This window comes from Telluria sp. Soil_C_11, assembly GCF_057657395.1.
The window spans coordinates 398,992-514,334 of the sequence record NZ_JBDGIN010000001.1 but is presented as its reverse complement, the minus strand read 5'-3'; the positions used below and the strand labels follow the sequence as shown (position 1 = coordinate 514,334).

Genomic DNA, 115,343 nt, shown 5'->3' with positions numbered 1-115,343 from the left:
AAGGTGCAGCGTGACTTATCCTCGCAGTGCGCCAGCATGCTCAGTGTCACGCTGCGGCCTGAAATGCAACTGGAGACCGTGGACGGCCACATCGTACTGGTGGTCTATGTGGCCGAGGCCGATGTCACCCACAAGCCGGTTTATCTGAAGGCCACCGGCTTGCCCCGAGGGGCTTACCGCCGCATCGGCAGTACCGACCAGCATTGCGTGGACGAGGACCTCTGGGTGCTACGTGGCGAAAGTCAGCCAAGCCATGGCCCTGATGCCAGCTTGCTGCCCGATGCGCGGCTGGATGACTTCGATCCTGCCGCCATTGCTGCCTACCGCCGCGATCGGGCTCGCATCAACCCGCAAGCTGAAGAACTCGCCTACGGCGATGAGGACATGCTCGAAGCCTTGGGGGCTGTGCGCCGTATTGACGGCGCCTTGCAACCCACGCTGGCCGGAATTGTCTTGTTCGGCAAACCCCTGGCTCTGCGGCGGCTGTTGCCGATGGTTCGCATCGATTACATCCGCGTGCCGGGCAATGAGTGGGTGGAAGACCCGGAGAACCGCTTCCAGTCCATAGACATCCGCAAGCCCCTGCTGCTGGCGCTGCCGCAAGCCGAAGCCAGCATTATCGACGAGCTGCCCAAGGGCTTCCGTCTGCCCGAAGGCCAGTTGCACAGCGTGCAGGAGCCTATCCTTCCGCGCAAAGTCATCCGCGAGGCCTTGGCCAATGCGGCCATGCACCGCAGTTACACTGTGCATAGCCCCACGCAGATTATTCGCTTCAGCAACCGCATCGAGGTGCGCAACGTGGGCTATTCGCTCAAGGCCACCGAACAACTGGGAGCCCCAGGCTCACGCCTGCGCAACCCCGTCATTGCTGCGGTGCTGCACGACCTGCACTTGGCCGAAGCGAAGGGCACTGGCATCCGCGCGATGCGCCGCCTAGCCGCCGAGGCGGGGCTCACGGCCCCCGAATTCCATTCCGATCGACCGGCCAACGAGTTCAAACTCACGCTCTTCTTGCACAACCTGCTGACCGAAGATGACCACGCCTGGCTGCGCGCCTTTACAGGCGGGACAGTGAATGGCGACGAAGCCAAGGTGCTGATGTACGCTCGAGAGACCGGGGCAGTGGACAACAGTGCTTGTCGTGACTTCTGCGGCCTGGATACGCTGGCAGCCAGCCAGGTACTGCGCCGCCTGCGCGACCGTGGTCTGCTGGACAAGGAGGGCTCGGGTAGCCGAACCTATTACGTGCTGGCTCACCCCGAAACCGCCCCCCCCGCGCCCCACGCACAGTTGCCGTTGGATATGGAGACTGCGCCCTCACCGTGCGTTCCAACGACTGAGCCAGAGGTAGTCTCCTCCTTTGGGGCTGAAGTGGAAGCTTGCAACCCAGAGCTTGCAACCTTGCCGCCCGAACTTGCAACCTTGCTTGCAACCTTGAAGGACCGAGCCAGCGCAGATGCCCTGCGTCACGTCATCGTGCGCCTGTGCGCTTGGGCCCCGTTGACGGTGGAGCAACTTTCAACGTTACTAAGTAAGGACCGTGACTACCTGCGCAACAAGCACCTGACTCCCATGGTGCGCCACGGACAACTGCGCTTCCGCTACCCAGAAAGCGCGAAGCACCCGCACCAAGCCTATGTGGCCCCAGTGGACACGGAAGAACAGTCATGAGTGAAAAGATCTTGAAACCCGACTGGCGCCAAGTAAAGTTCGGCGACGTGGTATGCCTTTCGAGAGCCCGCAGCTAGGATCCGTTGGTGGATGGCATTGAACGCTATGTCGATGCGGAACGCCTCGAACCAGACGGTTTGCGCATCCGCAACTGAAGCAATGCTGCCGACGGCATTACGTTCATAACATGTTTAGCCGGGGCAGGTGTTAGTCGGTAGTGCCCCGCTTTCTAGCAGATGAATGCACTCCTGGAAACACTGAATAGAATGGACTGATTATGGAGAACATCGAGCGTGTTTGATAACAAGAGTTTGAAGCCGGGCTGGAAGATATGGCGCTTCGATCAGATAGCAACGAATATCAATGTCCGCATCGACAACCCTTCCGAATCGGGAATGGAGCACTACGTTGGTCTTGAGCACCTCGATGCTGAATCGCTCAAAATTCGCCGTTGGGGCACGCCGAATGACGTGGAAGCCACCAAGCTGATGTTTAAGAAGGGCGACATCATTTTCGGTCGCCGTCGCGCCTACCAGCGCAAACTCGGTGTTGCCGATTTCGATGGCATTTGCTCGGCTCATGCGATGGTGCTGCGCGCCAAACCAGATGTCGTGCTTCCTGAGTTTCTTCCCTTTTTCATACAGAGCGACGTGTTCATGAATCGGGCGGTGGAAATCTCTGTGGGCTCTCTGTCGCCTACAATCAACTGGAAAACGCTAGCGGTGCAGGAGTTTGTGTTGCCTTCATTGAAAGAGCAACGCGAGTTTGTTCAAGTCTTAGCGGCTGCTCGCGAATGCGCTGATGCCTACCAAGCATCTGAAGCTGCACTAGAGACGCTTTTACTCTCCAGAACTGATGAATTGTTTTCTGGGCGGGTGGACGAAAAAAATAAAGCAAAAGTTATTGGCGATATCGCTGAAGTGCAATATGGACTGACCATCAATGCCAAACGCCGGACACTTGAGAAGCAATCGCCGTATCTTCGAGTGGCAAACGTACAGCGTTTTCACATTGACCTGTCTGAGGTTAAAGACGTTGGCGTGGATAGCAAGGATGATGGATGCATCCTTCAAAGGGATGACATCCTTGTTGTCGAGGGGCATGCTGATATCGCTGAATTGGGTAGGGCGTCGATTTGGGAAAATCAACTTCCGATCTGCCTTCATCAAAACCACCTAATTCGGATTCGTTGCCGGCCAGAAGTTGATCCTTATTACGTTCTTGAGTACGTCAACTCTCCAGCCGGGCGGGCTTATTTTCGTGGTCGGGGCAAAAGTACGAGTGGACTAAATACTCTAAATTCGACCGTTGTTCGAGAAATGCCGATTCCAATTCCCCCTCTTGCTACTCAGAAGTCGATTGCGGATGAGCTGAAAGAGGCTCGGCGAAGCCTGAAAGAAATTTCCGACAGACGAGAACAGCATGCTAATGTCTCGAAGCGGCTGAGCGCTGAGATATTTGGAAGGGAGTAGGGATGAGTGTATTTACGGAATCCAACACCGTCGAGGCCTACATTCGCGACCTGCTCGCCGGCCCCATTAAGTCTCTTCCGCCAAACACCGTTCAAGAACCACAAGCCATCTACGGCACCAGTCCCAAAGGCATCGGCTGGCGCTACGCCTCCCCGGCTGAGGTGCCGCGTCAGATTCATGAACTGTTGGTCGAGCCTTGGTTGCGCGATGCCTTGATTCGCCTGAACCCCGAGATTGCAGCCCAGCCCGACCGCTCTAATGAAGTGCTCTACAAGCTGCGCGCCATCGTACTGTCGGTGCGGTCGGATGGCCTGATACGTGCCAACGAGGAAATGACCGCCTGGATGCGCGGCGAGCGGTCCATGCCCTTCGGCCCCAACAATGAACATGTCTCGGTGCGGCTGATCGACTTCGATGACTTGTCGCAGAACCAGTACATCGTCACTCAGCAGTATACCTACCGCGCCGGTCCCACCGAGCGCCGTGCCGATCTGGTGTTGTTGGTCAACGGCCTGCCGTTGGTGCTGATTGAGGCCAAGACGCCGGTCAAGAAGTGCATCAGCTGGGTCGATGGCGCGGTACAGGTGCACGATGATTACGAGAAATTCGTGCCGGAGCTTTTTGTCTGCAACGTGTTCTCTGTGGCCACCGAGGGTAAGGCTTACCGCTTCGGTTCCATCGGTTTGCCGGTCAAGGATTGGGGACCTTGGCATCTTGACTCCGATGGCGCCGATGGTCAGCATCACTCCCTGAAGTCGCTCAAGTTGTCCGCCGAGAGCATGCTACGCCCCGCTGTAGTGCTCGACATCCTCGGCAGCTTCACCCTTTTTGCCACTGACAAGAAGAAGCGTCGCATCAAGATCATTTGTCGCTACCAGCAGTTCGAGGCAGCCAATAAGATTGTCGAGCGAGTGTTGGCGGGTTATCCACGAAAAGGGCTGATCTGGCATTTCCAGGGTTCGGGCAAGTCACTGCTGATGGTATTCGCTGCTCAGAAGCTGCGTATGCACGCTGGGCTAAAGAATCCCACGGTGCTCATCGTAGTGGATCGGATCGATCTCGATAGCCAGATCACGGGCACCTTCACCGGGGCGGATATTCCCAACCTGGAAAAGGCCGACAGCAGCGAGAAGCTGCAGCAGTTGCTGGCCCAGGATGTACGCAAGATCATCATCACGACGATCTTCAAATTCGGCGAAGCCACAGGCAGCCTGAACGACCGCAGCAATATCATCGCTTTGGTCGATGAAGCCCACCGCACCCAGGAAGGTGATTTGGGCCGCAAGATGCGTGAAGCCCTGCCCAATGCATTCCTGTTCGGTCTGACTGGCACGCCGATCAACCGTGCTGATCGGAACACCTTCTACGCCTTCGGCGCGGAGGAGGATGAGAAGGGCTACATGAGCCGTTATGGCTTCGAAGAGTCGATCCGCGACGGCGCAACGCTGAGGTTGCACTTCGAGCCCCGACTGATCGACCTGCATATCGACAAGGCAGCTCTCGATGAGGCCTATAAAGAGTTGACGGGCGACCTATCGGACCTGGACAAAGACAACCTTGCCAAGACAGCCGCCAAGATGGCGGTGCTCGTGAAGACGCCAGAACGCATTCGTAAGGTATGCGAGGATATCGTTCAACACTTCCAGACTAAGGTGGAGCCGAACGGTTTCAAGGGCCAGATCGTCACTTTTGATCGAGAATCGTGCCTGCTGTTTAAGGCTGAACTCGACAAACTGCTGCCTCCCGAAGCTTCGGACATTGTTATGTCCGTGCAAGCAACCGACAAGAAGGAACATCCGGAGTACGCGGCCTATGACCGGTCAAGAGATGAGGAAGAACGACTACTGGATCGCTTCCGCGACCCAGCTGACCCACTGAAGCTGATCATCGTTACCGCCAAGCTGCTGACCGGTTTTGACGCCCCCATCCTGCAGGCGATGTATCTGGACAAGCCGCTGCGTGACCATACACTGCTGCAGGCCATCTGCCGAGTGAACCGCACCTACTCCGAGCAAAAGACTCACGGACTGATCGTGGACTATCTCGGCATCTTCGACGATGTGGCGGCTGCGTTGGAGTTTGATGACAAGAGCGTCAAGCAGGTGGTTAGTAATATTCAGGAGTTGAAGGATAAGCTGCCTGAGGCTATGCAAAAGTGCTTGGCATTCTTTACCGGCTGTGATCGCACCGTGCAGGGTTATGAGGGACTGATTGCCGCACAACAGTGCCTGCCCAACAACGAGGTGCGAGATAACTTTGCTGCCGAATACAGCGTACTCAACAAGATTTGGGAGGCGCTGTCACCGGACACAGTCCTCGGGCCCTTCGAGAAAGATTATAAATGGCTGTCGCAGGTGTATCAGTCTGTCCAGCCTTCCAGCGGCCATGGCAAATTGATCTGGCATTCGCTTGGGGCCAAGACGATTGAACTGATCCATCAGCACGTGCACGTGGATGCGGTGCGCGACGACCTCGACACCCTGGTGCTGGACGCCGATCTGCTGGAAGCAGTGCTTTCCACCCCCGATCCGAAGAAAGCCAAGGAAATCGAGATAAAGCTTCAGCGCAGGCTTCGCGGTCATAGCGGCAACCTCAAGTTCAAAAATCTGTCGGAACGGCTCGACGCCCTGAAGGACCGCTTCGAGTCCGGGCAAATCAACAGTGTGGAGTTCCTGAAGCAGCTGCTAGAGATCGCCAAGGAAACCGTGCAGGCAGAGAAGGAGATTCCACCTGAAGAGGACGAGGATCGCGGCAAGGCGGCGTTGACCGAGCTGTTCAATGAGGTCAAGACCGCCGAGACGCCCATTATCGTTGAGCGAGTGGTTGCGGACATCGACGAAATCGTGCGCTTGGTCCGTTTCCCTGGCTGGCAGGGGACACAAGCCGGCGAGCGCGAGGTGAAGAAGGCGTTACGCAAAGCGCTGTTCAAGTACAAGCTGCACGCGGACGAGGAGTTGTTCGAGAAGGCCTACAGCTACATTCGGCAGTATTACTAGGAACATATTTCAATAAATAGTATCGATGGACGAGAAGACTCCCTGGGAAAAGGCTTCAGCTGCCGAGGGCACTACCGATTCTGAGAGGGCCCTGACGCGCCTAGCCAAGAAGGCGTTCCTGAGCCTCTGGAGTTACTCGAACGTTTTCACTGACGAAGGTCGATCCAATGGAAAGGGCGACGGCAAGGAGCTGTGCGATCTGCTGGTCGTCTTTGGCAATGACGTACTTCTATTCTCGGACAAAGACTGCGAATACCATTCCCGTACAGATGTGAAAGTGGCGTGGCCACGCTGGTATAAGCGAGCGATAGAGAAATCGGCGAACCAGTTGGCTGGCGCAGAGAAGTTCGCAAAGGCATTTCCGAAACGCATATTCCTCGAAAAGCAATGCCAAACCCCGTTGCCTGTGCCGCTACCAGAAGCCGCCGTCGCGCGCTATTTCCTGATCGCAGTAACACGTGGCGCGCACTCGGCTGCCCGGCAGTTCTTCGGAGGAGGGAGTTCTGGCAGCGTCATTCTCAGCAGCGATATTCGAGAGAAAAAGCACTACGAATCGCCTTTTCACATCGGTTTTCCCTTGGAGTCCGGACGGTTCGTACATGTTCTGGACGAGATGACAGTCGACTTGCTTCTTGAGGAACTCGACACTGTTCCGGACCTTGTGGCCTACCTTGCGTGCAAAGAGGCTTTCATCTCGAAGCCTGGCGTGTCCGTTTTGATTCCTGGTGAGGAAGAAATACTTGCTCGTTACATGGCGACGATGAGAGACGGCCAGCACGCCTTGCCCGAAATCCCGGAAGACGTGACCCACGTCAGGTTTCCGGAGGGCGACTGGGAAACCTACTCAAAGAGCGCGCAACGTGCGGCGAAGCGGGAGGCCGATAAGGTCAGCTACCTATGGGACTCGATCATTGAGCACCACAGCAATTTCATTCGCGCCGGCACGGCGATAACGCTGTCGGACCAATCGCCGGACCGGGTTGAACATGAGCGCATCGTTCGTGCGATGGCCCAGCAGAACCGGCTGCAGAGACGACAGTGTGGTGCGGACCTGCACTACGTCCTCTCGCGGGACGAGCCACGTGGGGTGTTTACTCGTATTCACATGATCGGCTCCCCGCCGACGCTAGCGTTTGTGTTTTTAGCGGCGAAGCGGCATGCGGACATGTCTTACGAGGAGTACAGAAAGAGCCGTATGCACTACCTGACGACGTACTGCAATGCCATCAAAGGAACCATGCCGACCTTGCAGGAGGCCATTGGCGTCTCCGCTGAGCCGTTCTCAGAAGGAGAAAGTTCTTTCGAGTTCATCTACGTCGATCATTCACTGCCGATGAGTGACGAAGAGAAGAAGGGGTGGAGGGAAATGGCCGACGAGCTGGAAATTCTTCGCCCGAAAACGCAGTTTATGCTCTACAAAGACGCGGCAAAGGAATTTCCGATACCGTTCAATTTCGGCCCTGAGCGCTACCCACAGTCTAGGAGCCGTGCAGAACGTCGTCGGATGGAGCGTGAGGCCCGCAAGGTAGCCAAGAAAAACCGCTGAGCGGGCCAGGAATGCTTAGGCTTGGAGCCACCGCTTAATGGATGACGAGGACATGTCTACCTCTTCAGGAACAGCGTCACTACGCACAGTCACTCCTGCGGGTGCAGGATCACTTCGCGCCGGCGAGGGGGCTTGGACGTCGTGAAACTGGTGAGCACCTCCCGTATCGATAGTACGAATCTCTTCGAGTTGGTTGGCAGCGACCACAGTCGGTTCTGTGATCGTAGCTCGAGACCTCAGCCAAGTCGAAATAGCTTGGATTTGCTGTTCGACGTTACCGGCTGGATGGCCCGTCTTCGCGATGTACCGCTCAAGTGCCAAGCGCACGAGTTTTCCACGTTCGCGCACCGGTGTCATCGCCAACAGCGTGTGAACGTCCGGCGCCTCTTGAAAAGTCAGGCTGATCCGAACCGTAATCTCGGTGCCGATTTTTGGCGGCTTTTCCATTTGTCCTGCCATGGGAGCCTCCGGCATCAGGACTGAAGCAGGGACAGCAAGCCGAGACGGCAGAAGCCTTCCGCCACCATCATCCGTGGTTCGTCGCTGGAAACAGCATTGGGATACCGCTGTCGCAGCCCGTCGAGGAGCAGCTCGGCGCCACCACCACCAACGATGATCCCGTCCAGTACAGCGGCCTTCTGGCCAAACACCCTGTTGGCCTCATCCATCACCACTGCTTCAAAGCCGGCTTTCGCTTGCCGCAGCAGGTGAGACACGTCGACCCGCTCTCCGAAGTGCTTAATGCCACCGCTCCGCACCGCTGCCTCTACAACGTCGAGCGACGTCGGCAGCTTGGCCTGCGCCAGTGCGCTGGACATGCCGTCGTAGACCAGGTGCATGCCAGCGCATGAAACGGCCGCGTACTCCATCATTGCGCCCCGATCGGACAGGGCAAAGTCGGTCGTGTAGTGGCCGATCTCGATTACGCCCCAAGCCTCGTTGTCGAGGTCTCGCTGCGGATGCGGGTTACCGTTACTTTGGATCGAGAGCCACTGCAGCGGCGCGTCCGCCTGGCTTTGGACCATCACCCTAAGTGTTTGGCCAGGCAGGAGCCGCGGCGTGAGCAAGGCCGCGATGCGGCTGCGAAGCGCATCGCGCTGCGGCCCAACGAATTTCGCCGGCAAGCCCATCACCAGATGAACCCGGGCGGGAGGATTGCCGAATGCCTGCATGGCCTTCCGCCATGCCCCCAGTACCAGTGCATCGTGCTGCGGACTCTCGATCCAGTCCGCGTTTTGCCCCGTATAGACTTCGGAGCGGCCTTGCCGTAGGGCGGTCTCGCCGAAGAAGTATCGACGGCCGTCCAACTCGACAGTCTCGAGCTCGGCTTTTTGTCGGGTCTGCTCGTTCGTCAGCGCAATGGCCGGCATCACGACGGTCGGAATCTCGAATGAGAGGCGCTTGTCGGGCGAGGCCAGCGAGGCGGCACGTACTTTGAACATTGAATGGCCGCCGTCAATTGCGATCGAGAGGTTTTCCACTGATGACTCCAGGTAGGTTAAAGATTCAAAGGTAACGGAGAAGTTCGTGTGCGCAAGTCAGGTTCAGGTTTGCGACACCGAGCTGCCATCGGAACCTGAAATTCGTCCGTGTCGGAAAATCAGGTTCAAAATTGCGCCGTCACTACCTATCAGCGCGTGCGGAAGTCAGTCGACTCGCCGGCAAATGCTTCTCTTGACACGGTAGTTGCGCAAAGGTAAGATTTGTGCGTCGGTCTCCGGCAATGTCCCCGTTCCTAGTAGTTGTTCTGTCTCATGAGAGAGAACAGCTTTTTGCAAAGCCAGCTTTTTGGCACAGCCTCGCTATTGCTCTCGATAGCGGGCACCCATCTCAATCTAAAAATCAGCTCTTACTTGGCTGAAGTCTCGTCGCGAGACTACACAGACAGGTACAGAGTGATCCTGAAAGCGTGCCGCCATCGGTGTTCTAGCGCAACGGCAGGGAAAACTCGATCACAGATCGAATTCCCTAGCTGAGCTGTTAGTGCCGTCGGCCGCCTATCCAACCATCCCCACAGCCGCTCTTCGCTCTCGAGCGCGCTTCTTCCACATCGCAACTGCAACCATCGTGATTGGGTTAGTTACCCCTTAGGCCGCATGTGCTTCTTGGCACGGCACCTATGAACATCACGCCAGCTCCCACTGGTCTCCCCACAACTGGAGGCGCGCATCCTCACGGCCCGGGCTAGCTCCGGGAATGCGCAGCGAGAAACCGCTTCAACGTTCAGTTCTCCTCCCCGGAAGAGAGACCGATTACCGCGAGGGTTCGGCGCATCAGTGGTTGGCAGTAAGGCCCACTGACGCGAAACCGGTTTATTTAAGACGGGAGCCTTACCCCCGCCAGCTCAGCATGTCGCGCTTCCGCCTGTGGCGATAAGAGGTATCGATGATTTTTGTGAGAGATATATGTGGCAGCAGAAAGTGAACGACGTGATGAAGTCGGCCGGTCTCTATCGGGTCAACGGCAAGCCGGCGTCCGAACGGACCCAGACGCTCACGAAAGAGGTTGTGTATGCAGCGATACGGTTGCTGCACGAGCTCGGTTACAAGATTCAAGATCCCAGGAACCTGGGGGAACGCCATATCCAGGTGCTCGTCAAGCATTGGTGGTATTGCCAGCACAAGAAACCGAAAACCATTCAGAACGATTTGTCGCGGTTGCGCGTGTTCTGCGCCATGCTCGGCAAGCCCGGCATGGTCGGCTCTGTCCATAAGTATTTGCCGGACGTGGATCCGAAACTGCTGAAGGTACGTTCAGCTGCGCAAGCCACGAAGTCCTGGTCCGGGAACGGCATTGACCTGGTAGCGAAGTTTCGCGAAGTCGACGAGCGTGAACCGTGCCTCGGGCTGATGTTGCGCCTCGAGCTGGGCTTTGGACTGCGGCGCGAAGAGGTCCTGAAATGCAATCCACACGCCCAGGACTTTGGCCAATACCTGCAGGTCTTCCCGGGCATGGGGAAGGGCGGCCGTTGGCGAAACATTCCCATCGCGTCGACCGCCCAGCGCGAGCTCTTGGATTACGTCAAAGCTCGTGTACCAAAGAACAAACCCCTTGGGTGGGAATACACCCGGGCAGGCGGGGCGGCCAGCCTGGAACAGAACATTCGCCGCTACGAGAATTTGATGACCTCGTTTGGCTTCACCAAAGCCGACGCCGGCGTGACCGGACACGGGTTGCGCGCGCAGTTTGCCGAGAACCATGCGCTCTTGCTTGGAATGATGCCGCCTACGATGGGCGACGACGCGGGGCAACTCGATCGTGCGGATCTGGGTGTCCTGAAGGTGAAGGTGGCCCAAGCGTTGGGACATAACCGTCCCTCCGTGACCACTGCCTACATTGGTTCGTTCAAGGCTGATGGACGCGACGTGGCGGACGACCATGGTCTTGAAACGATTCAGAAAGCGCTGCGACTTCTTGATATTGTCGGATTGCCAGCGGTTCCCATGGGACGGGTGAGCGACTGCCAATCAATTCGGAACACGATGGCCTCTTTTGGCCTGGCCCTGTCTGAAGAACAAATTCACATGCTATGGGCAAAGAACTCTCGCCGCAATGGCGTGGAGTGGATGACTCCAGAGCATGAGATTCCGCTCGTTTTGCGCGCCTCGGCAGAGGCCCTGCTAAACAATTTTTCGTTGTAAACCAGAGGAGAAACAGATTGGACTGTAATAAAAAATCGGCTGTCGACCATGCGGCCTTCAGGCATTTTGAAGAACGATGCCCCGCAGTGCGCATGGATTCGTATCCTGTTCCTGGGGGACTGTTGAATGAATCTATTTATGAAGGAATGAAGGGGAATGAAAGGCTGCGGGGCGCAGATTTTGAGTTTGCGGCGCGCGGTGTGGTTTTGGCGCTCTCAAGCCATGAGTGCATCGTACGCCTGTTCAATTGGCTGTACGATTGCCATCCGATTCGGCATCACACATATGCTCCAAACGATGACGGTATTGTTTTCCCTATGTCAGTCATTTGTTTCAGGGCAGAGGGCGAGCGCCAGATCTCTTCGCTCAGATCTTGGCTGGGCGAAATTTTTATGCCGGTGGTTTGGCCCGAGCTGCTCATCGAAGGGATGAGGATCATCGCGGAGTGCAAGGCACGTGTTTCGAATGCGGAATCGCTCGAGGAACTTGTTGCAGACCGGTCTTATTTGGGCGGGGATCCGACTTCGCTTTCGTTCTATAAGACCAGACAAATCGGATAGATACCTGGATATTCGGCCTGCTGGTAACGCTCCTGATGACTTGACACGCAGGCCGGCTTTCATGAGGCCGGAACCATACCCTGGCCTGCGACAGTAGGAATTGGACGGCCGCGTGTCCTATTTAAACAGCCGTGTGATCGGCGCCGTTTCTCGCGGTGACGGTGCCTTTCATTCGAGAGCGGTTGTTTCCGCGTGCGCCGCAGAACCGAGGCGACCAATCGAAGACGCACGCGCGAGGTCTCGCTTTGCCGTTAGGGCAGGGACAACACATTGGTCCGCTGCGAATGCAACAAGACTGTTGACCATTGACCTGGCCGCGTCGTCTGCGGCCGCCATCGCGATAATGGTTCGTTTGCGATCCCTTCCAAACGCGACCGAGGCAATATCCGCGACCCAAGCACGCAGCGTCGCGCCTTCCACCCGCGTTAATGTTGAGTCCGACTGAACGTGTCCGCGGAATTTGTTGCCGACGCTGATCCGCGACGTCTGGAAGACGCCGGAGGTCTCGATCCACACAAGACGCGACCTGAACTCGATCCGCGACCACAACAGGTGCCCGATCCGGAAGCTCAGTGCCGCCACCATCCCGAGCGCCATCACGACCAAAATGGACCGGCTAATCTCCGTGGCTGACATATTCGCAAACTGTTCAGTAGCGCTGGCCGCAGTCCATCCGCAAAAAACCGACATCGCTACTCCCCAAGCGCCAAGGAGCAGAAGCATGCGGGGATAGGGCGCCTGGAATGCTTCGGCCCAGCTCGAAAGCTGCGACGAGTTCATTGGGGCCGGCTGCGTCTCTTCCAGGATGAGCCCGCTGAATGAACCGCGTTCACCTCGGGAGACCTCTGGTGGCACGTTGGCATACGCACGGTTCGGAATGCCACGTTCCCACGAGTTTTGAAAATCTCGGCTGATCGCAGCCCACAGCTGCGTTGGCGGACAATTCATGGCGATCGTCGTCTGTTCGCACGACACGTCCGCGCTGCGTGCGCTGCCGAGATGGCAGAGCGTCGCCGCAAAGAACAGGCCGGAGCTGATGATCGAACCGCCCAGCAGCAGGGCTGACGGTATCCACATCGGGGCAATCGACACGTGCGGCGTAACGCGCGGGAGCAGGACGGGGGCCATGATTGAGAACACGACCAGGCCAACCAGCTTCAACAGTGCGCTGTCTCCGGTTTCCGCAATGGGGGTATCGTTGCCGTCGCTCGGACTTAAACGGTCGGGGGCCATGAACGGTGTCAGAAGAGACAGACTGCTCATCGGCAGGTACAGCCAGGATGCAAAGCCCTCACACGAGGTGCCAGCGAAGACCAAGTATGAAACCAGCAACGACGCGAGCAGGGCGCCCATTGCGATCAGGGCGCGAAAGTGCTGGACCGCAGCGACCCGTACCTCCGTCGGCGACGTTACCAGGTTCTTGACGAGGGAACAGAGCAGGCTCTCGAGGGCGCCCCTGGGCTCGGGGAATTCGATTGCTCGGTGGCGAAGCGTTTCCAGGATCTTGTCGGCTCCTTTGCCTATCCCTTTATCGGTCACGGCAAGCTCGCCAGCCAAGCCGCAGGGGAATTTGCGACCGAGGTAGAAGCGCATTTGCGACAGTGCCTGAATGAGCAGTTTGACGGCAAGACCCAGTACGAGCGCCGCTACAGCGACCACGATCAAGGCGACCCTGTCCTCGTGCGCCCTGAAAGATTCTCGTGCATGAATGATGGCTGCAATGCCGCCGGCGAGCGTGGCGGCTGCCCCGGTGGCCAGAAAAATGTTTTCAAACCGATAGGGGTTTGGGAATTTGTTGGAGGTATCGTTCGGGTTGAATTCAAAGCTCACTTTTTGGGGCCTTTAAGAGATGGTTCCAAGATCAGTAGACCATGCTTTTCGCTGCGCGCAAGCTTGCGGACAGTCGAGCAAGCTGGGCAGAGACGTCGTTTCAAGCCCTGCCCAGAATCCACGGTTGTGTTATTGGTCGCCCTTCTTGTTGCGATTCCACCGGGATTTGATGCCGCGGCATATTGCCGAGGTCGCCGATCGGATCAAGCGAATCAAGAAGACAAATGGCGCAAAGAATTCGCGGAAGTCTTGGATTGCTACTTTCTTTATGTGATCAATGATTTCTTTCATATTGAGTCCTAAATATTTTTTGAAAATGCAGGGCCTTTGATCAGGAGGCTCTTCTGTTTGCGCGGAGTCGGCTTCGATGAGCGCACCGCGAAATATTCCCGTTGCCTCCTGTGTCCAATGGTTAGCGGCGGGAGTGGTTGCCGGTAACGCAGGCCGCATTGCGGATACCTGCTACCACTCCTTCAGAACGAATAATTGCCGCTACCCGGTTTACCTCGAGTCTGAAATCGAGGAGGAAAAGCGTGATTGCGTGGTGACGCGAGTGAAAGGAAAACATGATCTCTTCCAGCGTTTTTTTGGGGCTGACCAACTGGTGAATGCGCTGGTTGATTTTCCACCACAGTACCCGGCCGTCTCCTCTGCCGTTAAGACTCGCCTTCACGGAGCGCGGGTCGTGCTCTGCCCAGTTGGTGGTGAAAATGGTTTCATTCGAGATCATCGTGGCCCTCATTGGATTGCGCCTTTGCTGTGTTGTTGAATAACGTCCGGTTACTACAAGATCGATCTTAAATGCAGATCTTCGCGGCGCAAGTCGAGGTCGATTCCGCTTGTCCTGATATGAATTAGGGCAATTTGACGAAGACGAAATCAAAGGGAAATAGAAGACCAAGAAAGCCGTTGCTTAACCGAAGGAACGCGGCACAGCTGTCTTTAATTTCTATTTATGTTTACCGTCGATATCGTCTATCTTGTAGTTCGGTAGAATTCCAGACATTCGAGTTGGCGCCGCATTTCGCTACCGTCGGGTAGACCCGAGGGACTGGATTGAACGGCAGATGCAAGCTCCGGAGCTGGGTATGCCGGCCCTCATTGTCTCTGCGGGCCGGCCAAACATGGTCGGAGGCGCCTACAGAAGACGGGTACCGGTTCGGTGCGGGCAGCGAGTTAGATTTGAAGTTGCAGCGGGTTGCTCACTCGCAACCACGGGACACTAGTACCCCGTGCCTTGGAGCAGTCATAACTTCGCCCGCAGCTTGGGAAACGGGAGGGGAGGCCAGTTAAGATGGTCTGTCAGCGTATCTTGCCGCCCAACGTTCGTCTAAATCTTCGGCTTGGCGCTACATGCTACGGCTGTCATTCCAGTTTTTGTAAGCGTCCAGGAGGCCGTCGAACCCCAAGCAGCGGCCGTCCAGCTTGCTGACCGATAGCGGTGCACTTTGCTCGGGTGAAGCACCTACAGCCCACGGATCGGTCCAAGTCTATTCCGTTTCCCGAGCGCATCGTGCGCCGAGTGCAGTGCATACGGGGCGACATGTTCGCCGGCGGCGGCACGCACCAGTATCTTCTCAGCCCAGCTTAGATTGGCCCGGTACTGATCGAAGCAGCGCAGCAGGCCTGCTGCAGTCAGCGCGCGCAGTTGCACCCCGGCTTCCTCGCGGGTAGTGGTCGTCCCGCCTGGGGCCGGCAGCGCGGCGCGCGGCGGCGGTACCGATTCCCATTCGCCGCGCGCCAAGTGACGCCTGAAGGCCGCTGCCCAGCGCTCGCGCACCGCGCCCCAGGTCTGCCCCATCAGGTCGGCGCGCATCTCGCTCGCGGCCCAGTACACCGCAGGGTGCGACCACAGCCCGATCTCGCCCTTACCGCGCGCTTCCAGCCCGGCCAGTGCCTCTTGGTAGGCTGTGACTGGATCCAGTGCGGGCTGGCAGAACTCAAGGAATTCGCCCCAAGTCGGGGGAAACTTCAGGCGCTCGCACTCGGCCAGTCCGCGTCGCACTTGGCCGGTGGTCAGGCGGTTGGCGCGGATGCGCTCGGACCAAGTGCGCTTCATGTTCGCGATCCCAGTGTCGATCCCGTCTACCGTGATGCCGCTGCGGTAGGCGTCGAGGAAGCGGTTGCCGTATCGGCCGTGTAGTTCGCCAAACAGCCAATCGATGCCGTCGTGGTCAGTTGATATCGATAATGTGCTTACGTTCATAGGTCGCTCCAAGTCCGATTGATTTTGCTGCCGCGGCACGGCCCGCCTCGCGTCCGTGGCGTGGCGAGGCGCGCGCCGACGGGGCAAGTACCCCGCTCACTTGCAGGTCCTCCCCGGTGGCCTTCCAGCGCTTGATGATTGCGAGGACGTAGTCAGGCGAGATGCGCGCGGTCGGTCCCTTGGTGCGCCGCGCTTCCTTGCATGCAGCCTGGATCGTTGCTGGGGTTACGCCTTGCTCGGCCAGCGCAATCAGGAGCGGATGCGCTGGCTGCGCCATCACGCCTTCGGCGCACATCGCCTTCGACAAGTCGGCGGCGGTAATCGCGCTCGCCTGCGCGTCGCCCGCGCTATCTTGCTGATCCTGATCCTGATCCTGTTCCTGATTCGGCTTAGGCTTGGGCGAAGCCTTTGGGCTAGCCTTCACAACTTTCGCCAGCACCTCGTCCAGTGCGGCAACGAACGGCTCTCCCATCTCGGCCAGCACCTCGCGCATCCTGGCCAGCGCCTTTACTTTCAGCGCACATTCCGGCAGCAGATCAAGCTCCGCACCCCATGAGCGCACTACGTTCGGCGACTGCGGAAGGTTGTGCTTGAGCGCGTTTGGCAGCCACATCAGACGCGCGCCGAAGTCCGCCTCGGCCATGCTACGGCTGCTCAGTTCTTCGAACGCATCCGTGAGCTCGTCCAGCGACCAACCCAATTCCTCAGCCATAGCGGCGCGTCCGGCGCGGAACAGGCCGGGAACGGGGCCAGTGTGCGGTCCGGTGAGCAGATAGAACCACAGCCCTTGACCGGACGGCAGCAGGGGCGACAGCTCACGAAAATTCTGATCGGCCCAGATACGGACCTCAATTTTGCGGTAGCGACTCATGGCGTTTTAGTAGACCGTTCCCGGCTTCGAAATCAGGCGCAGCAGCCACAAATTTCTCGCTTTCCGGCGTGTGTTGATCGACTGTAGGATCTGCGATGTCATCGCACGGCCTGATGTCCGGGACCAGCCTAGACGTAGGGCTATAACCTGCTTTTCCTCGTTATGTAATTCCGCGTATCTTTCTTCCAGCCATGCCATGGTTAGCGCTTCTCCTCAAGGACGAGTTCGAACTGATTCGAGGTCATTTGCTGCTCTTGTAACCGTTGAAGGATCTGACGTACACGGCGAGGCGTGACTCGCAGAAGGCGCGCAAGCTCCGAGCTCGATTTACCGCTTACAAACTGCGCGATCGACAAGATTTTGGCTACGCCGGGCTCGTTCGGGGCGAATGCGTGAATCGCTTCGTTGTCGTCGTCAGCGGGAGCAGTCAGACTCTCGATGAGCTGGCGCGTGCCGTTCTCAAGAATATCTTGACCGTCGATCGAAATAGCGGCGGTGTGAGCGCCAAATTGCCGGCGCAGCCTTTTGTCGAGATGGCCGAGTAGGAATTGCGGGAGGATTCCCTTGGATGGGTCAAACTCTGCGCCTTTCTCGAGGCAGATGAGGCTGAGCTCCTGCCCAACGTCCTCGCGGGAAAGGCCATATTTTGCAGCTTTAGCGTTGATCTGAGCAGCGTGTGCCCGCGGGAACGTGACCGCAAGCTGGCGTAATTCGTCTGGGGTAAGGGACATATCTTCCTCGTCGACTATGTGCGTCCAGGCTCGAAACGGGACTACAGGTATGTGCGACAAGAAGAGGCAAACTCATCTTCAGCCCGGTCGCACTGCGGGTAATTTGTTGTGCGTTCGAGCAGATAACCAAGCCGTGGAGCCGATCACGGGCGATTACGCTAGGCGCAGGAAAATTTGAAGGAAGAGTTTTCGCGGCAGACGAGTTGCCGAGGATGGCGACGATGAGGGCCTACTCGCAGTGGGCGAGTGGCTCAAGGGATTATTGCGATGACGCGCGGACGAAGCCAATGGAAGGCCCGAGGCGGTCGAGTGGACGATTGTTGCGAAGGCCAGGTGTCTGGCGAAGAGGGCATTGCCGCTGAGCGACGCGAGCATGATAACACATAAACTTTCTGATGCACAATTCATCTTACTGTAGAGCACTTTGGCAGCGGCTAGCGCTCTCAAGCAGGCGCTGGCAAACTGATACCCTCGGTGTCTTGGATGCTTGTTCCAAAGGGAGAAATCGTATGGCGAGATTAGGCTTTGATCGCGAAAGCGGGTTAGTGTACGAGGGCAGGGGAGCTCCAACCCATCCCGTATGGCCTACGCCAGCGCTAACGCAAGCCACGTTAATCACAACACCTGCCGATCTTGCCAAGATACCAAACAGTTTCGAGAGCAACCCGTTTGCATGGATGTTTGTCGAAACTTCATTTGATCCAGTGAGCCGCATTCGTCGAGGTCGTATCTTTCAAAACTTCGGCAATGTGAGCTGGGAGAGAGTACTGGTCGAGCCACATCCAGCGCTCTTCTCGGACACGAAGAAAGCAGCGGAGCAAGGCGGGCGTGTTTCCAAGGAACTCTCTGTCTACATCGAGTGTACTGATTTGTTGAGGCAGCCCGACAAGGGACAAGGGCTTCAGCTAGCCCTCGGTCATAGTGATGCGTCTTCGCTTTGGCGAATTCTGCAAACGGAACGGCTTGCGGCGAGTGATGTAATGATCACCTTGCGCGCAGAATCAGCGTATAACATCCTGCCAGAAATCGACAAATCCAAAATCCATCCTGATAGCGTTTCAGGCGTGAAATCCGCCGTGAACAGGGTGTTAGACGCAGCCTACCGTGAGTTACCTACCTCGGTTGTCGACCAGTGCCGTAATGCAGCCACGGTCTTGGTGTCGCGGTGGATGCAAGTCCAAACTGGCAGCTCAGTGCCAGTGGAGCAGGATCTTGGCGCCTGGATCAAGACGGTCAGGTCTCATTTCGGAGAAGGGGAAATGGTTGCCCTTCGCTCAGCGCTGGAGACCATAAACCGGCTGCATCCGCGAGGCAAGGACAACGAAGCCAGTCGCTATCAACTTCGATCGGTTACGGAGTCAGACGCGGAATTCGCCGTGCAGGCACTTGGGTTCGTTATTCGCGAGATCAGGTGGGCCGTATAACATTTGAGACAGCTCTGGCGCTGTATTAAGGGGCCAATCTGGCTGGACCCAGATGTGGCCTGGGGTTGTCCGTCGCGTTCAGGACAGTCTCAGTGAGAACAACCAGATGGCTGCGCTCAACGATGTGGTTGCCGCGATGCATTGAAGGTTGTTGACATGTAATTTTTTCTGCTCTACCATTTAGGCTCGCTCTGCGGAACTTACTCAAGCCTTCACTTTGCTAAAGTGAAGCACCCCCTGCAAATCGCCTACCAGTGTCGGTGGCCTACAAGTCTCGCCTTCTGGCGTAACGCTTTTCTTTTCGGCCTCGTTGGCCTACCGGTTTCCGCTCTCAGCAAGCGCGATGACGGATCGGCTAAATCAAACTCATCGCGACGGCTTGCCCTACAAGGCAATAGTTCAAGCTCGTCGTCGTTTCCAAGTCATCGAAGACAAAAGTACTGATCGGTAGCACCGACGCTATCGGCTAGGACAGACGGTGGAGCGACCGCCAACATCATATCCCTACCCAAAAAAAGAAATTAATCCGTGCTAGCGCCACGGATGACCTGCCTTTCGGCAGGAAGCGCTACGCCGGACAGCGAGAAAGTTCAGGCTTGGCGGCTGGGAGCCGGGTCGTCGGTGCCAAAGGCGCCTCGGTATCGTCGTAATGCCAAATGAGGGCGGCGATACGAAATCGATGTTTTGATGTTGGGGGCCCTCATCCCGGCACTTTTTGGGTATGTATTCGTGCGACATCGTTCTGACCTTTGGGGGTGGAACGGTCGCTGGACGTTGAATTCCGGGAGCGATAAATGAATCAGCAACAGACGGGCGCTGCACAACATGAGCATGAAGGGTATTCCTCTCACTGGGCAGGTTTTACGTCGCTTGAGCTCGAGCGCCGAACCCATGTTGATACCGCATGCGCGGCCTATCATCTGGGGCGAAAACCGCAGACGCTGCGGGTATGGGCATCTTCCGAAACCGGGCCTCTGCGACCGGTTCGTGTCAACGGTCGACTGGCTTGGCCGGTAGCGGATATCCGTCGCGTTCTCCGAGCTTGAAGTCGCAATTTGGGCGGGCGGCAGTGTTAGCCGAGGTTCGAGCACATGAGCCCGCCGACTTCGCTTCTGCTGGACGCATGGATACGTGCATCTGCCCCAGGTACTCGAGCTTGTACATAGATGCCACTAACGGTACGAGTCCCTTGCGCACAGCCAACTTGCCCTAGCTCATGCAGGGTCAGAATGAGGGGAACCCCAACCTCGTGGAGAGCAGGCATGGCATCTGATGTCTATTTGCAAATTGATGGCGTTAACGGCGAATCGAACGACGACAAGCACAAGGGGTGGATCGAGGTAGAGGCCGTCGATTGGGGTGTCATCCAGCCGACCGCTGGCACCATGTCAACCGCTGGCGGCCACACGATCGGGCGCGCTGTCTTCGATGCGCTTCGGATTACGAAGGCGGTCGATCTCGCTTCTCCAAAGCTGATGGAACTGGCGGCCCAGGGCAAGACAATCCCGAAAGCCAAGCTCGAATTCTTCCGTGCGGACGGCTCCGGCCCACTCAAGTATTACGAGGTCACGCTGGAAAACGTGCTGGTGTCCAGCAATAGAAAATCCTACGGTGGGTCTGGCTTGGTGGCCGATCAGTTCACGCTGCACTTCGCCAAGATTACTGAGAAGTACACCCAGCAGAAGATCGGCGGCGGTGCCGGTGGGAACACGTCCGGCGGGTGGGACTTGGCAGCGAATAAGACCGCGACCTGATCGCGGCCCCACAGTGTCTCTTTGCCCACCCCAAAGTAACCCTCTGATAGGAAGAGATGACCTGATGCTCCATTTGGACAGCCAAGGCTACGTTCTCAATGCACGTGTACAGCGGACACCACGCCCGCTGATCGAGCACGGACCTTTACAGCGGATTAGTGGAATCATCGTTCACCAGACTGGCGGTGCGTCTGGCGCCTCAAGCTTGAGTAGCTACACGATGCAAAACGCGAACGGCGCCCATTTTTTGATCGACAAGGATGGAACGATCTATCAGACCGCGTCGTTGTTTCGTCAGACCTGGCATGTGGGTAAACTTCGTGCGCGGTGTCTCGCTGAGCACCGTTGTAGCCCGACCGAGCTTCAGACGCTGAGACACTTCAGTCCAAGGATAGAACACCGGATAGAAATGGCGAAGCACGTGCCTCAGCGTTATCCCTCGAACGAGGACAGCGTCGGGATTGAGATTGTTGGTGCTGTGGTAGCCGGCAGAGGCCAGAGCCCGGCTGAGCAGGGAGTTTATGAAACGGTGAATGCTCAGCAAAACGCGTCGCTTCACTGGTTAGTTTCTGAGCTCACCTCGACTTTCGGAATATCAATGACTGAGATATTCCGGCACCCGGTCGTTTCCCGAAAGAATCCCACTGAAGCTGAAAGCGCACTATGGTAATTGCCTCACTCATCTTTGCCGTGACAGCAAGCGCGTCCGTAGCTACGGACGATGGTTCAGGTACCGAACCGAAAATGCGCCAGACACATCTTCCGCCGATCAGCACAGTTACTGTCCGGAACAGCGGCGCGACGTCCCCAGCTGCAGGTGAACGGGTGGAGCAGTGCGCAGATTTTAAGCTCAGCTATCAGGAAATTCGTGAGTACATCGGCAAAGCGGCCGAAGTCGCCGAGCACGATTACTTTCATATGGTCGACTGGTCGCCCTGCTATGCGAGCGGGGAGGTAACGTTCAAAAACGGCGTCACGGGTATCTGGGCAATCCAGCAGTATCGCGCCGGCTCGCTTAAGCTGAGCAACGGGCGAACCTTATATCTGTATTGTCCGCAGTGCCAAGCTAAAGCCTTCCCGGCTGCGGATGAATAATCAGGCCACTGCTGGCTCGTGCGGCAGCGCGTATGACACGAAAGCCTACTAGGAAACCATCGCGCGGCCTGGACCGCAAGCGATCACCTGCCCACAGGAATGCCGAGCCACGGACGAGCCGGCCCACCTAGCACCGACGCAGCTGCCTCGATACCGCTCAGGTGCGGTGCTGCCAGCTCATACAGGCGTCGGCCAGTAGCAGCACCATTGAGGCCGCATTGTGCGATCCGTGTGGCGTCAACGTGATCACACTTCCAAACCGTACAAGTCCGACGAACCTACGGCTTCACGTCTTCTACCGGCGCCTCGCCAGGCAATACGATCGTCGGCATCGGCTTATGAGTTTGTGCAAAATGCTCCTTGAAGCCGTGGTTGCAATAGTGATGCGTCAGTTGAACGTTATCTTCACCATTGTGGCCGCCATCGCTACGACGCTTGGTATGGTCGTTACTTGCATGGATTAGGACAAGACGTGCTTTACAGATAGCGCAGCGCTGGGCATTTTTCAAGCTCGCCTTGATCCGCGCGGCACTACGCGTCTCCTTCCACTGATCTTTTGTCGCATCGTTGTTCGACGTCTCGTTCCCGAGCTTCGAGATCGCGGCCAGAATCTGCTCCTCGGTCTGGTCGTTTTCAAGGCCATCAAGAATGGACCTGAGCAACTTCTGGATCGGATCCAAGCTCCGCTTCCAGCCACCGTAGCGGCTCAGAATTTGCTGGCCAGGCGCGTTCTTACCGATCAGAATTTCTTCGAGCTGCGCCCTGTACTGGGTAAATTTGATCAGCTCCTTTTTCTCGATCAGCTCCTGAACGAAAGCGACCACGCCCAGGAACATACTGGGACGATGGTTACCAGTCGTTCCCCAAAAGTAGACGGCAGGGTGAAGGCTTAACGAGGCCGGGTCGTTGCCTGCAACATGCTTGACCACGCTCCAGACCTTTTTGAGAGCATCCAGTGTCTTGCTGCCGTCGGTGTCAGGCGTCATGTTGACGGAACCCGATTTGGTCCCGGTAATCACGTTCACCAATTCAACAGCGAGACGAAGGCCATTGGCGGTTTGCGCCATGCCAGCAGGCTGGAGCTCAGGATCCTTGTGCGGCTGAGCATCTTCGGGCTCGAATATCGCGTCATAAATGTTTCGTGCGATGCCTTCGATTTTTGCGATATTGTCAGGTGTAAAATCGCCCCAGTACGCGTGTCCACGCCCTGCACTGACCAATGCTCGGGCCGCCACGATGGTCGGCGCTTTGCGCTCGACGATCATGTATTTTTCCGTCGGATCGATGCCGACAGAACGCTGGTTGATGTCCAGGAAGGACTGCAGTGCAACCTGTGCGTCACCCACCACCCACTGGGTTTCAATCGGTTCGGCGATATTGGAGCTCCAGCTTAATTGGTCGGGCGTGCGCACCGCAAGCTGCGTCAATTTCTGCAGCTCTGCGTATTCTAGGCCGGCCTTCTTGACTTCCTCGCGGCACTTCTTTGCCGTGGCCAGTTGGGCCTTCGGGATTTCATTCTTGAAGAAGGTCTGAGAGATTTTCCCATCACCATAGTCGTCATTCACCCAGGCGATGAACACGCTTAAGCGATGCGCTCCGTCGATCACGAAGGTGGATCCATCAGCGGACCATAAAATAACGGCCGGGATAAGATGGCCGTTGCGGAAGCTTTGGATGAGAGAAACGACATTGTCGACGTCCCAATCGTTAGTCTCACGCTGAAATAGCGGCTTGCGCAGTAGCCCATAGAAGTGTTTTCCCAGTGCAAGTTCGGTGATCTGAATCACGCTCTTGCTGACCTTGGGCTTTTTTCCCTCCACGTCATCACGTGGTATCAGCGCATCGAGGTTAACTGTTTGCTTGGCCGCCATGTAATTCCTATTTCACTTCAGAAAAAGTTATTGTAGCAGTTTTCGATAGCGATTTATTAACAATGCGGCCTGTGATGTGAACGAGTCCGCGTAGAATTCCTCCTCTGGCAGCCGGCAGTGCGAACTGAAATCGCGCTTGGCGGCATCGATCATAGCGGGCGCGCCGCAGGCATAGACCTGGTAGCCTGACATGTCAGGATGTCCCCCATGGCGGCATGGTGAACGAAGCCGGTGCGGCCGGTCTAGCCATCTTCCGGCATGCGTTCGAGATCACCGGCACGTAGGTCGTACGGATAACCACTGCATTGAGCGTTTGAGTCAGTAAGTAACCTTGAACGTGGGGCTGTCCTCGGGCCGACTTTGGCGTCGGTCGTAGACGCGCGTGGTCGCGATGTTCGCATGGCCCAGCCACTCTTGGACTTTGGCGATGTCAGCGCCATTGTCGAGTGCGTTGGTGGCAGCCGTCGCGCGCAGCGCGTGCGGGCCAAAGCCAGCGACGTTGATGTGCAGCGCCTTGGCGTAGGAGGTCAGCATCTTGTAGACGCCATCAGGCGTGATTGAGGCAGTGCGGGAACGTGCATTATTGCTGGTCGGGCGGAATAGTGCGCCGGTTGCGTCATTGCCATGACCCGCGGCCTCGAGGTATGCCGCGATTGCCCCAGCCGCACCCGGGTGCAGCGGCACGTAACGAATCTTGGAGCCCTTGCCGCGTATCTGCAGGTGCTTGACGCCGCGGCGCTCCTGGATGTCGGTCACGCGCAATGCGCACAGCTCGGCGCGGCGCAAGCCGTGGTACAGCAGGGTAGCCAGGATCGCGCGATCGCGCTGGCCGCGCAGGGTCGAGGCATCAGCTGCATTCAACAGCGCACGCGCTTGGTGGTCACCGATCGCCGGCGTCTTGCCTTCTGCGCTGTCCATCCTCGGGCGTTTCACTCCCTCGACCGGATTCCCGGTCACCGCATTGGATTCACACAGGTAGTCGAATAGCGACGACAGCGCGGCCAGCTTGCGGCGGATCGTCGCACCGCTCAGGGCGCGCCGCTCGAGGTCGCGGCGCCAAGCCAGAACATGGCCGCGGCTCACGCTCCGGAATTGTGCCGGATCCTCGATGCCGGTAAAGGCCATGAACTCACGCAGGTCGCTCTCATACGCACGGCGCGTGCGTGGGTTGTCGATGTTGACGAACCAGGCGACCGCCGGCGGTACTTCGGCCAACTGCTGGAACTGTACGGGTGTGAGGCTACCCGATAGGGCGGGCTGGGACGCGGTCAGGGGGAGCTTCGATGTCAACTAAACACCTTGATCAAAAATTCAACATGCCGTTCGGGCGAGCAGGAGTTGCGCCGTCGGGTAGATGACGGCAAGGCGGTGGTCCAGAAGAGGGCGAGAGGGTGCACATTCAGGTATAGCCGCCTTGCGAGCGCTGCTTGGTTTTGTTCGTTGGGACACTCTACTTCTGGAATCGGACGCACCACATTATGTCGCCACGAATCGGGCCTGCAACCGCAGGTTTTCCTCATCGCTGTCGTGGTCAGCCGCTCGGCGTTCAAGCAGCCCGGCTTCGCCCGTTTCGAGATCGGCTGTACTAGCGATAACGCTTTTTATCAATAGTAGAAAATTGCGATCATAAGTGTGCTTCGAAAAAATTTCGGTTTGATAACAATAGCCCTATACACTGAGAATGCCGATCGTCAGTTAACGGCCAATAGCCGACAATGACGACACTGGAAATCCCCGCCTGTGAGCGTCGGCTCAGGGCGGGACAGCGTCATCCAGCTACCTGCGCCACTGACTCAGCCTTGTCCAGCCGGCCGCGCCGCACGAACAGACTGACCAGCCGTTGACGGATCGCCACCTGGAGTTCCGCCAGTTGTTCCGGCGTGATGCGAATTTCACCCGCTCGACGAGCGCAACACCGGCGCCGCCTACGCCAAGAACCGGCGAATCGAACTCAAACTCACGAACCGCTGAGCGCCGCGTCACCGCGCTGCTGCGCCAGCCAGTCGCGCGGGGCGCAGCCCATGCGCACGCGGAAGGCGCGCGCCAGAGCGTTCGGGCTGCCGTAGCCGACGCGGTCGGCCACCACCGCCACCGGCCGCCCCTGCTTGAGCAGGGTGCAACTGACGTTCATCCGCCAGTCGGCCAGATAGTCGCCCGGCGTGACGCCCACCGCGTCCTTGAACGCGGCGGCGAAGCGCGCGCGTGACATGCCCGCCTTCGCCGCCAGCGCCTCGAGCGACCACGCGGTCTGCGGCGCATCGTGCATGGCGGTTATGGCGCGCGCGAGTTTCGGGTCGGCCAGGCCCGCCAGCAGTCCGGTGGCGCCAAGCCGCCCATCCATCAGATAACGCAGCAACTGGATCAGTAGCAACTCGCACAAGCGGTCGATGGCGGCCTGCCGACCGCACTGGTCGCGCTCGGCTTCGGCAAACAGCAACTCTAGCGTCGGCCCGAGGCCGGGCAAGTCCGCCAACGGAATCAGCAGCATCGACGGCAAGGCCATGGCCAACGGATTGCCCGTCGAAGCGCCCAGGTCGACCTCCGCACACAACAGCTCAGCGGTATCGCCGGGGGCGGCGACAAAACGATGCGACGCCACGCGCGGATAAAACAGCAGGCTCGGCTCGGTAACCAGCAGATCTTCATGCACGGGCGAACGCGCCGTAATCGGGCCGCGCCGCACCAGATGGATATAGCCATGCGGCGCCGCGTAATGATGCTGCTCACAGAAGGCGCCGCTGTGAAAAACGCGCGCCGAAAGCGAGTAGTGCCGGAGCAAGCCGGCCAGTCGATCCGCCATTCCACTCTCCATATAAGACGATAGGTTACGTATTTGATACTTTACGTGCCATATCGTACCAAACAAAGGGCGATCATGCCCACGTGCTCTTGCACCTCACCCACTACGGAGATAGACATGACCCAAATCGCCCCCCTGACCATCGACACCGCTGACGCCGCTACCGCTGCCACACTCAAGGCCGTCAAAGCCAAGCTTGGCATGGTGCCGAACCTGTTCGCCACGCTGGCCCACGCGCCGGCGGCGCTCAATGGCTACCTCGGCTTGTCCGAAACGCTGGGCACCGGCCGCCTGAATGCCTCCCAGCGCGAGATCGTTGCGCTCGCTGCCGCTCAAGCCAATCGCTGCCAGTATTGCCTGAGCGCACACACCCTGATCGGCAAAGGTGCCGGACTGTCGGCAGAGGCCATCGCCGCGGCCCGCACCGGCCAGGCGGCCAACGCACTTGACGATGCAATCGCCGGCTTTGCCCGCGCGCTGGTCGAGCAACGCGGCGTGGTGTCGGCCGACGCCATGGCCAACTACCGCCGCGCGGGGCTCGACGACGGCCTGATACTGGAAGTGATCGCCAACGTCGCGCTGAACACGCTCACCAACTACACCAACCACATCGCCGACCCCACGGTGGATTTCCCCGTGGTCGCCGTCTGATCTCCATAGGCATATAAGGAGAACACGATGAAAATCGCACTCACCGGCGCTCTGCTCGCCAGCGCCCTCGTCCTGCCACTGGCCGTCACGGCCGGCGACTTTTCGCCCTATGTGGACAGCCAGGGCGGCATCAGCCGCCCCACAGACTTCCGCACAAACTTCGTCCACCTGGGCTCATATGCGGTGTTGGACGAAAAATCCGCCTCTCGCGGCTTGCACGATGTGTACACCGAAAAGGCCTCGGCCGCATATCGCGCCGGGCCATGCGCCGAAAGAGAATCTAATGCGCGCTCAACGCAATTTCTCCGGCCAATTGATTGTAGGCGATGACCTAATGCAAATCGGCGTTGGGCGGAAGCGCTCCAAACGAAAGAGCGGCTAACCCGCCGCACGATAGGCGGCCCCGTCGGGACGGGATCGATAGCCGCCAAGATCCGTCCATGAGGGGTGGCAGCCCTGCCATCCCTCTGACCCTCTGAAAACACCGCCCAATCCGGGTGGCAGCCCAGAATGAAAGTTGCCCTATGAAACGGACGCTTATTGCAGCCGCAATCGCTACTGCCTGCTCGTACACCCATGCACAATCGTCCGTCACTCTCTATGGCGTGGCAGATGCGGGCGTGGAGTTTCTGAACCATGTCCCCAATGCAGCCGGCCAAGCCAATAGTCTGGTACGCATGACCTCCGGGAACACTGCCGGCAGTCGCTGGGGCCTGCGCGGAGTGGAGGATCTCGGGAACGGACTGAAAGGCGTATTCGTGCTGGAGGGCGGCATGGCTCTGGATTCTGGCATGGCCGTGCAAGGCGGACGGCTGTTCGGTCGAAAAGCATATGTTGGTATAGACAGCAGCCGATTTGGACAGATTACGCTCGGCCGCCATCACAACCTGCTCTTCGATCTGATCATCTCATTCGACCCGATGCTGTTCGCTCCAAAGTATTCGTCGTTCAATCACGACGCCTGGCTGGCGGGGCGAACCGATAACTCAGCGAAATACACCGGTACGTTCGGCGGGTTGACGGTTGCGGCACTCTACAGTTTCGGTGTCGATTCAAGCGTGGCCAATGGTTCCGAGGTTCCGGGAAACAGTCGAGTTGGACGGGATATGAGCGCTGGGTTCACGTATCAGGCCGGCAAATTCCGCGTCGGCGGTGCCTACGACCAACTCAACGGCAGTTCTGCCGTTACGGATGGTAAGACCGAGCGTCGCTATGTGGGAGCGGTGGCTCTCGATATAAATCCTGTTAGCGTGTATGTGGGTTATCGCCGGTTAGTAAGTCAACTCGTGACATCGATGCCACGAACGGACCTTCTTTGGGCAGGTGTGAACTGGAATCTGGCGCCATCCTTTGCATTAACAGGTGCAGCCTATAAGACCAATGACCGGACCTCGGCAAAAGACCCTGTCTCCTTTGTGCTGTCAGCCGACTATCGCTTTTCCAAGCGCACTGACGCCTACATCACGGCCTCCTATACAAAGAACAATGGCGGCTCAGCACTTGGCGCTAACGGCTACGACGGCTCAGTATTGCCCGGGAATAACCAGTTCGGTACAGTAATCGGGCTGCGCCATAGTTTTTGACCTGCAGTACTCCCTCTCGCAAGTCCGCGCTGTGCCATGAGCAAGTGCAATCGCATGGAAGGAATACGAACCAGGCAAGCATATCAGGGCTGAGACTTGGTCGAGCCATGTTCACCGGTTGTCCACTTTGACCGATGAAGGAACGTTCATCTCGTCAGTTGAATGGCCTCTTTTTTGGGCGAAGCCGACGTCTGACCGTCCGAGTGGCGCGACGGCCGAATGGCCCATCCTGGCCGTTCGGCGCCCTCCAACCACCCGCGTCACACGATACGTTGCGCCGCACAAGACGAATTCAACCACGAAATACGGATACCCAGATCTTCTTGCTGGCTGCGAGCCAACGTCTGCGATAGGACAAAAGTCTTAACGGGCAATATTTTCCGAATTCTGAAGCCGCCCCCGGCCGAGCACTACCGCAAGACCGGCAAGTTCTTGGACGGCGCCACGCTGGTGAAAGAGATCCGCAAGCTCGAAACCAGCGCCATGACCACTGGCAACCCTGTGGTCTGGGGTTCCGATGCGGCCGTGTGGTTCGTGATGGTCAAGGACGCCAAAGGCCGTTTCGCCAGCAACCCCTTGTGGGGCGACGGCTGGGGCTGGGCGCTGTTCAAGGCCGACGCCCCCGCCAAGAATGTCGCCGTCAGCTACGAAGCCGACTGCATGGGCTGCCATGTGCCGGCGGCCAAGACCGACCGCGTATTCATCCAGGGCTATCCGACACTGACCCAGCACTGACTTGCTGCCGGGTTACGCTTCGCGCAGGATGGCACCTCCGTCCTGCGCGAGCCACCCTTTCCGGAAGCGCGCCATGCCGACACTCGACGCCTTTCTGACCGACGTCCGCGCCTGCACGCGCTGCGCACCGCATCTGCCACACGGCGTGCAGCCGGTCTTCCAGTTTCACCCGAGTGCGCCCATCCTCATCGCCGGCCAAGCACCGGGGGCCCGGGTCCATGCCTCAGGCGTGCCCTTCGACGACGCCAGCGGCGCGCGTCTGCGCGCCTGGCTGGGCGTGGACCGCGACACCTTCTACGACCCTACCCGCATCGCCATTCTGCCCATGGGCTTCTGTTATCCGGGCACCGGCAAAAGCGGTGACCTGCCGCTACGCCCGGAGTGCGCCCCCCGCCTGGCGCGAAGCCTTCATGCAGCGTTTCGAGCGCCTGTCGCTGGTCATCGTGCTGGGCAGCTACGCCATGGACTACCACCTCGGTACTGGCAAGACGCCGCTCACCCGGGTGGTCGAAGCCTGGCGCGAGCACTGGCCGCAAGCGTTCCCCCTGCCTCACCCTAGCCCGCGCAACAATCGCTGGCTGGTGCGCAACCCCTGGTTCCAACAAGACGTGCTGCCCGCGCTGCAAGCACGCGTCCAGGCAGTCCTCACCGCCAACCCCAAGGAAACCCCATGACCGACGACACCGCCGCCATTACCGAGCTGCTGCACAAGTACTACGACACCCTGGCCTGGGCGAACGGAGACAGGCACCGGCTTTGGAGCGATGAACGACGGCTTCAGGTGCGGTAGCTGACGCCTGGGACCTCAATCACCGTATGACCGGGTTGTCACTTTCAGAAGGCGACAGCACGAAATATCAAAAGTCGACCGCACGGTCTTTTCTGACGTTGGAGTCGCCTCAGAAAACGGAAAATAAAGCACGCTAAGGCGTAGTTCCCTCGGGCTACACCGCGTCCGCACTGCGCGGTTCTTTCTTCCCTTGCAGTGACGCAATCAGCGGGCAGGAAACGTTCCCCTTCCGCGCATGGCAGGCGCACACCAAATCAGACAGCACGGCCTCCATGCGCGCCAGGTCAGCCATCCTCTCGCGCACGTCCTTGAGCTTGTGCTCGGCCAGGCTGCTGGCTTCCTCGCAATGGGTGCCATCCTCCAGCCGCAGCAGCTCGGCGATCTCATCCAGGCTGAAGCCCAACCGCTGGGCTGATTTCACGAAGCGCACCCGCGTTACATCCGTCTCGCCATAGCGGCGAATGCTGCCGTAAGGCTTGTCCGGTTCCGGGAGCAAGCCCTTGCGCTGATAGAACCGGATGGTCTCCACATTGACCCCGGCCGTCCTGGCGAAAACGCCAATGGTCAGGTTCTCCAAATTGTTTTCCATATCGCTTGACTCCGTACATAACTACGGAAGTAAGCTTAAGCTATCCAATTCAGATTCGAAAGGACAAACGTATGTCTGAACCTCAAAACGGGCGCGGCGCGCTCTTCACTGGCGGGCTGGCCGCCATCCTCGCCTCGGCTTGCTGCCTCGGGCCGCTGGTTCTGATCGCCTTGGGGTTCAGCGGCGCTTGGATCGGCAACTTGACGGTGTTGGAACCCTATCGCCCCATCTTTATCGGCGTGGCGCTGGTGGCGTTGTTCTTCGCCTGGCGGCGCATCTACCGGCCGTCAGCCGCCTGCAAACCGGGTGAGGTTTGCGCGATTCCCCAAGTGCGAGCTACTTACAAGCTCATTTTCTGGGGCGTGGCCGTGCTGGTTTTGGTCGCGCTCGGATTTCCCTACGTCGTGCCATTTTTCTATTGATCACAGGAGTTCACCATGAAAAAGCTGCTTTCCGCCCTTGCCCTCGCTGCCGTTGTTGCCCCCGTGTGGGCCGCCACCCAGACCGTTACGCTGTCCGTACCGGGCATGACCTGCTCGGCCTGTCCGATCACTGTCAAGAAGGCGATTTCCAAGGTCGATGGCGTCAGTAAAGTTGACGTGACCTTCGAGACGCGCGAAGCGGTGGTCACCTTCGATGATGCCAAGACCAGCGTGCAGAAACTGACCAAGGCTACCGAGGATGCGGGCTACCCATCATCAGTCAAGAACTGATCATGAAAGACCCGAAGACACTGCTGCGGGTCAGCATCATTGGCACAACCCTCGTGGCGCTGTGTTGCTTCACCCCTGTTCTGGTCATTTTGCTCGGTGTGGTCGGCTTGTCCGCGCTGACCGGCTATCTGGACTATGTGCTGCTGCCTGCGCTGGCGATTTTCATCGGCTTGACCATCTACGCCATCCAACGAAAACGCCAAGCCGATGCCTGCTGCACACCGAAATTCAATGGAGTAAAAAAATGACCGAAATCACCGTGAATGGCATGACCTGCACATCCTGCGCCACCCATGTCAAAGATGCTTTGGAAAAGATTCCCGGCGTGAATGCCGCTGTGGTGTCCTATCCAGAAAGCCGCGCGCAAGTCATGGCAGACACCGCCGTGAGCCACAACCAACTGCTGGCCGCCATCGCCGCATTGGGTTATCAAGGCTCGATCCGGGTTGGTGATTTCAAAGATGAACCAAAAATCCGTGATGCACTTGAGGGCGCCGGTTTGCATATCGCCATCATTGGCAGCGGCGGGGCCGCGATGGCGGCGGCGCTGAAGGCCGTCGAGCAAGGCGCGACGGTCACGCTGATCGAACGCGGCACCATCGGCGGCACCTGCGTCAATATCGGCTGTGTGCCGTCCAAGATCATGATCCGCGCTGCCCATATTGCCCATCTGCGCCGGGAAAGTCCGTTCGACGGCGGTATTGCGGCAACTGTGCCTGCGATTGACCGCAGCAAACTGCTGGCCCAGCAGCAGGCCCGTGTCGATGAACTGCGGCACGCCAAATACGAAGGCATCCTGGACGGCAATCCAGCCATCACCGTTTTGCACGGTGAAGCGCGTTTCAAGGACGACCAGAGCCTGGTCGTCCGTTTGAACGAGGGTGGCGAGCGCGAGGTAACGTTCGACCGCTGCCTGGTCGCCACCGGTGCCAGTCCGGCCGTGCCGCCGATTCCGGGCCTGAAAGAGTCACCCTACTGGACTTCCACCGAAGCGCTTGTCAGCGACACCATTCCCGCACGCCTGGCCGTGATCGGTTCGTCGGTGGTGGCGTTGGAACTGGCGCAAGCCTTTGCCCGGCTCGGCAGCCAGGTCACGATCCTGGCACGCAGCACCTTGTTCTTCCGGGAAGACCCGGCCATCGGCGAGGCCGTGACAGCCGCTTTCCGCGCCGAGGGCATCGAGGTGCTGGAGCACACGCAAGCCAGCCAGGTCGCCCATGTGAACGGCGAATTCGTGCTGACCACCGGACACGGTGAATTGCGCGCTGACAAGTTGCTGGTTGCCACCGGTCGGGCACCGAATACGCGCAGCCTCGCGCTGGACGCGGCGGGGGTCACTGTCAATGCGCAAGGGGCCATCGTTATCGACCAAGGCATGCGCACGAGCAACCCGAACATCTACGCGGCCGGCGACTGCACCGACCAGCCGCAGTTCGTCTACGTGGCAGCGGCCGCCGGCACCCGTGCCGCGATCAACATGACCGGCGGCGACGCAGCCCTCAATCTGACCGCGATGCCGGCAGTGGTGTTCACCGACCCGCAAGTCGCCACCGTGGGCTACAGCGAGGCGGAAGCGCACCACGATGGCATCGAGACCGACAGTCGCACGCTGACACTCGACAACGTTCCGCGAGCGCTTGCCAACTTCGACACACGCGGCTTCATCAAGCTGGTCATCGAGGAAGGTAGCGGACGGCTCATCGGCGTGCAGGCGGTGGCCCCGGAAGCGGGCGAACTGATCCAGACGGCGGTGCTCGCCATCCGCAACCGCATGACGGTGCAGGAACTGGCCGACCAGTTGTTCCCCTACCTGACAATGGTCGAGGGGTTGAAGCTTGCGGCGCAGACCTTCAACAAGGACGTGAAGCAGCTTTCCTGCTGCGCTGGATAAAAAAAGGAGGTTTTCAATGAGCGCCTACACCGTGTCCCGGCTGGCCCTTGATGCCGGGGTGAGCGTGCATATCGTGCGCGACTACCTGCTGCGCGGATTGCTGCGTCCGGTGGCGTGCACCCCGGGCGGCTATGGCCTGTTCGATGATGCCGCCTTGCAACGGCTGTGCTTCGTGCGGGCGGCCTTCGAGGCGGGCATCGGCCTGGACGCGCTGGCGCGGCTGTGCCGGGCGCTGGATGCTGCGGACGGCGATGAAGCGGCCGCGCAGCTTGCCGTTCTGCGCCAGTTCGTCGAGCGTCGGCGCGAAGCGTTGGCCGATCTGGAGGTGCAGTTGGCCACCATGCCGACCGAGCCGGCACAGCACGCGGAGAGTCTGCCATGAACAGCCCCGAGCGCTTGCCGTCCGAGACGCACAAACCGATCACCGGCTACCTGTGGGGCGCGCTGGCCGTGCTCACCTGTCCCTGCCATTTGCCGATTCTCGCCATTGTGCTGGCCGGCACGACGGCCGGCGCGTTCATCGGAGAGTACTGGGGTATCGCAGCCCTCACGCTGACCGGTTTGTTCGTCCTGTCTGTGACACGACTGCTGCGGGCCTTCAAAGATCGATCATGAGCGCTTCCCATTGAGACAAACCACGCTGTCGCTACGTTGCCTCATGCCGGCATCAAATTCGGCTGAGTAGCTTCTCGCCATCTGGACGTAGCTCACCCTTGGGTGAAACATGCCGATACAGGGTCTGCCGCGTGACGCCAAGTTCCTGGCACAGGTCGCCGACCTTGGTCTCTGGCTGACCCATTGCCGCCATCGCCAGCCGCAGCTTGGCGGCGGTCATCTTGAACGGCCGGCCGCCTTTCCGCCCGCGCGCGCGGGCCGAGGCTAGGCCGGCAATCGTGCGCTCCGCGATCAACTCGCGCTCGAACTCGGCCAGGGCGGCGAAGATGCCAAAGACCAGCTTGCCGGCGGCGGTCGTGGTGTCGATGGCCGCGCCGTGCCCGGTTAATACCTTCAAGCCGATGCCGCGCCCAGTCAGGTCGTGCACGGTGTTGATGAGATGTCGCAGGTCGCGTCCGAGCCGATCCAGTTTCCACACGACCAGTGTGTCGCCAGTTCGCAACGCCTTCAGGCAGCTCGTCAAGCCGGGCCGATCCTCGCGCATGCCGGATGCCTGGTCCTCGTAAAGATGTACTGGATCGACCCCGGCGGCAATCAGCGCGTCGCGCTGCAAATCGGTAGCCTGGGAGCCGTCCGCCTTCGATACCCGCATGTAGCCTATCAGCATGTCGTACCTGTCACATATACGTTCGATTATGTGACAGTGTGAGCCAGAAAGTTCTCGCCGTCAAAAACTGTCACTTAACCCGTCATTTAGTCTAAGACCTGCAAACGGCCATTCAGGCTCGTAATGTGACAAAAACTCCGGCGGGATGCCCTCCTTGGTGAACGTGGCGCGCAAACGTTCCAGGGATTCGGGGTCGCGTCGCCCGTAGGACGCCAGTGTGAACAGCAAGCGGGCCGTCTCCGGGTTGTGTCGCGCTTCAATGATGGCCTCATCGATGGCCTGGGCTGCTCGTTGCCAGTGGTTGATGGGTTCCGGCTTCGGCACCTTCGCCGGCAGGCCGTTGGTGAAACCAGTGTGCGGCTCCGTCTGAAACAGCGCGGCCTGTTCCCCGCGCGGGATCAGCGCCTTTGACTCGATCAGCGTGATGGCGGTGGCCGCCGCCTCCAGCATCTGCCACTGCACCGCCGGGGCCAGAATCTCGTAGGGACGCCACAGACTCTGCCCGGCGCGCAGCGGATGGCCGCAGCGCTCCCAGACATGGCGGATGCTCGCCGAGCAACTGCCGCAGTGCGAGAGCGGCGTGTTCAGCTCATCAAGCAGGGTGCGCAGCAGCCGGAACCACAAGCCGGCGTGGACACGCCGACGCGGCAGCTCCACAAAACCCGTCGTCAGCGCCTGCCAGGTGCGCCGGTCCATGCAGGCGATTGCGTCATCGGCAGGGCGCGGCGCAGCATCGGCGATTTCCCACTGAAGATACCGGCCGGGCATGCCCCAGTAGGACTCCAGCCAGCAGCCATGCTGCGGGCAGCTCAGCATCAAGGGGAGCTGCCAGACGAGTAGCACAGCTTGATTCGTTGGATCGTTCAGACACTGCGGACACGCCCGGCGAATCGTCTGGCTCGGTAGCCAGGCACGCCAGCGAGTGATGGACCGCACCTTGCGGGTGCGCTTGGGCAGGAGCACCGCGCATTGGAATGTATAGGTTTCCAAGGCTGCTGGTACCGAATCGTCGAGACTGTCGAGCAGCCACGGCACCCAGCCTGCAAGACTCATGCTGCGCAACCGCTCCAGCTCGACGCCACTGCGCTGGCAGAGCGCCGTCAGCAACGACAAGGATGGTGCGGTATCCAGGTCATCAAGTTGGCTGTGACCAAGATCGTGGGCCAGCAGCTCGTGCACGTCCATCTGGTAGCAGGCGGCGACCCGGTTGAGCCATGAGGACAGGGCTTCGCCTTCCTTGGGTGCCGGATGCAGCGGCCAGCGCGGCGCGGACTTCACATCAGTTCCCGCTCGAACTGTCGCCGCCGCTCACTGGGGCCGATGTAGTCGGCCATGCTGAGCGTGCGGTGGTTGATCGCTTCCTCGCCACTCTCCACGGCGGCGACGGCCGCCGCCACCAGCAGATGTGCAAGCTCGCCGATGGTGCCTTCGCTCCGGGTGAGCAGGTAGCGGGCCATGTCCAGCGTGGCAATCGGGGATGGCCGCCGTAGCGGGAGTGACGCCGCGAAGCTGGCCAGCAGCGAGCAGCAGTCCTCATTGGCCTCCCACGGCGGCAGCAGCATCGGCTCGAAGCGGTTTTCCAACTGATCGTCCGAACGGATGGCCAGGTACGCCTCGCGCGTGCCGACCCCGACCAGGGGGATACGCAGCTCGTTGCCGAGGAAGCGCAGCAGGTTGAGGAACTCGCGCCGGTTAACGCTGTTGCCAGCCAGTACATTGTGCAGTTCGTCGATCACCAGCATGCGCACGCCGACCTTGCGCAGCAGGGCCAGCGCCAGTTGCTCCATTTCCGGCAGCCGTGGGCGCGGGCGCAGCGGCGCGCCCATCGCAGCCAGCAGCGCGACATAGAAGCGGATCACCGATGGCTCTGACGGCATCTGCACGACCAGCACCGGGATATGTTCTTGGTCAGCGTCGGTGCCGACCGGGTGCGCCCGCCGGAATTTCTCGACGATCATCGACTTGCCGTTGTTGGTGGGGCCGACCAGCAGCAGGTTTGGCATGCGTTGCTTGTTCGGCCACGCATACAGAGTTTCCAGCCGGTTCAGCGCCTCGACCGCGCGCGGGTAGCCGATCCAGCGGTCGGCGCGAATGCGCTGGATGCGCTCGTCTGCCGGCAGCCTGGCCAAACCCTGTGCCGCTGGCAGCAGGTGGGACAGGTCAATGACGGGATATTCGTCCACGGCTACCACTCCTCGATCTGATCGAACGGTTTGGCCGGCGGCAGGTTGTCTGCCTGCGGGTCAGCCATGTCCACATCCGGCGGTATGGGCTTGGCCGGTGGCTCCGACGTCTTGAGGTGCTGGCGGCGATCAGCGTCGCGCCGCGCCTTGCGCGTGGCCTTCTGGGCGGTGGTCACGATCTCGCGCATCTGCCCGATCATGCGGAACAGCGCCGACTCGTCCACCTGCTCGCGCCCGAGCTGACGCAATTTGGCCAGCGCCTGGCGTTGTTCCCAGAGGGTGACGGCCGGATGGGACAAGGTGCGGTAGTGGATCTCCAGATAGTGCTGACCTTCCGGTTCCAGTACCCAGATGCGGCTGATGTCGCGCGGATCGCGCCGGATCAGGAAGGCGGGCAAGCGCTCGCGCCGGGCAATCCACGGCTTGAGGGCGTCGGCGTAGTAGTGGATGTGGTCGATGACAAAGCCGGTGCGGGTCAGGGTGCGGCGGATCACCGGCAGGAAATCGACCAAAAACGCGGTGGGGCGGGTAACGACGGCCGGGACGCCAACGCGCTCCACGGCCTCGGCCCAGCGCGCGGCCGGCGGCTGGAGCAGGCCGTTGTGCACGGAGCCGTGATAGGTGCCTACCGCCAACGCGAGCCAGCGCTCCAGCTCGCGCAGCGTCAGGGTGGCCATCTTCTCGGAATCGTACTCGCCGCGCTGGCCGGGATTGGAGAAGGTCGTCCCCGGTAATTCGTCGTGGATCATCTGCATCGCCGTGCCGATGATCCGTTCCACGATGCCGCCGTAGTGCGGCTGGCCTGGTGGGCGATAGTCCAGCCGGATGCCATGCTGTTCGCAGCCACGGCGCAGCGCTTCGCTTTTGAACTCGGCCGCGTTGTCCAGATAGAGCAGCCTGGGCTTGCCGCTCATCGGCCAGTCCATTTCCACATTCAGCCCTTCCAGCCAGGGCCGCTTGTCGCAGGCGGCATGCGCGAGGCATAGGCCGACCGAGACGGCGGACGGCGCTTCCAGCGTGACCACCATGCCGAGTACGCAGCGCGTGAACACGTCGATGGCGAGGGTCAAATATGGGCGGCCAATCGGTTGCCGGTCGCGCTCGTCGACCACGATCAGGTCGATGACGGTGTGGTCGATCTGCACCTGTTCCAGCGGCATGGTGACTTCTGGCGGAATGCCACCCGCGCCTTGCAAGGGACGGGCAGCGTCCTGCCCGCCCCGGCTGCGGGCTATTTTCGCCGGGTGTAGTCCGGCAATCCGCTGGGCCACGGTGTTGCGCGCCGGCACCGGCAGCTTCTGGGTTTTGCACGCCTGCGCGACTTCGCGGTGGAACGCCGCCAGGCTGCGTTTCTGCTTGGTCAGGAAGCGCTTTTGCAGCAGCTCGCGGATGATGCGCTCGACCGGTTCCGGCAAGCGCCCCTTGCCTTTGCCGCCGCCGGATCGGCCGGGCGTCAGGTCTGTTACCAGGCCAGTACCCTGCCGGGCGCGACGGATCAGGACATATACCTGTCGCCGGGACAGGCCCAGCGCTTGGGCTGCCTCATCGGCGGCTTCATGCCCGACCACCTCAAGCGCTGCCAGTGGCCCGATGATTTCCGTCCGGTGCCGGGCTTGCGCCCATGCCTCGTCGGGCAGGGTGGCCACGCCTTGCGCGGCAATCGGTGGAGTGTCTGATGTCATGCCCAAACCTCGCTTTGGTGCACACGAGTATTGAGCATAGTCGAGATTGGTGCAGACGACTCCTGATATTGGGCTGTCAGGAGCCGTATGCACACCAGGCGTTACATCCAGTCAGATGGTGCGGTCGTCTTCTGAAAACGACACTAATTATACATGTTGTTTTTGTCTACCCAAATTATCCAAGAACGGGCTTGTACGAGCCACTGAGATATAGTTTTACCAACAAATCCCATAGAATTACCAAAATGCAACTATATTGAAGGGATGCAAGATGGGATTCGTTGTAGGGTCTGAGGTGCAACGGAACGTAAAACCGGGTTAAGGGCCAAGTCTGTCAAGTTGAGGTCATAGACGGTGACACATGAGCGTCAGAGAATTTGTAAATCAACCCTATTCTGACGCTCTTACAACCGTGTCCTTGACGTCAGATTGAAGCGTACCTGTACGGTACAATGCTCAACAAGCAACTTCCGCTTTCGGCCAAAAGCAGCCCTTTATAAATTTGTCAGATTACGTCCCGGCCCTGAGCGGCTGACACAACGAGGTTGCTCTTTGCCAAAGGCTCACTGGCTTGGAGTGCAGCAACCCAAGTGTTGGTATCAACGACAGCGGCCCAGTTTGAATGAAGCAAAACCATGAGAGTTTTATGGACTTGTTGAGCGGACGCATGACCGGCCTCATTGGCTATGTCAATAGCACCCGTCGCGTCCGAAAGGACCTCGACGTTAAAGCCCCGAGGCTCAGCATCAGCTGCGGAAGAAAGTATGCAGTTGTTAGTCATGTATCCGACGAGGGTGATCGTATCGATCCCGTTGTCACGTAGCCATGCGTCGAGGTCAGTTCCAGCGAAGATACTGCCAAACTGTTTATTGATACGCTTGGCAGCCTTGCTCTCACATTGAGCAACTTCGGGATGATTCTGGAAGGTGGCTGAGCCTGAGCCGAAGACTGGGGCGTCTGTCGGCAGTTCATGCTGGACCAGCACGATTGGAGTATCGGCATTCAAAGCGGCGTTAATCGCCTCACTGATGCGTGCAACGGACCCCTCGCGAGCAGGATACTGAATCGGAAGTTGACCCTCGAAATATTCCTGCTGGACATCGATAATTATGAGGGCTCGGCTTGGTGCGGTCATGGCGTACTCCGTTTCTAAGGTATGGTCACTGAATCTTGAGATCGCTATTTCCGGTAAGGGATGTTACGGTCATCAAGATTCGATATGGGGGACTGGCATTAGAACTTTAGTACCTCGCCATCGTCCGGGATGCGCACGCGGTCGCCGATCTTATGCTCTTTTACATGGTCGCGTAGTTCCTTTCGGCTCAGCGTCATATGGTTGATGGCATCCATGTGGGTGGCGATGATGGTTGCGTTGGGCATGGCCTTCCAAGCGTGCAGTACATCGTCCTTCCCCATGATGATGGAGCCGGCGTAACCCTTCATGCGGGCGTCACCTGTGTTGAGGATGACCACGTCGGGCTTGAACTTGGCCAGCGTGCTATCGACTGTTGCGTTCCATATTGTGTCACCCACGATATAGACGGTCTTGGCGCCCGGTGCCTGGAACACAACACCCATCGCCTCGCCCAGCGCGTCGCCGAGCGGCTTTTTGCTGTACATCTCTTCGGTACCATGCCGGCCGCCAGTTTTGGTCAGGCGCACTCCTTCGAACTCGGTGCTGTCGGTCATAATGCGGACATTGGTATAACCCTGGCCGCGTATTACCTTGGCGTCAGCTTCATGCTGGACAAACAGCGGCATCGCTTTCGGGATGAATTTGTGGTCACCGCCGTCCCAATGGTCGAGGTGAGTATGGGTGACGATCACCGCGTCCACGCCGCTCATGATGTCCTTCACAGGCAATGGCAACTCTACCGTCGGGTTGCGCAACTCGCTGTGGAAGGTGTCTGGAAAGCCGGGGTAAGTCCCCTTCTTTGCCAGGAAGGGATCGACCAGGAAGGTCTTACCGGCGTAATCGATCTTGGCCGTGGCGTTGCGGATCTGCTGGACCTGAACCGTTGCGTTGGCAGTGGCAACGCCGGTGCCAGCGTGGGCGGTGAACCCGGCGGTGCCGGCAGCCAGTGCCATAGCTATGACGAGGGTTTTGAGGGTTTTCATCTTCTTGCTCCGGTAATTAAGTATCGACAAGCAGCATTATGGTGGGGTCAACGCGAACATAAAATCGACCCGAATGCCAAGTATCGAAACTTTTGGGCCAAAACTAGCTAACATATGACCACCATGCGAAAAAAGCCCCCCGTTGTTGCCCTCATCCTCTATTCGGACTTCAGCCCGTTTCACTTTTCGGTTCCGTACCTGGTCTTTAGCGCCGAGCAACCAGAGGGACCGCTATTCGATTTGCGCATCGTCTCCTCAGGCGCGCGCTCGCTCAGCGCCGAGCGTGCCTTGACGGTGCATCCCGATGGCGGGCTTGAACTGGCGGAAACGGCGGATATCCTGGTGATGCCGGGGTGGCACGATCTGAACACCCGTCCTGGAGACGACCTGGTGGCTGTGCTGTCGCGCGCCCACGCCAGGGGGGCGCACGTGGTGGGACTATGTTATGGCGCCTATCCGCTGGCGTATGCCGGCCTGCTCGACGGCAAGCGCGCATGCACGCACTGGATGGCGGAGCAGGATTTCTGCCAACGCTTCCCGCGTATCAAGCTCGATATGAATGCGCTGTATGTCGACGAGGACAAGCTGATCACCTCGGCGGGCACCGGCGCCGGACTCGATTGCTGCCTGTACCTGCTGCGCGAATATTACGGCGCCCGCGTGGCCAACAAGGTGGCGCGCACCATGGTCATACCGCCTCACCGCGAGGGTGGCCAGGCCCAGTTCATCGAGCAACCTGTAGCCGCGTCCACCCAGGATGCGCAGCTCAACATCTTGCTCGACTATCTGCGCAACAACCTCGACCGGACACACAGCATCGATGACCTGGCCGAGCGCATCGCCATGAGCCGCCGCACCTTTACCCGCCACTTCAGCAAGGCGACCGGCATGACGCTGGTCGACTGGCTGGTCAATGAACGCCTTCGCCTGACGCGCGAACTTCTGGAAACGACATCTCTGTCGATCGACAGGATTGCGGGTATGGCGGGGTTCCAGACGCCAACCTCATTCCGCCAACACTTCAAAAAGCGGTTTCAGGTCAGCCCCAGTGACTGGCGCAAGACCTTCAGTCCTATGACGTAGCCAGATGTGCCGCCCGATAAGCCTACGTTAATTTAGCTATTGGTCAGGATTTGCGCTGAACAGACGCTCACGTCAAAGGTCTGCTTTGGGTCGGCAGCAGCCGTTCGTGACAGACGGCGAGAATGTTCACCCTGGCAACGTGCTACGCTATGCCGACCGTCCGCAACCGGCCAAAAGCAGACTTACACAGCAGCGTTAGAGGTTCTGATGACCGTGTTTGAAATACACTCTACATCAAATGCTGACGGCTCGTTTGCTGCGGAGTGGTTCAATGATGATGTGTGCTTGTGGAACGATGGCCGCCTTTCCTTGGCAGCGCTGCTCTACCAAGCATGGGTGCCGCCATTACTCAAGTTGCATTGTTCTGAGCATGAGGCGACTAACTTTCTCTCCGCACTGAGCAGGACCCGGCTGGCGCGCGGCGTCAGGTGCAGCGCCCCGAGGTTGCGCTCGCCAGCTTGCGCTGGAAGTCGGCGGCCGCGCGCTCTTGGACCACTAGCCCCACAGTATGGTGAAAGGGAGGCGGCACCATGCTTCCCGTCGCAGCGATCGCATGTATCAGTTTCAGCTCGCGGTCGAAATACTGCACGTCGTAGTTCGCCGTCCATGCGCCGAAGAAGGGGTAGCTGACCCGGATACCGACCACAGCAATGGCGCCCCCCTTGAGCTTCATCGCGCTCGGGAAGTCCGGTGCGATCAGGACGTCGCCGAAGCAGCGTTTTAGGGTCCTGGTGATCAGCAGGACGCTGTTTTTCGGGTCCTCAGACGCGCGGTGCTGGGCCAGGAAGCCGAACAGGTCCGGCGTATCGCCGCGAACGGCCTGGTCGAACGCGTCGAAGTAGTTCAAGGTAGCGTCCGAGGAACGAGCTGGGATCAGCACAATACCGGCGCCCATCGCCGGGCCACCAGCGGGCAGAGCGGCTCCGGCATCGGCGTTTCGGTCGATCAAGCCAGACAGGTTCGTAAGGGCGGCGAACGAATCGCCCGATGCAGCCGGACGCAAGGCCTGGCGCACTGCCTCCTTGTCGATGCCGGTCGCTCCCTCGACGAGGGCGTTCAGCGCGATGTCGCGGTTCACCTGGCCGGTGATTCCCTGGCTGGCGTTGCTCAGGATGCTCCGCGTGGCGCCGGCGAGGAGCGAGCGCCACATCTGTTGCTCGTCCGAAAGCTGCGCCATCGGCGCCTCGAGGGTGCCACGGCTGGCGCTGTCGAACAAGCGCTGCGACTCCGATCCCTGTCTGGTCGGGAACCCACTCAAGTCGACTTGCGGCACCTTAATCCGGTCTTCAATTTCGCCCGCCAGTTCCGCGAGGCCTTTCGCCTTCAGGCCTTGGGCGATGCGGGCCAGCGCGGCCCGGCTGGCGGCTCGATCCGCCGAATCGACCTGCGGGTCGTCCAGGACCGCCCGGTAGACCACGAGTGCGTCGATTACGGCCCCGTCGCGGTCGAGCCGGGCGGCCCGGTCGAGCAGCGGGCCGGCCAGTGCCAGCCCGCCGGCGGCGCACAATAGCCAGGCCACGGCGAACGACAGGATCAGATGGCAGCAGGATCGCATCGCCGGATCACCGCGTGCAATCCGCATTGAGCTTCAACCAGTCCGCTTCGGAATGGGCCAGGAGCGCACGCGACCTGGTCGGGTCGAGCAGGACTTCGCAAGTACGTGCCTTGCCCGCGGGCGCAAGACGCGGCGCTGCGCGATGCCGGGGCGGCACCTTTAGACTAGCCACAAGCGTTTTGACGTCGGGCGCCCGCGCCTTGTGGCGCTGGTATTGCTCGAGCAGGCCGTCGCGCTCCAGCAGTTCTTCGATGCGCCGCTGCGCTGCGCTGTTGACGAGCGCAGACAGCGCCTGAAGCTCGCGCCGCGGTGTAGCGGTCGATTCCGTGGCAAGGACGTTCGACAGCACCATCCCAGGTAAGCCGAGCGACAGATGGTTCAGCGCGATCTTGACCGGCTCGGGCAGGGATTCCTCGACAGCCGCTTCGGCAAGCGTGTGAACCGCCGCCGAGATTGCCTCAGCCGCGGCGTCTGACTTCGCGTCCTCGCTGCCCTTTGCTCCATCATCCGCATTCGCCATCTGCGTCGACGCCATGGCCTGGAAGCGGCCGGAGAGTGCCACCACGTCGGGCACCGTCTGCGCCGCCTTGAATTCGCGCATCGTCTGGTCCGCCGCGGCATAGATATTCGGCGGAAGCGGTCCGGCGCCTGCCAGGCAGACCACGCTCATCCACAAAGCCATACAGACTCGTCGAAGAATAAGTGCGTTCATTACATGGGACAGGAGGCGCTTTTCCGGTGTTGATAGTGCCATTCTACTCAGGGCTTGGTCCTTTTTATACTCGCAATCATGTCAGTGGCATAAATGCCACAAAGACCATGCCGGCCGACCGGAAGGCTTGCCGCAAAGTCAAGCCCGGCGCTGGTTTCGGCTGGGTGAGAAGACAGGTCCGCTTTGGGGCGATTTCAGTCGTACGCAGCCCGGTCCTGGCATTAACCTTACCGGCTGTTCTTAGCCGGACTGATGCCATGGCCAAAGCCTCATTTCCGATGAACTCTGGTCCCTTATAGCCGTTCGCTCTCAGTGCACCCGCCGTCTCCGAAAGGTGGTCAACCACGCGTCGGTGACCGGGCGACATTGACTGAGATTTTGTTCGGCATCAGGACTGGAATACCATGGGAATATCTGCCGCGTGAGCTTGGGTGCGGTAGCGGAATCGACGGTGCTGATCTGGCTGAGCAGCATGGTCGGCGGAATTGGAGCGCCCCAAGGGGCCAAACCTGTGCAGAAGCGATTCCGTGAACAAACTTACCCAGCCGCAGACGCCTGAGCTGCACATTGAAAAGTTTGAAACGCCGCTCCGAGAAGAAAACCAGTGAAAAACAAGCGGCCCAATCTTGCGAGGGGACTGTTGTCGTTGTACTGCCAAGGCGACGCCTTCGGGAATTTTAAAATTACTGTTCCGAATTCCCGTAGGCGTTGCGCCTAATCCAGTTGCGTATCGCCAGAAAGATCGCGAACTGGGCACGGAAATCTTGTGCCATCACTTCTTTTGTATATTGAAAGAATTCTTTCATTTCCACTCCTTAGATCACCTTATACGTTGATCCGAATGTAGCACTGAATCTCTTTAGGATCAATTGGCAAGAACTTTTTCGGAAACGCCAAGACATGGTCTGTAATGCCCGATGCGCTCGCACGACAGATGCCATCCTCTTACGCAGCAATTGCGTGAAGTTCGGGAATTCCCGAGCGAAAGTTGACGTCTGCTTGCCTCAGAATCCAAGCTTCCAGCTTCTCATGATGAATGCGGAGCAGATCCAACGGCCGATTCGTATAGTGTTTCTCAACCGTAGCACTCGGCTTATGCCCTTGAATTTGGGCGATCACACCAGCTGGCAGGTCGAGCCATTCCGACAGTGACTTGAACGATCGCCTCAGCCCGTGCAACGTTAGCCCATCGATACCAGCAACCGCACACACGGAGTTGAGCTGATAGTTCGGACTAGTGATATGTCCACTTTTCGTACTTGAAAACACCCAGTCATTGCGGCGGGGTAGGGAAGCAAGTAGGGTTGCTACGTATGGGGTCAGCGGAATCTCCCGCTCACCCTCTACCTTGTCCCTGATCGTAAGCCCCTTCCATCGAAGGTTCAGATCTTCCCACTTCATTCCCATGATTTCGCCCGGCCGCGCCCCGGTGAGAAGCAGCGTCTGCAAGTACGCCGCCATCACCGGGTTTCCAAGACTACGGACTGCGGCAAACCACGCTGCGAGTTGTTCCCGCTGTAGCGAGTCACGTTTGACGCCAGGCTTGCCCAGGACCTCCCGAGCCCGCTTGCTGCGGGCAGCATTGGTGGTAACGGCGCTGCCATAGACAGGATGTTCGATGCACCAGTTCAGAAAAGCCTTGAGCATACGGTGCGCAAGTCTGGCACTTGTCGGCCTTTTGGTCGCCTCTACCTTTGCCCATGTTTCGATTCGTTCTGGTACGAGATCGACAAGGCGAATACCGGCGAGAGCCGCGAGCGGGCCAGGTTCCGTCACCTTTTTCTTACTTCGCGTCCGCGGTTCCCCACCTTCCTTGATGAGTTTGAAGTGGTCAGCGCGGTGGCGCTCGCCCCAGTGCGGCGACCGGTCTGCAACATACGTTTCCCAGACTGTCTTTAAAGTGAGGGCATCGCGTGCTGCAGCATGTTTCGCAGCCTCTTCAGTGGCAGCCTTCTCGGCTGCAGCCGCCTTCATGGCCTCGATTTCGTCTTGCTTGACTTGGCGTGGATCCTTGCCGCTGTCGACGATGGTTTGCAGCCTCCTGGCTTCGCTCTCGGCCTGTTCGATCGTCCAAGCCTGCGGTGAGCCGATGGTGATCCGAATTGTCTTTCCGGCTAAGGTTGATTGAAAGATGAATGCTTTGGCTCCGGTGCTGGTGACCCGCAGCGCTAGCTGATGCACCGTCGCGTGCCACAGGAACGACTGCGATTTCCCGTCCTCGCACCTGAAGGCCTCGATGCGGCCTGCTGTCAGTTTTACTCTCGACATTCGTTGCTGTGTCCTTGTCCGCTGATGAGTTCCATGTAACGGCTGTGTAAGTGAATTTCGAGTATATCAATAAATTCTCATCAACACCAAGAACCACCTGGAAAATCATAGGACGATGATTTTTAAGGTTTTTTTCGAAATCTTCAACATTGATCAACGCGCCTGAATACCCATTTTTGCGGACTCATAATCCGTTGGTGCCCGGTTCGACTCCGGGGAGGCCTACCAACCTATGCAATCAAGCCTCAGCCCGGTCCCCCGACCGGGCTTTGTTGCTTTTGCGCTAGAGATAACGCAAGATGCATGGATCAGCCAGCCCACCAAGGACGATCCATGAACAAAGCCGGGAACCATTTCGCCTCGACCTTAAAACGCGCCACCCTGCTGTGCTGCCTGCTGGCCCCCAGCGCCTTCGCCACTAACATCCTCTTCATCGGCAACAGCTTCACCTTCGCCGCCGGCACGCCGATCATGAATTACCGGTCGGCCACCGTGACCGACCTGAATAAAAACAATACCGGCGGCGTCCCGGCCCTGTTCAAATCGTTCACCGTCCAGGCTGGCCTCGACTACGACGTGGCGCTCGAAACGAATCCCGGCGTCGGCATCGACTGGCATTTGAAGAACGCCCTGAACAAGATCAACCAGCAAGGCTGGGACACGGTCGTGCTGCAGAGCTACAGCACGCTCGATGCCGATCGCCCCGGCGATCCCGCGACCCTGGTCCGCTCCGTCAAGCGCATGGCGGAGGTCCTGAAGGAAAAGAATCCCAAGGTCGATGTGCGCCTGATGTCGACCTGGTCGCGCGCGGACCAGACCTATGAGCGCACCGGCCACTGGTACGGCAAGCCGATCGACGTCATGGCCACCGATGTGCGGGCGGGCTATGACAAGGCCGCGGCCGGTTCTCCGATCGTGAAGGGCGTGATTCCGGTCGGCGAAGCCTGGGGCAGGGCGATCCGTACCGGCATCGCGGATTCCAATCCCTACGATGGCATCGATGCGGGCAAGGTCAATCTCTGGGGCAGCGACAACTACCACGCCAGCGTGTACGGCTACTACCTGGAAGCGCTGACGATTTTCGGCAGCGTCACCGGGCGCGATCCGCGCTCGCTGGGCCAGGGAGAGTGCTCCGCCGCCGACCTCGGCATCGCGCCGGCGCAAGCCGCCGCCCTGCAGAACGTCGCATTCGAGCAACTGAGCGTGGCCGGCGCCGCCATGGTCCTGTCGGCACCGGCCAAGCCGGTCGCGTGTTCCTCGTTGAAGTAATCCATTCCATAAGTCATCCAACCCAGCGCGCCCATCCGGGGCGCGCCGTCAAGCCGCCGGCCTGCCCTGTTGCAACCAGACGCCGTTGTAATAACAAAACAATTGACAAAAAACAGCAGTCGCAGCACTATCGGCAATAAGGCTGTGGGAACGATTCCAATTTGGAGACAAGGGCAGTCTCACGAGACCTTTTCAAAACAATTAAACCTATCCAAAAAGGAAGGCTGCATCACATGAAGAACACAGCGACCCCCAAGTCCTCCCAGCGTTTCCAGATCAGGCCAATTGCAGCGGCGACGCTGGTCCTGATTTCCGGCGCCGCCTTTGCGCAGGAAGCCGCCGACCCGCAGGTGGTCGTGGTGACGGGTATCCGCAAAGGTATTGAAAGCGCGATCACCGCCAAGAAGAATTCCAACCTGATCATCGAAGCGGTGTCGGCGGAAGACCTCGGCAAGCTGCCCGATTCCAGTATCGCCGACTCGATCGCCCGCCTGCCGGGCCTGGCGGCGCAGCGTATCGACGGCCGCCCGTCGGCCATCTCGATCCGCGGCCTGGGCCCGGACTATGCCGGTTCGGTGATCAATGGCCGTGAAGTGGTCAGCTCCGGCGACGGCCGTGCCGCCGAGTACGACCAGTTCCCGTCCGAGCTGGTGAACCAGGTGCTGGTCTACAAGACCCCGGATGCGACGCTGGTCGGCCAGGGGCTGTCGGGCACGATCGATATCCGTCCCGCCATGCCGCTGGATTTCCGCGGCCGTCAAATGGCGATCAACGTGCGTGGTGAGAAAAATTCCTATGGCAAGCTGAACGCCAATGGCAACGGCGGCTGGGGCAACCGCGTCAGCGCTTCCTACATCAACCAGTTCATGGACAATACGGTCGGCTTCTCGATCGGCTTTGCCCACCTCGATTCGCCTGGCCAGGCCAAGAATTACGAAGCCTGGAAGTATGGCGACTACGTCGGAGAGTGGGGCGCCGGCGCGACCGGTATCCCGGCCGGCGCCGTCGCGTCGCAGGGCTTCACCGCGAGTAACGTCTCCAGCAAGCAGGTGCGCGATGGCTTGATGAGCGTGCTGGAATACCGCCCCAGCAAGACCTTCCGCACCGCGGTGGACCTGTACTACTCCAAGTTCACCCAGGACCGCATCACCAACCAGTGGACCGGCGACCTGGGACTGTGGGGCAGCCCGGCATCGGCCTATTCGAACGTCGGCACGACCACCGCGAACGGCAATACCGTGGTGGCGAGCGGCACGGTGGCCAACGGCACCAATATCATCGACGACAAGAATTTCAACCGTACCGACGATATCCGTTCGGGCGGCTGGAAGAGCGAACTCAAGCTGGACTCGAAATGGACCGCCACCCTGGACCTGGGCCTGTCGAAGGCCAAGCGGCATGAGCGCCTGATCGAGTCGATCGCCACCGGTGTACCCGGCAGCGCGACCTTTAATTTCTCCGGACTGGACAACGACACCAACCCGGGCTGGTCGACCAACCAGGACCTGACCAATCCGGCCAACCTGATGCTGACCAACAGCCCGAGCTGGGCGCAGCTGGTCACCCCGAGCTATACCGACCAGATCAAGTCCCTGCGCCTGAGCTTCGAACGCACGCTGGACAGCACCATCTTCAGCAAGCTGCACTTCGGCGCGAACCAGACCCGCCGCGACAAGCTGGTCAACAACCAGGAATACCAGCTGACGCTGCCAACGGACAGCATGCCGATCCCGGCTGGCGCCCTGGCCGGCAACACCCACATCAGCATGGGCAATATCCATAACGATATTCTGGCCTGGGATGTGCCGAGCGTCCTCGGACTGTACACCGCCACCCCCAAGAATCCGTGGAACGCCAAGGACCAGCACTATGGTATCCATGAAAAAATCTCGACTGCCTACGTCAAGCTGGATATCGACAGCAGCGTTGGCAGCGTTCCCGTGCGCGGCAACGTCGGCGTGCAGGCCGTGCATTCCCAGCAGATCTCGAATGGCTTTGCCTGGAACGACGGCGGCGGATCGCCTGGCGCACCGTCTGCCGGCAGCGTGATCCCGGTCACCGGCGGCGCGACCTACAACGACTACCTGCCCAGCCTGAACCTGAATTTCGAACTGGTGTCGGACCTGTACGCCCGTGTCGGCGTGGCCAAGACGATGGCCCGCCCGCGCATGGATGACATGCGTGCCGGCGCCGACCAGCCCAAGCTGACCGCCGTGACGCTCGGCTCGAATATCGGCCTGTGGGGGGCCAACGGAGGCGGCAAACCGGACCTGCAGCCGTGGCGCGCCAATGCCTTCGACTTCTCGCTGGAAAAGTATTTCGGCACGCGCAGCTATATTTCGGCCGCCACCTTCTACAAGAAGATGAAAAGCTTCATCTACAACCAGACCACGGTGCGTGACTTCAGCGGCTTCCCGAACTATTCGGACCTGACCCCGGGCTGCCCTGTGTCGAACCAGTCCTGCGACCCGAACCTGGGCACGATTTCGACCATGGCGAATGGCGAAGGTGGCAAGGTGTGGGGCATGGAGCTGAGCGCATCGCTCGACGGCGGGCTCGTGAGCCCCGCGCTGTCCGGCTACGGCGTCGTCGCCAGCGTCTCCGGCACCCGGAACAGCCTGCCGAACGATAACAACGGCAACAAGATCAACCTGGATGGTTTCTCGGGCGTCGTCAACAGTCTGACCGCGTACTACGAGAAGAACGGCTTCTCGACCAGGGTCAGCCGCCGTTACCGTTCGGCCTTCACCGCCTCGACCCACGGCCTGCTGCTGGCCACGGAATATTCCTCGCATATCGCCGCCGAGACCCAGTACGACTTCCAGCTCGGTTATTCGTTCGAGCAGGGCGCGTACAAGGGCCTGTCGATCCTGCTGCAGGTCAACAACGTCACCGACGAGCCGTCGGTGCAGACCGCAGGACCCGAGGTGGGCGGCAACGGCAAAGGACTGCTGCCATGGAAGTACAACACCTACGGCCGCCAGTTCCTGCTGGGCGCCAACTACAAGTTCTGATCCAGGCTTGACCCCAACCCCTGCCGGCATCCAGGCAGGGGTTTTTTTTATCCAAAAATTCAGAGACGCAGATGCAAAACAAAAACATCCGGGACATCGTGATCGTCGGCGGCGGCACCGCGGGCTGGATGACCGCCGCGGCCATGGCGCGCATCCTGAAGGGCGACTACCGTATCCGGCTGGTCGAATCCGACGACATCGGCATCATCGGAGTCGGCGAGGCCAGCATTCCTCACCTGGCCACCTTCAATTCCATCCTCCGTATCGACGAAGCCGAGTTCATGCGGGCCACCCAGGGCACGTTCAAGCTGGGCGTCGAGTTCGTCAACTGGGGCGCCATCGGCGACCGTTACGTGCACGGCTTCGGCAAACTCGGTCCCGACCTGGACGGTTTGCCCTTCCACCATTTCTGGCTGCGCCAGCTGCAGGAAGGCCAGGCCGCCGACCTCGGCAAATTTTCGATCAATACGGCGGCGGCGCAACAGGCCAAATACATGCGCGCACCAAGCGACATGGCCGGTTCCCCGCTGAGCGAGATCGTGCAGGCCTACCATTTCGATGCCAGCCTGTATGCCCGCTACCTGCGCAAGCTGGCCGAGCAGGGGGGCGTGAAGCGCATCGAGGGCAAGATCGTGCAGGTGCTGCAACGTCCCGCCGACGGCTTCATCGAATCCGTCGTCCTGGAAAGCGGAGAACAGGTCGGCGGCGACCTGTTCATCGACTGCTCCGGCCTGCGCGGCCTGCTGATCGAGCAGACTCTCAAGACCGGCTACGAGGACTGGTCGCACTGGCTGCCCTGCGACCGGGCGATCGCGGTGCCCTGCACCTCGGTCGAGCCCCTGATTCCGATGACGCGCGCCACCGCCCATTCGGCCGGCTGGCAATGGCGGATTCCGCTGCAGCACCGGATCGGCAACGGCCATGTCTACTGCAGCGGATTCATGAACCAGGACGAGGCGACGTCGATCCTGCTGAATCACCTGGACGGACGCCAGCTGGCCGAGCCGCGTCACATCTCCTATGTGTCCGGGCGGCGCAAGAAAATCTGGAACAAGAACTGCGTGGCGATCGGACTTGCCGCCGGATTCTTCGAACCCATCGAATCGACCAATATCCACCTGGTCCAGACCGGCATCCTGCGCCTGTTGACGATGTTCCCCCGCGCAGGCTTCGACCAGGCCGACATCGACGAAGCCAATGCCCAGGCGCAGAACGAGTACGAACGCATCCGCGACTTCATCATCCTGCATTACAAGGCCACGCAGCGCGACGATTCGCCGTTCTGGAACTACTGCCGCAACATGGAAATCCCGGACACCTTGCAGCACAAGCTCGACCTCTACCGCAGCAATGGCCGCCTGACCCATGCCGACAAGGACCTGTTCGGCGACGTCAGCTGGCTGCAAGTGATGCATGGCCAGCGCATCCGGGCCAATGGCCATCACCCGTTTGCCGACGTCCGTCCGGCCAGCGAGGTGGCCGAGTTCCTGGGGGACGTCGAACGGGTGGTCCAGAAATGCGTCGACTTCATGCCGACCCACGCCGACCTCATCCGCCAGTATTGCGCCGCCCCCGCCGAACGCTGAGAAAGAAACGACCATGCTGATCGAAAAAAAAACCAGGCTCCTGCGCCTGGCGGTGGCCTGCCTGATGGCGTCCGCCGTCGCCATCGCGGCCCAGGCCGCCCCCACGCTTGCCGGCGCCGACGCGGTCATCCCGCAGCCCGCGCACGCCACCGCCGGCCAGGGCGTGTTCGTGCTGACCCGCGATACGCCGGTCGTCGGCCGCGGCGCTGCCGCCGCGACGGCGGCCCAGCTGGCGGCGGCCATGCATCTCCCGCTCGGCGCCGGCAAGGGCCGGGCGATCGAACTGGAGATCGTGCCGGCCGCGGCGGGCATCCGTCCCGAAGGCTATACCTTGTCGCTCACGCCGGAACGGATCCGCATCCGCGCGGCCGACAGCGCCGGCCTGTTCTACGGTGCCCAGAGCCTGCGCCAGCTCGCGCTGGCCGCGAAGGGCGCGCCGCTGCCCGCGCTGGAGATCCTTGACGCGCCGCGCTTCGCCTGGCGCGGCCTGCTGGTGGACGTGGCCAACCGCTTCTTCCCGACATCGACGCTGATGGCGGTCATGGACCAGATGGCCTACTACAAGCTGAACGTCCTGCACCTGCACCTGACCGACCACAGCGGCTGGCGCGTGGCCATCCCGGCCTATCCGAAGCTGACGGAAAACCAGAACGGCGAGTTCTATACCGCCGACGACATCAAGGCCCTGGTCGCCTATGCCGCCGAGCGCCATATCACGATCGTGCCCACGGTCGAGATGCCCGGCCATGCCGGCACCTCGGCGCGCGCCTACCCCGAGTTCTTCGATGGCGGCGGCAGCATCAACCCGGCCAATCCGGAAAGCTACCGCTTCATCCAGGCCGTGTTCGCGGAAGTGGCCCGCCTGTTCCCGTCGCCGGTAATGCATTTCGGCGGCGACGAGCTGGCGCTGGGGAACAACTGGGACAAGCTGCCGGACATCCAGGCCCTGCGCCGGCAACTGGGCGCGAAGGACCTGCACGCCGTCGAGGGGTATTTCGACCGCCGCGTGGCCGACATCATCCGCGGCCTGGGCCGCACGCCCATGGCATGGGACGAGGCCTTCAGCGCCGGCGTCGACAAGGGCACGATCGTCCAGTGGTGGCGCAAGGCCCATCCGGAGGCGCGCGACCAGGCCGTAAGAGGCGGCTACGACGTGGTGCTGTCGCCGGTGGACCAGGTGTACTTCGATTATCCGCAGGGCCTGGGCGAGCCGGGCGCGCCGTGGGAGGGCAACGACAACGGCCCGACCTCGCTGGCCAAGGTGCTGGCATGGGAGCCGGTTCCGGCGGACTATTCGCCGGCCGACCGCGCCCACGTGCGCGGCGTGGAAGCCGCCATGTGGACCGAATTCACCCGCACCGAGAGCTTCCTGCAGTTCATGCTGTACCCGCGCATGATGGGGTTTGCGGAAGTCGCCTGGTCGCCGGCCGGCAAGCGCGACCTGGAGAAATTCGAAGCGCGCCTGAAGCCGCAGATCGAACAGCTCGACGCGGCCGGCATCAACTCGCGGCATGGGCCGGACGACGCATCGAAGTATATGGTGCATTGAAGCTGGCGTGGTGCTAATGTCGGTCGTCTAAGGACGTCGTCCCCGCGCAGGCGGGGACCCAATTTCCTCGGCGCTTCGACAGGACAAGCGGAACTTCGGTTCCCGCCTGCGCGGGAACGACGTGTTCACGCTTACGGCGCGGTGCCGGGCTTAATGCGTCATGTACCCGGACGCATCCCATGGCCCGCCGCGCACGGTGCGGCCGAGCGCGCGCCAGCGGGCCACGTGCGGCGCCACGCGTTCGGCGAAGGCTTCCGGCGTGGCGCGGGGCTGCATGCGCCACGCCACTTCGGCCACCGCCGCCAGGCGCGGGTAGAGCATGAATTCGAAATAGGATTCGCTGCGTACCAGTTCGGTCCACAAGGCCGCTTCGACGCCGACGATGCGGCCCGGCTGTTGCGCGTCGAGACCCGCCGGCATCGGTTCCCAGGCCGCGATCTTCTCCACCGACATCGGGCCGCCGAGATTGCCGCCCCAGGGCGCGCCCGGCTCGCCCGGGCCCTGCGGATAATCGAGGTACATCCGGTCGGCCGGCGACAGCACGACCTGCTGCCCGCGCTCGAGCGCCGCGCGCAGCACCTCGGGCTTGTCCATGCGCCACCACTGCACCAGCGTGCCGGCATCCAGCCCGGCGGGGACGACCTCGTCCCAGCCCATGGGCGTGCGGCCATGCTTGCGGATCAGCTGCGCGACGCGCCGCGCGAATTCGGCTTCGACCGCCTTGAAGTCGGGTTCCTTCGACGACGGGGCGAGTTCGCGCGCCATCGCCACCACGTCCGGCATCCGGCTCCAGCCGGTGTCGTTGGCATCGACCTCGTCGCCGCCGAAGTGGAGCACGCGGCCAGGGAACAGCCGGGCCACCTCCGCCAACACATCGTCGATGAAGCGATAGGTGCCGGGATGCGCGGGGTTGAAGGTGTGGCCGCCATCGAAGAATTCCGGATAGGCGCGCGCGGCGGCGCCGGCATGGCCCGGCATCTCGATTTCCGGCACCACCTCGATCTGGCGCTCGGCCGCGTAGCGGACGATGGCCGCGATATCGTCGGCGGAATAGAACTGCGCCGGGCCGTCCGGATTGCTCATGTTGCCGCGCGCGCCCACCGTCGCCAGCTTCGGATAGCCACGGATCGGGATGCGCCAGCCGTTGTCGTCCGTCAGGTGCAGGTGCAGGACGTTGAGCTTGTAGGCCGCCATGCTGTCGATCACGCGCTTGATCGTTGCCACGCCGAAGAAGTGGCGCGCCATGTCCAGCGTCAGGCCGCGCCAGGCGAAGCGCGGGGCGTCGCTGATGTCCAGGGCCGGCACCGCGACCGCCGGATTGCCGCCGGTGCGGCGCGCGGCCTCGCCGGGCGGCAGCATCTGCAGCAGGGTCTGCGCGCCGTTGAAGGCGCCCGCGGGATCGGCGGCGTGGATCGTGATCGCCGATGCGCGCACTTGCAGGCGGTAGGCGCCGGCCCTGGCGCCGTCCATCGGGGCCTGCACGAAGCGGATCTGGCGCCCCCGGCCCCTTGCTCGCACACGCAGGCCCAGTGACGCGGCCAGCAAGCCCGCCGGCTGCGACAGGGCGGCGGGTGCGACCACCTGCACGCCCTGGTCCAGCGCGAACGGCGCCTGGCCCGCCGCCAGCGTCAGCGACTGCGGCTGCGGCACCAGCGCCGTCGGCGCGATGCCAGCGGGCGCGGGCGTCTTTTCCTTGAACTTGCCGGAAAAGTAGAGCACCTGGTATTGGATGGCATTGGCCCAGTAGTCCCAGGTATGCCCGCCCGGACGTTCGGTGTAGTCGTGAGGCACCTTCAGTTCGAGCAGGCGCTGGTGCAGCGCCCGGTTCGCCGGCGCGAAGAAATCGTCGACCCCGCAATCGATCGCCAGCGCGATATCGCCGGCGCTGAAGCGCTGCGCGTTGTTGACGATGGCCTGGTCGTTCCAGTAGCCGCTGTTCGCGGCCGGATCGCCGAATGCGCCAGCGAGGTTCCACTTGTCCGCGAAAGGGCGCGGATCGACGCCGCCGCTGATGCTGCCGGCGGCGCCGAAGGTGCCGGCATGGCCGAGGGCGATGTGCAGCGCGCCGAAGCCGCCCATGCTCAGGCCGGTGATCGCGCGTGCCTTCCTGTGCGCCAGGGTGCGAAAGCGCGCGTCGACGAAGCGCACGACTTCCTCGCCCACATAGGTCTCGTACCTGTCCCCGGGCCGCGCCGGGCTGTCCACATACCATTTGTCATGGCCGCCATCGGGCATGACGACGATCATGCCGTAGGCGTCGGCCAGTTCGCCGATCCTGCTCTTCGACGCCCAGTCGGTGTCGTTGCCCGCCCAGCCGTGCAGCAGGTAGAGCGTCGGGAACCGGCTTTCGCCCTTGCGGTAGGCGTCGGGCAGGATCACCGTGCCGTTCGGCGCCTTCTGCATCGACGGGCTGGGAATCGGCAGCCGGATCGTCTCGAAGGCCCGGGCCGGCGCCAGCATCGCCAGCGCGCACGCCAGGACGCCTGCTTTCAACATGTGCTTCATTCACGTCCTCTCAAGTCAAACAGCCTGTTCGCGCGCGGCGCCGAAGGCCGGATCGCTGCGGCTCGGCAGCCCGTCCTCGAGATGGCCGCACAGGCGCCTGGAAAATACGGGGTCCCGGTCGACCGTGATCTCCAGGTCGTACCAGCCATGGCTGGCGGCGGTGGGCCAGGGCAGCGTGATCCGTTCGCCGGCCACGAGCGTGACCGCGGCTTCGCCCGCACCGTAGGCGCGGTCCCGGATGCGGAAGGCGCAGGCGCGGTCGAAGCCGTTTTCCAGCCGCAGCGCCAGTTCCTTGCGCGCCGGCGCAAGCTCCACGCCGGCTTCGGCGCGGCTGTCCGCGCCGCCACGGAACACGCGCAGGAAGCCGTTCGGCCCGTACACGCGCAGGTCGTATTGCCGGTCCTGGAATCCGCGCAGGGCCCACGCTTCGGTAAAGGCGTCCCCCGGCGGCAGCGTGTAGTACCAGGGGCCGCCGTTATGGCGCAGCGAATAGACGGTGAACACGGCGCCCGCCTTGCCGCTGTTGGCGAAGCGGATCCTGAAGCTGTCGCCCTCGCACACGCCATCGGCCGCCAGCCTGTAGGGCAGGGCGCGCGCCGGACGCGTGCCCTTGCCGTTGGCGGCGCCTTCCTGGGCCGGCAGGCTTTGCGCGAGCGGCAGCGGCACGGGCTTGCGGTTGCGGCAGAGCAGGTCGGCGCGGTCGAGCCAGGCACGGTGGCCGCTGGCGGACAGGCCACCCGGGGGGGCCGGATCCGGATTGGCGAAGTCGAACATCGACGTCAGGTCGCCGCAGACGGCGCGGCGCCACGCCGAGATGTTCGGCTCGGCGACGCCGAAGCGCCGCTCGAGGAAGCGCAGGATCGAGGTGTGGTCGAACACTTCGGAGCATACCCAGCCGCCGCGCGTCCACGGCGACACCACCAGCAGCGGCACGCGCGCGCCGAGTCCGAGCGGTTCGCCGCCGCTGATCTCGCCCGCGGTCGAGACGCCGCTATACCCTTCGCTGCGCGAGGCGGGCGGCACCGGCGGCGGCACGTGATCGAAGAAGCCCCCTTCCTCGTCGTAGCAGATGATCAGGGCCGTCCTGGCCCACACGGCCGGATTCGCGGTGAGCGCGTCCAGCACGCGCGCGACCAGCGACTCGCCGTAGCCGGGCGGATTGGTGTCGGGATGCTCGCAGAACTTCGTCGGCGACACGATCCACGACACGGCCGGCAGCTCGCCGCTTTGCGCGTCGCGGGCGATCCGGTCGACCAGCGCCTGGGCATCGGGCGGATTGGTGTTCAGGGGCAGGCCGGCGGCGTCGAGCGCGCCGGTCTCGCCCGCATAGGCGCGCGCGCGGCGGTAGCGCTCGCGCTGGGCCGGGTCGCTCAGGTCGAGATTGCGGAACTGCGGGAAGTAGGCCAGCGCGTTGCAGCCGTAGTTGTCGTATTCCTGGTAGACCTTCCAGCTGATATCGTGGGCCGAGAGGCGCTCGGCATAGGTGGTCCAGGTGTAGGGCGAGACCCAGCCGGCCTGGTCGCGCGCCATCGGCGACAGGTAGTTCAGGTCGTCCACGTTTTCCAGCGCATGGAAGCCGTCCTGGTTCACCGACAGGCCGTTGGTGCCAGTGAACAGGAACATCCGGTTCGGATTGGTGGGCCCGAACAGCGAGGCGTGGTAGGCATCGCCGATGGTGAAGGCGTCGGCCAGCGCGTAATAGAAGGGGATGTCCTGGCGGGTCAGGTAGCCCATCGAGCTGTGCTGCTTCTTGTGGACCCAGGCGTCGTGGAAGGCCCAGGTCCGCTGGCTGCCCTTCCAGGCATGCGGCAGGTCGGTCTCGACGCATTGCGCGCGGTTCTCGGCATCGCCGCCGCCGCGCAGGGCGAAGGGCAGCACATGGCCGTCGCCGTCGCTGGGCTGGTACCACACCGGTTTGCCGTTCCTCAGCGTGATCGGGCGCGGATCGCCGAAGCCGCGCACCCCGGCCAGCGTGCCGAAGTAGTGATCGAAGGAGCGGTTCTCCTGCATCAGGATGACCACGTGTTCGACGTCCGCGATGGTGCCGGTGACGCGCGCGGCCGGGATCGCGAGCGCGCGCGCGATGCTCGCGGGGAGGGCCGAACTGGCCAGCCCCGCGGCCGCCGCGGCCGCACTCGCGCGCAGGAAACGCCGCCGTGTACTTGACGTCATTGGTGTTTCAACGCGGGCGTGATGACGATGTTCCGGTAGCTGACCTGGCCGTCCTCGCTGCCCTGCAGGACCAGCGGCCCGTCCTCGCCCTCGCGGCTGTCGAGCGCGCCGCCGGTGATGCCCGGGATTTCTTGATGGTCGATCACGGTCTTGCCGTTCAAGCGGACGGTCACGTAGCGTCCGACCAGCGTCACGTCGTAGCTCTGCCACACGCCCGGCGTGCGCGGCGCGGCGGGCGTCGGGGCGAGGAAGCCGTAGATGCCGGCGGTGCGCATGTTCGGCGCCTCGGGCTGGCGGTCGTTCTCGATCTGCAGCTCGTAGCGCCCGCGCAGGTAGACCCCGCTGTTCGCGCCCGGTGCAGCGTTGAATTCCAGGTGCAGCTTGAAGTCGCCGAATGTGGCGATGCTGCGCAGGTCGGTGCCGCCTCCCGGGCTGACCAGGATGCCGCCGGCGACCCGCCACTGCTTGGCGGCGGCAGCGTCGAGCGGCGTCCAGGCGCCCAGGTCCTTGCCGTCGAACAGCCTGACCGGTGCGCCCCACCGAGGCTGCCTGGTTGCCGCCAGCTTTGGCGCGCGGGTCGCGCGCCAGGTCCAGGTGGCGCCGTCCGGCCCCGTGGTCGTGCCCTGCAGTTCCTCGCCGGCGCGCACGCCATCGAAGATCATGTCGCTGTCCGTGCGTCCTTCCTCTTCCTTCGGCGAGACGAAGCGCAAATGGCCATCGGCGATGGAGGCTTGCGGCAGCCAGCGCGCGTGGCCCCAGCGGCCCACCATGCGCACGCGCGGCTGGCCGTGCTCTTCGCGGACCTCGAGCCAGGAAGACCAGGCACGCTCGGGCGTCTGCAGGGTGACGTCCCAGCGGCCGAGGTAGTCCTGGAGCGGCGTGGCGGCGCACGCCGCAAGCGGCGCCATGGCCAGCAGCGCCAGCGCGCGTGGAATCGTCATGCCCATGAGGTTTCTCCCTTCCTGTAGGGCACGCAGCCCTTGTATTTGCCGGGAACCGGCCGGTAGCGCAGCACCCGCGTGCTGCCGGGCCTTGATGTAAAGAAGCCGAGCAGGGTCAGTTGCTTCATCAGGGTGAAGTAATGGGGAGCCGGCTGGCCCGCCTCCTTCGCCTGCCGGCGCGCCTGCAGGTCGACGTCGGTCAGCAGCGCCTGCCGCTGTGCCTTCGAGGCGTGCAGGAAACCGGCGCCGGTCTTCGCGCGCATCAGGCCATCGAGGGTCCCGATGCCTTGCTGCAGGATGCGCAGCTGCGCCGGGTCGTAGCAGGCCAGCGCGTAGCGCACGATGAAGGCGCCGACGGCGGCATCCTTCGCCCCGGGCGTGTCGGTACGCGGGAGGATGGTCTCGGCGATCTCGTCGAGCATGGCGCGGTCGCGTGCCGGGAACGACGGGCGCATAGCCGGCGCGGCCAGCGCCCCTTGTGCGCCCACCAGCGCGCAGCCGGTGGCGGCGGCGATCAGCTTGAGCAGTTCACGGCGCTGCATGGCGCATTCCTTTCACCGCGTGGTCGACGGCGCGCGCGGTCAGCGCCATGTAGAGGATCGACGGGCTCTGGTTGCCGGTGCTGGTCATGCAGGCGCCATCGGTCACGTACACGTTCGGACACAGGTGCAGCTGGTTGTGTTCGTTGAGCAGCGAAGTCTTCGGATCCCGGCCCATGCGCACGCCGCCCATTTCGTGGATGTCCAGCCCCGGCGCCTGGTGGTTGTCGGTGGCCTGGATGTTCCTGAAGCCCGCGGCTTCCATCATCCTGCGGCCTTCGGTGAGGAAGTCCTTCACCATCCGGTCGTCGTTGTCGTCGTAGCCGACCGAGGTGATCAGCAGCGGGATGCCCCACTGGTCGGTCTTGTCGGAGCTCAGGCGCACATGGTTGCTGGCCTTCGGGATCGTTTCGCCCTGCATGTACATATAGGCCGTCCATTTGCCGGGCTGGCTGACCGCTTTCTTGAATTCCGGGCCGACGCCCGGATCGATATCGCGATCGCCCCAGCCCTGGCGGCTGGCGCCGGAAAAGATCACGTAGCCGCCGACGAAATCGGTGTCCTGGCGGTGCACGTTGCGGAAGTTCGGGATGATGCATTCGGACGGCTTGCGCACTTCGTAGTACTGGTCTTCGAAGCCGTCGATCTCGCCGCTCATGCCGGCCCGGTAATTCTGGAAGGCGATGTACTTGCCGAGCAGGCCGTTGTCGTTACCGAGTCCGTTCGGGAAGCGTGCCGACTTCGAATTCAGCAGGATCAGGTTGGTGTTCAGGGCCGAGGCGTTGACGAAGATGATCTTCGCCTTGAACACGTGGGTTTCCCTGGTTTGCGCATCGATCACCTTGACGCCGCTGGCCCGGCCTGCCTTGTCGTCGTAGACGATCGAATGGACCACCGAGTGCGGCCGGATGGTGAGATTGCCGGTGCGGGCGGCCGCGGGCAGGGTGCTGCTGTTGGAGCTGAAATAGCCGCCGAACGGGCAGCCGCGCATGCACAGGTTGCGGTTCTGGCATTGCCCGCGGCCCTGCTCGAGGTGCACCGGCTGCGGTTCGGTCAGGTGCGCCCAGCGGCCGGGCACGTAATGGCGGCCAAATTTCTCGGCGATCACGCTGCGCAGGTGCTGCTCGACGCAATTGAGTTCATACGCCGGCAGGAATTCGCCGTCGGGCATGCTGGCTATGCCTTCCTTGCTGCCGCTGATGCCGACGAACTTCTCGACGTGGCTGTACCACGGCGCGATGTCGGCATAGGAGATCGGCCAGGCCATGCCGTAGCCGTCGCGCTCCGGCGCCGTGAAGTCGCTGTCGGCCCAGCGCCCGCAGGCCCGTCCCCAAGTCAGCGATTTGCCGCCGACCTGGTAGCCGCGGATCCATTCGAAGGGCTTCTCCTGGATGTAGGGATGGTCCGCATCCTTCACGAAGAAATGCGCGGTGGTGGCGTCGTACCCGGCGGCCTTCGAGATGAGCGGGTTGTCTTCCCGCTCCTTGCGGCTGATGTCGCCGCGCAGCTTGAAGTCCCAGGACGGGTTGCTCATGGTCGGATAGTCGGCGACATGCCTGACCTCGCGCCCACGTTCCAGCACCAGGGTCTTCATGCCCTTTTCGCACAGCTCCTTGGCCGCCCATCCGCCGCTGATGCCGCTGCCGATGACGATGGCGTCGTATTCCGTATTAATGTTCATGGCTGATCCTTGTCGAGAGCGGCAGGTCGCGCGAGGAGCGGCCGACGTACACGGTACGGCCATCGATCGCGTCAATCCACGACTGGTCGCGGTTCGACCAGTAGCGCAGGCGCTCGGGTGGAACGTGCAGCCGCACGCGGCGCTGTTCGCCGGCGGCGAGCGTGATCCGGTCGAAGGAGGCGAGGGCGCGTTCCGCAAACGCCGCGCCCGCGGGCGCCGGGCGCGGCGCGCCCAGGTACAGCTGGACCACTTCGTCACCGTCGCGCCGGCCGGTATTCTTCACCACCACGCTCGCATCGAGACCGCCATCGGCCGCGCGGGCGACCTTGAGCCCGGAATAGCGGAAGCTGGTGTACGACAGGCCGAAGCCGAACGGGAACAGCGGCGCGATGCGCTGGTGGTCGTACCAGCGGTAGCCGACGTAGATGCCTTCGCCGTAGACGGTCTTGCCGGCCACGCCCTTCGAGGAACGCTCGGGATGCGCCGGGTCGTTCGCCGGTCCGTCCGCAAGATGGCGCGGCCAGGTGATCGGCAGGCGGCCGGCCGGGTTGGCGCGGCCGGTCAGCAGGTTCGCGGCGGCCCAGCCGCCTTCGTCGCCGGTGTACCACATCTCGAGCACCGCGCGCACCTTGCCCAGCCAGGGCATGGCCACGGCCTGGCCGGTATTCAGGACCACCACCGTATTCGGATTGACCGCGGCCACCGCCTCGATCAGGCGGTCCTGCTCGCCCGGCAGGCCGAAGGCCGGGCGGTTGCGGCTCCATGCGAAGACCACTGCGGTCTTGGCGTGGCGCGCGGCGTCGACCGCGACGTCGAAGGCCGCCTTCTTCATTTGCGGCGTCACCCAGGCCAGGCGCACCTGCACCGGCGCGCCGCTGCTGTCGGCAGTCGCTTCGACTTCGATCCGGTGCGGGCCGGGACCCAGCCTGACGAGGCGGCGTACGTTGTCCAGCCCATCGGTGGTCGGCACCACGTTGTCGCGGTTGGCGAACACGATGTCGCCGTGGCCGCCCCACCAGCCCATATTGCCGACCTTGCGCCCGTCGATCGAAAACCTGCCGGTCGCGCCGAGCAGCTGCAGGTCGATGTCGTAGTCGCCCCCAAGCTCCACGTCGAGCGTGCCTTCCCATCTGGCGCTGGCGCCGGCCGGCAGCGCCTTACCCGAACGCAGCGTGTGGTCGATGTCGGTGGCCGCCGTGCGCGCGTTGCCCTCGATGCGGGCCAGGCCGCTGAAGGCCTGTTGCGGGATCGGCGCGCCGGTCATGTCGTCGGCCACGGCCAGGCGCAGCCCGGCGCCGGCGCCCATGCTGCGCAAGGCGTGCCAGGCGCCGACCTGGCGCTCGGCGCGGCCGAAGGATTGCTCTTCGCCGGCGACGATGGCGAAGGTCTGCTGGGCGCCGGGGCCGATCAGGGCCAGCGAATCGAGGTCCGCCGGCTTGAGCGGCAGCACGCCGTCGTTCTTGAGCAGGACCGCGCCGCGCTCGGCCAGGCGCTGGATGGCCTTGGCGTTGTCCTCGACCTCCTGGTCCTGGACGGCGTGGTTCGGCGCCCGGTCGAGCCAGCCGAAGGCCTCCATTTGCGCCAGCACGCGGCCGGCGGCGCGATCGAGGTCGGCGTCGGTGACGCTGCCCTTGGCGAAGGCCGCGGCCAGGTTCTTCGACACCCCGGCCGGCTCGGGCACCGGCTCGGCGGCGGGCGGGGCGGTGACGTACTGGTGTTCCTCGGGCACGCCGGCCGCCAGCGTTTCCAGCAAGTCCGCCTTGTCTTCCGCCGTCATGGCGGGCGCCGCGGTTTCCTTCGCGATGGCGAAGAAAGCCTCGGGGCCGATGCCCGGCTGCTCCATATCGAGGCCGCTGGTGATGAACTCGGCGCCATGGGTCGCACCCCAGTCCGAGGTGACGAAGCCGCGGAAGCCGGACTCCTTGCGCAGCACCTCGTTCAGGACCGACGCGTTGCCGCAGGCATGCAGGCCGTTGACCTTGTTGTACGAGCACATGATGGACGCCACGCCGGCCCGGGCGGCGTCGCGGAAGGGCGCCGCGTAGATCTCGCGCAGCGCCTGGCCGTCCACCTGCACGTCGGCCGCGCCCTCGTAGGCGATGAAGTGCTTGGCCTGGGCCATCACGTTCTGCGCCTGCGCGCCGCGCACGAAGCGTGCCCCCAGCGTTCCCGTCAGGACCGGATCTTCGCCGAAGGTGTTGTAGGCGCGCTCGAAGGTCGGATCGCGGTAGATGTTGAGGTAGGGCTGCAGGATCACGTCCACGCCCAGCGCGCGCGCGTCGCGCCCGATGATCGCGCCGGTCTGCTCCGCATCGGCGGGGCTGAAGGTCGCCGCCATCGAGAGGGTGGCGGGCATGCCGGTCGAGGCGTGGCGCACCAGCACGCCGGGCGGGCCGTCGGCAAAGCGCAGGTCGGGGATGCCCAGGCGCGGCACGCCGGCGGTCCAGCCGGCCTGGCCCAGGGTGGCCTGCGCCGGTTCCTGGGCGCCGCGGATGACGGCCATCTTGTCGGCGCGCGACATCTGCGACAGCAGCTTCTGGACGCGCGCGCTGGCGACGGGCGCAAGCGGTGCAGGCGGTGCAAGCGATGCAGGCGGCTCGGCGGCATGCAGGCCGGCGGCCAGCAGCAGTCCGGCGAGGACGGTCAGTTTCGGCAAGGTGCTCATGGCGGACGCTCAGCGGCGGTAGACGCGGACGTAGTCGACTTCCATCGTGGCCGGGAAGATCTTCTCGTCCACCGGGCCGCCCATCATGCCGCCGATGGCCAGGTTCAGGATCAGGTATTGCGGATCGCTGAACGGCCATTTGTGGTGGTCGCCGTCTTTCGGATTGGCGAACTGCAGGTAGTTCCTGTTGTCGACGCCGATGAGGATGCGGTCGGCGTCCCAGGTCAGCTGGTAGTTGTGGAAGGTGTCGCAGACCGTTTCGACGCGCGTCGGCGCGGTGATCTGGGTATTGTTCGGCCAGTTGAAGGCGCCCGTGTGCAGGCTGGCGAGCACTTCGCCCTTCTTCATGCCGCTGTGTTCCATGATGTCGATCTCGCCCTGTTCCGGCCAGCCCTCGCCGGTGCCGAGCATCCAGATCGCCGGCCAGGTGCCCGGGCCGCACGGCAGCTTGGCGCGCACCTCGACATAGCCGTAGGTGAATTCGAACTTCCCGCGCGTGTACAGGCGTCCCGAGGTATAGGCCTGGCCGCCGAAGTCGGCCGCGCCCGTGAGCTTTTCCTTGCGCGCCGTGATCAGCAGCTTGCCGTCCGCAACGCGCGTGTTTTCCAGCCGCCCCTTGGCGTAGTACTGCAGTTCTTCGTTGGCCCAGCCGGTCCTGTTCATGCTGACGTCGTAGTCCCACTTGCGCGGGTCGGGCAGGCCGGGCTTGTCGAATTCGTCGGCCCACACCAGCTTGTAGCCGGCCGGCTTGCCGCCCGGCGGCATGGGGGCGGCGGCCATGGACTGGCAGGCGGCCAGCGCGCAGAGGCCGGCGATGATGAGTCGGGTAGGGGTGTTCACTGGGTCTCCGTGTGCTGTTTCATGTCGATCTGGAATCGTTTCCATCTTTTTTGAAATATATCATCCCGACGCGGCAGTGGCGATGTTTTTTTGGCGCGGCCGGCCCGGGTAGTCCGGGCGCTATAAATGCAGTATGCTTTTACCAATATCTGAACCAGCAAGCGAAGGATGCCGTGGCAACTATCAAGGACGTAGCCCGCCTGGCGGGAGTGGGACTGGGCACCGCCTCGCGCGTCGTGAGCGGCAAGGGCTCGGTCTCGCCGGCCACGCTCGAGCGCGTGAAGAAGGCCATCGAGGAACTCGACTTCAGGCCCTCGCACGCGGCCCGTGCCCTGCTGTCGGGTTCTTCGCGCATGATCGGCGTGTATATCCCGATCCTGAAGGGCACCTTCTACACGCCGATCCTGCAGCTGATCGATACCGAGCTGCGCGCCGCCGGCCTGCACATGGTGGTCGCGTTCGGGACCGGTTCGGGCGATGCACGGCGCCAGGCCATCGAGGGCATCGAGTTCCTGATCGAGCGCGGCTGCGACGGCCTGCTGGCGATGAGCAACGACCTGAGCGACGAAGACATCGCGGCGCTGGGCCCGAAGCAGTCGCGCGTGGTGCTGCTGAACCACAGTTCCGAAGGCCTGTCCGGCCAGTGCTTCGCCCCCGACCACCGCGCCGGCGGGGTGCTGGCCGCGCGCACGCTGCTCGAACGCGGACACCGCGAGATCGCCGTGATCGCGGGGCCGGCGACCTCGCCCGACAACGTCGAGCGGATCGAGGGCTTCCTCGGCCAACTGGCGCAAGCCGGCATCGATACCGGCGCGCTGTGGATCGCGGCCAGCGACTTTTCGCCCGAAGGAGGGTGGGCCGCGGCGGCCGAGCTGGTGGCGTCGAAGCGGCGCTTCACCGCGCTGTTCTGCGCCAACGACGAAATGGCGGTGGGCGCGCTGTCGTATTTCCAGCAGGCCGGCATCGCCGTGCCGAGCCAGGTGTCGGTGCTCGGCTACGACGATACGCCGAGCGCGAAGTTCTCGGCGCCGCGTCTCACGACCGTGCATATTCCCTGGCGCGACGTGACCCTGAGCGGCCTGAACGCCTTGCTCAACCGCTGCTACGGCGGGACGCGCCCGGAAGCCCGGGACTTTCCGATCAGCCTGACCGAGCGTGCCTCGCTGGCCGACGCCCCGGTGGCGACGCGGCGCGCCGCCTGACGCCGAAAATTTCCTGAGGATGCGCACACGCGGCATTTCTTTGCTACACTTGGAAACCTTTCCATGCGTGGGCGCCAGCGCCACCGCGGCTTTGGCACGATCACGAACACATGACAATCAACATCCACGACAGCGCGCCGCCCGTCATCGCGCGCACCGATTTTGCGAGCGACTTCGTGTGGGGCTGCTCGACCTCGTCGTACCAGATCGAAGGCGGCGCGCAGCAGGGCGGGCGGGTCGCGTCGATCTGGGACCGCTTCTGCGAACGGCCCGGCGCGATCCGCGACGGCTCGAGCGGCGCGCGCGCCTGCGATCACTACCACCGCTGGCCGGAGGACCTCGACATCGGGCGCGACCTCGGCCTGAACGCCTACCGCTTCTCGGTGGCCTGGCCGCGCATCTTCAGCGGCAAAGGCAGCCGCCCCAATCCGGAAGGACTGGCGTTCTACTCGCGCCTGGTCGACGGCATGCTCGAACGCGGCCTGCAGCCATGGCTGACCCTATACCACTGGGACCTGCCGCAGTACCTGCAGGAGCAGGGCGGCTGGAACGAGCGCGCCACCGCGCACGCCTTCGCCGAATTCGCGCACGTCATGAGCGCCCACCTGGGCGACCGCGTCAAGCACTGGATCACCCACAACGAGCCGTGGTGCACCGCCATCCACGGCCATTTCGAAGGCATCCACGCGCCCGGCATCCGCGATTTCCGCACCGCGCTGCAGGTGTCGCACCACGTGCTGCTGTCGCACGGGCTGGCGCTGCCGGCGATCCGCGCCAACGTCGCCGATGCGCAGGCCGGCATCGCGCTCAGCCTGCATCCGCTGTCGCCCGCATCGGAGCGGCCGGAAGATGTCGCCGCCTGCGTGCGCCACGACGGCCTGCGCAACCGCTGGTTCCTCGATCCGCTGCACGGGCGCGGCTATCCGGCCGATATCCTCGAACGCTGCGCCGCCGATGCGCCGGTGGTGCTGGCGGGCGACCTCGAAGCGGTCGCCGCGCCGACCGATTTCCTCGGCCTGAACTACTATTTCCCCGAACTCATCGCGCACGCTCCCGGCGCCGCGCCGCTCGAGGCGCGCGTGGTGGCGCGCGAGGGCGTGGCGCGCACCGCGTTCGGCTGGGAAGTGTCGCCGGAAGGCCTGGGCACCCTGGTCCGCCGCATCGAGGCCGATTACGACCCGGCGCCGATCTACATCACCGAGAACGGCTCGACCTGGGACGATGTGGTCGGCGCGGACGGCGAGATCGACGACCGCGAGCGGCGCGATTACCTGATCCGCCACCTGGACGCGGTGCGCGACACCATCGCCCGGGGCAGCCGGGTCAAGGGCTACTTCGCCTGGAGCCTGCTCGATAACTTCGAATGGGCCGAGGGCTACACGCGCCGCTTCGGCCTGACCCATGTCGATTTCGAGACCCAGCAGCGGCGCCTGAAGGGCAGCGGAAAATGGTACCGCGCCTTCCTGAAGCAGGAACGCTGAGGCATGCCATCAACACCGTGGACAATCACCATGCATAAGAAAAACTATCTCATCGCGGCCGCCGCGCTGCTGGGCGCCGCATCCGCCGCCGCATCCGCTGCGCCTGCACCGCTGGCCGACTGGCCGCAGGTCCGCAGCGCGATCCGCCCCGACGCCGCGCTCGAAGCGAAGATCGCCAGGATCGTGGCCGGCATGACGCTGGCGCAGAAGGTCGGCCAGATGACCCAGGCCGAGATCAAGAGCGTGACGCCGGAGCAGGTGCGCCAGTACTACCTCGGTTCGGTGCTGAATGGCGGCGGCAGCTGGCCGGACAACGACAAGCACGCCAGCGCCGCCAGATGGGTCGCCCTGGCCGACGCCTATTACGAAGCATCGATGAGCACCGACATGGCGACGAAGGTGCCGGTCATCTGGGGCATCGATGCGATCCACGGCAACAGCAACGTGTTCGGCGCGACCCTGTTCCCCCACAATATCGGACTGGGCGCCGCCCACGACGCCAGGCTGGTCGGGCGCATCGGCGCCGCGGTCGGGCAGGCGGTGCGCGCGACCGGCATCGACTGGGTGTTCGCGCCGACCCTGGCGGTGGTGCGCGACGACCGCTGGGGCCGCACCTACGAAAGCTTTTCGGAGGAGCCGGCGCTGGTGAGCGCCTACGGCGACGCCTACGTGCGCGGCCTGCAGGGCAGCTTCCGTTCGGACGCCAGCGTGGTCGCCACCGCCAAGCACTTCATGGGCGATGGCGGCACCGAGGAAGGCAAGGACCAGGGCGTCACCAAAGCCAGCACCGCGCAGATGATCAACATCCACGGCGCCGGCTACTACAGCGCGCTGGGGGCCGGGGCGCAGACCGTGATGGCCTCGTTCAACAGCTGGTACGACGTCGAACACGGCGTCGACCATGGCAAGATGCACGGCTCGCGCGCGCTGCTGACGGACGTCCTCAAAACGAAGCTGGGCTTCGACGGCTTCGTCGTCTCCGACTGGAACGGCATCGGCCAGGTGCCCGGCTGCCGCAACGACAGCTGCGCGGCCGCGATCAACGCCGGCATCGACATGGTGATGGTGCCGGACGAGTGGAAGGCGTTCATCGCCAACACCATCAAGCAGGTCGAGCGCGGCGAGATCCCGATGGCGCGCATCGACGACGCCGTCACCCGCATTCTGCGCGTGAAGCTGCGCGCCGGCCTGAGGAAGCCGTCCGACAACCGCTACGCCGGCAAGCAGGACGCGCTGCAGGCGCGCGCGCTGGCGCGCCAGGCGGTACGGGAATCGCTGGTGCTGCTGAAGAACGACGGCGGCGCGCTGCCGCTCAGGCGCGGCAAGCGCATCCTGGTGGTCGGCAAGAGCGCCGACAGCATGCCGAACCAGACCGGCGGCTGGAGCCTGACCTGGCAGGGCACCGACAACGGCAACGCCGACTTCCCGAACGGCGACACGATCCTGGCCGGCATCGTCGCGCAGGCCGGCGCCGCCAACGTGCGTTACAGCCTCGATGGCGCCGGCGTCGACCTCGCCGCCTTCGACGCGGTGGTGGCGGTGATCGGCGAGACGCCGTATGCGGAAGGCGCCGGCGACATCGGCCCGTCCGGCACCCTGCGCCACAGCGGCCGCTATCCGGAAGACCTGGCCGTGCTCGAAAGGGTGGCGGGCAAGGGCAAGCCGGTGGTCACGGTGCTGGTGGCCGGGCGTCCGCTGTATGTCAACGACCTGATGAACCTGTCCGACAGTTTCGTGATGGCCTGGCTGCCGGGCACCGAGGGCAAGGGCGTGGCCGATGTGCTGTTCAGGGACCATGCGGAGTTCAGCGGCACGCTGTCGTTCTCGTGGCCGAAGTCGGCCTGCCAGACGCCGCTCAACCGGGGCGACAAGGACTATGCGCCGCTGTTCGCCACCGGTTATGGCCTGAAGTACGGACGCCCGTCGAAGGTCGGCAGGCTGGACGCGGCCTTCCCGGCCGGCGGCTGCGGCGTGACCACGTCCTGGCCGGTGTTCGACCAGGCCGACCGCGCCACCTGGCCGCTGTACCTCGTCAGCGGCGCGCAGCGCGAGGCGCTCGGCGCCGACCTGAACCGCGTGGTCCGGCTACCGGGCGTGAAGGCCGAGTCCAGCCAGGTCAACACCCAGCAGGACGGCAAGCTGGTGACCTGGAGCGGCCCCGCGCGCCTCGAAGCGCACGGCGACAGGGCGGCCGCGCTGCCGGCCTTCGCCGCCGCCGACGGCGCGCTGCAGTTCGATGCCATCGTCACGGCCGCGCCGGCCGGCGCCGTCACGCTGGCGGTGGCCGGCGGTCCGGTCGACGCCGGCGCGCTGTTTGCCGGCCTGGCGGGCAAGGGCAGGCAGACCGTCAAGATTCCGCTGGCCTGCTTCGTCGCGCGCGGCGCCGACCTGGCGCACATCGACACCCTGTTCAGCGTCGCCAGCACGGGCCCGTTCGCCGCCGCTTTCGCCAACATCCGGATCGTGGGTGGCGCGGCCAGGGACCAGGATGCGCAATCCTGCGCGGCGCTGAAGTGAACGAGGCGGGCGTGGCGTAGCGTCGGCGCCGCGCCACGCCCGCCCGCTTGCGTCCTTGCGTTTTTCCCTTTTCTGCAGCACCGTATGGCTGGTATCGCGGTCTCGTCGGCATGGAGGGAGCGGCAATGGCAACCCGGCAGAATATCGAACTGGTGAAACGGTTTTACGACGCGTACGTCAAGGGCGAAAAAGAGCGCTTGCTGTCGTACCTGGCGGACGACATCGAATGGGATATCCCGGAGATGAGCGGACTGGCGTTTTCCGGCAAGCGGCATGGGCGCGGCGAGGTCGTCGCATTCTTCGGCATGGTGGCCCAGGCGCAGCAATTGCGTTCGTTCGAAGCGCAGGAGTTTTTCGGCGATGCCGACCGCGTGGTCGTGCTGGGCCACCACCAGTGGACCGTCAAGTCCAACGGCGTGCCCTTCGACAGCGATTGGGTGCATGTCTTCACCATCAGGAACGGGCAAATTGCCGCATTCCGCCAGTCGATGGATACCCTCAAGGTGGTGCAGGCTCACCAGGCGCCAGCGGTACCGGGTGCGGGCGGCTGAGCTATCGATGCTCGGTCACGCCCACCTGCTGGCACATGTCCAGCACCGGGCAGGTCGAGCAGCGCGGCCGGGTTCCCGTGCAGATGTGTTTCCCGAACGGCACCAGCAGGCGATTGATGTCGATCCAGTAGCGCTCCGGCAGCTTCGCTTCCAGCGCCAGCAGGGTCTTCTCCGGCGTCGGCGCCTTCACGTAACCCCAGCGCCCGGTCACCCGGTGCACGTGGATGTCGACGCTGATGACGGGCGTGCCGCAGGCGACGCCGAGCACCAGGTTGGCGCACTTGGGGCCGACCCCGGCGAACGACAGCAGGACGTCGCGGTCGCCGGGAAGCGCGCCGCCGAATCGCTGTTCCACTTCCCGTGCGATGGCCAGGATCTGGTGCGCCTTGCGCTCATGGAAGGTGCAGGGACTGATCAGGGGATCCAGCTCTTCCCAGGTCAGGCGCGCAAGCTGCGCAGGCGTGCGCGCCCGGGCGAACAGCTTGCGCGACACCGGCAGCGTCACTTCGTCATAGGTGCGGATCGAGATGATGCAGGCCAGCAACTGCTCGAACACCGACGCATGGCCTTCCTCGGCCAGCTGGAACAGCGCCGCCTTGGGCCAGGGGGCGACCGCCTGCCCGATGCGTTCGAATGCCACGCCGACGTCGAATGGGTGCTTTTCCATGGCCAGAGGATAAGCTTTCCCGCGCCAGGCTTCCGTTCAATAGCGCACAGGATGGCGCGGCCGGCATCGCGCCGTTACAACCGCTTGCATTTGATACGGTTTCGCTCTTTCCGGAACAGCTTGCTCCCGTTACCCTGTATACATGTTTATGACAACAACACTTAAGGGGAATCTCATGAAAAACGTATCCGCACTCGGCGCCCGCCTGGCCCTGGCCGCCGCCTTCGCCGCTGCCGGCGCCGCGCCGCTGGCCGCCCAGGCCGCGCCGGACCACCACTCGCGCGCTTCCGCGCAGTGCCAGAACTGCGGCACCGTGGTCTCGACCCATACGTACAAACGCGCCGCAGAAAGTGGCTCTGGCCTGGGCGCCGGTGGCGGCGCCGTGGTCGGCGGCCTGCTGGGCAACCAGGTCGGCAGCGGCAATGGCCGCACGCTGGCCACCATCGCCGGCGCCGTCGGCGGCGCGTATGCCGGCAACCACATCGAACGCAACATGAAATCCGTGACCTACACCGACGTGCGCGTGAAGATGGCGAAAGGCGGCTACCGCACCATCACCGAGCAGGGCCAGCCGCGCTTCCGCAACGGCGAACACGTGCGCGTGCAGCAGGGCCACCTGATCCGCGACTGAGCCGCCACTACGTCCGCGGCCTGACCTTCCCGATCACCATCCCGCTGGCCGGCAGGGTCGGGATGCGGCGCAGGCTGATCGACAGGTCCTGCGGCGGCACCTCGTAGTCGATCTCGGTGGCGAACAGCTTCGCCGCCGATTTCAGCAGGTCGACCGTCGCCGATTCGCCGGGACAGCGGTGCCCGGCATAGTGGTCGCCGCCGCCCTGCGGCACCAGGTCGAAGCCGCTGCTCTCGAAGCGTTCGAAGCGCTCGGGACGGAACACCCCGGGATCGCCCCAGATCGCCGGATGCATGTCGGTGCCGTACAGGTCCAGCAGCACCCAGGTGCCTTTCTCGATGCGCATGCCATGCCAGTCGAAACCGTGCAATGCCCTCCCGCCGATCGCCGGCAGGAAGGGATAGTAGCGCCGCACCTCCTGGGCGAACATCGTCAACCAAGCGTCGTCGCCGGCGGCGATCCGTACCCGGCTGCCCGGATGCTCGTGGCGCGCCACTGCGCCAGCGCCAGCCCCACCAGGCGCTGGCGCTCCAGCGGTCCCAATAGGCCTTGCGCTTGCGGTGCGCTTCGCCGTCCAGCGCCATCACGCTGCCGGAGTCCTGCAGCAGCGCCATGGTGGTGGGCGGCAGCGCGTGCCGGCGCGTGAAGCGGCCGGGCTGGTAGAACATGCGCGCCGCGTCCTCGCCGCGCACGCACAGCGCCCTGCGCAGCATGAGGCGGGTGGTGAAGACGTCGCAGCCGAAGTGCTCGAAGCGGTCCGGCAGGAAGCGGTAGCCTTCGGACAGCAGGGCCAGGGTGTGGTCGAAGCCGCCGTCGGCGGGCACGGTCCGGGGCGGGGCCACGGGTTCTCCTTTCAATGCGGGGTCGGGATGTACAGCGGGTCCGGCGTGTCCTGCAGCGCGCGCGGCAGGAAGATGCTGACCGTGGTGCCCTGGCCGGGCACGCTCGACAGGCGGATATGGCCGCCGCTCTGCTTGACAAAGCCGTGCGCCATCGACAGCCCCAGGCCGGTGCCCTTGCCCTCCGGCTTGGTGGTGAAGAAAGGTTCGAAGGCGCGTTCCATCACCTCGGGCGGCATGCCGCTGCCGGTGTCGCCGACCGCGATCTTCACGTATTCGCCCGGCCGGATATGGGTGTCGGCCAGCGCGCTGCCCTCGTCGACGCGGACGTTCTCGAGGGAGATCGTGATGCGGCCCTGGTTGTCCATGGCGTCGCGCGCATTGATCACCAGGTTGAGCAGCACGTTCTCGAGCTGGTTCGGGTCGACCAGGGTGTTCCACGGTGCGGCGGGAATCGCGAATTCGATCGCGATCGCATCGCCGGCGGCGCGGTGCAGCAGGCTGTCCATGCGCTCGATCAGCTGCGCCAGGTTGACCACGCTGGGGTGCAGCGGCTGGCGGCGCGCGAAGGCCAGCAGCTGGGCGGCCAGCTTCTTGCCGCGTTCCACCGCGTCCAGGATGTTGAGCAGGCGCTTGCGGCTGCTTTCCTCGTTGCGCATCATGAGCTGCACGTTGGCGCTGATGATGTGCAGGATGTTGTTGAAGTCGTGCGCGACCCCGCCCGTGAGCTGGCCCACCGCTTCCAGCTTCTGCGAGCGCAGCAGCGCCGTGCGCGCTTCGGTCAGGCGCTGCTGGCGCTGGCGTTCGCGCTCCTCGGCTTCCTTGCGCGGCCGGATGTCGCGCACGAAGGCGATCGCGCCGTAGCCGCCGGCCGAGGGCAGGGCGGTGACCGCGATCTCGACCGGAAACGCGCGGCCGTGGCGGTCCGACAGCACCAGCTCGGTCGGTCCGGCCAGCAGCGCGCATTCGCCGCGCGCGGTGAAGGCCGCGAAATGGGCGCGCCAGCGTTCGCGCCATTCCGGCCCGGCGATCAGCTCGGCGGCTTCGCGCCCGAGCGCTTCCTCCTCGGTCCAGCCGAACAGCTTGCCGGCCTGGGCGTTCCAGTCGGTGACGCGGCCGTCCGGGCCGACCGCCAGGAAGGCGTCGTAGGCGTTCTGCAGGATCAGGCGGATGCGCTGGCGCTCGGCGTCGATGCGGTCGCGCGATTCGCGCAGCTCGAGCGTCATCCCGCTCGCCAGCTGCAGGGCGCGGCGGCGCTCGGTCGCCAGCAGCCATACCACCAGGCTGAGCAGCAGACCCAGGCCGACCCCGGTCACCGCGATGGCGACGGTCGGGCGCTTGTCGAGCGTGGCCTCGAGCTGCGGCGCGGAGCGGACCGACAGGGTCCAGGTGCGGCCGGCGGTGTCGATCGTCTCGCTGTGCGCGAACATCGCGCGCGCGCCGCTGCGCCGTGCGCCGGGCGAGCGGTACAGCAGGGCCGCGTCGTTCGCCTGGCGGCCGTCGTAGATCTCGACATCGAGGTCGCTCGCGTGCTCGCCGCCCAGGCCGCGCATCAGGTCGTTCATGCGGAACGGCGCGTAGACCCAGCCGGCGATGGCGGCGCGGCGCTCGTCCACCGTGGCGCGCGGCAGGCCGGCGCGGTAGACCGGCACGTACATCAGGAAGCCGGGCTGCACGCCGCGCGCGCCCTCCTGCACCAGCGTGACCCGGCCGGTGGCGGTGGCCTCGCCGGTGTCGCGCGCCGTCTCCATCGCCGCGCGCCGCACCTGCTCGCTGAACATGTCGTAGCCGAAGGCGCGCAGGTTGGCGCCGTTGAAGGGCTGGATGTGGGTGATCGAGGTATAGATGTCGCGCGGCCCGGGCGGCTTGACCTCGTAGTCGCGAAAGCCCGCGGCACGCATCGCGGCGACGTGGGCGTCGAGCCGGGACGGCGGGATGATCGCGGCGATGCCCAGCGCCTGGATGCCGGGAAAGCTCTCGTTCAGTTTCAGGACCGCGTAATAGTCGGCGAAGTCGCGCTGGCTGACTTCGACCGAGCCGCGCAGGTAACCGCGCGCACCCTGCAGCACCTGCTCGTAGACCGCCATGCGGCGCACCAGCACGGCGGACAGGTCGCGGGCGCGGTAATTGAAGCTGGCCTCGAGTTCGTTCTCGGCGGTGTGCTCGACATTGTCCGCCACCACATACGTGACGATCAGCGATGCCAGGAAAATCAGCGCAGCCAGCAGCAACGGCACGGAAGCCGGGCTGCGTGGCGGAGCGGGGGACGCGGAACGATCGGAAAGCGGCATGTAGGCTGTCGCGGCAAGGGCGTGGTCGTGGGCAAGAGCATACCCGTGCATGGTGTTAAAAGGCGCACAACAGTATCCGGATTGGCATGCTCCTGTTGCCCCGGCTACAATTGTGGCATCGATTCCCCCATGCCGATGCACGCCACCGAACCCACTCCGCCTGCCAGCCTGCTGCGCCGCCTGCAATGGTCGCTGGCGGCGCTGCTGTGCGCCGCGCTGCTGTGGGCCGCGCTGGCGCCGCTCCACTACCCGACGCGCGAACACCTGCTGGAGTTTCCGCACGGTGCGGCAGTGCTGCGCGGCCAGGCCGGTCCGACCCTGGTGCCCGCCGAAGTGCGCCTGACGCTGGGCGTGCGCGACGTGCTGCTGCTGAGAAACCGCGACCTGGCGCCGCACGTGTTCGGCCAGCTGCTCGTGCTGCCGGGGCATGCGGTGCGCCTGCCCTTCGAGCAGGCCGGCGACTATCCCTTCGCCTGCGACGTGGCGCCGGGGTCGAACGTGCTGGTGCGGGTGCTGCCCCAGCCCGATCCCGGCTGGGCCCGCCTGCGCTGGCGCCTGGCGGCCCTGTTCGACGCCATTCGCGACTTGCCGGTGCAGGGTCCTGACGATTGAATCGTGCTCCGTCCCGCGCGGCGAATCTGTCATCATGCGCGCATGGCCACGATCTCTTTACCGCTGTTCCCGCTCAGCACGGTCCTGTTCCCGGATGGCGTGTTGCCGCTGCAGATTTTCGAGGTGCGCTACCTCGACATGATCAGCCATTGCCTGACGGAAGATGCACCCTTTGGCGTCGTGCTGCTGACGCACGGGCAGGAGGTGCGCACGCCGGAGGGACTGGAACGTTTCGTGGAATCGGGTACGCTGGCTTCGGTGCACGACACCACCGCCTCGACGCCGGGCCTGCTGCAGGTGGTGTGCCGCGGCGGTTCGCGCTTCCAGGTGCTCGGGAGCGAGCGCCGCAGCAACGGCTTGTGGATGGCCGAGGCCGAACTGGTCGAGGATGACCACGCGGTGCGCATTCCCTCCGACCTGAAGGGCGCCGCCGACGCCCTCGACCGCGTGCTGTCCTCGCTGCACGACGTGCCGCAAAGCCGCTGGCCGGTGCAGCCGCCGTTCCGCCTCGACGACTGCGGCTGGGTCGCCAACCGTTGGTGCGAATTGCTGCCGCTGCCGAACCAGCAGAAGCAGAACATGCTGATGCTGGACAACCCCATGATCCGCCTCGAGCTGCTGCACGACGTACTCGACGAGCACGGGCTCATCACTTCCTGAGCCGGCGCTCGCCGATTCACTGCTTATTCCCTCACTTGTCGCTTATTTGCTGATTACTTGCCGGCGCTGGCGTTCGCCGAAGCATTGCCGCCGAGCGCCAGGCTGGCGCTGACGCCACCGTTGCCATTGCCGCCGGCGCTGCCGCCGGCGCTGCCGTTGCCGCTCGCGCTGCCGCTGCCCTGGGCCGCACCCGTGCGGGCGCCGTCCGCCGCACCGCGCGCCTGCTTGGCGCCCGAGAGCACGCCCTGGCGGGTCGCGTGGGCAGTGTTTTTGGCGTTCGCGCTGCTCGCCGCGCCGTAGCCGCGGGTCGCGGCAGCCTGCGTTTTCGCACCTTCACCGGCCGGCGTGGCCACGCCGCGCAGGGCCTGCGTCGAGGCGCTCCTGCCGGCGCCCAGTGCGCTGCCGCCCAGCGCAGCATCGCCGTTCTCGTCCATGCTGCCGTTGCCGCCGGCGATCAGCTTGCCGGTCGGGGCGGCCGGCTTCGTGGCGCCCGTCTGGGCAGCCGGCGCGGCGGGAGCGGCGGGAGCGGTGCCGGCGCCGGCGGTTGCCGAACGGGCGTGGGTCAGGGCGCCCGATGCGCTGCCGGACAGGGCGCCGGTGGCATCGCCGGCGATCGATTTGCCGGGCAGGCTGGCAGCGCCGGAGCCGCTGCCCGCACCCGTACCCTGGGCGGCCGCGCCGGCCGTCGCCGAACGGGCCTGCGCCAGGGTGCCGGAAGCGCTGCCGGACAGGGCGCCGGTAGCTTCTCCCGCGATCGATTTGCCAGCCTGGCTGGCGGCGCCGGATGCGCTGCCAGTGAGGGCGCCGGCGGCATCGCCGGAGACGCTCCTGCCGGCGGTGCTGACGGCGCCGTTGAGGGCCGACTGGCCGGAAGCGGAGCCGTCGACCGACGCGTTGCGGCGCAGCGCCTCGGTGTCGGCGGCGCGGGTGGCGCGGCGGGCTTCGGCCAGCGAGTCGACGCGGGTGACCGGCACGCCCATCGAGCCGAACTGGCCGGCGCCGCCGACCATGCCGCCCAGCGAACCGCCGAGGCGGCCGCCGCCGAGCAGCTGGGCGTGGGCCGAGGCGGTCAGGCCGAGGGCGGCGATCAGGGCGATGTGGCGGGCGATGGTCTTGGTCTTGGTGTTCATGTCGTTTCTCCTTGAGTTGGCGCGGACTGTCCGCCGCCGTTGTAAGGAAAACGATGCTGCTCAGCCGTTTATTCCATGGCTTCGAAAAAAAATTTAAAAATTATTGGCGCTGTTCGCGTTACGTGTTGAATCTGCCCAGCGCCGCTCTCAGGAAGGCATCCGGGCTGGCGATGCGTTGCCCGTCCAGCGCCCAGCGCCAACCGAAGTAGTGGGACAGGTAGCGGCTGGCAATTCCGCGGAAGGGCACCAGCCAGGCGCGCATGCGGCTGTGATAGGCGTTCACATTTTGGATGTGCAGGGCGCCGCGCTTGCGGATGCCTGCGCTCACGTTCACGGCTTCATGGGCGATCCCGGCTTCACGGGCGAATGCCGGATAAGCGGCGTGGCTGTCGGTCACCAGCAGCAAGTCCGGGTCCAGCCGTGGCCGCAGGTGCTCGAGCAAATGCTGCTTGCGCAGCGCGCCCTTGCCGGTGACGGCATCGATCGTCTGCCCGCTGCGGTCGCGTGCGACCAAAATACACATCTGCTCGTTCGAGATGCCGCGCTTTGACGCTTTGCCGCCGCGTTTTCGTGGCGGGCGGTCGAGTTTCCTGGCGCCTTTGTGCGATTCGAGCACATACATCTCGTCGGCTTCGGCAATCCCGCCCAACCGATCCGGCCGGTCATCCTTGCTCAAGGCGAGAAACCGGTGCCGCCAACGAAAGCTGGTGGTGCTGGCGACGCCCGTTTCCAGCGCCGCGCGGCGCACGCTGCGCGAGTCGAGCATGCCGTCGAGGTAGTCGAGCCAGCGCGATTTGTGGCGCAACCGGGCCAGCGGCGTGCCGCTCAGGGCGTTGAAGGTACGAAGGCAGATGCGGCAGCGATAACGCTGCAGGCCATTCGCATGGCCGTGACGATAGGGACGATCGGCCTGGCAGCGCGGGCAGCAAGGTGTCTGCCCGGGTTGTTCGATGACGTCGAGAGCCCGGTCCAGCCCGGCCGCCGATTGCAGCAGCGCCAGCAGCCGGCCGCGCTGGCGCCGGGTGAGGCTCGGTAGACGCTGGAGAAATTGCTCGAACTGCCGGGCTTGCATGGCGCCTCCGTCAACGGTTCAGGTTGACATTGGACCGGGCGCTTGCCGAAAAGATTCCACACTTAATGCGAACAGCGCCAAATTATTCAGCCGCTCCTAGCGGAAACGCGATGGATCGATGCGCAGGTCGGCCCCGACGATGCCGTAGCCCAAGGTATTGCTGACGGTGGTGCCGTCCCCGGCCTGGCGCGCCAGCGCGGCAACGGCGTCGCGTGCGCGTGCGCGGTCCGGGCGCGCCAGCGCGGGCGCAAGCAGGCCGGCGACGAGGGGCGCGGCGAACGAGGTGCCGCGCACCGGACGGTAGGGCGGCTCGCCAGGGCTGGCGCTGACCATATTGTTGCCCGGCGCCGCGAACTGCACCTGCGGCCCGCGTGCGGCTTCCGGCAGCGGCTGGCCGCGGCGGTCGACCGCGGTGACGCCGACCACGCCCGGATAGCTGGCCGGATACAGCGGCGGCGCGGCCGGCCCGTCGTTGCCGACCGCGGCGACCAGCAGGTAGCCGCGCGCCACCATGGCCGCCACCATGCGTTCGAGCGCCTGGTTGTGCGGTCCGACCAGGCTCAGGTTGATCACGGCCACCTGCTCGCGCGCCAGCCAGCCGAGCGCCGCCGCGATCTGCGCGGCCGAGCCGCCCGCGGGGTTCGCGCAATAGATGTCGGCGGCATACAGCCGGGCGCCGGGCAGGGCGCCGTGGAAACGCCCGTCGCGTCCGACCATCAGGGCGGCGACGGCGGTGCCATGCGCGTCCGGATGGGGGGCGTCGCAGCCCCAGGACCGGACCCTGGCGCCGCGCAGCGCCGGGTGGCTGTCGTCGACGCCGCTGTCGACCAGTCCGACCCTGGCATCCGCCGCGCCGGCGCCGGCCGCCGGGCCGGCCGCTGCAGCCGGCGCGCCTTGCCCGGACGCCTCCGCCGGCGGCACGCCGCCGCTGCCCGTATATACATGGTTGAAGTCGTAATGCCCCTCCGGGTCGAGTGCGCGCAGGCGTTCCAGCAGCGCGGCGGTGGCGGCGCCGGCCGGCACGCCCAGCACCACCAGGCGCTGGTCGAGTTCCTCGAAGCGCTCTTCGCGCAGCACGCTCAGGCCGGCCGCGCGCGCCGCCTCGAGGCCGGCGGCGGACGGCGACCAGGCCAGGATCTGCGCCCGCACCACCGGTTCGCCGCGCGGGTCGGCTTCGAGCACGTCCGGATGCTCGCGCAGCAGCCTGCCGACCGTGTCGAGGCGCAGCGCGCGCAGGTCCGGCAGGTCGAGGCGGTCGCTCAGCTGCTGCACGGGACGGCGCAGATTGTCGAGCTGGCCGAGGGAAGGCGGCAGCCCGATCGGCGGCAGGCGCAGCTGCGCCGCGGCGCCGCCGCAGACGGCCAGCGCAAGAAGCAGGGTGTAAAGACGTTTCATGGGTGGATGATAATATGCATGTGTTTGACGTAAACAATAAAACGAATGGGACAGGGAAGAAAATCCTTCTCCCAAGCGTTATTCCATCAAGACCATGAGCGACACCCTGGAAAACGACATCGCCGGCCTGCTGCCGCGCCTGCGCCGGTTTGCACGTTCGATCACCTTTCACCGCGAGGATGCCGACGACCTGGTGCAGGTTGCCGTCGAGCGCGCGCTGACCCGCGCCGAGCAATGGCAGCCGGGCACGCGCCTGGACAGCTGGATGTTCCGCATCGTGAAGAACGCGTGGATCGACGAAGTGCGTTCGCGGTCGCGGCGCGAGCAGCTGTTCGCGCCGGAAGAAGAGGGCGAGCACGTGGGCGACGACTTCGCGGCGGCGCACCAGCAACGGCTGGCGATAGAGAAAGCGATGAGCCTGCTGTCCGAGGATCACCGCCTGGTCATCGGCCTGGTGCTGGTCGACGGCCTGCCGTACAAGGAAGCGGCGGAGGTGCTGGAGATACCCATCGGGACCCTCACCAGCCGGCTGGCGCGCGCCCGGGAAGCCCTGCAGGAACTGTTGTCCGACCGAGCAAGGAACACGAAATGAGCTTTGATGATGAAACCCTGATGGCGTATGCCGACGGCGAACTGGCGCCCGATGTGCGCGCCGAGGTCGAACGCGCCATGCGCGACGATCCGCAGCTCGCCGCCGCGGTGGAACGCCACCGCGCCCTGCGCGCCGACGTCTTCGCCGCCTTTGCCGGCGTGCTCGACGAACCGGTGCCGGAACGCCTGCAGCCGCGCGCGGCGCCAGTCCATCCGCACGTGCGCGTGGACGCGATGGCGTCGGCGGGCGCCAGGCCCTTGCCGGCGCGCTGGTCATGGGCCCAGTGGGGCGGGATGGCGGCCTGCCTGGTGGCCGGCGTGCTGGCAGGCGCGCTGGGCTGGCAGCAGGTACAGGGCGGCGGCGCGCCGTTCGGACGGCAGGGCGATGCCCTCGTGGCCCGCGGCGAGCTGGCGGATGCGCTGTCGCGCCGGCTGGCGGCGGACGCGCCGTCCGGCGCCGTTCGGCTGGGCGTCAGCTTCGCGGCGAAGGACGGCCAGTATTGCCGCAGTTTCAAGCTGGGATCGACCGCGGGCCTGGCCTGCCGCGAAGCCGGGGAATGGCGGATCCCGGTGCTGGCGCAGGAAGACAAGGCGGAGCAGGGCGCTTACCGCCAGGCCGGCAGCGCCATGCCGGCCGCGGTGCTCGATGCGATCGACCAGCGCATCGCCGGCGCCTCGCTGGATGCGGAAGCGGAGCGCGCGGCGCGGGCCGGGGGCTGGCAGCGCCGCTGAGGTTCAGGCCGGGAATGTAAAGGCAAAAGTGCATGAATCCTCGGTAATCGGGCGAGGAAAACGCATGATTTCATATACAGTGGGGTGGATTTGAGGTAAATTGAGCGCGGTTTAGTATCTCTACGTCAGCGCAGCGCCTTGTCGGCCTGCCAGGCAGCCATGCCGCCGCTGCAGCCGTGAAGGCGCATCCCCCCGGAGTTTCCCGCGTTGGCCATGCCAGGGCAGTCCTGCCCGCGTAGAGGCAATTGTTAATGCCCGAAAGAAGAAATGTCTGAATCGACCACCAATGATGCTGGCGGCGCGCCGACCGTGCGCTTCGCCGATTTCGGTCTGGCGCCTGAGATCCAGCGCGCACTGTCGGACCAGGGCTATGTCCACCCGACCCCGATCCAGGCCCAGGCCATCCCCGTGGTGCTGCAGGGCCGCGACGTCATGGGCGCAGCCCAGACCGGCACCGGCAAGACCGCGAGTTTCTCGCTGCCGATCATCCAGAACCTGCTGCCGCATGCGAACACCAGCATGTCGCCGGCCCGCCACGCCGTGCGCGCCCTGGTCCTGACCCCGACCCGCGAACTGGCGATCCAGGTCGCCGACAACGTCAAGGCCTACGCCAAGCACACCCCGCTGCGTTCCACCGTCGTCTTCGGCGGCATGGACATGAAGCCGCAGACCGAGATCCTGCGCCGCGGCGTCGAGATCGTGATCGCGACGCCCGGCCGCCTGCTCGACCACGTGGAGCAGAAGAACATCAGCCTCGGCCAGGTGCAGATGCTGGTGATGGACGAGGCCGACCGCATGCTCGACATGGGCTTCCTGCCCGACCTGCAGCGCATCATCAACCTGCTGCCGAAGAAGCGCCAGAACCTGATGTTCTCGGCCACCTTCTCGCCGGAGATCAAGAAGCTGGCCGCCAGCTTCCTGACCGATCCGCTGACCATCGAGGTGGCGCGCAGCAATGCGACCAACACCTCGATCACCCAGGTCCTGTACAAGGTCGACGAAGAGCAGAAGCGCGACGTGGTCGAGCACCTGATCCGCTCGCGCGACCTGAAGCAGGTGCTGGTGTTCTCGAACACCAAGATCGGCGCCTCGCGCCTGGCGCGCTACCTGGAACAGGCCGGCATCAAGGCATCCGCGATCCACGGCGACAAGACCCAGCAGGAACGCATCGCCGCGCTCGACGCCTTCAAGAAGGGCGAGATCGACGTGCTGGTGGCGACCGACGTCGCCGCGCGCGGCCTCGACATCACCGACCTGCCGTGCGTGATCAACTACGACCTGCCGTACAACGCCGAGGACTACGTGCACCGCATCGGCCGCACCGGCCGCGCCGGCGCCACCGGCGATGCGCTGTCGGTCTATTCGGACAAGGACGAGCGCCTGCTGGTCGACATCGAGAAGCTGATCAAGCAGACCATCACGCGCGGCGAGCTGACCGGTTTCGCGCCGTCGCGCGGCGGCGAGCGCTTCAACAGCGACCGCCGCGGCGGCGGACGCCGCGAGGCGGACGGCCGCAGCTTCGAACGCGCCGAGCGCCCCGAGCGTGGCGAACGCAGCGAACGCGGCCCGCGCGGCCCGGGCGCACCGCGCCGCGAGAAGGTCGATCCGTGGTTCCTCAAGCCCTACGAGCCGGCCGCCGCGCCGCGCAAGGATCCGGCCGAAGCCGTGCCGGTGGCGCAGGCCAAGCCGAAGCAGAAGCTGGCGGCGCTGCTGGGTGGTCTTCCGAAGCAGTAAATAACACATCGTCGTCCCCGCGCAGGCGGGGATCCAAGGTTGTTCGCGTTTCGTTAACGCATGCAGTACTTGGGGGGATAGCGCCAGTGGCGCTATCCCGCCTTCGCGGGGACGACGTTCATAGGGCGCGGGGACGACGTCTACGGGGCGCACCCTAGCGCTTCCCTTCCAGCCCCTTCCTCACCCGCTCCAGCAGATCCTCGTGCCGGTACGGCTTCGCCAGGATATCCAGCCCGCCGCCGCGTCCGCCTTGCGGCAGCTCGTCCATGTAGCCGGTCGTGACCAGCACCGGCAGGCCGGGGCGCAGGGCGCGTGCCTGTTCGACCAGCTCCAGGCCGTTCATCCCGCCCGGCATGATCACGTCGGTGAACAGCAGGTCGACCCGCAGGCCCTGGCGCAGCAGTTCCATCGCCTGCTCGCCGCTGGCCGCCGACCGCACCGCATGGCCGTCCATCTCCAGCACCTGTTCCGCCAGTTCGCGCACGTCGTCGTTGTCCTCGACCACCAGCACGCAGGGCTTGCCGGCGTCGGCCCGGGCCTGCTCCGGGCCCGGCGCCGCGCCCGCGCCCGTGCTCGCGCGTGCGTCGCCATGGCCGACGGCGTTGTCGGCGATCGGGAACAGCATCGTGACCTTGGTTCCCTCGCCGGGGTGGCTGTCGATCTCGAGGCGGCCGTGCGACTGCTGCACGAAGCCGTGTACCATCGCCAGGCCCAGTCCGGTGCCCGGACCCTTGGTGGTAAAGAAGGGTTCGGTCGCGCGGCGCAGCACGTCCGGCGCCATGCCCTGGCCGTGGTCGATCACGCATAGCGCGATGTACGTGCCGTGGGGCAGGCCGTGCACTTTCAGGCGGTCCTCGCCGCGCACGATCGCGGTGGCGACCGTCACCTCGCCGCCGTCCGGCATGGCGTCGCGCGCATTGATCAGGACGTTGAGCAGGGCCATCTCGAGGTGGGTCGGATCCAGCATGCAGACCGGCAGGCCGGGCCGCAGGTCGAGGCGCAGCTCGATCTTGCCGCCCAGGGTGCGGACCAGCATCTCGGAAAAATCCACGACCAGGTTATTGATGTTGACCGTCCGCGGCTCCAGGCGCTGCTTGCGCGCGAAGGTCAGCAGCTGCTGGGTCAGTTTGCCGGCCCGCATGGCGGCGCGCTGGGCGCGTTCGAGCTGCTGGCGGGCCGCGTCAGGCCGGTCCAGGCTGACCAGGGCGACTTCGAGGTTGCCGTTGATGACCTGCAGCAGGTTGTTGAAATCATGCGCCATGCCGGCCGTCAACTGGCCGATCGCTTCCATCTTCTGCGCCTGCAGGTAGGCTTCCTGGCTGGTGCGGCGTTCGGTGATGTCCATCTGCGAGGCGAAGAAGTACAGCAGCTTGCCGTCCTGGTCGAAGATGGGGCCGAGGAACAGGGCGTTCCAGAACGGCTTGCCGTCCTTCTTGTAGTTCAGGATATCGACCGCGACCGCGCGTTCTTCCTCGATCGCATGGCGTAGCTCGTCGATCGTGCGGCGGTCGCTCAGCGGCCCCTGCAGGAAACGGCAGTTGCGGCCCAGCACTTCTTCCTGCGTATAGCCGGTCAGGTCGAAGAAGGCGCCGTTGGCGAACACGATCGGGTTGTCGGGCTGGCGCGGATCGGTGACCACCATCGGCATGCGCGTCATTTCGACGGCGGCGAAGAAGATGTTGCCGCGGTCCTGCAGGCCGTCCTGGGTGATGAAGCTGGCCTGCCAGTGCTTGACGCCGGGATTGCCGAGCGGGCTGTAGGCATTGCCTTCGACCTCGCCGTCGGCCGGCACGCCGGCGCTCTGGCCGCCGCTCTGCTGGTCGAGCGGCTTTTCGCGCTGTTCTTCCTTGTCCGATCCAGTTGCCATCGCACGATCCTTTCCTCAGGTCGTGCCATTCTAGGGCAGGGAGGGAAACGGCACCGTTAGCGAGCGCACCCACGTGCGCTCGCGCCGCTCAATCGGCCGTGGTAGCGATGCTGATCTCCGCCAGGCCGATGCCGAGCTTGCGGGTGTCGTTCGGCGTACCGTAGTCGGCCGGCGAGACCGGGTGCGGCACTTCGATGACCAGGGTGCGCTGCCTGCCGTCGGTCTCGAGCGGGACCACGGCGTCCTGCATCGAGCCGCTGATGCGGAAGAGCGCGCTGCTGCTGCCGCTGCGCAGAGTAAATGGCTGCTGCGCATTGTCGCCGAAGCTCATTCCCTTGATCAGCACGATACTCTTGCGCGGCAGGTCCATGTTCAGGTGCAGCACCACCTGTTTGGCGTCCGACCAGCGGCCGAAGCCTTCGATGCCGGACAATCCCTCCGCGCTGGCGACCAGGCCGCCGCCCAGCGGTTCCACGAAGCGCGTATGGCCGAGCACGGTATAGCGCTTGTCGAGCTTGACGACGTAGAAGTCGGGATCGGAGTACACGGGCAGCACGCCCGGCGGCAGCGGATGCTTGCCGTACACGACCATCCACTTGCCGTTCGGCGGCAACTGGGAAGGGTCGATCGGGGCATCCGGCATCAGTTCCAGCGTGGCGGCGTTGGGCTGGTCGAAGTGGAACTGGGCGCGCATCAGCTCGGCGGCGTTGGTGCCGGCCAGCGTGACCTGGCCGCGGTCGGCCACCGGCAGGTGGTCGCGTGCATAGATGCCGGCCTTGTCGGCCGGGGCCGGGATGAGGTGCGGATGCAAGGCCTTGTGGTTGGCGATCACGCCGCACAGCACGGTCGCCGGCAGGACCACGAACAGGAACAGCGTGCGTGCGCGCGCCTTGCCGGCCGCCCACAGCAGGAGCGTCGCGACTTGCAGAACGGCAATGACGTAGGCGAGGCGGCCGCCCGGCTTGAGTGCCCAGATTTCCGGGCCGTCCACCACGTTCAGCGAGTAGCCGGGCACCTTGAAGCAGGCCAGTACCGCCAGCGCGGACAGCAGCAGCGCCAGCGCCCAGCGCAGGACCGACGGGACGGTGCCGGACGCGGCGCGCCCGGTGCCCGCCACCACCGTCCACAGCAGCGGGAAGGTGAAGCTGTAGTAGCGCATGTGCAGGCGCAGGCCTTCCTGGAGCACGCCGGCGTTCACCAGCGTGGCCGCGTACGACATCGTCATGCCGGCCGCGGCGCCCAGCATCAGCAGGATGTAGGCGCGCAGCAGCGCGGCCGGGCCGGTCTCGGCGCGGCCGGGCAGGCGCAGCAGCCCATGGGCCAGCACCGCCAGCGGCAGGCCGTAGAGCAGGGCCAGCGACATCAGGTGGCCGCCGGCGCTGACCAGGAAGGGGTGCAGCATGCGCGCCAGCGAGCCGGAGCCGGCGCTGTCGGCGGCGGCGCCGTAGAAGGGGCCGAACACGCTCAGGGCGGCCTTGCCGGCCAGCACGTAGCCGAGGCCGAACTTGATGAGGAAGGCGCCCGCCGCTGCCAGCGCCAGCGCCAGCGCGGCCCTGCGCAGCCAGGCCCCGCCCTCGCTCCAGGCCAGGTAGACGTGGTACAGGCACAGCGAAGGCAGCAGGAACAGCGCGTGCACCTTCACCAGGCTCATCAGGCCGAGCACGAGCCCGGTCGCGAACGCGTGGGCGGTGCGTGGCCAGGCCCGCCCGGCCAGCGCGATCCAGCTCAGCACGGCAAAGCCGAAGTAATAGGTCGACTCCGGCATGAAGTAGGCGGTATAGAGATTCAGCGGCGCGAGCGTGGCCAGCAGCGCGATCGCGGCGGCGCTGCCGCGCCCGGTCACCTGGCGCGCGGTCAGGTAGATGAATGGCGCCGCCGCCACGAACAGCAGGGAATTCGCGCCGCGCACGCAGTCGAGGAAGCCGGTGCCGCAGGCATTCGTGGCGCCGAACAGCCACAGGTAGAGGTAGGAGGGCACGATGGCCTGGTCGAGCGGCGTCAGGCGCGCCATGCGGCTGTAGTACCACTCGTCGGCGAAGATGGTCGGGGTCAGTCCCACGCTGCGCGCCAGCAGCCAGGCGAACAGGATCGCCAGCACGGCGATGCCGGCGATGGCCTGCCGGCGCAGGCGCGGACGTGTGCTTGGAACGGCCGTCATGGTTTCTCTTTTCATGGTCTCGGTTAACTCAGTTGAGGCTCGCGCGCCAGGCGCCCAGCCGTGCCGCCATCTCTTCCCAGGTGAAGAAGCGGCGTTTTTCGTAGTACAGCGGGCCCGCGTGCGGACGCTGTCCGAGGCGCGCCGGGTCGACCGGCTGCAGCGCCTGGGTACCGCGCAGCAGGTAGTGCAGGAGCACGAACGGGAACAGGCCGAGCCAGGTGCCGCGCTGCGACGGATAGGACAGGCAATGGCCCAGGAAGGCCAGCCGCGCGCGCCAGGGAATGCGGGTGGCCTGCACCGGGCCGTTCTGCGGCAGCGGCGCCAGCACCCGGAACAGCGGTCCCGGCAAGCCTTCCGCCTGGTACAGCGCGTACTGCCAGGTGCGCGCCAGCAGGCCGCGGCGCGCGGCCAGCGTCACCGCCAGCGCGTGCAGGGCATCGTGGTCGTGGTGGCCGCCCTCCCAGGCGGTCACGTGCAGGGAGTCGATCGCGCCGAAGCCGTCCAGCCAGCCGTCCAGCCAGCGCGCGGCGGTGTCCAGGCACAGCGGCAGGCGGGCGTCGCCGATCCCGAGCCGTTCGCCGGCAAAGGCGATGTCGCCGTCCTCCACGCCGAGCCGCGCCAGCACCGCGCGCGATTCGGCGTTGCGCTGGGCGGCGCCGGCGGTCGCGGTGGCGCCGTCGGTCAGGTAGGCGCAGGCCACGCGCAGCCCGCGCCGGCGGCATGCGGCGATGCGCTCGAAGACGCCGAATTCGTCGTCCTGGTGGGCGAACAGGAACAGGGCTGCCGGACGGTCGCGCTCAGTAGGCATCGAAATCGAGGAAGGAGAAGGCGATGCGGGCCGGGTCCAGCTGGCTCACGCGCGGCGAGAACGAGCGGTAGATCAGGTTCAGCGGCGAAGGGCGCAGGCGCATCGGGATGCTGGCATAGTTCCAGTAGTTGCTGCTGGCGTCGGGCGCCAGGCCGATGAACAGGCGCAGCGGCGACAGGGCCGGCGCGGCGCCGGCCTGGCCCGGCGCGGCCGGCGCGCCATCGGCATCCAGTTCGGCATAGGCCGGCAGCAGGTGGCCGGAGGCGGCGGCGTGGAAGCGCAACTTGCCGCCCTCGCTGCGGGCGTACACGGGGTTGTGCGGGTTGGCGCAGCGCCAGCGCAGGGCCGCCTCGCTCCAGTGCCGCTCGAAAGACAAGGCGGCGGCCTTCGCGCGCACGCGGTGGCGCAGGCCGCCGATGCCGATGCGCGCCTCGAGCGGGCGCACCAGCTGGAAGCCCAGCTTGCGCACGAAGCCCGGCGTGCTGTTGGCGTTGGCCACGCCATACACGCCGTCGAAGCCCTGCGCCGCGCCGGCCTCGTAGGTCATCGCGGCCAGCCGGGTGAACAGGCCCTTGCCCTGGTAGTCGGGGTGGGTGGCGGTGTTCAGCGACAGCAGCACCGGCACGTCCCGGCCTTCGACCCAGGCGCGCGCCGGCACGCACACGTAATGCGCGGCCAGGCGCTCGCCGTCCCAGGCGTCGAAGCCGACCGCGGTCCCGTCCGGGTTGGCCAGGTACAGCCACTCCAGGTAGGCCGGGCTGAACTTGTCGGTCATCGGGAAGCATGCCTTGAACAGCTCGCCGTAGCGGGCCAGCGTGGCGGCGTCGAGCTGGACGGGGGCGTAGCGCAGGGAAGTCGTGGTCATTTGAAGATCCAGTGTTTGCCGAGCAGGTAGCCGTTGATCGCGACCAGGGGCAGCGACACGATCTTGCCGGCCAGCGGGAGGCCGGCTAGCGACTGCGCCAGCGCGACGCAGCCAAGGGTCAGCAGGTAGTTGATGCCGACCACGCACAGGTAGCGCGCAAAACTGCCCGGCGTCGCCGCGGCGTCGAAGGTCACGCGGCTGTGGAAGGCGTAGTTGACCAGCAGGCCGGCGAAGAAGCCGGCGGTGGTGGCGCTGGCGAAGTGCAGGCCGCCGCGCAGCAGCAGCTGCATGGTACCGATGTCGACCAGCGCGCACAGCACGCCGCCGGCGACGAACAGGCCGAACTGCCGCGAATGGGTGAGGAGCTTGTCCATCTACTGCTTGCGGAACAGGGTTTTCTTGTGCAGCGGACGGCGCGGCACCGAGGCGATGTCGTAGGCCAGGAAGGCCAGGATCAGCTGCACGCCCATGATCATCGGCATACCCGCCAGCATGACCGTGCCGGCCGGCGTGGCGATGCCCTGGCGCGCGGCTTCGATCCAGTGCGAAATGCCGAACACCAGCCCGAACAGCAGCAGCAGCACGCCCAGCGGCAGTTCGATCGAGGCCAGCGACATATTGCGCAGGTAGTAGTTGTAGAACAGGCGCTTGAAGAAGTTGCGCATGTGCTTGACCGAGAATTCGGTGACGATGCGCGAGATCTTCAGGTTGCTGACTTCGTCGCCATACACGGCGTCCATCGGCACGTCGGCCACCACCGCGCCCAGCGTGTTCAGGCGGAACAGCATGTCGGTCTCGAAGAAGTAGCGGCGGCTGATCTTGTCGAACGGCAGGTAGCGCGCGGCGTCGGCGTGGATCGCGGTGAAGCCGTTGGTCGGATCGAACAGGTCCCAGTAGCCGGACGACAGCTTGGTCAGGAAGGACAGCATGGCGTTGCCGAACAGGCGCATCGGCGGCATCTGGCGGATGTGTTCGAGGCTGAAGAAGCGGTTGCCCTTGGTGTAGTCGGCCTCGCCGGCCAGGATCGGCGCGACGAAGGCGGGGATCAGCCTGGCATCCATCTGGCCGTCGCCGTCGACCTTGACGATGACGCTGGCGCCATCCTCGATGGCGGCGCGGTAGCCGGTCATGACGGCGCCGCCCACGCCCTGGTTCTGTTCGTGCCGCAGCACGGTCACGCGCGGGTCGCGGCAGTTGGCGCTGACGAAGTCGCCGGAATGGTCGGGGCATTTGTCGTCGACGACGTAGATGCGGCCGACTTCCGGGCCGATGCCGCCGATCACGCCAAGAATGTGGCGCGTCACCTTGTAGCACGGGATGACGACCGCGATCGGATCGGACTGGTTCATGGACGCGATTTTATTGAATATTTGCAAAAGCTAATGGTAGCGTACGGCCGCGGGCTTGTCGAAGGCGCTCAGCGGCTGGCCAGGCCGCCGATGCCGCGCAGGTCGACTTCGCGCAGGAAGAAGGCCAGCGAGCGGGGGTCGGCGGGGCCGGGCGAATGCGGATCTTCGTGCTGGAGTTCGATGGTCAGGGTGTCGCCGCGTCCCGCCGGCACCGCCAGCACCAGCGGGCGGTCGAGTTCCTGCCAGCCGAGGTCGACGCCGTCGATGCGCACCCGGGTGCGGCGGTTGCCCTGCAGGTAGGTGCCGAGCAGGGTCAGTCCGGCCGGACGTTCGCCCGCGGGCAGCGTCAGCTCGAGCCGCGAGGAGCCGCCCTCCGACCAGGTGCCGTTCCATGCGCCGCCGTTGAATTCGACCACGCTCCAGCCCGCGGCGAGCCGGATTTCCTGCTGGTCGCGGAACTGCGGCGCCTGGAAGCTGAGCTGGGCCTGGCCGCCGGCGGTGCAGCGTACCGGGCCGTCGATGTAGCGCCAGCCATAGGCGCTGTCGGTGTACGCATTGCCGGGCGCCGGGATGGCGCCGCTGCCGCACAGCTGCGGGGCCGAGGCCGGGTCGGCCGGATAGTACAGGGTCTTGGCCTGCTTGCCGCTGCCGAAGGCATATACCCGGTCGGAACGGATATAGCCGTCGTTGTGGCCCATGCGCTCGGCGAAGATCTCGGGTTCCGGGTGGTACCACTGCGGCGCCGTCTTCATCACCAGGCGCGCCAGCGGGCTGATCTCCAGGTAGGTGTAGCTGACACCGTGCGCCATCGCGGCGCCCTGCGCCAGCGCCAGGCCGAGCACCAGCGGCGCCGGCCAGGCGGCGGCCGTGCGCAGGCGCAGCAGCAGCGCCAGCAGGATCGGCATCGCGGCCCAGAACGCGTAGCGCATCACGCCGGCCGCGCCCGAATTCCAGTTCAGCACGGCCAGCGCCGGCAGGGCCAGCGCCAGCGTGAACAGCAGGCACAGGCCCAGCGTGCCGGCGTTCCGGCGCGCCGCGCCGGCGCTGCCCCAGCGCCAGAACGCCAGCGCCGCCAGCACGCCCGGGATCGCCAGGATCATGCCCTGGTTCAGGTCGAAGTAGAAGGACACCAGGCGCGTGGCGCCGATCAGGTGGGGGTCGGAGAATTTCCTGGCGATGATGTTGGGCACGCCGAACTGGAACAGGTTGAACAGCGGCGGCAGGGAGAATACCGCCAGGCCGAGCGCCAGGCCGCCCAGGTTGGCGCGCGTCAGCTGGGACTTCAGGTTGGCGCCGAAACCTTCGCCGCGGCGGTATTCGAGCCACAGCTTGAGCAGCGGGCCGAAGGCGAAGAAGAACACGATGGTCGGGTTCTGGAGGGCCGCCACGCCGCCCAGCAGGCCGGCGGCCACGGGCGCGCCGGACAACAGCAGGAGCAGGGCCGCCAGCAGGGTGGCGGCGCTGAGGCATTCCGGGCTGGTCCAGTTGATATACAGGCAGCCGCCGCAGGCCGCGAACAGCAGCAGGCCGAACACGGCCTTCCCGTCCGAGCCGAAGAAGCGGCGCAGCGCCAGGCCGAGGATGAAGATGGCCAGGTAGTTCACCACCTGGAAAGCGCGCAGCGGATTGACGTGCAGGCGCTCGAGCAGCGCGTAGGGCAGCGCCGCCAGCACCGAGTACCCGAAGAAGTGCACCGGATAGACCTTGTCCCCGCGTCCGCGCACGAAGGCGGCGTACAGCTCCTGGTCGCCCTTGCGCATGCCCTGTTCGAGCAGGCCCAGCGGCTCGGTCAGGTTGGGAGCGAGCTGGCGCGTGCGCTCGATGTCGGCCAGGCGGATGTCGGGCGTACCGTGGCTGACCAGCGCCACGGTATCGGTCGCGTACTCGACCACGTCACCGCTCAGCGACGGCTGGGACAGGGCCAGCAGCGCGGCCAGGCACAACAGCAGAAATATGGGGAAACGCCGGCTGGAGGCGGGGTTGCTCATGTGCTGCTCTTTCTTTTTCTAATAGGTCAATAAGTGGCGATCACGACCAGCACGGCGCACAGCGCCATTACCAGCAGGCTGGTCCTGTCCTTGCTGACGTACAGCACCGGGTCCTCGTTGACCTCGCCGCGGAAGGAGAGGATCCACAGGCGGCCGAGCCAGAAAGCCAGCAGCGGGATGGTGCCGTACAGCCAGTGCGGACGGTTGTACAGCATCAGCACGTTTTCCGAATTAAAGTAGAGCATGAACACCATGATCGCCACGAAGGCGGAGTTCGCTCCCATGATGCCGATCGGCAGGTGGTCGGCGGTGGTGTAGCCGCGCCCGTTCGTCTTTTCCTTGCCGGCGCGCGCCAGGTTGGCCAGCTCGCTGTGGCGCTTGAGCAGCGCCAGGCTGAGGAACAGGAAGAACGAGAAGGCCAGCATCCAGAACGAGGGCTCGATGCCGGTGGCGGCGCTGCCGCCCAGCACGCGCAGCGTGTACAGCAGGGCCAGCACGACGATGTCGACCATCATCAGGCGCTTCAGGTAGACCGAATAGCAGACCGTGGTGACGAAATACACGCCCACCGCCAGCAGCAGCAGGCGGTCGTGGACGGCGCACATCAGCAGGGCGGCGCCGCCGAGCAGGGGACTGGCCACCATGGCGAGGCCGAGCGGCAGGCTGCCGTTGGCGATCGGGCGCTTGCGCTTGGTCGGGTGCAGGCGGTCGTCCTGGGCGTCCAGCGCATCGTTCAGCAGGTAGGCGCTGGAGGCGCACATCGAGAACACCAGGAAGGCGAACAGCGAGGCCAGCAGCGGCTCGGCGCCGAGCGCGTGCCCGGCCAGCATCGGCAGGAATACCAGCAGGTTCTTCAGCCACTGGCGCGGGCGCAGCGCCTTCAGGAAGGCCGGCCCGATGCCGCCGCGGCGCGTGCCGAGCGCGATCGTGCTGCGCCCGTCGGCCAGGCGGAACGGCTTGCCGGACACCGAATAGGCATTCCGGCTGCCCAGCCACACGGGCAGGTCGGCGCGCGAATTGCCGACGTAGTCGTAGCCGCCTTCGCCGTACAGCGCGGCCAGTTCGCGCGCCTTGTTGTGCGAGGTGAGGTTCAGGCCCGGATCGCTGGACATGACGCGGTCGAACAGGCCCACGTGTCCGGCCACCAGGCGCGCCAGGCGGCTTTCGGCGCCGGTGGCCAGCACGACCTCGCGCCCGCTCGCCTTCTCCTTGCGGATGGTGTCCAGCAAGGCCTGGTCGTAGGGCAGGACGGCCGGGTCGAGGACCACGCCGTCCGACACGCTGTGCTTGAAGCCGGCCTTGCCGCGCAACAGCCATAGCGGCAACAGCCAGGCGCGCAGCAGGTGGCGCTTGAGGAACAGCACGATCGTCTCCCACAGCAGGTCGGAGAAGATCAGCGTGCCGTCCAGGTCGACGATCAGGGGCACATCGCGCGTCGGCGTGCCGGTGGTGCGGTCGGTTGCCAGCATTTAGCCCTCCGTGCCGGGCAGGACCCGGTACCATTTGTGGCCGACGATGGTGTCGAGCACCTGGCGTGCGCTGGCGTCCCAGGTCAGCCATGGCATGTCGGTCGACAGCGGCGCGCGGCCGGCGCGCCACAGCGTGATCCATTCGGCGACGGCATCGGCCAGGTCGCCTGGCGCCAGGCCGTCGAAGTAGTGCGCGTGCGGCCCGGCGACCTCGCGGAATACCGGGATGTCGCGCGCGACGATCGGGATGTCGTGCTGGGCCGCCTCGATCAGCGGCAGGCCGAAGCCTTCGCCTTCCGACGGCGCCAGCAGGGCCGACGAGCCGGCGTACAGCTTGAGCAGCATCTCGTCCGAGATGCCGGCCAGCCAGAACAGGCGCTGGTTGCGCTCCGGGTGCTCGCGCAGGCGCGCGGCGACCTGCTCGACCATCCAGCCTTCCTTGCCGACGATGACGAGGTTGGCGTCGATGCCGCGTTCCCACAGCAGGTCGAAGGCGGCCAGCGCCTGGGCGTGGCCCTTGCGCGGCTCGACCGTGCCGACCATCAGGAAGCTGGGGCGCTGCGCCAGCGCGGCTAGCACGCGCTCGGCGTCCGGCGGCAGGCCGGTGCTGGGCACGCTGGCGTCGATGTCGGCGCCGAGGTGGAACCAGCCGAGCTGCAGCGGCGCGCGGCGCTGCAGCTGCTCGCGTTCGATCCAGCCGGCCAGCTCGTCGGCGACGGCGCGCGAGATGCAGATCACGCCGTCGGCCACCTGGTGCACGGCGCGCAGGAAGGCGCCGAAATGGACCTCGGTCCCGAACGGGAACACGTCCGGGCGCAGCATCGGCAGGATGTCGTAGATGCAGAAATATACCTCGACGCCGCGGGTGCGCATGTCCTGCAGCAGGTGGACGTTCTGCGCGGTGCCGCTGAGGAACAGGTCGAGGCCGAAGAAGATATCGCCCGGGCGCAGGTCGACCGGCGCGTCTTCCAGCGCCAGGCCGGCGGCGCCGACCAGTTCCAGGGCGTAGCGGCGCGCGTAGTGGTAGGGCTGGCCGTTACCGACCGTGAACACCGGTTCGATGCGGTAGCCCGGCGGCGGATCGGCGATCATCGACAGCAGGACGCTGCGCACCACGCGCTGGATGCCGGTCTTCAGGTCTTTCTGGATCAGGGCCGAGACGTCGACCAGCAGCTGGCGCGGGGCGGTCGGCAGCCGGTTGAAGGCGATCGCGGCGGCCAGCGCCGGCAGCGCGGCGTCGTCGGCGTGCGGCGCGCAGGCGGCCACCGCCTTCCGGTAGGCGGCATGCGCGCCGTGCTGGGCGAAATGCTCGATCGCCTCGTAGCACAGGCGGCCGGCGTGGGACGGCGAGTGCTCGGCTTCCATGTAGGCGGCGGCGCGCTGCGACAGGCGCGCGCGCAGGGCGTCGTCGCCGTGCAGGCGCTCGAGGGCGCCGGCCAGGGCCGCGGTCTCGACCCGCTCGGGCAGCATCACCAGCAGGTCTTCGGCCATCGAGGCGGTCGAGCCGTGCGCGTTGACGATGGTCGGCACGCCGTGCAGCAGGCAGTCGAGCATCGCGGCCGAGGTCTCGCCGCGCGAGGCGCCGCGCAGCTGCACCGCACAATCGCAGGCGGCCAGCCAGTCGGCATAGCCGGCGGCGTCGACGAAGCCGGTGATGTCGATGCGGCGCGCGGCGGCGCTGGCGCGCAGTTTCTGGTCCAGGTTGATGCCATAGGCGCCCGGATCGTTGGCGCCGACGAATACCAGGCGGCACTCCTGCCTGCCGCCCAGCGTCGAAGCGAGGAAGGCGTCCAGCAGCTCCTCGTTCAGCTTGGTCGGGCCGAGCATGCCGAAGGTGCAGACGAGGTAGTCGCCGGCGGCGATCCCGAGGCGGCTACGCGCCGCCGCGCGCGCTTCCGCGCGGGTCGCCGGGGCGCCGTGCGGCTTGCCACGCAACAGCGGAATGGTGCGCCAGCCGTCGGCCGCGCCGGGACCGTACCACTGCTCGGCCAGCTGTTTCGGGTAATCCGAATGCACGATCACGCCGGCGGCATGGTCGAGCACCGCGCGGTTGACCGGATACTTCCAGACCGTCGCCTGGCGGCCGTCGCGCTGCAGGCGCAGCAGGCCGGAATAGCCGTGCGATTCGTACAGGCCCTTGACGAAGGCCTGCGGCAGGTAGTGCTGGTGTTCGAGCCAGTCGACCACGTTGCCGAAATAGAAGTCGTGCAGCAGCACCACGCCCGGCACCTCGCGCACCAGGTCGAACATGTGCTTGTGCACCGGCGAGTTGCCGAAGTGGTAGAGCACGCGGTCGTAGGTGTCGGCGTGGGCGCGCAGCCAGTCGGCGCCGCGCCGGGGCAGGCCGTCGAGGCGCGCATCGAGCACCTGTTCCTGGTCGACGATCAGTTCGACCTCGTAGTAGCGCGCCAGTTCGGGCGCCAGTTCGGCGCTGTAGTCGGCGATGCCGGACTTTTGCGGCGGCAGCGGCGAGACGTAGGCCAGGCGCGGCCGTTCCAGCGACGCCGCGGGACGGCGTTCGCCGGCCGTCGCTTCCAGCCGCAGGCGCAGCTGGGCCACGTCGATGCCGGGTTCCAGCGCCACGGTCGGCAGTTCGCCTTCGGTGTGCGCGCCCGGCGCGGCCAGCACCACGCCCGGTTCCAGGCTGGCCAGCGCCTGGCGGCGCAGGGCGGCGCCGAGCACCGGGTCGTCGTGCAGCGCGAAGGCGCGCACGCGGTCCCTGGCGATCACGCCGGCCAGCGCCAGGCGCAAGGTCTCGACCTTGTCCGGGCTGCCTGCCGGCACGGCGATCCACAGGCTGGCGCCGCGCGCGTCGCGCGCGAGGTCGGCGGCCAGTTCCCTGACCAGCGAGAGGGTGGAGGCGGGGACGGCTTCGCCGCCGTCCAGGAAATCGATGACGATACGCATTCAGTGGCCTTGCTTGCTGCGGGCGCGCTGCAGGTCGGCCAGCACCGTGCGGACCGAGGCCGGCAGGCCCCTGAGGTGTTCCGGCACCTCGACCCCGGCCGGCGCCTGCTGCGGCGGGTCGAGCTTGATCGCGGCGATCGAGGCGCTGACGCGCTGGTTCAGCTTCGGATGGCGCAGCAGCGCCGGGATCAGCAGCCGGCGCAGGCGCTCGTTGGCGGTCAGGCGGGTGACGATGCGGCGCGCCAGCTGCGGGCGGCGCAGGGCGTGCACCACGGAGCCGACCATGCGCACCGGGCGCGTGAGCTTCCACGAGGTGCTGCGGTGGGTGGCGATCAGGCGCTGCTCGAGGTCCTGGGCCCAGGCTTCGGACGCGAGCACGCGCCGTTCCAGGCCGCCGGCCCAATCGGACAGCTTGCGGCGCCGCTCTTCGAGCTCGGCCAGGCTGGCATGCAGCGCCTCGACTTCGGCGGTGGCGGCGCGCAGGTCGCCGGCCAGTTGCGCGGCGCGGGCCGTTTCCCGGCCGGCGCGCGCGGTTTCGCTGTCGGCGCGGGCGGCTTCGCTGTCGGCGCGGGCCGCTTCGCGCCCGGCGCGTTCCGCTTCCTCGGCGGCCAGGCGGACCTGCTCTTCCAGGTGGAGCGTGGTGTCGCGCAGCGCGCCGTCCAGGCGCTCGACATTCTTCCAGGCCCGGTCGAGGTGCCAGGAAATGAAGGCGTCGAACACGTTCGGCTGGACCCCGAAGGCATCCAGCAGTTCCGCATGTTCTTCCGCCACGTAGTAGCGGTTCAGGCCATCGAACCACGCGAAGCGGTAGCGCTGGCCCGTGACCAGGTGTTCCCAGGTGTCGTGGCTGGTCTCGCGGCGGCCCGGCAGCGTGGCCTCGATCACCAGCACCCACGGACGCCAGCGTCCGAAATCCATGCCCTGCAGGACCTCGCCCTCGAAGCCTTCGACGTCGATCTTCAGGAAGTGGATCTCGCCGTGCGCGTGTTCCTCGCACACCGAGGCGAGGGTGCGCACCGGCACCTTGAGTTCGGCGACCTCGTGTCCTTCCGCGCGGTGGGCCTCGGCCACCGATTCCTTCGGCGAGGCCCAGCCGCGCACGGCCGGGACGTCGTACAGGGTCAGCTCGCCCTGGCGGCTGCCGGCGGCGATGGCCAGGTTGACGTCGCGCGGACGCTCCCCGGCGAAGGCGGCGGCATGGGCCGGCAGCGGCTCGATGTTGATGCCATGCCAGCCGGCGTCGTAGAAGGCCTTGGTGACGGAGTGTTCGACCGGATCGCTGGCGCCGACGTCGATGTAGAAGCCGTCCTGGATGTGGCCGAGCGCGCGCCACAGCAGCACGTCCTCGGAGTTCTGGGCGTAGGAAATGAATGTCATGGGCGTTGGATATCGATGACGGGATCGAGCCAGGCCGAACCCTCGAAGTGCGGGCGGCGCATGTTCATCACGGTGAACACCAGCGCCAGGTCGCGCCATTCGTAATTGTTGACCAGGTGGGTGTCGGTGCTGACGATCGCGGTCGCCACCGAATAGGTGCCCGGCCCCAGGTTCATCGGGAAGGCGAAGCGGTACACCACCTCTTCGTCCGCCGTCACGCTCTCGAGCGGCAGTTCCTTCAGGTGGGTATTGGTGCCGTACATGGTCTGGCCGAGGCGGTCCTTGATCATGTAGCCGAGCACCATGCGCGGGATCGCGGCCCGGGTCCGCACCCTGACCTGCAGGGTGACCGGGGCGCCGACGTCGACGATCTCGACCCGTTCGCCGTGCTCGTCGAGCAGGGCGATGTCGGTCACGGTCGCCTCGCCGGTGCCGGAGACGGTCTGCACCTTGCCGTCCTGGGTCTCGTGCAGGCGCACGGTCCGGTTTTCGCGCTCGGCGATCATGGCGTTGTAGTAATCCATGATTTCTTCCGGCGGGCCTTCCTTCGCCAGCCGGCCGCCGTCGAGCAGCAGGGCGCGGTCGCACACCGACTGGATGGCCTGCTTGTCGTGCGAGACCAGCAGCAGGGTGGTGCCCTGCTGGCGGAAGCGGCGGATGCGGTCGAAGCTCTTGTGCTGGAAATAGGCGTCGCCGACCGACAGGGCTTCGTCGACGATCAGGATGTCGGGGCGGCGCGCGGTGGCGACCGAAAACGCCACCCGCATCTGCATGCCGCTGGAATACACGCGCACCGGCTGGTCCATGTAGTCGCCGATCTCGGCGAAGGCCTCGATTTCCGGCATCAGCTGGCCGATCTCGTCGACCGTCAGGCCCAGCAGCTGGCCGGCCATGTAGACGTTCTGGCGCCCGGTAAAGTCCGGATGGAAGCCCATGCCCAGTTCGAGCAGGGCGGCGACGCGGCCTTCCATGTGTACGCCGCCGGTGGTCGGCTGGGTGGTGCCGGTGATGAGCTTGAGCAGGGTGCTCTTGCCGGCGCCGTTAATGCCGATCAGGCCCACGGCCTCGCCCGCGGCGATGGAAAAGCTGATGTCGCGCAGCACCCACTTGAGCGCATGGCGCGGGCGCGCGCCGGGCAGCACCCATTCCGCCAGCCGCGACCAGCGGGTCGGGTACTGCTTGTAGGCCTTGCCCAGGTTGGAAACGACGATCGCGCCCATCAGAGTTCATCCACCATTTCGCCGGCGCGGCGGCGGAACAGGCGCAGCCCGAATGCGCACAGCAGCAGCGCCAGCACCAGCACCGGCAGCAGGTCGGACCAGTCGGGCGCAGTCCCTTTCACCAGCACCTGCTGGTAGGCCTGGATCACGCGCGCCATCGGGTTCCAGCCCAGCAGCGAGCGCACTTCGGGCGGCAGGATGGCGGCCGGGTAGACGATCGGCGTGAACCAGAACCAGAACTGCATCGCGATCGTCACGAACTGGCCGACGTCGCGGAAGAACACGTTCAGCACCCCGGCGATCATGCCGATGCCGAGCGCCAGCAGCAGCTGCACCAGCAGCACCGGGAAGATCGTGAAGAATACCGGGCCGGGGAAGGTGTGCGAGGCCAGCAGGAACACGGTGAACAGGCCGAAGATGATGCCGAAGTTGACCAGGGCGTTGAGCGTGGCGATCACCGGCAGGCAGATGCGCGGGAAACTGACCTTCTTGAGCAGGTTGGCCTGGTCGATGAACATGGTCTGGGCGCGCGCCACGATCTCGGCGAACAGGCCCCAGGTCAGGGCGCCGGCGCACAGGTAGATGCTGTAGGCGAAGTGGACGTTGGCGCCGGCGCCGGGCAGCTTGTTGTGCATGACTTCGGCGAAGATGACCGTATAGACGACGATCATGGCGAGCGGCGACAGCAGCGACCACAGCGCGCCCAGCATCGCGTTGCTGTATTTCGCCTGGAACTCGCGCTTGACGCTGCCCAGCACGAAACCGCGATAGGCCCACAGGCCGCGCAGCATCAGCGGCGGAGTCATCGCGCGGCCCCGTCTGGCCGCGCCTCGGAAGGGTGCGTCAGGTATTTCGTCATAAGTGGCCAAACTATGTGAGGCCAAAATTATACTCTACGGTATTGCCGCACGTTTAACATAGTTGTAACCAATCTTCACCACACCTAGTAGAAATGCGCGCGCATTCTTGTAGGGATTAGTGGATAATTGGCGCGGACTAATTTCCTGGAACCATGGCGTATTTCGATGCGGAATTCCGCAGCACGCAAACAACTATGAAAAAGCTGCTAGCAAAGAGGAGCGAGATCGAATCGGTCATCCGGTCGTTCAAGAGCACCTTCATCACCGTCGGAACCTTCAGCGCCATTGTCAACCTGCTGATGCTCGCGCCCTCGCTGTACATGCTGCAGGTGTACGACCGCGTGCTGGGCAGCCGCAACGAGATCACGCTGCTGATGCTGACCGTCCTGATCCTCGGCGCCTACCTGTTCATGGGGGCGCTCGAACTGATCCGTTCCTATGTGCTGGTGCGGGTCGGCGCCCAGTTCGACATGAAGCTCAACAAGCGCGTCTACACCGCGGCGTTCGAGCAGAACCTGAAGCAGGCCGGCGGCAACGCGGGCCAGGCGCTGGCCGACCTGACGAATATCCGCCAGTTCCTCACCGGCAGCGCCCTGTTCGCCTTCTTCGACGCGCCCTGGTTCCCGATCTACCTGATCGTGATCTTCGTGTTCGAACCCGTGCTCGGCCTGTTCGCCGTGGCCGGCACCGTGGTCCTGATCGTGCTGGCGGTGGTCAACGAGCGCGTCACCAAGGAGCCACTGGCGGAAGCGAACTCGATGGCGATCCAGGCCAATACCCTGGCCACCAACAACCTGCGCAACGCCGAAGTGATCGAATCGATGGGCATGCTGCCGAACCTGATTGGCCGCTGGTTCAAGCTGCACGGCCGCTTCCTCAGCCTGCAGGCCAGCGCCAGCCAGAAGGCCGGCCTGATCACCGCCGTGACCAAGTTCGTGCAGGTGTCGATGCAGTCGCTGGTGCTGGGCCTGGGCGCGCTGCTGGTACTGGACAACAAGATCACGCCGGGCATGATGATCGCCGCGTCCATCCTGCTGGGCCGCACCCTGCAGCCGGTGCAGCAGGTGATTGCGGTCTGGAAGAGCGTCAGCGGCGCGCGCAGCTCCTACGAGCGCCTGACGGCCCTGCTGGAAGTGAATCCGGCGCGCGAAGCCGGCATGGCCCTGCCGGCGCCCCAGGGCGCGCTGAGCCTGGATAACGTCACCGCCTCGCCGCCGGGCGTGAAGACCCCGGTCATCAAGAGCGTCTCGTTCGCGATCGCCCCGGGCGACGTGCTGGGCGTGCTGGGCCCGAGCGGTTCCGGCAAGTCGACCCTGGCGCGCCTGCTGGTCGGCGTGTGGCCGTCGATGATCGGCAAGGTGCGCCTGGACGGCGCCGACATCTATCAATGGAACAAGGCCGAGCTGGGCCCGCACGTGGGCTACCTGCCCCAGGACATCGAACTGTTCGCCGGCACCATCAGCGAGAACATCGCGCGCTTCGGCGAGGTCGATGCCGAGAAAGTCGTGCTGGCCGCCAAGCGCGCCGGCGTGCATGAAATGATCCTGCAGTTCCCGCAAGGTTACGACACCGCGCTGGGCGACGGCGGCGCCGGCCTGTCCGGCGGCCAGAAACAGCGGATCGGCCTGGCGCGCGCGATGTACGGCGATCCGGCCCTGCTGGTGCTGGACGAACCGAACTCGAACCTCGACGAGGCTGGCGAACAGGCCCTGCTGAACGCCGTGCTCGAGCTGCGGCGGCGCGGCAAGACCATCGTCATGATCACGCACCGCCCGAACGCCGTGCAGGTCACCACCAAGCTGCTGCTGATGCGCGACGGCGCGGTCCATATGTTCGGCCCGACCAACCAGGTGCTGGCGGCGGTGCAGGACGCGGCCAAGAAAGCGATGGACGCCCAGGCGGCGGCCCAGGCGCAGGCCCAGGCGCAAGCACAGGCGCAAGCACAGGCGGCACAGCGCGCGCAGGCCACGGCCGGCGCCACTACCGGAGAAAACAAGTGAAGTTGATTGCGAACAAGCCTCAGGAAGTCGTCTCGCACGACGTCACGCCGCTCGAAGTGAACACCGACGCGCGCGCGTTTGCGCGCATCGGCTGGCTGATCGTGCTGGCGGGCGTCGGCGGCTTCCTGCTGTGGGCGCTGCTGGCGCCGCTCGACAAGGGCGTGCCGATGAACGGCACCGTGGCCAAGGAATCGAACCGCCAGGCCGTGCAGCACCAGAGCGGCGGCACGATCCAGCAGATCCTGGTGCGGGATGGCGACCTCGTGAAGGCCGGGCAGGTGCTGGTGCGCATGAACCCGATCGTGGCCCAGTCCGCGGTCGAGATGACCGACAGCCAGTACCTGGCCGCGCTGGCCGTCGAGGCGCGCCTGGCCGCCGAGCGTGACGGCCTGAAGACGATCCGCTTCCCCGCCGAGCTCGAGAAGCGCCGCGGCGAACCGCGCGTGGCCGAGATGATGAGCCTGCAGAACCAGCTGCTGGGCTCGCGCCAGGGATCGCTGCGCAACGAATTGCAGGCCGTGGACGAGAGCATCGCCGGCCTGAAGATCCAGATCCAGGGCCTGCAGGAATCGCGCGACAGCAAGAAAGAACAGATGAAGCTGCTGAAGGAACAGCTCGACAGCATGCGCGACCTGGCCAAGGAAGGCTATGTGGCGCGCAACCGCCTGCTGGAACTGGAGCGCACCTACGCCCAGCTGAGCGGCGCACTGTCCGAAGACATCGGCAACATCGGCCGCTCGCAGCGCCAGGTGGCCGAACTGACCCTGCGCCGCGCCCAGCGCATGCAGGACTACCAGAAGGAAGTGCGGACCCAGCTCACCGACGTGCAGAAGGAAGCGGAATCCCAGCAGGCACGCCTGCAGGCCCAGAAGTTCGAGCTGTCCAACGTCGAGGTGAAGTCGCCGGCCGACGGCATCGTGGTCAACCTCGCCGTGTTCACGCCCGGCGGCGTGGTGCCGCCCGGCTTCAAGATGATGGACATCGTGCCGAGCAACGACCCGCTGGTGGTCGAGGGCCAGTTGCCGGTCAACCTGGTCGACCGCGTGCACCCGGGCCTGAAGACCGACCTGATCTTCTCGGCATTCAACGCCAACCGTACCCCGCACATCGAAGGCGAGGTCGAGCAGGTGGCGGCCGACCGTACCGTCGACGAGCGCACCGGCATGCCGTATTACAAGGTGCGCGTGAAAGTGACCCCGAAGGGCGCGAAGATGGTGGCTGAGCACAAGCTGGCGATCCGTCCCGGCATGCCGGTGGAGCTGTTCGTCAAGACCGGCGAGCGCACGATGATGAACTACCTGCTCAAGCCGGTGATGGACCGCGCCAGGTCTTCGCTGTCGGAGGAGTGAGCGTGGCGGGCATGATGAAACCTGGCGCCCTCGGGCGCGCGGCCCTGGTCCTGGCGGCGGGCTTCGCCGCTGCCCACGCCGGCGCGGTGACCCTGCAGCAGGCGTACGAAGCCGCGCTGAAGAACGACCCGACCTACCGCATGAGCTTCTACGACAAGGAGTCGGCCAAGGAAAACCGCATCATCGGCCGCTCCTACCTGCTGCCCAGCGTGCAGGCGAGCTACTCGGCCAGCCGCAACGTGGCCGATACCGAGACGCTGCAGAACTACCCCGGCATCGGCCCGGTCAACCTGGTCGACCACCCGCGCTACATCAGCCGCTCGGCCGTGGTGCAGCTGCGCCAGCCGATCCTGAACCTGGACGGCATCGCCCGCTACCGGCAGGGCAAGGTGATCGCGGCCCAGGGCGAGGCCCAGTTTGCGGCCAGCGGCGACGAGGTCGCGGTGCGCGTCGTCAGCGCCTACCTCGACACGCTGTTCGCCGACGACCAGGTGGCGCTGTCGAAGGTGTCGCGCGACATGTACCTGGAAATGATGCACGTGAACCAGCGCCTGTTCGAGAAAGGCGAGGGCACCAGGACCGACATGCTGGAGACCCAGGCCCGGCTCGACCTGGCCGAAGCCCAGCTGACCGAGGCCCAGGACAATGCCGTGTCGGCCCGCGAGACCCTGGCCGGCATCATCGGCATGGATCCGGGCACGCTCGACAAGCTCGGAGAGGGCTTCCGCCCGAACATCGCGCCGGGCAGCTTCGAGGAATGGCAGAAGATCGCACGCGAGCACAACCATGAGCTGGCGGCGGCGCGCCTGGCCGTCGAAAACGCGCGCCTGGACATCGGCAAGCAGCGCGCCGGCCACTTCCCGCGCGTGGACCTCATCGCCGCCTACAGCAAAGGCAATGCGGAATCGATCAACACCTACAACCAGAGCTCGGTCAACCGCGCGATCGGCGTGCAGGTCAACCTGCCCCTGTATCAGGGCGGCGCCATCAACGCGGCCACCCGCCAGGCCGCGGCCGGCTACGGCCGGGCCCAGTCCGACCTCGACGCACGCACCAACAAGGTCATGGTCGAGTTGCGGAAAGCCCACAGCATCGTGTTATCGAGCGTGCATAAAATCGAGGCGCTGGAGAAAGCCGTTGCCTCCGGTCAGTTGCTCATGCGCGCGACCGAGCAGAGCATCAAGGGTGGGGTGCGCATCAACCTGGACCTGCTGAACGCCCAGCAGCAGTTGTATACCAGCCAGCGCGACCTGGCCCAGGCGCGCTATTCCTACCTCATCGGCCTGATGCGCCTGCGGGCCGCGGCCGGCACCCTCGATGCCGACAGCGTGCGCGAAGCCGCCGCCTTTTTCCGCTGATCGAGCAGGAACGGCGCCGATTCCGCCGCCACGGCGGTAGCGGCCCCTGCTTGTAACCGATAGTTACAATCGCCGCCATGGCGCTCAGCCATGGCGCATGTAAAAAGCCCCGCTGCCTGGACCGTAGCGGGGCTTAATGAGATGGTCCCCCTCCACCCTACGAAGTCTAAACTTCTAGGGTGTTTTCATTTGGGACGGAGGCCATCATGCAAGACGTCACGCTCATCGGCATCGACCTTGGCAAGCACAGCTTCCATGTGCATGGCCAAGACCAGCATGGCAAGGCACTACTGCGCAAGAAGTTCGGTCGCAAGCAGCTAGTCGAGTTCTTCGCCAAGTTCCACGCTTGTACCGTTGTGATGGAAGCCTGCGCCGGCGCCCACCATATGGCCCGTCAACTGGCCGGCTACGGCCATCAGGTCAAGCTGATCTCGCCGCAATTCGTACGGCCCTTCGTCAAGAGCAATAAGAATGACTTCGTCGACGCCGAAGCGATCTGCGAAGCGGCCAGCCGCCCATCGATGCGCTTTGTTACACCGAAAACCGAAGCCCAGCAAACGCTATCGACACTTCACCGGGTGCGCGAGTCGCTGGTGCACGATCGGACCAAGACGAGCAACCAGCTCCACGCCTTCCTGCTCGAATTCGGCATCAGCCTGCCGATCGGGCATGCTGTTATCCGTCGCCTGCCGGCTATCTTGGCCGAGCACACTCTGCCGCCGCGCCTGGTGCAGGTGCTGCAGCGGTTGCATGCTCACTTCAAGTATCTGGATGAGCAGATCGCCGAAATCGAAAAAGAGCTGACGAGGCAGTTAGCTGACGACGACCTGGGCCAGCGCCTGATGACAGTGCCCGGTATCGGCCCTATTACGGCCAGCGTATTGGCCAGTGAAATGGGCGATGGCAAACAGTACCGCTGCGGCCGGGATTTCGCTGCCTCGCTGGGCCTGGTACCCCGGCAGTACAGTACGGGTGGCAGGAACAACCTGTTGGGCATTAGCAAGCGCGGCGACAAGAATCTGCGACGTCTTCTCGTGCAGGGGGCACGCGCTTACATGCAACGGCTGGGGCACCAATCAGGCATACTGGCGCGTTGGGTAAGCTCGATGCTGACTCGCCGGCACTCGAACGTCGTCGCCTGCGCGCTGGCGAACAAGCTGGCCCGCATTGCCTGGGCCATCGCTGCCCACCATACGACATTTGAAATGAAGGAAGCCCCCATGCCGACCGCGGCATGAGGACTTCCTTGGACTTACTGTAGTACCACCTACCGGCTTTGCGACTGCTGACTCTGGATGACGTGAACGGCACACCGGCCTGACGGATAACCTGAACGTAAAACCGGCTCATCGAAGCCGAGGGCTTTTTCAGGACCGCCAGGCGCAACTCTCATCGTGGCGCAGAGCTCGTCTCCAACGCCGGATAGATTTGAGCAAGCCCACTCACATCATAGCCAAAGAAAAGCAGCTTGCAAAAAGGAGGGGGACCATAGATTTTACATGCGTTGTGTCAGTGGCCGCACAGAAGACTTCGAATGCGCGGCGCGGCGAGGTTTCCTGAAAAAATCTTTTTTCTTTCAAGAACTTACGTTGTGCACGGTTCAGTTTGGTGCGCCCGCAAATACGCAGTTAGGGTATATTTTTTCTCACACTAATTGCAGAGGAGGCCATGATGGCGACCGCGACCGAAACCGAAGTGCAGAAACTTTATGTTGCTTATTTCACCCGCCCGGCGGATGTCGCCGGCCTGGCTTACTGGGCGAATGTCCTGACGAACGCGCCGAACGGCTACCAAGTGATCTCCTCGAATTTCGCCGCCTCGGCCGAGTACCAGTCGACCTATGCCGGCATGGACAACCGCGCCACCGTGAATGCCGTGTACGAACACCTGTTCGGCCGCGCCGCCGAGACCGCGGGTGTCGATTACTGGGCCAACCTGCTGGACCAGCACCAGATCACGATCGACAACGTCGTGACCCAGGTCGCGGCCGGCGCCCAGGGCACCGACAAGGTCGCGTACAACGGCAAGGTGTCGGTGGCCGCGTCGTTCACGGACCACATGGACCTGGCGATCGAACAGCAGGCCTACAACAACCCGGCCGGCGCGAAGATCGCGAAGGACTACATCGCCAGCATCCACGACCTGGCGTCGGGCGCGGCCGCGATCGACCCGGGCAATATCGACTACACGATCAGTTCCATGGTGCACGCGGCGGGCCTCGGCATGAACGAGCCGGCGCTGGTGGGCGTCGCCAGCCCGCTGCCCCCGATGCACGTCTGAGGCGCGCAATGCAATGAAGGGAAAATCACCGCCGGCACGCCCGGCGGTGTGTCATTCCGGGGTGTGCGGCTGCGGCTGCGCAGGCGCCGCGGCCTGCTTGTGCGCGCAATGCGGGCAGGAGACGCCCGGCACATATTCCGGCGCCAGCTGCTGGCGCGGGGTCACCACCGCGCGGCAGGCGAAGCACTGCACGGTTTCGGTCGGTTCCAGTTTCGGATTGAGCGCGGTGCGGTAGTCGAAGACGAAGCAGTCGCCGTGGTAATGGTCGCCGCCGACTTCCTCGAAATACTTCAGGATGCCGCCGTCGAGCTGGTAGACCCGCTCGTAGCCGACATTCTGCATGTGGATCGCCGCTTTTTCGCAGCGGATGCCGCCGGTGCAGAAGGTGACCACGGTCTTGCCGGCGAGTTCATCCTTGTGTCTGGCGACCACTTCCGGGAACTCGCTGAATTTTTCGATGCGGTAGTCGAGCGTGTTGTCGAAGGTGCCGACATCCACCTCGAAGGCGTTGCGGGTTTCCATCATCACGACCGGTACACCGTCGTCGTCATGGCCCTGGTCGAGCCAGCGCTTGAGCGTCTTTGGCGTGACCGACGGCGCGCGGCCGAGTTCCGGTTTAATCAGCGGCATGCGCATCGTGATGATTTCCTTCTTGATGCGTACCAGCATGCGGCGGTGCGACTGCTCTTCCGAAAAGCTTTCCTTCCATTCCAGATCGGCAAGGCGGGCATCGCTGCGCACCCAGGCCAGGTACTGGTCGATGTGCTCGCGCGTGCCGGACACGAACATGTTGATGCCTTCCGGCGTCAGCAGCACGGTCCCCTTCAGCCCGAGCTCATTGCACAGCGCCTGGTATTGGGGGCGCAGTTCTTCGAGATGGTCGAGCGTGATGAATTTGTAGGCGGCGATATTGACGTACATGGTGGGAAAGGATCGGGATGCACTGGGACAGCCGGCTATTATAAAGCAGGGCGGAACATAAAGCAGGCTTGGCGGGACGGGGCGCACGATTGAAAAATACCAATGTTGCAGAACAGGACTACAATCGATTCACTTATTTACTTTTCTGCAAGCTTGGGCCGCCACCATGCATTCGCTGAACCTGCAGTACAATCCTCGCATCGACCAGTTACGCTGGCTGGCGGCGACCATCGTCTTCCTCTTCCATTTCGAACTCGAGTACCGCGGCCTGGGCGGGCCGGCGCTGACCAGTCCCTGGGCGGCGCTGATCACGGAAGGGCATACCGGGGTCGGGCTGTTCTTCACGCTGTCGGGCTTCCTGTTCATGCAGATCGCCCAGCGCCAGCAGGGCATCGTGGTGCGCGACTTCCTGCGTAACCGCGTGTTGCGCATCTTTCCGCTGTTCCTGACGATCTTCCTGGTGGCGACCTCGATCGGCCGCGACACCTTCCAGCCCCAGGACATCCTGTACCTGTTCGCGACCAACCTCGGACATGCCCCGACGTCGGGCACCGTGGTGACCGGCGCCGCCTGGACCATTTCCCTGGAATTCATGTTCTATCTGGTGTTCCCGTTCCTGGCGCGCTTCGCGCTGGAGCGCGGCAAGCGCTACCTGGTCGAACTGCTGGTGCTGATGGCCTTCTTCAAGCTGGCTGCCTATCCGGTCAACACCAACAGCACGCTGATGTATTTCTGCACCTTCATCGGCCGTTTCGACCAGTTCCTGATCGGCATGCTGGCGGCCATGGTCTATGCCGAGCAGCGGCCGATGCTGCAGCGCTATGCGCCATGGCTGCTGGCGCTGGCGGCCGGGATGGTCGTGATCGACACCGCCGCGCTGCACGTGGTCGCGCCCTTTGGCGTCACCCCCCGGTCGACCTTCTGGATTTTCTGGTCCATGCTCGAGAGCCTGGGCTGGGCCGGCTTCATCATGGCCTGGGTCTCCTTCAAGCCGCGCATGCCCGACCTGGTCGAGCGCACCTTGTGCGAGGGCGGCAAGATCAGTTTTTCCTTCTATTTGTTGCATATGGGAATGTTGCATTTGCTGGCAACACGATTTGGCCTGGTGCGTCCGACCGGCAACGGCTGGCTCGATGCCGCCATCATGATCGCGGTGACCTATGGCGTGACGTGGGGACTGGCGACCCTGAGCTATCACGCCATCGAGGAGCCTTTCCTGCGCATGCGCCGCCGTTATGGTGCAAAAAAGACCATGCATGCCCGGGTGGTGCACCCTTGACGCGGTATTGGTAAATCCGCCACGCCGGCATTCCTAAAAGCAATCTGAACGCTCCCGCCCGCCGTCCGGCCGGGGTAAAATGATGGGATGACTGCCCCGACTTTTACCCACCTGCGCGTTCACTCCGAATACTCGATCGTCGACGGCCTGGTCCGCATCGACGACCTGGTGGCGGCCGCCGTGAAGGACCAGCAGCCGGCGCTGGCCGTGACCGACCTGGCCAACGCGTTTGCCCTGGTCCGCTTCTACAAAGCCGCGCGCGGCAAGGGCGTCAAGCCCATCGTCGGGGTCGATGCCTGGATCACCAACGACGAGAACCGCGACAAGCCGTTCCGCCTGCTGATCCTCTGCAAGAACAAGACCGGCTACCTGCAGCTGTGCGAGCTGCTGTCCAAGGCCTGGCTCACCAACCAGTACAAGGGCCGGGCCGAGATCCGCGTCGAGTGGCTGGAAGCGCTGGCGACGTCAAGGTCGACCCTGGAGCCGGACGTGCCGCAGGCAAACGCCCTGATCGTCCTGTCGGGCGCCCAGTTCGGCGACATCGGCCAGGCCATCGACAACGGCGACCTGGCCAAGGCCGAGGCCGTAGCTACGCGCTGGGCCAGCATCTTCCCGGGCCATTTCTACGTCGAGATCCAGCGCGCCGGCCAGCCCAACCAGGAGCAGCAGGTGCGCCATTCGGTGGCGCTGGCGGGCCGCCTCGGGCTGCCGGTGGTGGCTACCCATCCGGTGCAGTTCATCAAGAAAGAAGAGTTCATCGCCCACGAGGCGCGCGTCTGCATTGCCGAGGGCGAGATGCTGGCCAACGCCAAGCGCGTGCGCCGCTTCAACGAGAACATGTGCTTCAAGTCCCAGGCCGAGATGGCCGAGCTGTTCAAGGACTTGCCGGGCGCGCTCGCGAATTCCGTCGAAATCGCCAAGCGCTGCAACGTGACCCTCACGCTTGGCAAGCCGCAGCTGCCGAACTTCCCGACGCCGGGCATGACGATCGACGAATTCCTGGTCGCCGAAACGAAGAAGGGCCTGGAAGAGCGCCTGGTCGAGCTGTTCCCCGATCCGGCCGTGCGCGAGAAGGAACGCCCGCGCTACGAGGAGCGCCTGGAGTTCGAGAACAACACCATCATCAAGATGAAGTTCCCGGGCTACTTCCTGATCGTGGCGGAGTTCATCCAGTGGGGCAAGAACAACGGCGTGCCGATCGGCCCGGGCCGCGGTTCCGGCGCCGGCTCGCTGGTCGCGTATGCGCTGAAGATCACCGACCTCGATCCCTTGAAGTACAACCTGCTGTTCGAGCGCTTCCTGAACCCGGAACGCGTCTCGATGCCCGACTTCGACATCGACTTCTGCCAGGAAAAGCGCGAACTGGTGATCCAGCACGTGAAGGACCTGTACGGCCGCGACGCGGTGTCGCAGATCGCCACCTTCGGCACCATGGCGGCGAAGGGCGCGATCCGCGACGTCGGCCGCGTGCTCGATTTCGGCTACAACTTCTGCGACGGCATCTCGAAACTCATCCCGTTCAAGCCGGGCAAGCAGGTCTCGATTGCGGAAGCGATCGAAGAGGAACCGCTGCTCAAGGAAAGGCTGGAAAACGAGGAAGAGGTGAAGCAGTTACTGGATCTTGCCCAGCAGGTCGAGGGCATCACCCGTAACATCGGCATGCACGCCGGCGGCGTCCTGATCGCTCCCGGCAAGCTGACCGACTTCTGCCCGCTGTACACCCAGGGCGGCGACGCCGGCGTGGTCTCGCAGTACGACAAGGACGACGTCGAGGCGGCCGGCCTGGTGAAGTTCGACTTCCTGGGCCTGACCACGCTGACCATCCTCGACCGCGCCGTGAACTATATCCGCGCGCTCGACCCGCAGGATGCGGAGTTCGACCTGTCGAAGGTGCCGCTGACCGACCGGCCGTCGTACAAGCTGCTGACCGAGGCGAAGACCGTGGCCGTGTTCCAGCTTGAATCGCGCGGCATGCAAGGCATGCTGAAGGATGCGCGTCCCGACCGCTTCGAGGACATCATCGCGCTGGTGGCGCTGTACCGTCCGGGCCCGATGGACCTGATCCCCGACTTCTGTAAAAGGAAGCACGGCGAGAAATTCGACTACCCGGACCCGCGCACCGAGGGCATCCTGTCCGAGACCTACGGCATCATGGTCTACCAGGAGCAGGTGATGCAGATGGCGCAGATCATCGGCGGCTACTCGCTGGGCGGCGCGGACATGCTGCGCCGCGCGATGGGCAAGAAGAAGCCGGAAGAGATGGCCGAGCACCGCCTCATCTTCCGCAAGGGCGCGGCCGAGGGCGGCCTGACCGAGCAGAAGGCCGACGAGATCTTCGACCTGATGGAGAAGTTCGCGGGCTACGGCTTCAACAAGTCGCACGCCGCCGCCTACGCGCTGCTGTCGTACCACACGGCCTACCTGAAGGTCCACCACACCGCCGCGTTCATGGCAGCCAACATGTCGCTGGCCATGGAAGACACGGACAAGATCAAGATCCTGGTCGAGGATTCGATCGACGTCTGCAAGCTGACCATCCTGCCGCCGGACGTCAACGAATCGCAGTTCCGCTTCACTCCGGAAGGCCCGCCGCGATCAAGCACCGGCAAGCAGGTGTCGAACATCCGATACGGCCTGGGCGGCGTGAAGGGCGCCGGCCAGGGCGCGATCGAAGCGATCATCGCCGCGCGCGAGGAGGGCGGCAAGTTCAAGGACCTGTTCGACTTCTGCCTGCGCGTGGACCGCAAGCAGATCAACCGCCGCACCATCGAATCCCTGATCCGGGCCGGCGCGATGGACTGCTTCGGCGTCGACCGCGCGGTGTTGCTGGCGTCCGTCGGCTTCGCGATGGAAGCGGCCGGCCAGGCGGCAGCGGCCGCCAACCAGGTCAGCCTGTTCGGCGGCGACGACTCCGACCTGGTCGCCCCGCCGGAATATGTGAAGGCCACGCCCTGGACCGACCGCCAGAAGCTGGCCGAGGAAAAGACCGCGCTCGGCTACTACCTGTCGGGCCACATGTTCGACTCGTACCAGGCCGAAGTGCGGCGCTTCGCCAAGACCAAGCTGAAGGACCTGGAGCCGTCGCGCGATCCGCGCATGCTGTGCGGCGTGATCACCGGCGTGCGCACCCAGCTGACCCAGCGCGGCAAGATCCTGATCGTGACCCTGGACGACAAGACCTCGGTGGTCGAGGTGACGATCTACAACGAACTGCTGGAAGCGAACAAGAACATCTTCCGCGAAGACGAATTCCTGCTGGTGGTCGGCAAGGTGTCGGAAGACCGCTTCAACGGCGGCCTGCGCATCACGGCCGAGAAGGTGTTCGACATCGCCGCCGCGCGCATCCAGTACGGCCACAAGCTGGAGATGGACGTCGCCTGCACGATCAATCCCGCCAGGCTGGCCGAGATCCTGCAGCCGTACCGCCAGCAGGACGGCCTGCCGGTCAGCCTGCGCCTCGCGCCGCAGGGCATTTCCTGCGTGGTGCAGCTGGGCGACGGCTGGCGCGTGGCGCCGTCGGACGAATTGAAATATGCGCTCGAGCTGCAGCTGGGCGCCAAAGAGGTGGCGGTCGAATACTGATCCCGGCCGGTTCCCGTCAAAACGCTCCCGCAACTGTTGTTTCGGGAGCGTTTTTAGTTTTTGAACACGACATTTTTTCGCTTCCTTAACTTCCTGCCATTGAGTTTTAGCACGGTTCGTTCGTAAATATTGGTGTAGGGCAACTTTACGAGACAAAGACCATGACACTCTCTTTCCGCCAGAAACTCTTCCTTCCCCTGCTGCTGAGCCTGCTCTGCCTGCTGGCCGTATTCGTCATCGACACCCTGCACAACCGCGACATCCGCCTGGAAGAGCGCAAGACCCAGCTCGCCAACGCCGGCCAGATGGCCGCGTCGATCGCCAGGGAATACGCCGCCCTGGCCGCCAACCACACCCTGGGCGAGGAAGAAGCGAAGCAGCAGGCGCTGGCCCGCATCAAGGCGCTGCGCTACGGCGAAACCGGCTACCTGAACGTGTTCGACAACGAGCAGGTGGTGATGCATCCCATCAAGCCCGAACTGGTCGGCACCAGGATCGGCGCCACCCGCGATCCGGAAGGGCGCCAGGTCTACCTCGACGCGATCGCCGCCACCGCCGCCAGCAAGGACGGCAGCGGTTTCACGAACTACCTGTGGGCCAAGCCCGGCTCGCAGCAGCCGGTGCCGAAGCTGACCTACACCCTGGCCTACAAACCCTGGGGCTGGTACATCATGACCGGCCTCTACGTCGACGACCTGAATGCGGCCTTCTACCGGATGCTGCTGCAGTCGGCGCTCTCGCTGGCCGTGATCGGCGCCGCCCTGAGCGTCGTGGTCGTGCTGCTGATCCGTAACATCGAACGCGCGCTGGGCGGCGATCCGCACGACGCGGTCGAGGCGGCGCAGCACATCGCCGGCGGCGACCTCGGCTTCGAGGTGGCGGTCCGCCCCGGCGACGACACCAGCCTGATGGCGGCGATGAAAGCCATGCGCGACGCCCTCGCCGGCATCGTGACCCAGGTGCGCAGCGGTACCGACCTGATCGCCACCGCGTCGGGCGAGATCGCGAGCGGCAACCTGGACCTGTCGAGCCGTACCGAGGAGCAGGCCAGCTCGCTGGAAGAGACCGCGGCCGCGATGGAAGAGTTGACCAGTACCGTCAAGCAGAGCGCCGAGAACGCGCGCCAGGCCAGCGCATTGGCCCAGTCGGCCGCCGGCGTGGCCGGGCGCGGCGGCGAAGTGGTGGCGCGCGTGGTCGACACCATGGAAGCGATCAAGGCCTCGTCCAACAAGATCGTCGACATCATCGGCGTGATCGACGGCATCGCCTTCCAGACCAATATCCTGGCGCTCAACGCGGCGGTCGAGGCGGCGCGCGCGGGCGAGCAGGGCCGCGGCTTTGCGGTGGTGGCGGGCGAGGTGCGCTCGCTGGCCCAGCGCTCGGCCCAGGCGGCGAAGGAAATCAAGGAACTGATCGGCGACTCGGTGGACAAGGTCGGGGACGGTGCGAAACTGGTGCTGGATGCCGGCACCACGATGCAGGAGATCGTCGCCAGCGTGAACCGGGTGAGCGACATGATCGGCGCGATCAGCAGCGCCACCCAGGAACAGGGCTCGGGCATTGAGCACATCAACCAGGCCATCGCCCAGATGGACCAGGTGACCCAGCAGAACGCCTCGCTGGTCGAGGAAGCCGCGGCGGCGTCGGAAGCGATGCAGGAGCAGGCGGCGAAGCTGGCGCAGACGGTGAGCGTGTTCCGGGTTGCGTCATCGGGGACGGCGCTGGCAGTCCGCTAGGTTCGGCGCCGGTCAATTCGGGGTCAGTAAATTCGGGGTCAGAGCACTTTTTAAATGTGCTCTGACCCCGAATGATTCAATCAGGCGGCGTGCTCGCGCAGGCCGATCGTGGCCTGGGTGACCCTGTTCGCAGCCCGCTCCAGCACCACGCTGCGGTTGCTCGATTCCTGGTCCCGCTGCGCCTCGCGGTGCCACAGGTGGAACACCTCGGTGGCGAAGGCGCCGTCCTTCCTTTTCACGCCGGCGTGGAACAGCCGCACCACGAGATCCGAATCCTCGTGACCCCATCCCGTAAAACTCTCGTCGAAGCCGTTCACGCGCTCCAGGTCGCTGCGCCAGACCGCCAGGTTGCAGCTCTTGATGCGGCGCCAGCTGAAACCGCGGCGCACCCGGCCCAGGTCGGGCCAGCGCAGGCCCAGCTGTAACGTCTTGTTGAGGTCGCCGCGCAGGCGCCAGGCCATGCGCGTGGCCAGGCCGGTGGCGGGCACCGCGATGCCTTGTTCCAGCACGCGCCGCGTCAGGCGCTCGCTCATCAGGATGCGGCTGCCCGACACTAGGCAGCCGGGCTCGGACAGGGCGCGGTGGCGGGCGATGAAGTCGCGCTGCGGGATGCAGTCGCCGTCCAGGAAGATGATGTAGTCGCCGCGCGCGGCCAAGGTGCCGCGGTTGCGCGCCATCGCCGCGCGGAAACCTTCGTCCGCCTGCCAGACGTGGCGGACCGGTACCGGCGCACCCTCGGCCAGCCTTGCCACACAGTCACGCGTGTTGGCAGTCGAGCCATCATCAGCGATAATGATTTCA

General features: G+C 64.2%; 92 protein-coding genes and 4 pseudogenes (2 of these 96 only partly in view). 45 read left to right on the top strand and 51 right to left on the bottom strand.

Translation table 11 applies throughout. The features are described from left to right. The 4 genes from AC3A6M_RS02195 to AC3A6M_RS02180 all read left to right on the top strand — a co-directional run. Window positions 1-1,671, top strand: partial view of an ATP-binding protein gene (locus AC3A6M_RS02195; RefSeq protein ID WP_487851099.1) — the 3' portion only. Its footprint begins 225 nt before the window's first position; only the last 1,671 of its 1,896 coding nucleotides appear in the window; its start codon lies off the left edge, out of view; the stop codon is at window positions 1,669-1,671. Between the two features lie 293 nt (window positions 1,672-1,964). Continuing rightward, window positions 1,965-3,143, top strand: coding sequence for a restriction endonuclease subunit S (locus AC3A6M_RS02190; RefSeq protein WP_487851098.1), 1,179 nt, complete (start codon window positions 1,965-1,967; stop codon window positions 3,141-3,143). 2 nt (window positions 3,144-3,145) lie between these two features. After that, window positions 3,146-6,139 (top strand): type I restriction endonuclease subunit R, encoded by a 2,994-nt coding sequence (locus tag AC3A6M_RS02185; RefSeq protein ID WP_487851097.1) that lies wholly within the window; start codon window positions 3,146-3,148, stop codon window positions 6,137-6,139. A gap of 25 nt (window positions 6,140-6,164) precedes the next feature. Next, window positions 6,165-7,685, top strand: a complete 1,521-nt coding sequence (locus AC3A6M_RS02180) for a hypothetical protein (RefSeq protein ID WP_487851096.1) — start codon at window positions 6,165-6,167, stop codon at window positions 7,683-7,685. A gap of 15 nt (window positions 7,686-7,700) precedes the next feature. Here AC3A6M_RS02180 and AC3A6M_RS02175 read toward each other — a convergent pair whose 3' ends face one another. After that, complete coding sequence (locus AC3A6M_RS02175; protein ID WP_487851095.1) at window positions 7,701-8,144, bottom strand: hypothetical protein; 444 nt, start codon at window positions 8,142-8,144, stop codon at window positions 7,701-7,703. Window positions 8,145-8,158: 14 nt separating this feature from the next. Further along, window positions 8,159-9,166, bottom strand: a complete 1,008-nt coding sequence (locus AC3A6M_RS02170; protein ID WP_487851094.1) for a ParM/StbA family protein — start codon at window positions 9,164-9,166, stop codon at window positions 8,159-8,161. A gap of 924 nt (window positions 9,167-10,090) precedes the next feature. Here AC3A6M_RS02170 and AC3A6M_RS02165 point away from each other — a divergent pair. Then, a complete protein-coding gene (locus tag AC3A6M_RS02165) occupies window positions 10,091-11,326 on the top strand; it encodes a site-specific integrase (protein WP_487851093.1) in 1,236 nt (411 codons plus the stop codon). A 17-nt stretch (window positions 11,327-11,343) separates the two neighbouring features. Continuing rightward, a complete protein-coding gene (locus AC3A6M_RS02160) occupies window positions 11,344-11,886 on the top strand; it encodes a hypothetical protein (RefSeq protein ID WP_487851092.1) in 543 nt (180 codons plus the stop codon). Between the two features lie 168 nt (window positions 11,887-12,054). On the opposite strand, the gene AC3A6M_RS02155 is transcribed toward AC3A6M_RS02160, so the two are convergent. The 6 genes from AC3A6M_RS02155 to AC3A6M_RS02130 all read right to left on the bottom strand — a co-directional run bounded on the left by AC3A6M_RS02155 (window position 12,055) and on the right by AC3A6M_RS02130 (window position 17,524). Next, on the bottom strand, window positions 12,055-13,716 hold the full coding sequence (locus tag AC3A6M_RS02155) for a hypothetical protein (RefSeq protein WP_487851091.1): 1,662 nt from the start codon (window positions 13,714-13,716) through the stop codon (window positions 12,055-12,057). Between the two features lie 129 nt (window positions 13,717-13,845). Further along, the gene (locus tag AC3A6M_RS02150) at window positions 13,846-14,007 is read right to left on the bottom strand and encodes a hypothetical protein (protein ID WP_487851090.1); all 162 of its coding nucleotides are present in this window, start codon (window positions 14,005-14,007) and stop codon (window positions 13,846-13,848) included. A 121-nt stretch (window positions 14,008-14,128) separates the two neighbouring features. Further along, complete coding sequence (locus AC3A6M_RS02145) at window positions 14,129-14,446, bottom strand: hypothetical protein (RefSeq protein ID WP_487851089.1); 318 nt, start codon at window positions 14,444-14,446, stop codon at window positions 14,129-14,131. A 735-nt stretch (window positions 14,447-15,181) separates the two neighbouring features. After that, a complete protein-coding gene (locus AC3A6M_RS02140; protein WP_487851088.1) occupies window positions 15,182-15,922 on the bottom strand; it encodes a hypothetical protein in 741 nt (246 codons plus the stop codon). Then, a complete protein-coding gene (locus AC3A6M_RS02135; protein ID WP_487851087.1) occupies window positions 15,891-16,793 on the bottom strand; it encodes a hypothetical protein in 903 nt (300 codons plus the stop codon). The genes AC3A6M_RS02140 and AC3A6M_RS02135 overlap by 32 nt, the downstream gene beginning before the upstream one ends. Window positions 16,794-16,993: 200 nt before the next feature. Further along, window positions 16,994-17,524: a hypothetical protein gene (locus AC3A6M_RS02130; RefSeq protein WP_487851086.1), complete on the bottom strand. Its 531-nt coding sequence runs from the start codon at window positions 17,522-17,524 to the stop codon at window positions 16,994-16,996. Window positions 17,525-18,033: 509 nt separating this feature from the next. Between AC3A6M_RS02130 and AC3A6M_RS02125 the strand changes: the two genes are divergently transcribed. The 4 genes from AC3A6M_RS02125 (at window position 18,034) to AC3A6M_RS02110 (ending at window position 21,797) form a co-directional block, all read left to right on the top strand. Then, the gene (locus AC3A6M_RS02125) at window positions 18,034-18,948 is read left to right on the top strand and encodes a hypothetical protein (RefSeq protein WP_487851085.1); all 915 of its coding nucleotides are present in this window, start codon (window positions 18,034-18,036) and stop codon (window positions 18,946-18,948) included. A 1,262-nt stretch (window positions 18,949-20,210) separates the two neighbouring features. Continuing rightward, the gene (locus AC3A6M_RS02120) at window positions 20,211-20,702 is read left to right on the top strand and encodes an Hcp family type VI secretion system effector (RefSeq protein WP_091666398.1); all 492 of its coding nucleotides are present in this window, start codon (window positions 20,211-20,213) and stop codon (window positions 20,700-20,702) included. 64 nt (window positions 20,703-20,766) lie between these two features. Continuing rightward, on the top strand, window positions 20,767-21,372 hold the full coding sequence (locus AC3A6M_RS02115; protein WP_487851084.1) for a peptidoglycan recognition protein family protein: 606 nt from the start codon (window positions 20,767-20,769) through the stop codon (window positions 21,370-21,372). A gap of 74 nt (window positions 21,373-21,446) precedes the next feature. After that, window positions 21,447-21,797 carry a hypothetical protein gene (locus tag AC3A6M_RS02110; RefSeq protein ID WP_487851083.1) on the top strand — a complete coding sequence of 117 codons (351 nt, stop codon included), beginning with the start codon at window positions 21,447-21,449 and terminating at the stop codon, window positions 21,795-21,797. Between the two features lie 278 nt (window positions 21,798-22,075). Here AC3A6M_RS02110 and AC3A6M_RS02105 read toward each other — a convergent pair whose 3' ends face one another. The 4 genes and pseudogenes from AC3A6M_RS02105 to AC3A6M_RS02090 all read right to left on the bottom strand — a co-directional run bounded on the left by AC3A6M_RS02105 (window position 22,076) and on the right by AC3A6M_RS02090 (window position 26,468). Then, window positions 22,076-23,668 carry an HNH endonuclease family protein gene (locus AC3A6M_RS02105; protein WP_487851082.1) on the bottom strand — a complete coding sequence of 531 codons (1,593 nt, stop codon included), beginning with the start codon at window positions 23,666-23,668 and terminating at the stop codon, window positions 22,076-22,078. A 27-nt stretch (window positions 23,669-23,695) separates the two neighbouring features. Beyond that, a pseudogene (locus tag AC3A6M_RS02100) lies at window positions 23,696-23,951 on the bottom strand (CDP-6-deoxy-delta-3,4-glucoseen reductase); the annotation flags it as partial. Window positions 23,952-23,986: 35 nt separating this feature from the next. After that, window positions 23,987-24,958: a tyrosine-type recombinase/integrase gene (locus AC3A6M_RS02095; protein ID WP_487851081.1), complete on the bottom strand. Its 972-nt coding sequence runs from the start codon at window positions 24,956-24,958 to the stop codon at window positions 23,987-23,989. Between the two features lie 667 nt (window positions 24,959-25,625). Next, a complete protein-coding gene (locus AC3A6M_RS02090) occupies window positions 25,626-26,468 on the bottom strand; it encodes a helix-turn-helix transcriptional regulator (protein ID WP_094313412.1) in 843 nt (280 codons plus the stop codon). A gap of 117 nt (window positions 26,469-26,585) precedes the next feature. Here AC3A6M_RS02090 and AC3A6M_RS02085 point away from each other — a divergent pair, with 117 nt between their 5' ends. From AC3A6M_RS02085 to AC3A6M_RS02065, 5 genes and pseudogenes are all read left to right on the top strand, one after another. Continuing rightward, window positions 26,586-27,119 carry a carboxymuconolactone decarboxylase family protein gene (locus tag AC3A6M_RS02085; RefSeq protein ID WP_003830783.1) on the top strand — a complete coding sequence of 178 codons (534 nt, stop codon included), beginning with the start codon at window positions 26,586-26,588 and terminating at the stop codon, window positions 27,117-27,119. Between the two features lie 27 nt (window positions 27,120-27,146). Further along, on the top strand, window positions 27,147-27,449 hold the full coding sequence (locus AC3A6M_RS02080; RefSeq protein ID WP_371771093.1) for a hypothetical protein: 303 nt from the start codon (window positions 27,147-27,149) through the stop codon (window positions 27,447-27,449). 194 nt (window positions 27,450-27,643) lie between these two features. Beyond that, window positions 27,644-28,702, top strand: a complete 1,059-nt coding sequence (locus AC3A6M_RS02075; RefSeq protein WP_080982279.1) for a porin — start codon at window positions 27,644-27,646, stop codon at window positions 28,700-28,702. A gap of 219 nt (window positions 28,703-28,921) precedes the next feature. After that, on the top strand, window positions 28,922-29,437 hold the full coding sequence (locus tag AC3A6M_RS02070; RefSeq protein WP_371771094.1) for a cytochrome P460 family protein: 516 nt from the start codon (window positions 28,922-28,924) through the stop codon (window positions 29,435-29,437). Window positions 29,438-29,465: 28 nt separating this feature from the next. Next, window positions 29,466-30,111: pseudogene (locus tag AC3A6M_RS02065) on the top strand (uracil-DNA glycosylase family protein). A 270-nt stretch (window positions 30,112-30,381) separates the two neighbouring features. Here the strand turns inward: AC3A6M_RS02065 and merR are convergent. Then, window positions 30,382-30,816 (bottom strand): mercury resistance transcriptional regulator MerR, encoded by a 435-nt coding sequence (merR, locus tag AC3A6M_RS02060; RefSeq protein WP_000429838.1) that lies wholly within the window; start codon window positions 30,814-30,816, stop codon window positions 30,382-30,384. Between the two features lie 71 nt (window positions 30,817-30,887). Between merR and merT the strand changes: the two genes are divergently transcribed. From merT to merE, 6 genes are read left to right on the top strand one after another with little or no spacing between them, the layout of a single operon-like run. After that, window positions 30,888-31,238: a mercuric ion transporter MerT gene (merT, locus tag AC3A6M_RS02055; protein ID WP_001294667.1), complete on the top strand. Its 351-nt coding sequence runs from the start codon at window positions 30,888-30,890 to the stop codon at window positions 31,236-31,238. Window positions 31,239-31,253: 15 nt separating this feature from the next. Continuing rightward, window positions 31,254-31,529 carry a mercury resistance system periplasmic binding protein MerP gene (gene merP, locus AC3A6M_RS02050; protein WP_000735441.1) on the top strand — a complete coding sequence of 92 codons (276 nt, stop codon included), beginning with the start codon at window positions 31,254-31,256 and terminating at the stop codon, window positions 31,527-31,529. 2 nt (window positions 31,530-31,531) lie between these two features. Continuing rightward, entirely contained in the window at window positions 31,532-31,777 is a 246-nt protein-coding gene (merF, locus tag AC3A6M_RS02045; protein WP_000654684.1) for a mercury resistance system transport protein MerF, read from the top strand. After that, the gene (gene merA / locus AC3A6M_RS02040; RefSeq protein ID WP_000136268.1) at window positions 31,774-33,420 is read left to right on the top strand and encodes a mercury(II) reductase; all 1,647 of its coding nucleotides are present in this window, start codon (window positions 31,774-31,776) and stop codon (window positions 33,418-33,420) included. Before merF ends, merA begins: the two co-directional genes overlap by 4 nt. A 16-nt stretch (window positions 33,421-33,436) precedes the next feature. Then, window positions 33,437-33,802, top strand: a complete 366-nt coding sequence (merD, locus tag AC3A6M_RS02035; RefSeq protein ID WP_003465059.1) for a mercury resistance co-regulator MerD — start codon at window positions 33,437-33,439, stop codon at window positions 33,800-33,802. Further along, entirely contained in the window at window positions 33,799-34,035 is a 237-nt protein-coding gene (gene merE / locus AC3A6M_RS02030; protein WP_001087809.1) for a broad-spectrum mercury transporter MerE, read from the top strand. The genes merD and merE overlap by 4 nt, the downstream gene beginning before the upstream one ends. Before the next feature lie 52 nt (window positions 34,036-34,087). Here merE and AC3A6M_RS02025 read toward each other — a convergent pair whose 3' ends face one another. The 6 genes from AC3A6M_RS02025 to AC3A6M_RS02000 form a co-directional block, all read right to left on the bottom strand. Further along, a complete protein-coding gene (locus AC3A6M_RS02025) occupies window positions 34,088-34,702 on the bottom strand; it encodes a recombinase family protein (protein ID WP_000904941.1) in 615 nt (204 codons plus the stop codon). A gap of 60 nt (window positions 34,703-34,762) precedes the next feature. After that, complete coding sequence (locus tag AC3A6M_RS02020; RefSeq protein WP_003465063.1) at window positions 34,763-35,980, bottom strand: TniQ family protein; 1,218 nt, start codon at window positions 35,978-35,980, stop codon at window positions 34,763-34,765. Continuing rightward, a complete protein-coding gene (locus AC3A6M_RS02015; RefSeq protein WP_003465065.1) occupies window positions 35,977-36,885 on the bottom strand; it encodes a TniB family NTP-binding protein in 909 nt (302 codons plus the stop codon). The genes AC3A6M_RS02020 and AC3A6M_RS02015 overlap by 4 nt, the downstream gene beginning before the upstream one ends. 2 nt (window positions 36,886-36,887) lie before the next feature. Continuing rightward, window positions 36,888-38,567: a Mu transposase C-terminal domain-containing protein gene (locus AC3A6M_RS02010; RefSeq protein ID WP_003465068.1), complete on the bottom strand. Its 1,680-nt coding sequence runs from the start codon at window positions 38,565-38,567 to the stop codon at window positions 36,888-36,890. Window positions 38,568-39,072: 505 nt separating this feature from the next. Further along, a complete protein-coding gene (locus AC3A6M_RS02005) occupies window positions 39,073-39,702 on the bottom strand; it encodes an isochorismatase family protein (protein ID WP_487851080.1) in 630 nt (209 codons plus the stop codon). 98 nt (window positions 39,703-39,800) lie between these two features. Next, complete coding sequence (locus AC3A6M_RS02000; RefSeq protein WP_487851079.1) at window positions 39,801-40,685, bottom strand: MBL fold metallo-hydrolase; 885 nt, start codon at window positions 40,683-40,685, stop codon at window positions 39,801-39,803. A gap of 114 nt (window positions 40,686-40,799) precedes the next feature. On the opposite strand from AC3A6M_RS02000, the gene AC3A6M_RS01995 reads away from it, so the two are divergent. Beyond that, window positions 40,800-41,768: a GlxA family transcriptional regulator gene (locus AC3A6M_RS01995; RefSeq protein WP_487851078.1), complete on the top strand. Its 969-nt coding sequence runs from the start codon at window positions 40,800-40,802 to the stop codon at window positions 41,766-41,768. 424 nt (window positions 41,769-42,192) lie between these two features. Here the strand turns inward: AC3A6M_RS01995 and AC3A6M_RS01990 are convergent, their stop codons facing one another. Then, window positions 42,193-43,350 (bottom strand): hypothetical protein, encoded by a 1,158-nt coding sequence (locus tag AC3A6M_RS01990; protein WP_487851077.1) that lies wholly within the window; start codon window positions 43,348-43,350, stop codon window positions 42,193-42,195. Then, a complete protein-coding gene (locus tag AC3A6M_RS01985) occupies window positions 43,331-44,005 on the bottom strand; it encodes a hypothetical protein (protein ID WP_487851076.1) in 675 nt (224 codons plus the stop codon). Before AC3A6M_RS01985 ends, AC3A6M_RS01990 begins: the two co-directional genes overlap by 20 nt. A gap of 301 nt (window positions 44,006-44,306) precedes the next feature. On the opposite strand from AC3A6M_RS01985, the pseudogene AC3A6M_RS01980 reads away from it, so the two are divergent. Then, a pseudogene (locus AC3A6M_RS01980) lies at window positions 44,307-44,482 on the top strand (transposase); the annotation flags it as partial. Window positions 44,483-44,718: 236 nt separating this feature from the next. Here the strand turns inward: AC3A6M_RS01980 and AC3A6M_RS01975 are convergent. Further along, entirely contained in the window at window positions 44,719-44,841 is a 123-nt protein-coding gene (locus AC3A6M_RS01975; RefSeq protein WP_487851075.1) for a hypothetical protein, read from the bottom strand. A 139-nt stretch (window positions 44,842-44,980) separates the two neighbouring features. Further along, complete coding sequence (locus AC3A6M_RS01970) at window positions 44,981-46,303, bottom strand: tyrosine-type recombinase/integrase (RefSeq protein ID WP_487851074.1); 1,323 nt, start codon at window positions 46,301-46,303, stop codon at window positions 44,981-44,983. Between the two features lie 333 nt (window positions 46,304-46,636). Here AC3A6M_RS01970 and AC3A6M_RS01965 point away from each other — a divergent pair, with 333 nt between their 5' ends. From AC3A6M_RS01965 to AC3A6M_RS01950, 4 genes are all read left to right on the top strand, one after another. Further along, complete coding sequence (locus tag AC3A6M_RS01965; protein ID WP_487851073.1) at window positions 46,637-47,572, top strand: PEP-CTERM sorting domain-containing protein; 936 nt, start codon at window positions 46,637-46,639, stop codon at window positions 47,570-47,572. A 233-nt stretch (window positions 47,573-47,805) separates the two neighbouring features. Further along, window positions 47,806-50,586: a TonB-dependent receptor gene (locus tag AC3A6M_RS01960; protein ID WP_487851072.1), complete on the top strand. Its 2,781-nt coding sequence runs from the start codon at window positions 47,806-47,808 to the stop codon at window positions 50,584-50,586. Window positions 50,587-50,657: 71 nt separating this feature from the next. Next, window positions 50,658-52,172 carry a tryptophan halogenase family protein gene (locus AC3A6M_RS01955; RefSeq protein ID WP_487851071.1) on the top strand — a complete coding sequence of 505 codons (1,515 nt, stop codon included), beginning with the start codon at window positions 50,658-50,660 and terminating at the stop codon, window positions 52,170-52,172. A 13-nt stretch (window positions 52,173-52,185) separates the two neighbouring features. After that, entirely contained in the window at window positions 52,186-53,721 is a 1,536-nt protein-coding gene (locus AC3A6M_RS01950; RefSeq protein ID WP_487851070.1) for a beta-N-acetylhexosaminidase, read from the top strand. A 150-nt stretch (window positions 53,722-53,871) separates the two neighbouring features. On the opposite strand, the gene AC3A6M_RS01945 is transcribed toward AC3A6M_RS01950, so the two are convergent. The 8 genes and pseudogenes from AC3A6M_RS01945 to AC3A6M_RS01910 all read right to left on the bottom strand — a co-directional run bounded on the left by AC3A6M_RS01945 (window position 53,872) and on the right by AC3A6M_RS01910 (window position 65,064). Next, window positions 53,872-55,440, bottom strand: coding sequence for a beta-N-acetylhexosaminidase (locus AC3A6M_RS01945; protein WP_487851218.1), 1,569 nt, complete (start codon window positions 55,438-55,440; stop codon window positions 53,872-53,874). Beyond that, window positions 55,414-56,217 (bottom strand): annotated as a pseudogene (locus AC3A6M_RS01940) (alpha/beta hydrolase); the annotation flags it as partial. The pseudogene AC3A6M_RS01940 and the gene AC3A6M_RS01945, both read right to left, overlap by 27 nt. Window positions 56,218-56,241: 24 nt before the next feature. Further along, window positions 56,242-58,398 (bottom strand): phosphocholine-specific phospholipase C, encoded by a 2,157-nt coding sequence (locus tag AC3A6M_RS01935; protein WP_487851069.1) that lies wholly within the window; start codon window positions 58,396-58,398, stop codon window positions 56,242-56,244. Continuing rightward, window positions 58,395-59,339 (bottom strand): 3-keto-disaccharide hydrolase, encoded by a 945-nt coding sequence (locus tag AC3A6M_RS01930; protein WP_487851068.1) that lies wholly within the window; start codon window positions 59,337-59,339, stop codon window positions 58,395-58,397. The genes AC3A6M_RS01935 and AC3A6M_RS01930 overlap by 4 nt, the downstream gene beginning before the upstream one ends. Then, window positions 59,336-59,881 (bottom strand): gluconate 2-dehydrogenase subunit 3 family protein, encoded by a 546-nt coding sequence (locus tag AC3A6M_RS01925; protein ID WP_487851067.1) that lies wholly within the window; start codon window positions 59,879-59,881, stop codon window positions 59,336-59,338. Before AC3A6M_RS01925 ends, AC3A6M_RS01930 begins: the two co-directional genes overlap by 4 nt. Next, the gene (locus AC3A6M_RS01920; RefSeq protein ID WP_487851066.1) at window positions 59,868-61,559 is read right to left on the bottom strand and encodes a GMC oxidoreductase; all 1,692 of its coding nucleotides are present in this window, start codon (window positions 61,557-61,559) and stop codon (window positions 59,868-59,870) included. Before AC3A6M_RS01920 ends, AC3A6M_RS01925 begins: the two co-directional genes overlap by 14 nt. Continuing rightward, window positions 61,549-64,224, bottom strand: coding sequence for a beta-glucosidase (locus AC3A6M_RS01915; RefSeq protein WP_487851065.1), 2,676 nt, complete (start codon window positions 64,222-64,224; stop codon window positions 61,549-61,551). The genes AC3A6M_RS01920 and AC3A6M_RS01915 overlap by 11 nt, the downstream gene beginning before the upstream one ends. 9 nt (window positions 64,225-64,233) lie before the next feature. Next, complete coding sequence (locus AC3A6M_RS01910) at window positions 64,234-65,064, bottom strand: glycoside hydrolase family 16 protein (RefSeq protein ID WP_487851064.1); 831 nt, start codon at window positions 65,062-65,064, stop codon at window positions 64,234-64,236. Window positions 65,065-65,237: 173 nt separating this feature from the next. Here AC3A6M_RS01910 and AC3A6M_RS01905 point away from each other — a divergent pair, with 173 nt between their 5' ends. The 4 genes from AC3A6M_RS01905 (at window position 65,238) to AC3A6M_RS01890 (ending at window position 70,815) form a co-directional block, all read left to right on the top strand. Beyond that, complete coding sequence (locus tag AC3A6M_RS01905; RefSeq protein ID WP_487851063.1) at window positions 65,238-66,266, top strand: LacI family DNA-binding transcriptional regulator; 1,029 nt, start codon at window positions 65,238-65,240, stop codon at window positions 66,264-66,266. 110 nt (window positions 66,267-66,376) lie between these two features. Then, entirely contained in the window at window positions 66,377-67,747 is a 1,371-nt protein-coding gene (locus AC3A6M_RS01900; RefSeq protein WP_487851062.1) for a GH1 family beta-glucosidase, read from the top strand. 30 nt (window positions 67,748-67,777) lie between these two features. Then, window positions 67,778-70,264, top strand: a complete 2,487-nt coding sequence (locus AC3A6M_RS01895) for a glycoside hydrolase family 3 protein (RefSeq protein WP_487851061.1) — start codon at window positions 67,778-67,780, stop codon at window positions 70,262-70,264. 125 nt (window positions 70,265-70,389) lie between these two features. Beyond that, entirely contained in the window at window positions 70,390-70,815 is a 426-nt protein-coding gene (locus AC3A6M_RS01890) for a nuclear transport factor 2 family protein (RefSeq protein WP_487851060.1), read from the top strand. A gap of 1 nt (window position 70,816) precedes the next feature. Here AC3A6M_RS01890 and AC3A6M_RS01885 read toward each other — a convergent pair whose 3' ends face one another. Continuing rightward, entirely contained in the window at window positions 70,817-71,482 is a 666-nt protein-coding gene (locus tag AC3A6M_RS01885) for an endonuclease III domain-containing protein (protein ID WP_487851059.1), read from the bottom strand. 175 nt (window positions 71,483-71,657) lie between these two features. On the opposite strand from AC3A6M_RS01885, the gene AC3A6M_RS01880 reads away from it, so the two are divergent. Next, window positions 71,658-72,113: a glycine zipper 2TM domain-containing protein gene (locus AC3A6M_RS01880; RefSeq protein ID WP_487851058.1), complete on the top strand. Its 456-nt coding sequence runs from the start codon at window positions 71,658-71,660 to the stop codon at window positions 72,111-72,113. A gap of 7 nt (window positions 72,114-72,120) precedes the next feature. Here AC3A6M_RS01880 and AC3A6M_RS01875 read toward each other — a convergent pair whose 3' ends face one another. Continuing rightward, complete coding sequence (locus tag AC3A6M_RS01875) at window positions 72,121-72,609, bottom strand: cytochrome P450 (RefSeq protein WP_487851057.1); 489 nt, start codon at window positions 72,607-72,609, stop codon at window positions 72,121-72,123. A gap of 357 nt (window positions 72,610-72,966) precedes the next feature. Further along, window positions 72,967-75,243, bottom strand: coding sequence for a CHASE domain-containing protein (locus AC3A6M_RS01870; RefSeq protein ID WP_487851056.1), 2,277 nt, complete (start codon window positions 75,241-75,243; stop codon window positions 72,967-72,969). 129 nt (window positions 75,244-75,372) lie between these two features. On the opposite strand from AC3A6M_RS01870, the gene AC3A6M_RS01865 reads away from it, so the two are divergent. Together AC3A6M_RS01865 and AC3A6M_RS01860 are read left to right on the top strand one after the other, a co-directional pair. Beyond that, window positions 75,373-75,855, top strand: a complete 483-nt coding sequence (locus AC3A6M_RS01865; protein ID WP_487851055.1) for a cupredoxin domain-containing protein — start codon at window positions 75,373-75,375, stop codon at window positions 75,853-75,855. A 42-nt stretch (window positions 75,856-75,897) separates the two neighbouring features. Continuing rightward, window positions 75,898-76,515, top strand: a complete 618-nt coding sequence (locus tag AC3A6M_RS01860) for an LON peptidase substrate-binding domain-containing protein (protein WP_487851054.1) — start codon at window positions 75,898-75,900, stop codon at window positions 76,513-76,515. Window positions 76,516-76,568: 53 nt separating this feature from the next. Here AC3A6M_RS01860 and AC3A6M_RS01855 read toward each other — a convergent pair whose 3' ends face one another. The 3 genes from AC3A6M_RS01855 to AC3A6M_RS01845 all read right to left on the bottom strand — a co-directional run bounded on the left by AC3A6M_RS01855 (window position 76,569) and on the right by AC3A6M_RS01845 (window position 80,112). After that, window positions 76,569-77,645: a hypothetical protein gene (locus AC3A6M_RS01855; protein WP_487851053.1), complete on the bottom strand. Its 1,077-nt coding sequence runs from the start codon at window positions 77,643-77,645 to the stop codon at window positions 76,569-76,571. Window positions 77,646-77,763: 118 nt separating this feature from the next. After that, the gene (locus AC3A6M_RS01850) at window positions 77,764-78,717 is read right to left on the bottom strand and encodes an IS1595 family transposase (protein ID WP_487851052.1); all 954 of its coding nucleotides are present in this window, start codon (window positions 78,715-78,717) and stop codon (window positions 77,764-77,766) included. 96 nt (window positions 78,718-78,813) lie between these two features. Next, complete coding sequence (locus AC3A6M_RS01845) at window positions 78,814-80,112, bottom strand: S8 family serine peptidase (RefSeq protein ID WP_487851051.1); 1,299 nt, start codon at window positions 80,110-80,112, stop codon at window positions 78,814-78,816. A gap of 94 nt (window positions 80,113-80,206) precedes the next feature. On the opposite strand from AC3A6M_RS01845, the gene AC3A6M_RS01840 reads away from it, so the two are divergent. From AC3A6M_RS01840 to AC3A6M_RS01830, 3 genes are all read left to right on the top strand, one after another. After that, window positions 80,207-80,704, top strand: a complete 498-nt coding sequence (locus AC3A6M_RS01840) for an RNA polymerase sigma factor (RefSeq protein WP_487851050.1) — start codon at window positions 80,207-80,209, stop codon at window positions 80,702-80,704. Further along, window positions 80,701-81,435 carry an anti-sigma factor family protein gene (locus AC3A6M_RS01835; protein WP_487851049.1) on the top strand — a complete coding sequence of 245 codons (735 nt, stop codon included), beginning with the start codon at window positions 80,701-80,703 and terminating at the stop codon, window positions 81,433-81,435. The genes AC3A6M_RS01840 and AC3A6M_RS01835 overlap by 4 nt, the downstream gene beginning before the upstream one ends. A 267-nt stretch (window positions 81,436-81,702) precedes the next feature. Continuing rightward, entirely contained in the window at window positions 81,703-83,169 is a 1,467-nt protein-coding gene (locus tag AC3A6M_RS01830) for a DEAD/DEAH box helicase (RefSeq protein ID WP_487851048.1), read from the top strand. Window positions 83,170-83,323: 154 nt separating this feature from the next. On the opposite strand, the gene AC3A6M_RS01825 is transcribed toward AC3A6M_RS01830, so the two are convergent. From AC3A6M_RS01825 to AC3A6M_RS01770, 12 genes are all read right to left on the bottom strand, one after another. Further along, a complete protein-coding gene (locus AC3A6M_RS01825) occupies window positions 83,324-85,036 on the bottom strand; it encodes a histidine kinase famiy protein (protein ID WP_487851047.1) in 1,713 nt (570 codons plus the stop codon). Between the two features lie 88 nt (window positions 85,037-85,124). Beyond that, window positions 85,125-87,194: a DUF7024 domain-containing protein gene (locus AC3A6M_RS01820; protein ID WP_487851046.1), complete on the bottom strand. Its 2,070-nt coding sequence runs from the start codon at window positions 87,192-87,194 to the stop codon at window positions 85,125-85,127. Window positions 87,195-87,222: 28 nt separating this feature from the next. Beyond that, window positions 87,223-88,002 (bottom strand): PIG-L deacetylase family protein, encoded by a 780-nt coding sequence (locus AC3A6M_RS01815; protein ID WP_487851045.1) that lies wholly within the window; start codon window positions 88,000-88,002, stop codon window positions 87,223-87,225. Further along, window positions 87,992-88,867 carry a GNAT family N-acetyltransferase gene (locus AC3A6M_RS01810; protein ID WP_487851044.1) on the bottom strand — a complete coding sequence of 292 codons (876 nt, stop codon included), beginning with the start codon at window positions 88,865-88,867 and terminating at the stop codon, window positions 87,992-87,994. The genes AC3A6M_RS01815 and AC3A6M_RS01810 overlap by 11 nt, the downstream gene beginning before the upstream one ends. After that, window positions 88,864-89,241 (bottom strand): GtrA family protein, encoded by a 378-nt coding sequence (locus AC3A6M_RS01805; RefSeq protein ID WP_487851043.1) that lies wholly within the window; start codon window positions 89,239-89,241, stop codon window positions 88,864-88,866. Before AC3A6M_RS01805 ends, AC3A6M_RS01810 begins: the two co-directional genes overlap by 4 nt. After that, window positions 89,242-90,216 (bottom strand): glycosyltransferase family 2 protein, encoded by a 975-nt coding sequence (locus AC3A6M_RS01800; protein ID WP_487851042.1) that lies wholly within the window; start codon window positions 90,214-90,216, stop codon window positions 89,242-89,244. 68 nt (window positions 90,217-90,284) lie between these two features. After that, the gene (locus tag AC3A6M_RS01795; RefSeq protein ID WP_487851041.1) at window positions 90,285-92,204 is read right to left on the bottom strand and encodes a hypothetical protein; all 1,920 of its coding nucleotides are present in this window, start codon (window positions 92,202-92,204) and stop codon (window positions 90,285-90,287) included. 26 nt (window positions 92,205-92,230) lie between these two features. After that, window positions 92,231-93,673, bottom strand: a complete 1,443-nt coding sequence (locus tag AC3A6M_RS01790) for a UbiA family prenyltransferase (protein WP_487851040.1) — start codon at window positions 93,671-93,673, stop codon at window positions 92,231-92,233. Next, window positions 93,674-96,580 carry a glycosyltransferase gene (locus AC3A6M_RS01785; protein ID WP_487851039.1) on the bottom strand — a complete coding sequence of 969 codons (2,907 nt, stop codon included), beginning with the start codon at window positions 96,578-96,580 and terminating at the stop codon, window positions 93,674-93,676. It lies immediately after the preceding gene. Then, window positions 96,581-97,957 carry an FkbM family methyltransferase gene (locus AC3A6M_RS01780; protein ID WP_487851038.1) on the bottom strand — a complete coding sequence of 459 codons (1,377 nt, stop codon included), beginning with the start codon at window positions 97,955-97,957 and terminating at the stop codon, window positions 96,581-96,583. After that, window positions 97,954-99,177, bottom strand: a complete 1,224-nt coding sequence (locus AC3A6M_RS01775; protein ID WP_487851037.1) for an ABC transporter ATP-binding protein — start codon at window positions 99,175-99,177, stop codon at window positions 97,954-97,956. Before AC3A6M_RS01775 ends, AC3A6M_RS01780 begins: the two co-directional genes overlap by 4 nt. Then, entirely contained in the window at window positions 99,177-99,983 is an 807-nt protein-coding gene (locus tag AC3A6M_RS01770) for an ABC transporter permease (RefSeq protein WP_487851036.1), read from the bottom strand. The genes AC3A6M_RS01775 and AC3A6M_RS01770 overlap by 1 nt, the downstream gene beginning before the upstream one ends. A 248-nt stretch (window positions 99,984-100,231) precedes the next feature. Here AC3A6M_RS01770 and AC3A6M_RS01765 point away from each other — a divergent pair, with 248 nt between their 5' ends. From AC3A6M_RS01765 to AC3A6M_RS01745, 5 genes are all read left to right on the top strand, one after another. Continuing rightward, window positions 100,232-102,037 carry a type I secretion system permease/ATPase gene (locus AC3A6M_RS01765; RefSeq protein WP_487851035.1) on the top strand — a complete coding sequence of 602 codons (1,806 nt, stop codon included), beginning with the start codon at window positions 100,232-100,234 and terminating at the stop codon, window positions 102,035-102,037. Further along, window positions 102,034-103,386 (top strand): HlyD family type I secretion periplasmic adaptor subunit, encoded by a 1,353-nt coding sequence (locus AC3A6M_RS01760; RefSeq protein ID WP_487851034.1) that lies wholly within the window; start codon window positions 102,034-102,036, stop codon window positions 103,384-103,386. The genes AC3A6M_RS01765 and AC3A6M_RS01760 overlap by 4 nt, the downstream gene beginning before the upstream one ends. Before the next feature lie 11 nt (window positions 103,387-103,397). After that, on the top strand, window positions 103,398-104,744 hold the full coding sequence (locus AC3A6M_RS01755; RefSeq protein ID WP_487851033.1) for a TolC family outer membrane protein: 1,347 nt from the start codon (window positions 103,398-103,400) through the stop codon (window positions 104,742-104,744). Window positions 104,745-104,950: 206 nt separating this feature from the next. After that, entirely contained in the window at window positions 104,951-105,982 is a 1,032-nt protein-coding gene (locus AC3A6M_RS01750) for an IS110 family RNA-guided transposase (RefSeq protein WP_487851032.1), read from the top strand. 433 nt (window positions 105,983-106,415) lie between these two features. Next, window positions 106,416-107,024, top strand: a complete 609-nt coding sequence (locus tag AC3A6M_RS01745; RefSeq protein ID WP_487851031.1) for a DUF4214 domain-containing protein — start codon at window positions 106,416-106,418, stop codon at window positions 107,022-107,024. 51 nt (window positions 107,025-107,075) lie between these two features. Here the strand turns inward: AC3A6M_RS01745 and AC3A6M_RS01740 are convergent, their stop codons facing one another. Then, entirely contained in the window at window positions 107,076-107,945 is an 870-nt protein-coding gene (locus tag AC3A6M_RS01740) for a sulfurtransferase (protein WP_487851030.1), read from the bottom strand. 166 nt (window positions 107,946-108,111) lie between these two features. Between AC3A6M_RS01740 and AC3A6M_RS01735 the strand changes: the two genes are divergently transcribed. The 3 genes from AC3A6M_RS01735 (at window position 108,112) to AC3A6M_RS01725 (ending at window position 114,542) form a co-directional block, all read left to right on the top strand. Continuing rightward, a complete protein-coding gene (locus tag AC3A6M_RS01735; RefSeq protein WP_487851029.1) occupies window positions 108,112-109,224 on the top strand; it encodes an acyltransferase family protein in 1,113 nt (370 codons plus the stop codon). An 87-nt stretch (window positions 109,225-109,311) separates the two neighbouring features. Further along, on the top strand, window positions 109,312-112,806 hold the full coding sequence (gene dnaE / locus AC3A6M_RS01730) for a DNA polymerase III subunit alpha (protein ID WP_487851028.1): 3,495 nt from the start codon (window positions 109,312-109,314) through the stop codon (window positions 112,804-112,806). A 161-nt stretch (window positions 112,807-112,967) separates the two neighbouring features. Beyond that, a complete protein-coding gene (locus AC3A6M_RS01725) occupies window positions 112,968-114,542 on the top strand; it encodes a methyl-accepting chemotaxis protein (RefSeq protein WP_487851027.1) in 1,575 nt (524 codons plus the stop codon). An 80-nt stretch (window positions 114,543-114,622) separates the two neighbouring features. Here the strand turns inward: AC3A6M_RS01725 and AC3A6M_RS01720 are convergent, their stop codons facing one another. After that, window positions 114,623-115,343, bottom strand: partial view of a glycosyltransferase family 2 protein gene (locus AC3A6M_RS01720; RefSeq protein WP_487851026.1) — the 3' portion only. The gene runs 104 nt beyond the window's last position; the window shows 721 of its 825 coding nt (coding positions 105-825); the start codon falls outside the window, past its right edge; its stop codon occupies window positions 114,623-114,625.

Coding starts and splice junctions, on each gene's coding strand:
- AC3A6M_RS01785 (WP_487851039.1), bottom strand. CDS start 96,580: ATGCGTATCGTCATCGATTTCCTGGACGGCGGCGAAGCCGTCCCCGCC.
- AC3A6M_RS01880 (WP_487851058.1), top strand. CDS start 71,658: ATGAAAAACGTATCCGCACTCGGCGCCCGCCTGGCCCTGGCCGCCGCC.
- AC3A6M_RS02010 (WP_003465068.1), bottom strand. CDS start 38,567: ATGACATCAGACACTCCACCGATTGCCGCGCAAGGCGTGGCCACCCTG.
- AC3A6M_RS01810 (WP_487851044.1), bottom strand. CDS start 88,867: ATGACCACGACTTCCCTGCGCTACGCCCCCGTCCAGCTCGACGCCGCC.
- AC3A6M_RS01895 (WP_487851061.1), top strand. CDS start 67,778: ATGCATAAGAAAAACTATCTCATCGCGGCCGCCGCGCTGCTGGGCGCC.
- AC3A6M_RS01840 (WP_487851050.1), top strand. CDS start 80,207: ATGAGCGACACCCTGGAAAACGACATCGCCGGCCTGCTGCCGCGCCTG.
- AC3A6M_RS01750 (WP_487851032.1), top strand. CDS start 104,951: ATGCAAGACGTCACGCTCATCGGCATCGACCTTGGCAAGCACAGCTTC.
- AC3A6M_RS01855 (WP_487851053.1), bottom strand. CDS start 77,645: ATGAACACCAAGACCAAGACCATCGCCCGCCACATCGCCCTGATCGCC.
- AC3A6M_RS02005 (WP_487851080.1), bottom strand. CDS start 39,702: ATGACCGCACCAAGCCGAGCCCTCATAATTATCGATGTCCAGCAGGAA.
- AC3A6M_RS01795 (WP_487851041.1), bottom strand. CDS start 92,204: ATGAGCAACCCCGCCTCCAGCCGGCGTTTCCCCATATTTCTGCTGTTG.
- AC3A6M_RS01780 (WP_487851038.1), bottom strand. CDS start 97,957: ATGACATTCATTTCCTACGCCCAGAACTCCGAGGACGTGCTGCTGTGG.
- AC3A6M_RS01960 (WP_487851072.1), top strand. CDS start 47,806: ATGAAGAACACAGCGACCCCCAAGTCCTCCCAGCGTTTCCAGATCAGG.
- AC3A6M_RS01755 (WP_487851033.1), top strand. CDS start 103,398: ATGATGAAACCTGGCGCCCTCGGGCGCGCGGCCCTGGTCCTGGCGGCG.
- AC3A6M_RS01950 (WP_487851070.1), top strand. CDS start 52,186: ATGCTGATCGAAAAAAAAACCAGGCTCCTGCGCCTGGCGGTGGCCTGC.
- AC3A6M_RS01825 (WP_487851047.1), bottom strand. CDS start 85,036: ATGGCAACTGGATCGGACAAGGAAGAACAGCGCGAAAAGCCGCTCGAC.
- AC3A6M_RS02105 (WP_487851082.1), bottom strand. CDS start 23,668: ATGGCGGCCAAGCAAACAGTTAACCTCGATGCGCTGATACCACGTGAT.
- AC3A6M_RS01970 (WP_487851074.1), bottom strand. CDS start 46,303: ATGTCGAGAGTAAAACTGACAGCAGGCCGCATCGAGGCCTTCAGGTGC.
- AC3A6M_RS02165 (WP_487851093.1), top strand. CDS start 10,091: ATGTGGCAGCAGAAAGTGAACGACGTGATGAAGTCGGCCGGTCTCTAT.
- merE (WP_001087809.1), top strand. CDS start 33,799: ATGAACAGCCCCGAGCGCTTGCCGTCCGAGACGCACAAACCGATCACC.
- merP (WP_000735441.1), top strand. CDS start 31,254: ATGAAAAAGCTGCTTTCCGCCCTTGCCCTCGCTGCCGTTGTTGCCCCC.
- AC3A6M_RS01740 (WP_487851030.1), bottom strand. CDS start 107,945: ATGTACGTCAATATCGCCGCCTACAAATTCATCACGCTCGACCATCTC.
- AC3A6M_RS01745 (WP_487851031.1), top strand. CDS start 106,416: ATGGCGACCGCGACCGAAACCGAAGTGCAGAAACTTTATGTTGCTTAT.
- AC3A6M_RS02130 (WP_487851086.1), bottom strand. CDS start 17,524: ATGTCCCTTACCCCAGACGAATTACGCCAGCTTGCGGTCACGTTCCCG.
- AC3A6M_RS02070 (WP_371771094.1), top strand. CDS start 28,922: ATGGCCCATCCTGGCCGTTCGGCGCCCTCCAACCACCCGCGTCACACG.
- AC3A6M_RS01775 (WP_487851037.1), bottom strand. CDS start 99,177: ATGGGCGCGATCGTCGTTTCCAACCTGGGCAAGGCCTACAAGCAGTAC.
- AC3A6M_RS01975 (WP_487851075.1), bottom strand. CDS start 44,841: ATGAAAGAATTCTTTCAATATACAAAAGAAGTGATGGCACAAGATTTC.
- AC3A6M_RS01770 (WP_487851036.1), bottom strand. CDS start 99,983: ATGACTCCGCCGCTGATGCTGCGCGGCCTGTGGGCCTATCGCGGTTTC.
- merF (WP_000654684.1), top strand. CDS start 31,532: ATGAAAGACCCGAAGACACTGCTGCGGGTCAGCATCATTGGCACAACC.
- AC3A6M_RS01995 (WP_487851078.1), top strand. CDS start 40,800: ATGACCACCATGCGAAAAAAGCCCCCCGTTGTTGCCCTCATCCTCTAT.
- AC3A6M_RS01725 (WP_487851027.1), top strand. CDS start 112,968: ATGACACTCTCTTTCCGCCAGAAACTCTTCCTTCCCCTGCTGCTGAGC.
- dnaE (WP_487851028.1), top strand. CDS start 109,312: ATGACTGCCCCGACTTTTACCCACCTGCGCGTTCACTCCGAATACTCG.
- AC3A6M_RS02120 (WP_091666398.1), top strand. CDS start 20,211: ATGGCATCTGATGTCTATTTGCAAATTGATGGCGTTAACGGCGAATCG.
- AC3A6M_RS02185 (WP_487851097.1), top strand. CDS start 3,146: ATGAGTGTATTTACGGAATCCAACACCGTCGAGGCCTACATTCGCGAC.
- AC3A6M_RS02080 (WP_371771093.1), top strand. CDS start 27,147: ATGAAAATCGCACTCACCGGCGCTCTGCTCGCCAGCGCCCTCGTCCTG.
- AC3A6M_RS01765 (WP_487851035.1), top strand. CDS start 100,232: ATGAAAAAGCTGCTAGCAAAGAGGAGCGAGATCGAATCGGTCATCCGG.
- AC3A6M_RS01965 (WP_487851073.1), top strand. CDS start 46,637: ATGAACAAAGCCGGGAACCATTTCGCCTCGACCTTAAAACGCGCCACC.
- AC3A6M_RS01860 (WP_487851054.1), top strand. CDS start 75,898: ATGGCCACGATCTCTTTACCGCTGTTCCCGCTCAGCACGGTCCTGTTC.
- AC3A6M_RS02175 (WP_487851095.1), bottom strand. CDS start 8,144: ATGGCAGGACAAATGGAAAAGCCGCCAAAAATCGGCACCGAGATTACG.
- AC3A6M_RS01805 (WP_487851043.1), bottom strand. CDS start 89,241: ATGGACAAGCTCCTCACCCATTCGCGGCAGTTCGGCCTGTTCGTCGCC.
- AC3A6M_RS01985 (WP_487851076.1), bottom strand. CDS start 44,005: ATGGCTTTGTGGATGAGCGTGGTCTGCCTGGCAGGCGCCGGACCGCTT.
- AC3A6M_RS01790 (WP_487851040.1), bottom strand. CDS start 93,673: ATGCTGGCAACCGACCGCACCACCGGCACGCCGACGCGCGATGTGCCC.
- AC3A6M_RS01845 (WP_487851051.1), bottom strand. CDS start 80,112: ATGAAACGTCTTTACACCCTGCTTCTTGCGCTGGCCGTCTGCGGCGGC.
- AC3A6M_RS01955 (WP_487851071.1), top strand. CDS start 50,658: ATGCAAAACAAAAACATCCGGGACATCGTGATCGTCGGCGGCGGCACC.
- AC3A6M_RS01870 (WP_487851056.1), bottom strand. CDS start 75,243: ATGCCGCTTTCCGATCGTTCCGCGTCCCCCGCTCCGCCACGCAGCCCG.
- AC3A6M_RS02110 (WP_487851083.1), top strand. CDS start 21,447: ATGCGCCAGACACATCTTCCGCCGATCAGCACAGTTACTGTCCGGAAC.
- AC3A6M_RS02135 (WP_487851087.1), bottom strand. CDS start 16,793: ATGAGTCGCTACCGCAAAATTGAGGTCCGTATCTGGGCCGATCAGAAT.
- AC3A6M_RS02025 (WP_000904941.1), bottom strand. CDS start 34,702: ATGCTGATAGGCTACATGCGGGTATCGAAGGCGGACGGCTCCCAGGCT.
- merR (WP_000429838.1), bottom strand. CDS start 30,816: ATGGAAAACAATTTGGAGAACCTGACCATTGGCGTTTTCGCCAGGACG.
- merA (WP_000136268.1), top strand. CDS start 31,774: ATGACCGAAATCACCGTGAATGGCATGACCTGCACATCCTGCGCCACC.
- AC3A6M_RS01885 (WP_487851059.1), bottom strand. CDS start 71,482: ATGGAAAAGCACCCATTCGACGTCGGCGTGGCATTCGAACGCATCGGG.
- AC3A6M_RS02140 (WP_487851088.1), bottom strand. CDS start 15,922: ATGAACGTAAGCACATTATCGATATCAACTGACCACGACGGCATCGAT.
- AC3A6M_RS02085 (WP_003830783.1), top strand. CDS start 26,586: ATGACCCAAATCGCCCCCCTGACCATCGACACCGCTGACGCCGCTACC.
- AC3A6M_RS02090 (WP_094313412.1), bottom strand. CDS start 26,468: ATGGCGGATCGACTGGCCGGCTTGCTCCGGCACTACTCGCTTTCGGCG.
- AC3A6M_RS02115 (WP_487851084.1), top strand. CDS start 20,767: ATGCTCCATTTGGACAGCCAAGGCTACGTTCTCAATGCACGTGTACAG.
- AC3A6M_RS02180 (WP_487851096.1), top strand. CDS start 6,165: ATGGACGAGAAGACTCCCTGGGAAAAGGCTTCAGCTGCCGAGGGCACT.
- AC3A6M_RS01915 (WP_487851065.1), bottom strand. CDS start 64,224: ATGAGCACCTTGCCGAAACTGACCGTCCTCGCCGGACTGCTGCTGGCC.
- AC3A6M_RS01850 (WP_487851052.1), bottom strand. CDS start 78,717: ATGCAAGCCCGGCAGTTCGAGCAATTTCTCCAGCGTCTACCGAGCCTC.
- AC3A6M_RS02075 (WP_080982279.1), top strand. CDS start 27,644: ATGAAACGGACGCTTATTGCAGCCGCAATCGCTACTGCCTGCTCGTAC.
- merD (WP_003465059.1), top strand. CDS start 33,437: ATGAGCGCCTACACCGTGTCCCGGCTGGCCCTTGATGCCGGGGTGAGC.
- AC3A6M_RS01935 (WP_487851069.1), bottom strand. CDS start 58,398: ATGACGTCAAGTACACGGCGGCGTTTCCTGCGCGCGAGTGCGGCCGCG.
- AC3A6M_RS02125 (WP_487851085.1), top strand. CDS start 18,034: ATGGCGAGATTAGGCTTTGATCGCGAAAGCGGGTTAGTGTACGAGGGC.
- AC3A6M_RS01920 (WP_487851066.1), bottom strand. CDS start 61,559: ATGAACATTAATACGGAATACGACGCCATCGTCATCGGCAGCGGCATC.
- AC3A6M_RS01900 (WP_487851062.1), top strand. CDS start 66,377: ATGACAATCAACATCCACGACAGCGCGCCGCCCGTCATCGCGCGCACC.
- AC3A6M_RS02150 (WP_487851090.1), bottom strand. CDS start 14,007: ATGAAAGAAATCATTGATCACATAAAGAAAGTAGCAATCCAAGACTTC.
- AC3A6M_RS01925 (WP_487851067.1), bottom strand. CDS start 59,881: ATGCAGCGCCGTGAACTGCTCAAGCTGATCGCCGCCGCCACCGGCTGC.
- AC3A6M_RS01800 (WP_487851042.1), bottom strand. CDS start 90,216: ATGAACCAGTCCGATCCGATCGCGGTCGTCATCCCGTGCTACAAGGTG.
- AC3A6M_RS01815 (WP_487851045.1), bottom strand. CDS start 88,002: ATGCCTACTGAGCGCGACCGTCCGGCAGCCCTGTTCCTGTTCGCCCAC.
- AC3A6M_RS02145 (WP_487851089.1), bottom strand. CDS start 14,446: ATGATCTCGAATGAAACCATTTTCACCACCAACTGGGCAGAGCACGAC.
- AC3A6M_RS01990 (WP_487851077.1), bottom strand. CDS start 43,350: ATGCGGATTGCACGCGGTGATCCGGCGATGCGATCCTGCTGCCATCTG.
- AC3A6M_RS01865 (WP_487851055.1), top strand. CDS start 75,373: ATGCCGATGCACGCCACCGAACCCACTCCGCCTGCCAGCCTGCTGCGC.
- AC3A6M_RS01735 (WP_487851029.1), top strand. CDS start 108,112: ATGCATTCGCTGAACCTGCAGTACAATCCTCGCATCGACCAGTTACGC.
- AC3A6M_RS01835 (WP_487851049.1), top strand. CDS start 80,701: ATGAGCTTTGATGATGAAACCCTGATGGCGTATGCCGACGGCGAACTG.
- AC3A6M_RS01930 (WP_487851068.1), bottom strand. CDS start 59,339: ATGACGATTCCACGCGCGCTGGCGCTGCTGGCCATGGCGCCGCTTGCG.
- AC3A6M_RS01820 (WP_487851046.1), bottom strand. CDS start 87,194: ATGACGGCCGTTCCAAGCACACGTCCGCGCCTGCGCCGGCAGGCCATC.
- AC3A6M_RS02000 (WP_487851079.1), bottom strand. CDS start 40,685: ATGAAAACCCTCAAAACCCTCGTCATAGCTATGGCACTGGCTGCCGGC.
- merT (WP_001294667.1), top strand. CDS start 30,888: ATGTCTGAACCTCAAAACGGGCGCGGCGCGCTCTTCACTGGCGGGCTG.
- AC3A6M_RS01890 (WP_487851060.1), top strand. CDS start 70,390: ATGGCAACCCGGCAGAATATCGAACTGGTGAAACGGTTTTACGACGCG.
- AC3A6M_RS01830 (WP_487851048.1), top strand. CDS start 81,703: ATGTCTGAATCGACCACCAATGATGCTGGCGGCGCGCCGACCGTGCGC.